The sequence below is a fragment of the Sediminibacterium goheungense genome, assembly GCF_004361915.1.
GTDB lineage: Bacteria > Bacteroidota > Bacteroidia > Chitinophagales > Chitinophagaceae > Sediminibacterium > Sediminibacterium goheungense.
Genome location: NZ_SNWP01000012.1, coordinates 115343 through 230685 on the forward strand (window position 1 = coordinate 115343; position 115343 = coordinate 230685).

103 protein-coding genes and 2 tRNA genes (1 of these 105 cut by a window edge) are annotated in these 115343 nt (G+C 42.2%); 58 read left to right on the forward strand and 47 right to left on the reverse strand.

Features of this window, described 5'->3' with window-relative positions:
- Nucleotides 1-120 precede the first annotated feature (120 nt).
- Complete coding sequence (locus BC659_RS13040) at nt 121-831, forward strand: DUF554 domain-containing protein (protein ID WP_133475237.1); 711 nt, start codon at nt 121-123, stop codon at nt 829-831.
- 123 nt (nt 832-954) lie between these two features.
- Here BC659_RS13040 and BC659_RS13045 read toward each other — a convergent pair whose 3' ends face one another.
- A complete protein-coding gene (locus tag BC659_RS13045) occupies nt 955-2415 on the reverse strand; it encodes a hypothetical protein (protein ID WP_133475238.1) in 1461 nt (486 codons plus the stop codon).
- 387 nt (nt 2416-2802) lie between these two features.
- Nucleotides 2803-3126, reverse strand: a complete 324-nt coding sequence (locus BC659_RS13050; protein ID WP_133475239.1) for a hypothetical protein — start codon at nt 3124-3126, stop codon at nt 2803-2805.
- Nucleotides 3127-3939: 813 nt separating this feature from the next.
- Between BC659_RS13050 and BC659_RS13055 the strand changes: the two genes are divergently transcribed.
- Both BC659_RS13055 and BC659_RS13060 read left to right on the forward strand, forming a co-directional pair.
- Entirely contained in the window at nt 3940-4614 is a 675-nt protein-coding gene (locus BC659_RS13055) for a hypothetical protein (RefSeq protein ID WP_133475240.1), read from the forward strand.
- A 725-nt stretch (nt 4615-5339) separates the two neighbouring features.
- On the forward strand, nt 5340-6389 hold the full coding sequence (locus BC659_RS13060; protein ID WP_133475241.1) for a PLL family lectin: 1050 nt from the start codon (nt 5340-5342) through the stop codon (nt 6387-6389).
- A gap of 247 nt (nt 6390-6636) precedes the next feature.
- Here the strand turns inward: BC659_RS13060 and BC659_RS13065 are convergent, their stop codons facing one another.
- From BC659_RS13065 to BC659_RS13095, 7 genes are all read right to left on the reverse strand, one after another.
- Complete coding sequence (locus tag BC659_RS13065) at nt 6637-7197, reverse strand: hypothetical protein (protein WP_133475242.1); 561 nt, start codon at nt 7195-7197, stop codon at nt 6637-6639.
- 147 nt (nt 7198-7344) lie between these two features.
- Nucleotides 7345-7749, reverse strand: coding sequence for a heavy metal-binding domain-containing protein (locus BC659_RS16865; protein ID WP_162847432.1), 405 nt, complete (start codon nt 7747-7749; stop codon nt 7345-7347).
- Nucleotides 7750-8050: 301 nt separating this feature from the next.
- Nucleotides 8051-8317: a hypothetical protein gene (locus tag BC659_RS13075; protein ID WP_133475244.1), complete on the reverse strand. Its 267-nt coding sequence runs from the start codon at nt 8315-8317 to the stop codon at nt 8051-8053.
- 916 nt (nt 8318-9233) lie between these two features.
- Nucleotides 9234-10865, reverse strand: coding sequence for a hypothetical protein (locus BC659_RS13080; RefSeq protein WP_133475245.1), 1632 nt, complete (start codon nt 10863-10865; stop codon nt 9234-9236).
- Nucleotides 10855-11160, reverse strand: a complete 306-nt coding sequence (locus tag BC659_RS17155; RefSeq protein ID WP_133475246.1) for a P-loop NTPase fold protein — start codon at nt 11158-11160, stop codon at nt 10855-10857. The genes BC659_RS13080 and BC659_RS17155 overlap by 11 nt, the downstream gene beginning before the upstream one ends.
- 124 nt (nt 11161-11284) lie before the next feature.
- A complete protein-coding gene (locus tag BC659_RS13090; protein WP_133475247.1) occupies nt 11285-11842 on the reverse strand; it encodes a hypothetical protein in 558 nt (185 codons plus the stop codon).
- A gap of 57 nt (nt 11843-11899) precedes the next feature.
- Nucleotides 11900-12553 (reverse strand): YEATS-associated helix-containing protein, encoded by a 654-nt coding sequence (locus BC659_RS13095; RefSeq protein WP_133475248.1) that lies wholly within the window; start codon nt 12551-12553, stop codon nt 11900-11902.
- Between the two features lie 119 nt (nt 12554-12672).
- Here BC659_RS13095 and BC659_RS13100 point away from each other — a divergent pair, with 119 nt between their 5' ends.
- The 4 genes from BC659_RS13100 to BC659_RS13115 all read left to right on the forward strand — a co-directional run bounded on the left by BC659_RS13100 (nt 12673) and on the right by BC659_RS13115 (nt 20453).
- Nucleotides 12673-15915, forward strand: coding sequence for a S41 family peptidase (locus BC659_RS13100; protein WP_133475249.1), 3243 nt, complete (start codon nt 12673-12675; stop codon nt 15913-15915).
- Nucleotides 15916-16374: 459 nt separating this feature from the next.
- Nucleotides 16375-19008 carry a peptidase associated/transthyretin-like domain-containing protein gene (locus tag BC659_RS13105; protein WP_211340784.1) on the forward strand — a complete coding sequence of 878 codons (2634 nt, stop codon included), beginning with the start codon at nt 16375-16377 and terminating at the stop codon, nt 19006-19008.
- A 222-nt stretch (nt 19009-19230) separates the two neighbouring features.
- Complete coding sequence (locus BC659_RS13110; RefSeq protein WP_133475251.1) at nt 19231-19566, forward strand: hypothetical protein; 336 nt, start codon at nt 19231-19233, stop codon at nt 19564-19566.
- Between the two features lie 50 nt (nt 19567-19616).
- Nucleotides 19617-20453 (forward strand): GLPGLI family protein, encoded by an 837-nt coding sequence (locus BC659_RS13115; RefSeq protein WP_133475252.1) that lies wholly within the window; start codon nt 19617-19619, stop codon nt 20451-20453.
- Nucleotides 20454-20571: 118 nt separating this feature from the next.
- On the opposite strand, the gene bioB is transcribed toward BC659_RS13115, so the two are convergent.
- Entirely contained in the window at nt 20572-21573 is a 1002-nt protein-coding gene (gene bioB / locus BC659_RS13120; RefSeq protein ID WP_133475253.1) for a biotin synthase BioB, read from the reverse strand.
- A 299-nt stretch (nt 21574-21872) separates the two neighbouring features.
- Complete coding sequence (locus BC659_RS13125) at nt 21873-22922, reverse strand: RluA family pseudouridine synthase (RefSeq protein WP_133475254.1); 1050 nt, start codon at nt 22920-22922, stop codon at nt 21873-21875.
- 226 nt (nt 22923-23148) lie between these two features.
- Between BC659_RS13125 and lipB the strand changes: the two genes are divergently transcribed.
- Nucleotides 23149-23859, forward strand: a complete 711-nt coding sequence (gene lipB / locus BC659_RS13130) for a lipoyl(octanoyl) transferase LipB (protein WP_133475255.1) — start codon at nt 23149-23151, stop codon at nt 23857-23859.
- A 327-nt stretch (nt 23860-24186) separates the two neighbouring features.
- Here lipB and BC659_RS13135 read toward each other — a convergent pair whose 3' ends face one another.
- Nucleotides 24187-25227 carry a hypothetical protein gene (locus BC659_RS13135; RefSeq protein ID WP_133475256.1) on the reverse strand — a complete coding sequence of 347 codons (1041 nt, stop codon included), beginning with the start codon at nt 25225-25227 and terminating at the stop codon, nt 24187-24189.
- A 118-nt stretch (nt 25228-25345) separates the two neighbouring features.
- A complete protein-coding gene (locus tag BC659_RS13140) occupies nt 25346-26233 on the reverse strand; it encodes a 1-aminocyclopropane-1-carboxylate deaminase/D-cysteine desulfhydrase (RefSeq protein WP_133475257.1) in 888 nt (295 codons plus the stop codon).
- Between the two features lie 52 nt (nt 26234-26285).
- Between BC659_RS13140 and BC659_RS13145 the strand changes: the two genes are divergently transcribed.
- The gene (locus BC659_RS13145; RefSeq protein WP_211340785.1) at nt 26286-27191 is read left to right on the forward strand and encodes a glycosyltransferase family protein; all 906 of its coding nucleotides are present in this window, start codon (nt 26286-26288) and stop codon (nt 27189-27191) included.
- A gap of 252 nt (nt 27192-27443) precedes the next feature.
- On the opposite strand, the gene BC659_RS13150 is transcribed toward BC659_RS13145, so the two are convergent.
- Both BC659_RS13150 and BC659_RS13155 read right to left on the reverse strand, forming a co-directional pair.
- Nucleotides 27444-28550, reverse strand: a complete 1107-nt coding sequence (locus BC659_RS13150; RefSeq protein WP_133475259.1) for a S1C family serine protease — start codon at nt 28548-28550, stop codon at nt 27444-27446.
- A 5-nt stretch (nt 28551-28555) separates the two neighbouring features.
- Nucleotides 28556-29122 (reverse strand): RNA polymerase sigma factor, encoded by a 567-nt coding sequence (locus BC659_RS13155; RefSeq protein ID WP_133475260.1) that lies wholly within the window; start codon nt 29120-29122, stop codon nt 28556-28558.
- Between the two features lie 141 nt (nt 29123-29263).
- On the opposite strand from BC659_RS13155, the gene BC659_RS16870 reads away from it, so the two are divergent.
- The 13 genes from BC659_RS16870 to BC659_RS13215 all read left to right on the forward strand — a co-directional run bounded on the left by BC659_RS16870 (nt 29264) and on the right by BC659_RS13215 (nt 42295).
- Nucleotides 29264-29437, forward strand: coding sequence for a hypothetical protein (locus BC659_RS16870; RefSeq protein WP_162847433.1), 174 nt, complete (start codon nt 29264-29266; stop codon nt 29435-29437).
- 681 nt (nt 29438-30118) lie between these two features.
- Entirely contained in the window at nt 30119-30988 is an 870-nt protein-coding gene (locus tag BC659_RS13160) for a prephenate dehydratase (protein WP_133475261.1), read from the forward strand.
- A 3-nt stretch (nt 30989-30991) separates the two neighbouring features.
- A complete protein-coding gene (locus BC659_RS13165; protein ID WP_133475262.1) occupies nt 30992-32158 on the forward strand; it encodes a pyridoxal phosphate-dependent aminotransferase in 1167 nt (388 codons plus the stop codon).
- A complete protein-coding gene (locus BC659_RS13170) occupies nt 32155-32994 on the forward strand; it encodes a prephenate dehydrogenase (protein ID WP_133475263.1) in 840 nt (279 codons plus the stop codon). The genes BC659_RS13165 and BC659_RS13170 overlap by 4 nt, the downstream gene beginning before the upstream one ends.
- A 146-nt stretch (nt 32995-33140) precedes the next feature.
- A complete protein-coding gene (locus BC659_RS13175) occupies nt 33141-34832 on the forward strand; it encodes a DEAD/DEAH box helicase (protein ID WP_133475264.1) in 1692 nt (563 codons plus the stop codon).
- A gap of 86 nt (nt 34833-34918) precedes the next feature.
- Nucleotides 34919-36004, forward strand: a complete 1086-nt coding sequence (locus BC659_RS13180; protein ID WP_133475265.1) for a chorismate mutase — start codon at nt 34919-34921, stop codon at nt 36002-36004.
- Between the two features lie 23 nt (nt 36005-36027).
- Complete coding sequence (gene aroB / locus BC659_RS13185; protein WP_133475266.1) at nt 36028-37047, forward strand: 3-dehydroquinate synthase; 1020 nt, start codon at nt 36028-36030, stop codon at nt 37045-37047.
- A gap of 42 nt (nt 37048-37089) precedes the next feature.
- Nucleotides 37090-38382 carry a 3-phosphoshikimate 1-carboxyvinyltransferase gene (gene aroA / locus BC659_RS13190; RefSeq protein WP_133475267.1) on the forward strand — a complete coding sequence of 431 codons (1293 nt, stop codon included), beginning with the start codon at nt 37090-37092 and terminating at the stop codon, nt 38380-38382.
- A gap of 32 nt (nt 38383-38414) precedes the next feature.
- A complete protein-coding gene (locus BC659_RS13195) occupies nt 38415-39407 on the forward strand; it encodes a chorismate synthase (RefSeq protein WP_133475268.1) in 993 nt (330 codons plus the stop codon).
- 24 nt (nt 39408-39431) lie between these two features.
- Nucleotides 39432-39749 carry a DUF952 domain-containing protein gene (locus BC659_RS13200; RefSeq protein ID WP_133475269.1) on the forward strand — a complete coding sequence of 106 codons (318 nt, stop codon included), beginning with the start codon at nt 39432-39434 and terminating at the stop codon, nt 39747-39749.
- Nucleotides 39746-40051 (forward strand): thiamine-binding protein, encoded by a 306-nt coding sequence (locus tag BC659_RS13205; RefSeq protein ID WP_133475270.1) that lies wholly within the window; start codon nt 39746-39748, stop codon nt 40049-40051. The genes BC659_RS13200 and BC659_RS13205 overlap by 4 nt, the downstream gene beginning before the upstream one ends.
- A gap of 258 nt (nt 40052-40309) precedes the next feature.
- Nucleotides 40310-40858, forward strand: coding sequence for a septal ring lytic transglycosylase RlpA family protein (locus BC659_RS13210; protein WP_133475271.1), 549 nt, complete (start codon nt 40310-40312; stop codon nt 40856-40858).
- A gap of 72 nt (nt 40859-40930) precedes the next feature.
- Nucleotides 40931-42295: an OmpA family protein gene (locus BC659_RS13215; RefSeq protein ID WP_133475272.1), complete on the forward strand. Its 1365-nt coding sequence runs from the start codon at nt 40931-40933 to the stop codon at nt 42293-42295.
- A 222-nt stretch (nt 42296-42517) separates the two neighbouring features.
- Here BC659_RS13215 and murB read toward each other — a convergent pair whose 3' ends face one another.
- The 10 genes from murB to BC659_RS13265 form a co-directional block, all read right to left on the reverse strand.
- On the reverse strand, nt 42518-43549 hold the full coding sequence (gene murB, locus BC659_RS13220) for a UDP-N-acetylmuramate dehydrogenase (RefSeq protein WP_133475273.1): 1032 nt from the start codon (nt 43547-43549) through the stop codon (nt 42518-42520).
- A gap of 17 nt (nt 43550-43566) precedes the next feature.
- On the reverse strand, nt 43567-46020 hold the full coding sequence (gene priA, locus BC659_RS13225; RefSeq protein ID WP_133475274.1) for a replication restart helicase PriA: 2454 nt from the start codon (nt 46018-46020) through the stop codon (nt 43567-43569).
- Between the two features lie 12 nt (nt 46021-46032).
- On the reverse strand, nt 46033-46791 hold the full coding sequence (locus BC659_RS13230) for a lysophospholipid acyltransferase family protein (RefSeq protein WP_246027144.1): 759 nt from the start codon (nt 46789-46791) through the stop codon (nt 46033-46035).
- 85 nt (nt 46792-46876) lie between these two features.
- Nucleotides 46877-47905 (reverse strand): outer membrane beta-barrel protein, encoded by a 1029-nt coding sequence (locus BC659_RS13235; RefSeq protein ID WP_133475275.1) that lies wholly within the window; start codon nt 47903-47905, stop codon nt 46877-46879.
- 187 nt (nt 47906-48092) lie between these two features.
- Nucleotides 48093-49481 carry an ammonium transporter gene (locus BC659_RS13240; protein WP_133475276.1) on the reverse strand — a complete coding sequence of 463 codons (1389 nt, stop codon included), beginning with the start codon at nt 49479-49481 and terminating at the stop codon, nt 48093-48095.
- Nucleotides 49482-49712: 231 nt separating this feature from the next.
- Complete coding sequence (locus BC659_RS13245) at nt 49713-51185, reverse strand: glutamate synthase subunit beta (RefSeq protein WP_133475277.1); 1473 nt, start codon at nt 51183-51185, stop codon at nt 49713-49715.
- Between the two features lie 134 nt (nt 51186-51319).
- Nucleotides 51320-55840, reverse strand: coding sequence for a glutamate synthase large subunit (gltB, locus tag BC659_RS13250; protein WP_133475278.1), 4521 nt, complete (start codon nt 55838-55840; stop codon nt 51320-51322).
- Between the two features lie 683 nt (nt 55841-56523).
- On the reverse strand, nt 56524-57348 hold the full coding sequence (gene ispE, locus BC659_RS13255; protein WP_133475279.1) for a 4-(cytidine 5'-diphospho)-2-C-methyl-D-erythritol kinase: 825 nt from the start codon (nt 57346-57348) through the stop codon (nt 56524-56526).
- Nucleotides 57349-57599: 251 nt separating this feature from the next.
- Nucleotides 57600-58196, reverse strand: coding sequence for a bifunctional nuclease family protein (locus BC659_RS13260; protein WP_133475280.1), 597 nt, complete (start codon nt 58194-58196; stop codon nt 57600-57602).
- An 82-nt stretch (nt 58197-58278) separates the two neighbouring features.
- Nucleotides 58279-58572: a DUF3817 domain-containing protein gene (locus tag BC659_RS13265; RefSeq protein WP_133475281.1), complete on the reverse strand. Its 294-nt coding sequence runs from the start codon at nt 58570-58572 to the stop codon at nt 58279-58281.
- Between the two features lie 74 nt (nt 58573-58646).
- Here BC659_RS13265 and BC659_RS13270 point away from each other — a divergent pair, with 74 nt between their 5' ends.
- The 5 genes from BC659_RS13270 to BC659_RS13290 all read left to right on the forward strand — a co-directional run bounded on the left by BC659_RS13270 (nt 58647) and on the right by BC659_RS13290 (nt 62664).
- Nucleotides 58647-58973: a cupin domain-containing protein gene (locus BC659_RS13270; protein ID WP_133475282.1), complete on the forward strand. Its 327-nt coding sequence runs from the start codon at nt 58647-58649 to the stop codon at nt 58971-58973.
- An 11-nt stretch (nt 58974-58984) separates the two neighbouring features.
- Complete coding sequence (locus BC659_RS13275) at nt 58985-59773, forward strand: SDR family oxidoreductase (RefSeq protein ID WP_133475283.1); 789 nt, start codon at nt 58985-58987, stop codon at nt 59771-59773.
- A gap of 176 nt (nt 59774-59949) precedes the next feature.
- Nucleotides 59950-60591 (forward strand): hypothetical protein, encoded by a 642-nt coding sequence (locus tag BC659_RS13280; protein WP_133475284.1) that lies wholly within the window; start codon nt 59950-59952, stop codon nt 60589-60591.
- Between the two features lie 195 nt (nt 60592-60786).
- Complete coding sequence (locus BC659_RS13285; protein WP_133475285.1) at nt 60787-61542, forward strand: suppressor of fused domain protein; 756 nt, start codon at nt 60787-60789, stop codon at nt 61540-61542.
- A gap of 213 nt (nt 61543-61755) precedes the next feature.
- Entirely contained in the window at nt 61756-62664 is a 909-nt protein-coding gene (locus BC659_RS13290; RefSeq protein ID WP_133475286.1) for a leucine-rich repeat domain-containing protein, read from the forward strand.
- A 70-nt stretch (nt 62665-62734) separates the two neighbouring features.
- Here BC659_RS13290 and BC659_RS13295 read toward each other — a convergent pair whose 3' ends face one another.
- The 4 genes from BC659_RS13295 to BC659_RS13305 all read right to left on the reverse strand — a co-directional run bounded on the left by BC659_RS13295 (nt 62735) and on the right by BC659_RS13305 (nt 66525).
- Nucleotides 62735-64321: a WG repeat-containing protein gene (locus tag BC659_RS13295; protein WP_133475287.1), complete on the reverse strand. Its 1587-nt coding sequence runs from the start codon at nt 64319-64321 to the stop codon at nt 62735-62737.
- Between the two features lie 50 nt (nt 64322-64371).
- On the reverse strand, nt 64372-64545 hold the full coding sequence (locus tag BC659_RS16875) for a hypothetical protein (protein WP_162847434.1): 174 nt from the start codon (nt 64543-64545) through the stop codon (nt 64372-64374).
- A 239-nt stretch (nt 64546-64784) separates the two neighbouring features.
- Nucleotides 64785-65747: an electron transfer flavoprotein subunit alpha/FixB family protein gene (locus tag BC659_RS13300; RefSeq protein ID WP_133475288.1), complete on the reverse strand. Its 963-nt coding sequence runs from the start codon at nt 65745-65747 to the stop codon at nt 64785-64787.
- A 37-nt stretch (nt 65748-65784) separates the two neighbouring features.
- On the reverse strand, nt 65785-66525 hold the full coding sequence (locus BC659_RS13305; protein ID WP_133475289.1) for an electron transfer flavoprotein subunit beta/FixA family protein: 741 nt from the start codon (nt 66523-66525) through the stop codon (nt 65785-65787).
- A gap of 327 nt (nt 66526-66852) precedes the next feature.
- On the opposite strand from BC659_RS13305, the gene BC659_RS13310 reads away from it, so the two are divergent.
- Nucleotides 66853-67164: a tetratricopeptide repeat protein gene (locus BC659_RS13310; protein WP_133475290.1), complete on the forward strand. Its 312-nt coding sequence runs from the start codon at nt 66853-66855 to the stop codon at nt 67162-67164.
- A gap of 78 nt (nt 67165-67242) precedes the next feature.
- On the opposite strand, the gene BC659_RS16880 is transcribed toward BC659_RS13310, so the two are convergent.
- On the reverse strand, nt 67243-67398 hold the full coding sequence (locus BC659_RS16880) for a hypothetical protein (RefSeq protein ID WP_162847435.1): 156 nt from the start codon (nt 67396-67398) through the stop codon (nt 67243-67245).
- A 168-nt stretch (nt 67399-67566) separates the two neighbouring features.
- On the opposite strand from BC659_RS16880, the gene hutU reads away from it, so the two are divergent.
- Entirely contained in the window at nt 67567-69237 is a 1671-nt protein-coding gene (gene hutU, locus BC659_RS13315; protein ID WP_133475291.1) for a urocanate hydratase, read from the forward strand.
- A 70-nt stretch (nt 69238-69307) separates the two neighbouring features.
- Here hutU and BC659_RS13320 read toward each other — a convergent pair whose 3' ends face one another.
- The 3 genes from BC659_RS13320 to BC659_RS13330 all read right to left on the reverse strand — a co-directional run bounded on the left by BC659_RS13320 (nt 69308) and on the right by BC659_RS13330 (nt 71802).
- A complete protein-coding gene (locus tag BC659_RS13320) occupies nt 69308-69874 on the reverse strand; it encodes a hypothetical protein (protein ID WP_133475292.1) in 567 nt (188 codons plus the stop codon).
- 260 nt (nt 69875-70134) lie between these two features.
- Nucleotides 70135-70950, reverse strand: a complete 816-nt coding sequence (gene murQ / locus BC659_RS13325) for an N-acetylmuramic acid 6-phosphate etherase (protein ID WP_133475293.1) — start codon at nt 70948-70950, stop codon at nt 70135-70137.
- 9 nt (nt 70951-70959) lie between these two features.
- Nucleotides 70960-71802 (reverse strand): N-acetylglucosamine kinase, encoded by an 843-nt coding sequence (locus BC659_RS13330; protein WP_133475294.1) that lies wholly within the window; start codon nt 71800-71802, stop codon nt 70960-70962.
- A gap of 158 nt (nt 71803-71960) precedes the next feature.
- On the opposite strand from BC659_RS13330, the gene BC659_RS13335 reads away from it, so the two are divergent.
- Both BC659_RS13335 and BC659_RS13340 read left to right on the forward strand, forming a co-directional pair.
- Entirely contained in the window at nt 71961-73550 is a 1590-nt protein-coding gene (locus tag BC659_RS13335; protein WP_133475295.1) for a S41 family peptidase, read from the forward strand.
- A 48-nt stretch (nt 73551-73598) separates the two neighbouring features.
- Nucleotides 73599-74351, forward strand: coding sequence for a DUF2490 domain-containing protein (locus tag BC659_RS13340; protein ID WP_133475296.1), 753 nt, complete (start codon nt 73599-73601; stop codon nt 74349-74351).
- 13 nt (nt 74352-74364) lie between these two features.
- On the opposite strand, the gene BC659_RS13345 is transcribed toward BC659_RS13340, so the two are convergent.
- On the reverse strand, nt 74365-77694 hold the full coding sequence (locus tag BC659_RS13345) for a T9SS type B sorting domain-containing protein (RefSeq protein ID WP_133475297.1): 3330 nt from the start codon (nt 77692-77694) through the stop codon (nt 74365-74367).
- 247 nt (nt 77695-77941) lie between these two features.
- Here BC659_RS13345 and BC659_RS13350 point away from each other — a divergent pair.
- From BC659_RS13350 to lpdA, 5 genes are all read left to right on the forward strand, one after another.
- Nucleotides 77942-78014 (forward strand) — tRNA-Lys (locus BC659_RS13350).
- Nucleotides 78015-78070: 56 nt separating this feature from the next.
- A tRNA-OTHER gene (locus tag BC659_RS13355) sits at nt 78071-78139 on the forward strand.
- An 80-nt stretch (nt 78140-78219) separates the two neighbouring features.
- The gene (locus tag BC659_RS13360) at nt 78220-79026 is read left to right on the forward strand and encodes an SDR family oxidoreductase (RefSeq protein ID WP_133475298.1); all 807 of its coding nucleotides are present in this window, start codon (nt 78220-78222) and stop codon (nt 79024-79026) included.
- A 29-nt stretch (nt 79027-79055) separates the two neighbouring features.
- On the forward strand, nt 79056-79877 hold the full coding sequence (locus BC659_RS13365) for an SAM hydrolase/SAM-dependent halogenase family protein (protein ID WP_133475299.1): 822 nt from the start codon (nt 79056-79058) through the stop codon (nt 79875-79877).
- A 174-nt stretch (nt 79878-80051) separates the two neighbouring features.
- On the forward strand, nt 80052-81458 hold the full coding sequence (lpdA, locus tag BC659_RS13370; protein ID WP_133475300.1) for a dihydrolipoyl dehydrogenase: 1407 nt from the start codon (nt 80052-80054) through the stop codon (nt 81456-81458).
- Between the two features lie 190 nt (nt 81459-81648).
- Here lpdA and BC659_RS13375 read toward each other — a convergent pair whose 3' ends face one another.
- Nucleotides 81649-82077, reverse strand: coding sequence for a putative quinol monooxygenase (locus tag BC659_RS13375; protein WP_133475301.1), 429 nt, complete (start codon nt 82075-82077; stop codon nt 81649-81651).
- A 155-nt stretch (nt 82078-82232) separates the two neighbouring features.
- Between BC659_RS13375 and BC659_RS13380 the strand changes: the two genes are divergently transcribed.
- From BC659_RS13380 to BC659_RS13450, 15 genes are all read left to right on the forward strand, one after another.
- Nucleotides 82233-82703, forward strand: coding sequence for a (2Fe-2S)-binding protein (locus BC659_RS13380; RefSeq protein WP_133475302.1), 471 nt, complete (start codon nt 82233-82235; stop codon nt 82701-82703).
- A 36-nt stretch (nt 82704-82739) separates the two neighbouring features.
- Nucleotides 82740-84896: a xanthine dehydrogenase family protein molybdopterin-binding subunit gene (locus tag BC659_RS13385; RefSeq protein WP_133475303.1), complete on the forward strand. Its 2157-nt coding sequence runs from the start codon at nt 82740-82742 to the stop codon at nt 84894-84896.
- Nucleotides 84897-84923: 27 nt separating this feature from the next.
- Complete coding sequence (locus tag BC659_RS13390) at nt 84924-85331, forward strand: c-type cytochrome (RefSeq protein WP_133475304.1); 408 nt, start codon at nt 84924-84926, stop codon at nt 85329-85331.
- Between the two features lie 24 nt (nt 85332-85355).
- Nucleotides 85356-86519, forward strand: coding sequence for an XdhC family protein (locus BC659_RS13395; protein WP_133475305.1), 1164 nt, complete (start codon nt 85356-85358; stop codon nt 86517-86519).
- Nucleotides 86520-86524: 5 nt separating this feature from the next.
- Complete coding sequence (locus BC659_RS13400; protein ID WP_133475306.1) at nt 86525-87106, forward strand: nucleotidyltransferase family protein; 582 nt, start codon at nt 86525-86527, stop codon at nt 87104-87106.
- Between the two features lie 6 nt (nt 87107-87112).
- Complete coding sequence (moaA, locus tag BC659_RS13405) at nt 87113-88093, forward strand: GTP 3',8-cyclase MoaA (protein WP_133475307.1); 981 nt, start codon at nt 87113-87115, stop codon at nt 88091-88093.
- Nucleotides 88094-88122: 29 nt separating this feature from the next.
- Nucleotides 88123-89307 (forward strand): molybdopterin molybdotransferase MoeA, encoded by a 1185-nt coding sequence (locus BC659_RS13410; RefSeq protein WP_133475308.1) that lies wholly within the window; start codon nt 88123-88125, stop codon nt 89305-89307.
- An 8-nt stretch (nt 89308-89315) separates the two neighbouring features.
- Nucleotides 89316-90053, forward strand: a complete 738-nt coding sequence (locus tag BC659_RS13415) for a sulfite exporter TauE/SafE family protein (RefSeq protein WP_133475309.1) — start codon at nt 89316-89318, stop codon at nt 90051-90053.
- Nucleotides 90054-90061: 8 nt separating this feature from the next.
- Nucleotides 90062-90574: a molybdopterin-binding protein gene (locus BC659_RS13420; protein WP_246027145.1), complete on the forward strand. Its 513-nt coding sequence runs from the start codon at nt 90062-90064 to the stop codon at nt 90572-90574.
- Nucleotides 90575-90580: 6 nt separating this feature from the next.
- Nucleotides 90581-90814, forward strand: a complete 234-nt coding sequence (locus BC659_RS13425; RefSeq protein ID WP_133475310.1) for a MoaD/ThiS family protein — start codon at nt 90581-90583, stop codon at nt 90812-90814.
- A 1-nt stretch (nt 90815) separates the two neighbouring features.
- The gene (locus BC659_RS13430) at nt 90816-91955 is read left to right on the forward strand and encodes a HesA/MoeB/ThiF family protein (protein WP_133475311.1); all 1140 of its coding nucleotides are present in this window, start codon (nt 90816-90818) and stop codon (nt 91953-91955) included.
- Nucleotides 91942-92385, forward strand: coding sequence for a molybdenum cofactor biosynthesis protein MoaE (locus tag BC659_RS13435; protein ID WP_133475312.1), 444 nt, complete (start codon nt 91942-91944; stop codon nt 92383-92385). The genes BC659_RS13430 and BC659_RS13435 overlap by 14 nt, the downstream gene beginning before the upstream one ends.
- 2 nt (nt 92386-92387) lie before the next feature.
- Complete coding sequence (gene moaCB, locus BC659_RS13440) at nt 92388-93299, forward strand: bifunctional molybdenum cofactor biosynthesis protein MoaC/MoaB (protein ID WP_133475313.1); 912 nt, start codon at nt 92388-92390, stop codon at nt 93297-93299.
- A gap of 135 nt (nt 93300-93434) precedes the next feature.
- Nucleotides 93435-93899 carry a (2Fe-2S)-binding protein gene (locus BC659_RS13445; protein WP_133475314.1) on the forward strand — a complete coding sequence of 155 codons (465 nt, stop codon included), beginning with the start codon at nt 93435-93437 and terminating at the stop codon, nt 93897-93899.
- On the forward strand, nt 93896-96004 hold the full coding sequence (locus tag BC659_RS13450) for a xanthine dehydrogenase family protein molybdopterin-binding subunit (protein WP_133475315.1): 2109 nt from the start codon (nt 93896-93898) through the stop codon (nt 96002-96004). The genes BC659_RS13445 and BC659_RS13450 overlap by 4 nt, the downstream gene beginning before the upstream one ends.
- Nucleotides 96005-96121: 117 nt before the next feature.
- On the opposite strand, the gene BC659_RS13455 is transcribed toward BC659_RS13450, so the two are convergent.
- Complete coding sequence (locus BC659_RS13455; RefSeq protein ID WP_133475316.1) at nt 96122-96847, reverse strand: DUF4197 domain-containing protein; 726 nt, start codon at nt 96845-96847, stop codon at nt 96122-96124.
- 176 nt (nt 96848-97023) lie between these two features.
- Here BC659_RS13455 and BC659_RS13460 point away from each other — a divergent pair, with 176 nt between their 5' ends.
- A complete protein-coding gene (locus BC659_RS13460) occupies nt 97024-97536 on the forward strand; it encodes a SixA phosphatase family protein (protein ID WP_162847436.1) in 513 nt (170 codons plus the stop codon).
- Nucleotides 97537-97673: 137 nt separating this feature from the next.
- Nucleotides 97674-99260 (forward strand): peptide chain release factor 3, encoded by a 1587-nt coding sequence (locus BC659_RS13465; RefSeq protein ID WP_133475318.1) that lies wholly within the window; start codon nt 97674-97676, stop codon nt 99258-99260.
- 26 nt (nt 99261-99286) lie between these two features.
- Here the strand turns inward: BC659_RS13465 and BC659_RS13470 are convergent, their stop codons facing one another.
- Nucleotides 99287-100339: a sensor histidine kinase gene (locus BC659_RS13470; RefSeq protein ID WP_133475319.1), complete on the reverse strand. Its 1053-nt coding sequence runs from the start codon at nt 100337-100339 to the stop codon at nt 99287-99289.
- Between the two features lie 71 nt (nt 100340-100410).
- On the opposite strand from BC659_RS13470, the gene BC659_RS13475 reads away from it, so the two are divergent.
- Together BC659_RS13475 and rimO are read left to right on the forward strand one after the other, a co-directional pair.
- Entirely contained in the window at nt 100411-100941 is a 531-nt protein-coding gene (locus BC659_RS13475) for a GNAT family N-acetyltransferase (protein WP_133475320.1), read from the forward strand.
- A gap of 21 nt (nt 100942-100962) precedes the next feature.
- A complete protein-coding gene (rimO, locus tag BC659_RS13480) occupies nt 100963-102270 on the forward strand; it encodes a 30S ribosomal protein S12 methylthiotransferase RimO (protein WP_133475321.1) in 1308 nt (435 codons plus the stop codon).
- 70 nt (nt 102271-102340) lie between these two features.
- Here the strand turns inward: rimO and BC659_RS13485 are convergent, their stop codons facing one another.
- Nucleotides 102341-103618, reverse strand: coding sequence for a sterol desaturase family protein (locus BC659_RS13485; RefSeq protein WP_133475322.1), 1278 nt, complete (start codon nt 103616-103618; stop codon nt 102341-102343).
- Nucleotides 103619-103808: 190 nt separating this feature from the next.
- Here BC659_RS13485 and bshC point away from each other — a divergent pair, with 190 nt between their 5' ends.
- Complete coding sequence (gene bshC / locus BC659_RS13490) at nt 103809-105407, forward strand: bacillithiol biosynthesis cysteine-adding enzyme BshC (protein ID WP_133475323.1); 1599 nt, start codon at nt 103809-103811, stop codon at nt 105405-105407.
- On the opposite strand, the gene purE is transcribed toward bshC, so the two are convergent.
- From purE to BC659_RS13510, 4 genes are read right to left on the reverse strand one after another with little or no spacing between them, the layout of a single operon-like run.
- Nucleotides 105397-105927 (reverse strand): 5-(carboxyamino)imidazole ribonucleotide mutase, encoded by a 531-nt coding sequence (gene purE, locus BC659_RS13495; protein ID WP_133475324.1) that lies wholly within the window; start codon nt 105925-105927, stop codon nt 105397-105399. The two genes, bshC and purE, sit on opposite strands and share 11 nt — an antisense overlap.
- A gap of 45 nt (nt 105928-105972) precedes the next feature.
- Nucleotides 105973-107388, reverse strand: coding sequence for an alpha-L-fucosidase (locus tag BC659_RS13500; protein ID WP_133475325.1), 1416 nt, complete (start codon nt 107386-107388; stop codon nt 105973-105975).
- Nucleotides 107389-107419: 31 nt separating this feature from the next.
- Nucleotides 107420-108139, reverse strand: a complete 720-nt coding sequence (locus tag BC659_RS13505; protein WP_133475326.1) for a pyridoxine 5'-phosphate synthase — start codon at nt 108137-108139, stop codon at nt 107420-107422.
- Between the two features lie 50 nt (nt 108140-108189).
- Nucleotides 108190-108609, reverse strand: coding sequence for a DUF1761 domain-containing protein (locus BC659_RS13510; RefSeq protein WP_133475327.1), 420 nt, complete (start codon nt 108607-108609; stop codon nt 108190-108192).
- A gap of 128 nt (nt 108610-108737) precedes the next feature.
- On the opposite strand from BC659_RS13510, the gene BC659_RS13515 reads away from it, so the two are divergent.
- Together BC659_RS13515 and BC659_RS13520 are read left to right on the forward strand one after the other, a co-directional pair.
- Nucleotides 108738-110576, forward strand: a complete 1839-nt coding sequence (locus BC659_RS13515; RefSeq protein WP_133475328.1) for a UbiD family decarboxylase — start codon at nt 108738-108740, stop codon at nt 110574-110576.
- 71 nt (nt 110577-110647) lie between these two features.
- Nucleotides 110648-111232, forward strand: coding sequence for a peroxiredoxin-like family protein (locus BC659_RS13520; protein ID WP_133475329.1), 585 nt, complete (start codon nt 110648-110650; stop codon nt 111230-111232).
- A 27-nt stretch (nt 111233-111259) separates the two neighbouring features.
- Here BC659_RS13520 and BC659_RS13525 read toward each other — a convergent pair whose 3' ends face one another.
- The 5 genes from BC659_RS13525 to BC659_RS13545 all read right to left on the reverse strand — a co-directional run.
- A complete protein-coding gene (locus tag BC659_RS13525) occupies nt 111260-111712 on the reverse strand; it encodes a NanQ anomerase/TabA/YiaL family protein (RefSeq protein ID WP_133475330.1) in 453 nt (150 codons plus the stop codon).
- Nucleotides 111713-111749: 37 nt separating this feature from the next.
- Nucleotides 111750-112544 carry a DUF2452 domain-containing protein gene (locus tag BC659_RS16955; protein WP_211340786.1) on the reverse strand — a complete coding sequence of 265 codons (795 nt, stop codon included), beginning with the start codon at nt 112542-112544 and terminating at the stop codon, nt 111750-111752.
- Nucleotides 112545-112654: 110 nt separating this feature from the next.
- Nucleotides 112655-113185 (reverse strand): DUF2911 domain-containing protein, encoded by a 531-nt coding sequence (locus BC659_RS13535; RefSeq protein ID WP_133475331.1) that lies wholly within the window; start codon nt 113183-113185, stop codon nt 112655-112657.
- An 84-nt stretch (nt 113186-113269) separates the two neighbouring features.
- On the reverse strand, nt 113270-115117 hold the full coding sequence (locus BC659_RS13540; RefSeq protein WP_133475332.1) for a BamA/TamA family outer membrane protein: 1848 nt from the start codon (nt 115115-115117) through the stop codon (nt 113270-113272).
- Nucleotides 115118-115270: 153 nt separating this feature from the next.
- Nucleotides 115271-115343 carry the final stretch of a hypothetical protein gene (locus tag BC659_RS13545; RefSeq protein WP_133475333.1) on the reverse strand. Its footprint extends 377 nt past the window's final position, so the window shows 73 of its 450 coding nt (coding positions 378-450); the start codon falls outside the window, past its right edge; the stop codon is at nt 115271-115273.

The window sequence follows — 115343 nt, forward strand, 5'->3', positions numbered from 1 at the left end:
GTTATATATACAGGAAGTTGGAATAATATTCACGCTTGTGCAAGATCGGAGTACAACTTTTGGAAAGTTTCGGAACTTTTCAAAAGTGAACGTTCACAGGCTATTCACTATCTTCACAACATGCCTCTAGGACCCCTCATCAATACTTTCGCCACCCTTGTAGGTGCACTATTGGGTGTATGGCTGCGCAGGTATTTGCCTGATGGTCTTAAAAAACAATTGCCCGCTACTTTTGGTCTGCTCTCTTTGGGTATGGGCGTAATGATGACGGCCAAAACCAGTTTATTGCCACCTGTTATACTGGCCGTTTTGATCGGACATATACTGGGCGAAATTTGTGCATTGGAAAAAAACATAGAAAGGGCAGCCGTAGGGGTGAATGGATTTTTAGTGAGATGGTTCCCGGCCGATGTGAAAGGAACGGAACAATACTATAAAGACTTTATCAGCGTACTGGTTTTATTCAGTGCCAGTGGAACGGGTATTTTCGGCGCCATGAATGAGGGTATTACACACGACAGTACGCTCTTAGTAGCCAAAGCCATACTCGATTTTTGTACGGCACTGATTTTTGCCACTTCATTGGGTATGATCGTAACCGTTACAGTGATGCCGCAGTTTATGATTTTAATGGGTTTATATTTTCTGGGCCGGTTTATTATGCCTTATACAAGTCCTGAACTGATTGCCGATTTTTCAGGCTGTGGTGGTATCATCATGATGGCTACGGGTTTGCGGATATGCCAGATCAAACAGTTTTCCATTGCCAATATGTTGCCCGCATTACTGATTGTAATGCCCCTTTCTTATTACTGGCGTAGCTGGTTCTGATGTGGGAGGGTGTTTTCTTTACTTTAAATGCCAACTTATTCAGCATGAATCTTCGTTGCCCCGTATTAATAGATAATGAACTCATCCGTCTTGTTCCTCAGATACTCTGCACGGAACTAATACTCAGTCGGGTGTACTTATGTTTAGTTCCGATGAAGGTCTTCCCAAATAAGTAATGAGTTCGTTAAAAGTACTAGAAAGGTTCATGTCTACAAATTCAGAACCGGCATTTTTTTCTGCAAATTGCCTGAGGTCATTTTCAGTTAGTAAATCTTTGTTTTGTGAATATTTTTGACCATGGCATTTTTCACTTAAAAAATCGAACAATAGCAAGACTGTAGTAAATATTGAATTATTTCTTTCGACTTGAGTTAATAAATAAGGGTCATTGCGATCTGCCTCTGCATCATCGTCCTGGTCAGATTCATTCCTGCTAAGAATACTCAGTGCTGTAGTGAGTTTTTTCTTAATGTTTTCATGAATAGGTAAATTTTCTTCAGCATATTGTTTTATAAATCTATGATCATCCTCATCAGCGAGATCATAAATTCTCGCCGGATCTAGTAATGTAAGTCTTAAATTCTCAGTGATGACCATTTGAAGGTCAATAATAATATGTCTTTGCAGATAGTCAAGAAGTTTATTCATTCCTCTAATTAATGGCTCACGTTGTTCTATCGAATATTCATGATTGTATTTTTTATCAGTAATAAAATCTTTTTCAAATTTTAGTAGTTCTTTCCATAGATCATATGAATTACCCTCCACTCTGTCCATGGCAAAAACAGGTAATTTTTGCGATTGCGCATTTGCAGCACTGCTGGCTTCTGCATGCGGATTATTTATTTGTGGAAATCCTTTGTCATCATGATCATCAAATCCGCCCAGATAGGTTTTGGGGACAATAAATCCGTCTGCAGCGAGTCGGCCAAGTTTAATGATTTCCGATAATAAACCCATTACACTGTTTGAGGAGAGCGGAGTGGCATAAACCTTGTCGCTTCCGTCGGGGAGAAAAACTCTTTTCGTAACCCCTTTGCCCGATTTTGTGGCCGATGATATTCCCCTTACAGTGTCTTGGTCTGAGGCAGAAATAGACATTAATGTTTTAAAACGAGCAACATATTTCATACATTCCTGTTCAATTGCATCCAGCCATGCTTGATTATTGCCATCTTCTCCGGCCTTTTTTGCAATTTTTATTTTACCATAAAGATGTTCGAGTTGAATTGGGTTCATGTTTTCAAGGATGCTAAAATCTGCTGAGTCAAGGGTGTTGATCTGGCCTATGGGTATTCGCTGAATAACAGGGCTTTCAGTAGTCTTTGAAGCCTGAATTATTGACAGCTGTTTTTTGCCTGCCATAAGCATATTTCCATTTGCCATCTCTGAATACGCTTTCAGCTGTTTTGATCGAAAATTATTATTGGCTAATTCCTGAAGCCGATCCGGATCTATTTTACCGGGATGCCTATCTTTTTTTGTTAGAGTCTGAGCGGATTGGCTGCTCTTGCCTGCGGCATCCTGTTCTGAATTTGATGCCATTTTTGAAAAGCTAGGGTGCTGATCTGTTTGGTGCATCATTTCCAGTATTTAGCATTTTAGATGGGCGTATTGACGCCAGATGTCTGTAAGTTAAGATTTTTATTTTACTGTCTTATTTTTCTCGTTTGTCTGGCTTTTTATAAATGGAGCTTTAAATCTTAAGGGAAGCCTGTTTGGTATCGCTAATAAACATAACAAATGAAATCGAACAGGGGGTAGTGTATAGGAGTGGTATGTCCTTTTACATCAATCGCAACTGCCTTCCACTTTAGAGTATCATCACATCGGTTTAACTATAAATGTATTCCACCGTTAGGTTTGTAAATTACCTGTGTTTCCTCTGCACTAACGTCTCCATTTTTTCACTTGTGGCGATAAATGGAGACGTTGAGGAAAGCTATCTTCAGAAAAGTAAAGTTAATGCGCTTATTTTGAATAAGTAATTACCAGATCATATTTAAATCCGGGGTAGTTATTTGCTGTATAAAATTTTTCAGGCTCAGGTGTTGCAGTAAAAGTCACTGAAATGATTTTGAATTTTGGATTTTGTTTGAGCCATTCATTTGCTTCATTTTCTGCTTCCAGAATGGTTCTCTTTTGGCTAAAGGCTTTCAGTTGAACTTTAGGATAGCCGCTTATATCACTCGAAGCTAAAATATCCTGTTTTTTGCCTGATTCAGCAAAAGCACTCACTGCTATTGCAAATACAACTAATACGCATACGATGATAAAATTTAAGTTCCGTTTCATTTTAAATTGGTTTAAGATTATTTAATATTTGATTGTGCCCAGATCTGAAACGCAGGTAATCCCCACAAAGATCGTATGTGTATACCTGTGGTAACAGGGGAAAAATCCCTTTTTATAAGGGTTTTTTCCCCTTGTATTTTTTATGCATCAATGAGTGGGTAATCCAAGCCAGATATTTTTCTCGGGTTATTATTATCAATAGAATGTACCTATAGGTAAACTTTGCGGAGAAGCAATAGTGCGAATGATACCTGTGTAACCATAATTCAATCACAGCTGTTTTCCTCCTACATACTACAGTACTAGAACAGCCTACCAACAGGGCATAACATCATTTTAGTGTTGAACTGTGTTGATGCTGTGTTGTTGATGTGTTGTTGATGTGTTGTTGGTTCGAGTAAAGCCCTGATAATAAGCGAATTAGGTTGGGGTGGTTTTTTGTGAAAAAATGGCTGTTACCGGGCAGTCATTTTCGAAGATTTTCGAAGCTTTTCTAAAGGTTATATGCCCTGAATAGATCCTCTTTTTTCCTACTGATGTGGTCATTATAAGGAGCCCCCACTGGATAGTTGGAAATTGCAAGCCTGACTTACGTATAGTCGAAGGGAAGGGCTTTGTTGTATAGCTTGTCTTTGTTTATGGGTAATTGCCGTATCAGTATCACTTTTCGGAATTTTTCAAAACTTAGTTTTCGCGTTTTGGAGAGATTCGCTGAAAGGAATTTGTAGTACGATATATGGAAGAAAAATAAGTGGAAAATGAAAAATATTATCTTTAATAGTCAACTATAATTGTATACATAATGGAAATATAATGGAACAGAGGGAAGATTTAATTATAAAATTAACCGAAGGTTATTCTAGCCAATCTAAGCAGGTGAATAATATTTGGGTCGTATTAATGATTGTTTCAATTTTCGGATTGACAGGACAGGCTGATGACAAAGGAAAAATTGCATTACCTTTTACTTTAGGTCAGGTAAGTGCCGGAGATTTTTATACAATTTCTATAGTGCTATTATCTGTTATAATGATCGCTTTTTCATCTGCTGTTGCTCAAACAATCAGGACCTGGTTGTTAATACAGAAAAAGATCGATTCATATAGTAAAGATGAATTTGTAAAATACGATATGAAAGATGTGGTAAATAGTCTGGCAATTTTCACATACAATCGTGTTTCCTCAATAAGTTATTTACTTTCTGATGTAGAAAAATCTGTTAAACAGAAAATAATATCCCGGATAATAATTTTGTTAAAAAGAATACTTTACCTGGTGTTGAAAATTTTTACGTTTGCTTTTTTATATTTTCTGCCTATCAGAACGATCATTTATTGTCTGGAACAAAAAAGTAAATATCGTGATATTGGAATTCTCAGTATCCCTCATCCAGTTATTTTATCTCTTGCTATTTTGGCAATTTTATCGGTTGTAATGATTCTGATTAATGATATTGTTTACATGACTAAGGCAATCAGAAAGATATAAGCAGCTTTTTTAAAAGGATATTTCTGAATACTCGCCGATGGGGTAGCAGGAAATGGAGTAGTGGGATTAATTAGTGCCCCTGTTTATGAGGTGCCAGCTGTTTATATGGGTGGTTGCTTTGCAAGATGGTTAAGTAATTACTTGCCCGCCGTAGTACAACATTTGAAAAGTCTTGGAACTTTCCAAATGTGAATGCTCACAGAATCTGCAGAGAAGTAAAAGCAGAGACCCTTCGTCGCAGATCCGATCTGCGATCGGAATGCTCCTCAGGGTGACGGATAAGGCTGTAGAGAGAGGCTTGCTGCTGTGATTGGCAAAGCCAATCACAGCAGCTTTTTTACCCCCTCCCAACGAATCGTCACCCTGAGGTTTATCCTGAATGAAATGAAGGAAGCATTCCGACGATAGTCGGAAATTGCGACGAAGGGTCTTTTGTTGCGCAGCCTGTTTTGTTTATGGGTACTTACCCTCCTCAGTACAACTTTTGGAAAGTTTCGGAACTTTTCAAAAGTTAATACTCATTCAATGCCAACTTATTCAGCATGAATGTTCTTTGCCCCGTATTAATAGATAATGAACTCATGCGAGCTTGTCGCAGAGTTCCTCGTTCCTCGGAGACGCTACGGAGAATAAAAATAGATTAATTTAAAAGCATAAGTTTATGTAGTATTTTAATGCCATGAAAAAACAGTCTTAAAAACTGTTTGAACAAAAAATAATAACCAATGCAAGAAACCAACCCTTCCGAACAGACTGCCAACAGTGCTGTGAATGCAACAAGTCAAAGTAATTACACACAGCAGTATAGTGTGGGTAAAAATGTAAAAGGAGAAGTCATTGAAACGAAACTCATTAATGGGTTCCCATACTGGCGTTTAGTATTAGCGAATAGTGAACCTAATGAATATCAGAAATTTCAAGAGACTATCGACATCAATGGGAAGACTGATACAAAATTTAAAGCAATAGCTGCAATGCCGGAACTTTCCTACAATGGAACAGTTGCATATGTTGTTGTACTTACTGAAGATGGGCAGGTTGGCTTTCTCTATCAGGAAACTACCTATACAACATGGAGATGGTATGGACTTATGCAAAATAAACCTGGTTATCTCGGCTACTTTACCTGGATAGCCGTAAATAATGGCGATAAAGGAAATGCACAAGTGGTTTTGATTAATGATACAGGAACGCCTGCTTTACTCTGGCAAGACAATGTAACCGGTAACTGGACATGGGACTGGTTACCTCCTAACCAAAAGGTTAATCCACCAAATTATGATTTGCATCTTACTACTGTGCAAATAGGAGAGGGTAATAATGGGAATTTACAGGCTATATTCACCGGTCAGGATGGGAAAGCCTATTTAATATGGCAAGACAATTTTACCGGTACCTGGACGAATTTCGGCAAGCTTCCTGGCGACCCCCAAGATCCGAATTCTTTTTTTACTTTGATTCAGCTGGCTTATGGCAACAATAATAACTTACAGTGTGTGTGTCAGGACGAAAATAATATGCTTTATTTAATTTGGCAGGATAGCGGTAGTGGTATATGGAACTGGTATGGAGCATTACCTATTTCACTTAATCTGATACACAAACCCATCATATCTTATATGCTCAAAGAAAGCGGTGATACATTAAGCCTCTTGATTGTTTACGAATCGGATAGTGCTGATGGATATGAGATCTATAAAATATTGCAGAATGCTAAGGGAGACTGGACATGGGAAGGTCGTTATAAAACAACAGATAATCCTTACCCATCGTAGTTAGGTAAATTTATTTCTCCTCGACATCCAGGGTGTGTCAATTTGTGATTGGGTTTCCCCAGAGTCTGCGTGTTATACATCTGGGGTGTTTCATTTACTTTGAATACCGACTTATCCAGAACGAATTTTCTTTGTTCGCTATTAATAGATAATGAACGCATGCGGGAGTGTCGCAGATTCCCTCGTACCTCGGAGACTCTGCGGAGAACAAAAGTTTCGGAATTTTTCAAAAGTTAAATATCATAGCTTACTTTTTTATGAATTTCAATGTTCTCAATGCTTTTAATACTTTCTTTTCATTTTCCGGCTGCAGGTTTTCGCCGTACAGGTTGAAACGATCAATTGATGGGCCAGATGACCAAAGACTGTCAATATAAATACCTGTGGTGCCGATGCCGGATTTTCTTGGGTAAACAATTTTAGCGGCATACCCACTGATGGTATCCCACGATACATTGTTTTTTCGGAATTTATCGGGATCAGTCAGGTGTTTATCTTTCACAAATATAATTGCATTGACATCGATCATATTGGTATCCAATGAATTAATCAAGCTACTGTCAAGTATTGTGATGTCCGATTCATATAGTTTATTTGAATACCAGCCAAGGTCGAAGCTTATTGTATCTCTATCGTCAAGGGCAATGCTACCTACATAACTATCAATACCTGTTTTCTTTATTTTTTGCCATGATTGTGGTACTTGAATGGTAAAGGAGCCAAAGTCTAAAATTTTTGTGTCGGCATTGTTTGGGTGATTGCATGCCGAAAGCAGCATTATTAAATATACAACGACAGATTTACGCATACCTAAAAATAGACTACTAATAGTAAAATAGTATTCTTGTTTTTACCCCCCCCCCCTTCTTTCACCTCCGGTGATAGAAGGAGAGGATGGAGGGAGCACCCTGCGAAGAAGGAAGATGTTGTTGGGGATACGCTTCGAAGAAGAAATTTATTTTGTTTCCTGATTAATCGCCTCCAGCTGCTCGGTTAGTTCAATGACTTCCATAATGGTATCTCTGCTTTTTGCATTGAAATTTTCCATGTCAGTTATTCTGATGGCTGTACCGGCCATACATACCATTAACATATTGGTACTACCTGAGCCAATTTCATTGAAATCAATATCAGTTGATATAATGGCATTGCCTCCATTTCTAACACATTGTACCCGTAAGTCTGCCTTGCAAAGGCTGGTAGCCCTTGATATTTTTTGATTGGTTGTTTTTGAACCTGAACCAAAGAAGTCATTGAATGATCTTGATAGTTCTGTTACAAAACCTGTTCCTGATGTTGTTTGAGCAGTGACCATCCCAATTACTTCATATGTCCATTTAACTGGAGCTGGGCTTGTCATAACAGGTATTACATGAATGATCTGTTTTAATCTCGTTTCAATATCCCCTTTCTGTTTTCTAAAGTTATCCGCAATTTTTTCTAACAATGGGGAAGAGCAGCTTGTGCAATATGCTTCTTTATTACCATTTGAATGTTTGTTAATGAAGTCCACTTTTGATTGTAGAATTAAATCGGCACTAAAAAAGCCTTTCAGAGACTTGCCGCAGTTGGGGCATTTGTCAAAATCAAAATTGCTCATAGTTAAGATTTTGTTTGGAATATTTATGTTTATGCTGAAATTCAGTAACTGTGATTGATTTTTATAAGTATAAGATGTAAGTTTTTTTTGAATATCTGTCAGTTTTAGTATTTATTATGCTGCCAGCAATATCTACTCCCTGTCTGAGCATTTCTACTGCATCGACTTCCTTTTTTTGTAGTTGCCATGCACTGTGAAGCTCTTTGCTGTGTTGTTTTTTTCTTGGGGGCAGGTGCACATATGCCACAACTGCCACCGGAATTACACCAGTTACAGGAACTGCAACTGCTGCAAGCACGACAATAAGAACTGCCTGTACAGCGTGCATACTCGAGGCTTTCTTTTTTATTTGTGGGAACAAACGATGTTGAGCATACAAGGGTAGTGGCCAGTAATAGTAAAATTGATTTCATGTAAAACAGTATTGGTTAATAACAGTTTATCTTATGAAATCTTAATACAACATAATCTTATCTGTATAACAGAACTGCCGTACTGTTAAGTCCGTGCATAATGGATTATGATGGGGGGAGAAAAAGATTTATAGAAAGATATAGAAACTATGCTAAATGACCAAGTAGAATAGCTGAAAATTCGGTGTTCTAGTTAGATGAAAACCCTCTGCAGGTAATGCTCGAATAAAAGATTGAATAACAATGCATCCCAACCCCGGAGGGGTTATATACGGTAGCTCCCAAATGACAAAAAAATATTTCATAACCCCGGAGGGGTTACACTGCATAAGTGCCGATATTGATTTTGTAAACATATCAGGTTGAGGGTTTAAACACCGTTTTGCCGCGAACTCTTTTCTAAATACACCCCTCTTTTATCCGAACATGTGTTACCCCTCCGGGGTAATGGGGTTCCTGGGGTGAGCTAGTGCTACCATGTGCTACCCCGATGGGGTAGAAGGAAATGGAGGACTGGGATAAACCAATGCCTCTGTTTATGAGGAGCCAGCAGTTTATATGGGTATTTGCTTTACAAGAGAATTAAGCCCGCCTCAGTGCAACTTTTGGAAAGTTTCGGAACTTTCCAAAAGTTAATACTCACTTTTCTTTAATTCAGTAAGTCTAGTATTTCATGGATATAAGTCTGATAAACTGTAAATTTTTATTTTTTAAAATATTTGTGCCTCAGTGTAATTTTATCACGACATCCCTTTTCTCCCCTGCGGTAATATATTGAGACATTTTGGAAAGCTTTGTGGTGAAGGAATATACAGATAAGTAAGAGAGAGTTTAAGATTGAGCTTTAGTAGCCTTTTTTAAACATTCTAATACCTGTTTGAAAAGTGCCAACTTCCTGGGTGTATTAGTAGTAGTTTCTGTAGATTTTATATTGGTTTCTAACATAGTAATTGTGTGTTCAAGAATAGGTAACTCTCTATTGTGTTCGTTCGCGTGATGGTATCTTTGTTTTATGAATAAATTGAATAACTGAATCTCGTGTAGAGATATCCTATAAATAAGGGTAATTAATTCATGATCAGATATTTCCTTTAAAAAATCTGTACTGTCTACATAATTCCTAAAGTCCCCATTGGATTGATATTTTTTTATAAATAGTGTAAAGTCAGACTTGAATAGTTGGGCAGTTTCGTTTCTTTTAATATTATTTTTTTCTTCTTTAATAATATTAATGATTTCCATTCCGTATTGATAAAACTGCATATTGAGTTCGCTCATATCTCTATCAGAGTAACTATTTTCAAACATAAAAGCAGCATTATCCCAACTAGTAGTATTTTTGATTCTGTTGGCGGCAATTGAGAAGCCAGCTTTCAATTCTTCAATTTCATGTTCAAAATTTAGATTCAGAGGATTATTATATCGTTCAATATAGAAAATGATAGTTAGATATTCTGGGAGGTCATAATGCCCTAACTTCGCATAGTCAAGCATTTTAATTGTGGATGCTAAATATTCTTCCTCTTCTAGCAGTAGTGACGTTTTATAATCTAGTTGATTAAATATTTTATAGTGAAAAGGTATTTTATCATCTGTAAGTTGAAATATAATTTGGAATTCTTCAAAAAAAATCTGACTAGTAAATTCGGAGCCTTCTGTAATGTACCTAAATAGTGATTGAAAGAAACGATATTCTCCCGTTTGTATGTTGTATTTTTTTAAAAGATCGGTTAGAATTTCTCTATTCTGAGTAGTAGTCGAGTCTTGATATGATTCTTGATCATTGAAAATATCTGAAAGAGAGAAAACAAGTTTTCTAAAATCATTAATGTTTTTGTACGAAATTCTATTTTGCTTGTATTCAATAGCAATAATTAATATAAAACGAATGATGTTTGATGTTTGTTTGACGTACTCTTCTTTAGTGTCATTTTTTAAATTTTCTAATCCTTGTTCAATTTTGCTGAAGCAATCGTGCAGAATGCTTATTCCATATTCGCAACTTCTGAAATTAGTATTATTTTTTTTAGTAAATAAAACTAAAAGATCATTATGTTCTTTTAATTTTTGAGTAAATTCAGGATAGCCTGCATATTCCTGAGTAGTAATTGAATTTATTATTTGAGAAATATCAGGTTGGTAGGGGAATTTAATACCAATTATTTTTTCAATATGCGTTTTGTATTCGTCATCTTCACCTATAATGTCCTCATTGCAAATAATAAGAATTTTGATGTTTTGATCAACTAGTGTGTTGATGTATCCTATCAAATCCGCAAATGATAGGTTACTGTCCTTTCTTTCTAAATCGTCAAAGCAAATGAATAGTTCATTGGTGTCTAAGAATTCATTGCTAGCTCTCGCTGTATCCTCTGTGATACTTTCTAGGTTTATATTTTCAATTTGTTTGTAACTCAAAAAACCCTGAAGTGCCATTTTAATAATTCGTCCACTAACTTTCATTGTTTTTCTGATCCATCCTTTTTTTTTTAAAGTATTTACCTAGGAATTTCGAAAGATAAATTTCACTAACAATTTTTGTCATTATTGACTCTACGGATTTCTGCCCGAAAAGTGAAACATATATTACTTTGAATTTTTTATTTGCATTTGAACAAACTTCCGTCTCTTCAATAATTGGTAAAAGCGTTTTTCGGAAGTAGTATGTTTTTCCCGAGCCCCAATTGCCAGTCAACTGAATTGCGTAAGACGTTTTTTTTGATAAATAGCTTGCTAAATATGTATCTAAGTTATTCATTTTATTCCTGCTTTTTTTGTAAGAAAACTAAGATTGCGTGGTGTGTTTAGCAAGCCTATATTGATTCTAACTTTTACTTGTTTCAAAAGATAAAATTAGAAGAAAGATGTGTTTGCAAGCTTGCCTAATTGCGCGGGTATAAGTTGTTTTCTATTCGGTGTCTTACAAGTATTCTTAATTCTTCTTTTTCTTTTATTTTAAGAAAATAGGTATTACAAATCGGGCATCGACTGTAATGTAATATACAATTGTCCTTTGGGCAATAAGGCGTAAAATTGACAATATCATATTTGCCATCATAATCCTTTATATATTCCCATTTATATAATAGATTATCAAAGGTGTCAGATTTGTACTTCAAAAATTCAACTGGCAATTCTGATGTTGTTGTGTCTTTGTCATTTTTATTAAAAAGTGAGCCAATCCACAAGACAAGTATTAGCAATCCTAGCCCTGAAAAAGCTATTAAAATTAGGCCCCAAGTCGGTATTGTAAATGTTCGTTGAAAAAATAAACTTAAATTTATAAATAGGGCTTTAATAAAACGCCAAGTGCTATTTAAAATTTTGGTATCGGCTGTAGAATCAATAATTCTTAGAATAAGTACACTTATTATGGCCGTGCCTGTTCCTACGGTCCAATTATTATTCCAAAATGAATTATTTTTTCTTTTGTCATGCATTATCTGAAAGTTTATTTTTAAGATAGAATACTAGGAAGATGCGCGAATTAGAAAACTTTATAGATCAACTATACGCCAAACTTCAGTTCCATTTTTAGAAATTCGACTTGTTACGATATTTTCTTTCTTTAAAAATTTCAGTATTTCTAAAACTTGATTCTCTGATAGCTTACTTTTTGTGTCTTTAGCTATGCCACTAACTGTTCTCCAAGTAAATTTTGATTCATAAATAGCCGTGATAACATCAAATGCTTGATCGTTGTTATAGGGAATATTTTCTGAATTTCGTAATTGAACTTCGTCAGTTAAAAGATTGCTTATATTTTCAGTTTCTTGACTACTTGCTTCTAACATTTCAACTGTTTTTTCCGCTTTTTCAGCCTTAGCTTCTACTCTTTTAACTCTATCATATAAATCTTCTAGGAATCTCTTAGAATAAAATGCTGCGAGAATGCAAAATCCAGCTAGTATGAGATAGCTTTTTAGTGGGTATGGTGTGTTTGGTTGGGCATCTAATAAGTTATTGGATATTATCTGTAAAAAAAGTGGGACAGTAATTGAAGCACATAAACTAAGTAGTAATGTTTTAAAAAAAAAGATCAAACATTCTTTTCTTGAGAATTGCAAGTCATATGCTAAAAAAAAATTCGTTAAACCGCCTAAGATACCAGAAAGGAAAATTATTAAGATTATTATTGATGTATGGGACATAAGTATTGTGTCGTTTCGTATAAAAATATTCCAAATATCTCAACTACGCAATACCCACCCAACAATCTTCCTTCCAACTATAAAACCATATTAGTAAATTACTCTTCCAAACCAACGCTATGAGAAAATTGCAATCCCTCTTCATGCTGCTTATGGTAGCACAACTAAGCATGGCACAAGGCACTATGCTCCTCCGCCAACCCGCTGCCAGCAAAGACCATATCGTCTTCGTTCATGCCGATGATATCTGGGTGGTTAACCGTAATGGTGGTGATGCCCGCAGGCTTACCAGTGCGGTGGGGTCGGAGACCAATCCAAGAATTAGTCCCGATGGTAAATGGGTGGCTTTTACGGGGCAGTATGATGGGAACTCGGATGTTTATATTGTGCCCATTGATGGTGGCGAACCGAAGAGATTGACTTACCATCCGGGGGCTGATATAGTACAAGGATGGATGCCGGATGGGAAGGCGGTTTATTTTACTTCTGGCAGGGAGGGGTATCCTACCGTGAATACTAAATTTTTTACGGTGCCTGTGAGCGGTGGTACACCTACCGCCATGGTAGTGCCTTTTGGTTTTGTGGGTAGTTTATCGCCCGATGGTAAAACCATGGCTTACCAGCCCTATAGTTTCTGGGATCCGGAATGGCGCAATTACCGGGGCGGACAGGCACAACCCATCTGGCTCTTCAACATGAGCACCCACGAAACCGTTAAAACCGTGCAGGGCGATAAGGAGCGGCATACGGCACCGGTATGGAACAATGATATCTTGTATTTCTTATCGGAGCAGGATTATATCAACAATGTATGGTCTTACGACCCCAAAACCAAACAACAGAAACAACTTACTTTTCATAAAGACTTTGATGTAAAGAACCTTACTGCAGCAGGCGATAAAAGTCTGGTGTATGAGCAGGGCGGCTACCTACACAGCCTCGATCTTGGTTCATCCAAAACATCACAGTTGCTTATCCAGGTTAAAGGAGATCTGAACTGGGGGCGCCCACGCTGGAACGATCTTTCAGCAGCCAGCCTTACCAATGCCAGTTTATCGCCCACCGGTAAACGTGCATTGTTTGAAAGCAGGGGTGAAGTCTTTACCGTTCCCAAAGAAAATGGCGACTGGCGCAATATTACCAATACACCCGGCAGTGCAGACAGGGCACCGGTATGGTCGCCCGACGGACAGAAGATTGCCTGGTTCTCGGATGCCAGTGGTGAGTACCAGCTCATGATACGCGATCAGTTTGGTTTACAGCCGGCGCAGGCATTTGCCATTCCCAATAAAAAATTCTATTTCACACCGGCCTGGTCGCCAGATAGTAAATACATTGCTTTTAGCGATACGGATTATAATATCTGGTTTATCGATGTGAAAACGGGTGTCATTAAACTCGTGGATACGGATCGTTATGCGCATCCCAACCGTACCATGAAGCCGGTATGGTCGCCCGACAGTAAATGGATCGCGTATGCGCAGATACAGAACAACCAGTTCAAAGCCATTAAACTGTACAGCCTCGAAACGGGCAGCAGCAAACAGCTAACTGATGGTTTGTCTGACGCCATCGACCCACAGTGGGATGAGAGTGGCAAATACCTGTATTTTCTGGCCAGTACCGATTATGCACTGGCCACGGGCTGGCTCGATATGAGCAGTTACAATTATCCGGTTAACCGAGCCCTGTACATTGCCGTACTGAGCAAGGATGCACCATCGCCCTTTGAGCTGAAGAGTGATGATGAGCCCGTGAAAGTTTCCGATTCGGCTAAAGCACCACGTCCCGCTGCTGCGGGTGCCGTACAGGTGAAAATAGATTTTGATGGCCTGGATCAGCGTATTGTGGCCGCTAATCTGCCGCTGCGCGATTATACCAGCCTCATTGCGGGCCCGGAGGGTACGGTGTTCTTTACCGAAGCGGTACCCAATGAATCAGGCTTAATACTGCACCGCTATAGCCTGAAAGATAGAAAATCAATAGAATTTGTTCGATCGGTGACCGGTGCGGTTACCAGCTTCGATCGTAAAAGTATTTTGTACCGTGCTGGTCCGGGCTGGTTCATCAACGCAACCGCCGCCGCACCCCGCCCCGGTGAGGGCCGGCTGGCCACTGAGGGCATGAAAGTTTATGTGGACCCCTCACAGGAAGCAGAACAGATTTTCAGGGAAGGCTGGCGCTACCAGCGCGATTTTCTGTATGTAGACAATACCCATGGTGCGCCCTGGGATCAGATTTTTACCTGGTACAAACCCTGGGTAAAACATGTGAAACACAGAAGCGATCTCAACTATATCATCGATATTCTCGGTGGCGAAATTGCCGTGGGTCACTCCTATACCAGTGGCGGCGATTTTCCGAATGTGCCTTCCATACCGGGTGGTTTACTCGGTGCCGATTACAAAGTGGTGAACGGTTATTTCGTGATCAGTAAAATTTATACCGGCGAAAACTGGAACCCCGATCTGCGTTCACCACTCAGTGGTCCGGGCATCAACGTGCAGGAAGGTGACTACCTGCTCGAAGTAAATGGCAAACCGCTTACTGCCGATATGAACCTCTTCAGCTTATTCGAAGGCACGGCCAACCGCCAGGTGAAGATCCGTGTGAACAACAAGCCTTCCATAGAAGGCTCACGTTTGGTTACCGTGGTGCCCATTGCCAATGAAGGCGGTCTGCGGTCGCGCTATTGGGTAGAAAACAATAGAAAAAAAGTAGACCAGTTATCGGGTGGTAAGCTGGCATATGTATATGTGCCCAATACCGGTAACCCTGGTTATACCTATTTCAACCGTTACTATTTTTCGCAGCAGGATAAAAAAGGCGCCATCATCGACGAAAGAAACAATGGCGGTGGCTCTGCCGCAGATTATATGGTCGACATCATGAACCGCCAGCTCATGGGTTATTTCAATAACAGGGTAGAAGGGCATCGACCCTCTACCACACCCATGGCGGGCATCTGGGGTCCCAAAGTGATGATCATTAATGAAAATGCCGGCTCCGGTGGCGATCTCTTGCCCTATATGTTCAAGAAAGCCAATATTGGTCCATTGGTAGGCACCCGCACCTGGGGCGGTCTCGTGGGCACCTGGGATACGCCTCCGTTTATTGATGGTGGCCGCATGGTAGCACCGCGTGGTGGTTTCTTTGATACCGATGGTAAATGGGCCATTGAAGCCGTTGGTGTTTCACCCGATGTAGAAGTGTTCTACGACCCCAAAACCCTCATCGAAGGCCGCGACCCGCAACTGGAAAAAGCCGTTCAGGAAGCATTGCGTTTGATGCCGTCGAAAGGAATTGAGCTGAAGAAGGAACCAGCGGCACCGATACGTTCTTTCAGGCCGAAGAAGGGGTGAGCTAATAGCTAACAGCTTCCCTCACGCTTCTAGCACTGAGTGAATTCAAAATTCAAAAGTCAAAAGTCAAAAAAGAATACCCCTTTTGACTTTTGACTTTTGAATTTTGAATTTTGAATGGACCTCAACTTATGTTCATTACACACTACGCATACATTCCAGATGTGAATAAATTATTTAAAAAATAATCAATAAGTTATTTTTTAAATAATTTATTTTGTATATTCGTTATAGGTTCCTGTTTTTACATGAACTAAATCTGAATAACAAAGCCATATTCCCCCTGTGCTTTGTTTGTAACCTTTAATTCGTTGGAATGATTGTCTGTATACCCATCACATTTTGTGGTATGCAGGAAAGCTATGTTACTGCATTTTGCCTGTTGCATCTGCTATCGGTATGCTTTGCCGATGTAAACATGTAAAATGAGATATCCATTTATCCATGTAAAGACAATATATGTTCAGGATTGTTTTTTTCATCTGCTGTTTACTCATGAACCGGATAGTTGCTTTCGGACAAAAGCAGCTACAGGGTAAAGTACTTTCGGCAGAAGGGAGGTCATTAAAAGATGTGCAGATTATTTTGTCGCTCCTGGAAAAAAATAAACCCTTGGCTTTTGCTTTCACAGACCAGAACGGAGCGTTTGTGATCTCAGTTCCATCAACAGTGGTAGATTCTGTTGTGATAAAGTTTTCTGCAATGGGGTATGAAACAAAAACACTGTTGTTTTCTACACGCACCACACTCATAGTACCCGATGTAAAATTAGCTTCCAGTTCTAAAAACCTTCCGGATGTGGTGGTAAAGTCTGGTCCTGTGATACAACGCAGAGATACCATCAGCTATGATGTAAAAGCGTTTAGTGAAAAACAGGATATGGTACTGGCAGATGTGTTGAGAAGAATGCCAGGCATTGAAGTAACCGATAACGGAACGGTTAAGTACCAGGGAAGGGCGATTAACCGTTATTATATTGAAGGATTGAATCTTCTGGACGCGAAATATGGTATTGCCAATAACAATATACCGGTGGGCGCGGTAGAACAGGTACAGATACTGGAAAATCACCAACCGCTGAAAGTGCTTGATAGTGTAAGCATTTCCAACAGAGCGGCCCTCAACATTAAACTTACAGGGGCCGCCAAAAATACTTTAATCGGAAGGGCCAAAATTGGTCTGGGGGTGCCCGCTTTACTGGCAGATGGGGAGCTCGTTCCGATGCGTTTTGCCAAAACAGAGCAGGTGCTCTTGAGTTACAAATACAACAATGCAGGATTCAACTATACCGGAGAACTGGCAAATCTTACCGATGATATTACAGCGCCAGCTAAAACCCCTCTACTCGGTATTCCTGCCGCTAGTTTACCCTCTTTTAGTCAGCAGCGATATTTATTCAATAATCAGCACGTGTTATCACTGAATTACCTGAAAAAGCTAAAACAGGGAAAAGAATTAAAAGTGAACATGGATTTTATATCTGATATCCAAAAGCAAAATAGCGGAACACAGACCATCAATTATTTTGGTACAGATACTGTTCGTATACAGGAAAATCAGTCGCTTCGTTTACGGGATGTACAGCTGAATGCACAGGTAGAACTGGTATCGAATACAGAACACCGGTACAGCATTGATGGCATTAGGTTTGGCTATAGTGGCAGTAGTGACAGGGGGCTGATTGGATTTCCCAAACTATCTGAACAAAAGCTACGGGATGATTTTATGTGGATTGAAAAGTACGGGAAGCTGATTCGAAAAGTAAAAAAATGGATACATGGTTTTCATTACCAGGCAGGCTTCCATGGCGGTCCCCAGCAATTGAATATTGCACCGGATATCAGCGGTTATTTTTTATCAGGCAGTTTGCCTATTGACAGTTTGATGCAAAAAGCTAATCTGGAAAAATGGTATGCCAAAGCCAGTTACACCGTTGCCCTATCAATGGGGCGTATATCATTTGAACAGTCGGCCACTATCGGTTATAGCCGCAGCAGATATGAGGCCCCGCTGTATAAATATGAAAATGAAAAAGCTTCCGTAATAGCCGATTCCATCCATAACCAGTTTGATGCGGATGAATTATCGGCTGTGTATGTGCCCCGGCTCAATTATAAAGGTGAAAAATGGAAATTTACGGCTCAGGTGCCCGTTACGCTTTTCATGCATCAGAACAATAATCTGCAGGGAAACCGGCTTACCAGGTTGTTTGGGGCCTATGATGTATCCGGGCAGTACACCATCAGCAGCCGCCTGAATGTATTGGTAAACTGGACGGCAGATCAGTTTTATTTACCGGCTTATCTGGCAACCAATCGTTTTACCCTGGTCAATTACCGGTCGTTGCTGAATCAGCAGGGTATCATTAAAAAGCAGCATCGAAAATCGCTCACAGCTTATCTGTTCTATAAAAACACCATTCGAAGTTTATTCGGTCATTTTTTTATCGCCAGGGAGCATAGTCGGGATAACTATATGATGGATCAAAAATTCAATGGCAGCTTTTTAATGGGGAATGCTATTGAAAGGGAAAACCCTGTCAGTACATACAAAAGCGGTGTTACGGTGAGTAAGTACCTCCGTAATTTAAAAACAACCGGATCTGTTGCCGTAACCTTTCAGCAATCGGAAGGACAGCAATCCAATAATGGTTTTATCAGTTATTATACAGTACAAACAACAGGGGTAAGTGCTAAGTTGAATACCCGGATTGGTAATTGTCTGCTGGATTATGCAGGACAGCTATCAAACATAAGAAGCAGGGTAGGCGATAAAAAAAGCTGGAACCATACCCGTAACCTTGGTTATACTGTTGCTGTGTCTTATGCCTTGCCGCAACAATACCTGATTAAGTTGGGGATAGAAAGCAATCGTTTTTCTACAGACAATGGTGCGCCCCGTCATTTTTTATTCAGTGATGTTTCCATCAGAAAAAATATAGCATCGAACGGCATGAGTATTGACCTGTTCTGGCAAAATCTCTTTAACCTGAAACAAATGGAAACGATTATGGTAAATGGAAATCAAATCATGACACAAACCTATCAGTTACGTCCGTCGCAATGTATGCTTCGGTTGCATTTTAATCTGTAATCAATGGTTTTGTCTGGTACATATTATTTGTAGCTATAAATGGGTGTTACTCCTTAATTGACCCTTACTCAAAAAAGGATGTTGGTTTACACATAAAACCCGGGGTTTAGCCATTCACAGCCCGGCGAAAGCGAAACTGGAAACCTGAGTTCACGGTAGCAGTACCGCGTGACGTTTTTATTTCCTTGCGAAACAAAGGAAAAACTTTAAAATTAAATTAGTATGAAAAAGATCATTTTAGGATTGTTTCTTTTTGCCGGAATAGCAACTGGTGCTTATGCAGGAGAAAAAACTACTGAGCATACATCCACTCCCAAGGTTGAAACAATGAATAAGTCTTCTGTAAAGAAAACATCATTGCCAAAGATCAAAAAGCAGACCTGTGCAACACAGAGTAATTCGGCATGGGGCGAATGCTGGATCATGACCGCAACAGTAACCCATTGTTGCGATTGTGAGTATGCAGTAGCTTCTATGATAGCTTCACTTTCTGCCAGTAAAATGGTGAAAGAGAATATCTGGATACTTGAGATATTGGAAGAAGTAGCACCTTGTTAGTTTATGTAAGAGGGAGGATATTCCTCCCTCTTAACCATTAATCTGTCATTATGAAATACCTGGTTGTATTATTTTGTATGTTTTATATGATGCCCGTATTGGCTCAGGGCCAGAGTCCTAAAGGTGCTCAGGCTATTTATTTATTTAAACATGTCAGGGACACTGCTAATCCCGGACAGGTATATGAGGAGAACCTGTTGTTGCAGTTTACGGCGAATACTTCTCTGTACAGAAGTTATGCGAAATATTATGATGATTCTCTTTTTAATGATCAGATGACAAAAGCCAAAGCGGGGTTACCTGTTTCGGTATCAACTGAGCCGGTCAGGGTAAAAAAATCTACCATTGAGCAATTGATGTATCAGTTTGATGCAGGTAAGTTTTATTTTATCCACCCCTGGATCGGAGAAACACTGGTGATTGAAAATGCGATCGATAAAATTGATTGGAAGCTGGAAGACAGTTCTATTTCGATTGGTGGACTTACCTGTTACAAGGCAAGTGGTTATTTTAAAGGAAGAACCTATGATGTTTGGTACTGCCCTGATTATCCGGTTAAAGCAGGGCCCTGGAAATTAAATGGCCTGCCTGGATTAATTGTGGAGGCAATCGACCGAACCGGAACCGTTTCTTTTTCACTTCGTTCCATCTACCGTAATAATAGCTTTACACCGGGTTTACCAGCATCTCATACTAAAATAACAAAGGCTAAATTCAATACACTGATTGAAGACCTAAGACAAAACCCTGGTGGCTATATCAATGCTGCCATGAATGGTTCGGCAGCACCCGGAGGAACCAATGCTGCTATTTCAGTAAATACCAATCCATCAGCAAAAGCGAAACCCAGGAATACACTGAATAATCCTTTGGAGCTTAGTGAGTGAGCAGTGAGTAGTCAGTAGTCAGTAGTCAGTAGTCAGTAGTGAGTAAATAGGGTGTTTACTACTCGTAGCGGTTTTCTAATACCATCCCACTCACTACTCAGTACTGACTACTCACTTATCAAGCTTCTACCATATCTCTCAGGTACTGCTTGCTTTCTTCTTTAAACGCTTTCCTCGGCTGTAACCCCAACAACTGGAACATCTGGTTGTCTTCATCAAATGATGGGTTAGGGGTGGTTAATAATTTATCTCCGGCGAAGATGGAGTTGGCTCCGGCCATGAAACAGAGGGCCTGATCGGAGATGCTCATTTCAGTTCTGCCTGCACTTAAACGTACCATGGTTTTAGGCATCAGTATACGTGCAGTGGCAATCATGCGTACCATATCCCATACATCTACCTTGGTATTGTTTTCGAGTGGTGTTCCTTTAATCGCTACCAGTGAGTTAATGGGCACACTTTCCGGATGCTCGGGCATGGTGGCCAGTGTATGTAACATACCAATACGGTCCTCATGTGTTTCACCCAGACCAATGATACCACCACAGCAAACCGTTACACCTGCTTTGCGTACATTATCCAATGTGTTTAAACGATCTTCATAGGTACGTGTGGTGATGATTTCGCCATAATGTTCTTTACTGGTATCAAGGTTGTGGTTGTAGGCGTAGAGTCCGGCATCGGCCAGTTTTTTGGCCTGGTCCTCGGTGAGCATACCGAGGGTGCAGCATACTTCCATACCCATTTCGTTGACACCTTTTACCATATCGAGTACACGATCAAAATCGCGGTTGTCTCTAACTTCTCTCCAGGCAGCACCCATACAGAAACGGGTAGAGCCGGCATCTTTGGCTTTCTGTGCATAGGCCAGTACTTCATCCTTTTTCATCAACGCCTGTACATCCACACCCGTGCTGTAACGCGCGGCCTGCGGACAATACGCGCAGTCTTCACTGCAGCCACCGGTTTTTATACTCAGCAGGGTACATACCTGTACTTCAGCGGTATCGTTATACTTTCTATGTAATTCAGCTGCACGGAACACCAGCTCCAGCAGGGGCATGTTGTAGATATCGTAAATTTCTTCCCTGGTCCAGTTATGACGGATGTCGTTTGACATAAGTTTTCAGTTTTGTACCACAAATATAAAGAACAGAAAAATAAGGAATAGGAAATAAGAAACAAGAAACAAGAAACAAGAGGCAAGAGACAAGGGGGTGAATTACTTTATATTACTCCCTCTGTGCAACTCAGTGCCGTACTCCGTGTGACTCTGTGGTTTCATCTTTTAGATTTTTTTGACCACAGAGTTACACGGAGGGTGGCGTATGAAAATCTGTGTTGTATTTAATATACTTTAATCATCACTATTCAAACAATCAGCAACGACACACTTTCTCATTCCTTATTTCTTATTCCTTATTCCTCTGTTTTCCTCTGCATATATTTTCTCCATTTTTCAATTACACTTTGCATATCCTCCGGCAACGGCGATTCAAAGTGCATGGGTTGTTTGGTGACGGGGTGAATGAAGCCCAGTGTTTGTGCGTGGAGGGCACAGCGGGGGCACATTTCGAAACAGTTGTCTACAAACTGTTTGTATTTGGTATAGATGGTGCCTTTGAGAATTCTGTCTCCACCATATTCCCAGTCGTTAAACAGGGTGTGACCAATATGTTTCATGTGTACACGAATCTGGTGGGTGCGTCCGGTTTCGAGTATGCATTCAACGAGTGTTACATAGTTGAAACGTTCCAGCACTTTGTAATGCGTAATGGCATGTTTACCTGTTTCTCCTTCGGGATAGGCATCAAACATTTTGCGATGCTGTCTATGGCGCGCAATATGCGCTTCAATGGTGCCACTGTCTTCCTGCACATCGCCCCAAACCAGTGCCACATATTTTCTGTTCACGGTATGGTTAAAGAATTGTTTGGCCAGATGGGCGGCCGCATCACCTGTTTTGGCGAGTACAATCAAACCTGTGGTATTTTTATCGATGCGATGCACGAGCCCAAAACGTGGTAGACTTTCTTCATCGAGATTGGGATTCTGTTGCAGGAAATGATAAGCCACACCATTCAACAGGGTACCGGTGAAATTACCCACACCGGGGTGTACCACCATATTGGGCGGCTTATTGAGTACCATTACCGCATCATCTTCATACACAATATTCAGGGGAATATTTTCGGGTCGCAGTTCGGTATGTTCGGGGTTGATGAGGCTCATCATGAGGATCTCATCACCCGGTTTTATTTTGTAATTGCTTTTCACTACCTGACCGTTCACGGTGAGAAAGCCGGCATCGATGCCTTTCTGTACTTTGCTGCGTGTAGCGCCCTCAATACGTCCCTGTACCCATTTGTCGATGCGCATGGGTTCCTGGCCCTTATCTACTTTAAAGGATTTGCGTTCATATAGTTCTTCGGCGGCCTCTTCGTTTATTAAATCTAAATCATCCAGCATTTGGCAAAAATAGCCCTTCAAAGGCATTTGTGGTGAGGTCTGTCTGGCAGTTCATGTAATCTAGTGCTACCTCCGTGCAACTTTGTGCCTTACTCGGTGTAACTCTGTGGTTTAATTGATAAGATTTTTTAGCCACAGAGTTACACAGAGTTGAACACGGAGTTACACGGAGGTGTGTTAGCTGGAGAGGAGCATAATAATGGCGGGGAAGCTGTAATTTTGCAGGATGCAGTTAGTATTTTTTGAGGATATGGGATACAGGTCGTATAAATCTGTTTGGGACAGACAGGAGGAGATGTTGAAGGAGAAAGTGGAGCTCAAAGCAAAGCACCGTGAAGATGCTGCTACTGCATTACCCCCACACCATCTTTTATTGGTGGAACATTCACCGGTATATACCCTCGGCAAAAGCGGTAAAACAGAACATATTCTTATCTCACCCGAAGAAATGGCAGCAAGGGGTATTGATTATTTCCATATTAACCGGGGTGGCGATATTACGTTTCATGGTCCGCAGCAGGTGGTGGGTTATCCCATCATGGACCTTGAACAGTTTAAAACCGATCTGGGCTGGTACCTGCGTAGCCTCGAAGAAGTGATCATACTCACCATGGCCGATTACGGACTCAAAGGCGACAGGAGCAAGGGCGAAACCGGCGTGTGGCTCGATCCCGATATACCCGGCAAGGAAAGAAAGATCTGCGCCATGGGCATTAAATGCAGCCGCTGGATTACCATGCATGGTTTTGCATTCAACATCAATACCGACCTCAGCTATTTCGATCATATTGTACCCTGTGGTATTGTAGGCAAGCAGGTAACATCCCTGCAAAAAGAACTAGGCAGGGATGTGGATTTTGAAGAAGTAAAAAATCGATTGAAGAGGCATTTTGAGGAAGTGTTTGGGGTGAAGTTGTTGCCGGTGGTGGGGGCCTGAGTATTTTTTATTCTAGCGTCATATAATTTGAGATCCTTCCCTTCGACTATACTCAGGGCAGGCCCGCTATTTCCGACTTATTGTCGGAATCCTCCTCTCTCTTTATCATTCGATTCCGTCATCCTGAGGAGCGTCGCGATCGAAGATCGGGATGCGCGACGAAGGATCTTTGTGAAGGTTATGATATTACGTAGCTTACGCAGAACGCATATCAATCTTTCACTTCCTCATTCCCCTTCGACTACCCTTCAACTACACTTCGACTACGCTAAGTGCAGGCTAGCTCAGGGCAGGCTTTATTTCTTATTCCTTTATTCCTCTGTTCTCTCAGTCTTTCTGCAGAAAAAACTTATTCTTTTCCACCAGTTCATTGTGTTTGTACAACTCAAAATTAAACCAGCCACTGTGTTTGAAATTGGCTTTGTCGAGGGTGAGTTCGGCTTCTTTGATTTTGTTGACACGGAAGAGTTCTTTGTTGTCCGCATCAAAAAATACAATGCGGTAAGCATTCAGTTCCTGTGCAGGTAAACTGATGTTGAGATAGCCGCTGGTGTTGGTGTATACATAAATGGATGGCTTCCATACCTGTTTGGGTACAAACCTCGATAATTCGGCACGGAAAGTGGTGATGTTTACAAGGGTATCTTTTGTGTAGGCAGCAACAGAATCTTTGAACCTTTTATAAAATGGTAATTCAATCTGCACGAGTAATGTGTCTTTTACAAATACACTTACATATTCTTTGGGTTTGGGAACAAAGGGTTTCCAGTTAACTTCTCCGGGTTTGATGAGGGATAGTGAATCCTGCGTGTACTGGATAATGGAATCACGGAAATTTTTATAGGCCTGTACATTGAACTGATAAAGGAAAGTTCCTCTCTTATAAATTTTAATGGTTTTTTCTACCACTTCATTTTTGCTGCTGTCTTTCGTAACTACGGTTTCTTTTACTGGTTCTGTAGGTAGGGTGATGCGCGCGTTAATATCTTCCTGTTTTTTCAGTGGGTCCGTATTTGTTGTTTCTTTGTTTATATCTGTACCCGATTTAATCTCGGTAAAAAAATAACTACCACCAGCCAGTACATAAAATATGCGATAATATACTTTAGGTGCAACAGGTACTTTGCTATCTACATACCCATTGCGTGGCAGTTCGGGCGACTGTGCAGAAAAAATGGTTCTGAAATTAATGCCGTCGGTAGAACGCTGAACGGCCAGCTGGTTACAGGTGGGGTAGGGATTGATCCAGCTGATGCTTATTTTTCCTTTGCTAAGTTCCTCAACGGTAAATCCGGGTAAGGCTCTTTGTGCAGAAAGATGAATGATGCCGCAACAGCAAAAAACGATCAACAGGTTCCAGTGTTTCATTGTTACAAATATATAGTGAGTAGTGAGCAGTGAGTGGATGTTTTTTTTAAATTACTTACTTACTTATTCACTATTCACTACTCACTACTGACTACTGACTACTGACTACTCACTCACTTCAATAGGGTAAGCTGCCTTGCGGTAAAGAGCGGTTGCCCTGTAAGCCGCCGCTGTGAATCAATAATAACTTACTGTTAACGGGGAACTGTTTTTTTGCTATCAAATCTTTCACTGCATAACAGAGTTTGGCTGTATATACAATATCTGTAGGCAATGCATCGCACTGCCATAATTCACGCATATATGCCAGTAAGTTTTCCGGGTGTTTGGCATAGCCACCGAAATGATAACCATGTACACATTCAAAAAATGCATGCGCAGTATCCGGTAGCAGTGTTTTGATTTCATTTTCGAGCGATAAATGGTTTTTCAGTACACTGATACCGATGATTTTTTGATGGGGTTGGCCCGCCATGACCAGTCCGCTCATCATGGTACCGGTGCCGGTGGCACAGAGAATATGTGTGTAGGTGGAAGTGTCGGTTGTCTTCAGTATATCAGCTGCACCTTCTGCGCCCAATGCTCCATAACCACCTTCGGGTATCCAGTACCAGCCGGGCTGGTGGTATTGTTGGGTGATGGCTTCTTTATTTCTGTAGGCTTCTCTGTCTACAAAAATAAATTGCATGCCATAAGCCGCTGCTTCCTGCAGGGTGGCAGAAAGCGGTGTGTTTTCATCGCCCCTGATAAAACCAATACTATTGAAACCCTTTTCCTTTGCAGCACAGGCCAGTGCTACAATATGGTTGGAATAAGCACCGCCAAAACTGGCCAGACATACTGCATCTTCTCTTCTGGCTTCTTCCAGGTAATATTTCAGCTTGAACCATTTATTGCCACTGATGACCGGATGGATCAGGTCTAACCGGAGTATATCGGTCTGCACCTGCGTATCGGACAGGCTTTTTACAGGATGAATATATATATTTTCAATATTTATCAACATTTAATTTGATTCTAGGCACGAAGTTTTAGTTTCGTTTTTCCAAAGAGATATTATGAAACCAACTTTAGTGATCCTTGCTGCCGGTATGGCGAGCCGTTATGGCAGCATGAAACAGATTCAGTCGTTTGGTCCCGATGGCGAAACTATCATGGATTATTCAATTTATGATGCTATCAGGGCAGGTTTTGGAAAAGTCGTGTTTATTATCCGCGAAGAATTTGCCGAGCAGTTCAAAGCCATATTTGAGCCCAAACTGCAGGGGCGTATTGCTACCGATTATGTATACCAGGCGCTCAGTTCATTCACCAATGGCAGAAACATTCCTGCCGACAGAACCAAACCCTGGGGTACGGCGCATGCTTTATTGTGTTGCAAAGGAAAAGTAAATGAACCATTTGCCGTGATCAATGCCGATGATTTTTATGGTAAAGATGCTTTTGCAAAAGCCTATACTTTTTTAACCACCCAATGTAATGAGCATACTTACTGCATCATTGGTTATCACCTGAAAAATACACTGAGCGATAACGGTACCGTTAGCCGTGGTGTCTGTGAAGTAAGTGCCGATGGTAACCTTACCGATATCAATGAGCGCACCAAAATATTTGCCCGTGCTGCTGAAGGCGATATTGTGTATGAAGAAAATGAACAGCTTACCGTATTGCCTGCCAACAGCCTGGTAAGTATGAACTATCTCTGCTTTGCACCCGGCTATATTAACCTCGCCGAAGACTTATTTGAAAAGTTTTTAGATGAGCAGGGACAGGAACTGAAATCAGAATTCTATATACCCACCGTTACCAAGCATTTTGTACAATCCGGTAAAGGCGTGGTAAAAGTAATACCCACTTCCTCACAATGGTTTGGTGTAACCTATAAAGAAGATGCGCCGGGCGTGCAGGCAAGTATTAATGCATTAGTAGCAGCGGGAGAGTATCCTGCCAGTCTTTGGAAATAAGTTTGTTTTAAAAACCACAGAGTTTCACGGAGTGTGGCACAGAGTTACACTGAGGTACTCAAAAAAACTCCGTACAACTCTGTGCCGTACTCTGTGTTCTCTGTGGTTAAAAACTCCTCCAAATAAAAAAGACCCCACAAAAAGCAGGGCCTCTTCTTTATTTAAACCAAACCAACTGTTTTTATGTAAGATGTCAGATGTCAGATATTTTAATGGTGCATCAAATACAAATCTGCGATCTGCCATCTGCGATTATTTCGCGAAAGCTTTCACGTAGAAAACACATTCCTCCACTTCCGCAATCTGTTGTTTGCGTTGGGTGCCTTTGAGGGTAGATTTTGACGGTAGTTTTATTCTGGCGGCGGCGGTATCTGCTTTTTTGAACGCATCTACCATACGGAAAATATTTCTTGATTTTACAGCGAATACCACACCTTCTGCAGAAGACTGACGGGTACTGAGTACACCGATGATTTCACCGTTGTTATTCAGTACCGGTGCACCTGAGTTACCGGGATTGGCACTCATCTGTAACTGGTAAGAAAGGGAGTCGCCATCGAAACCGCTTCTGGCACTGAGGTAACCCATGCCATACACAATCTCGTTACGTGGGTAACCGAGTGTATAGATTTCTTCACCCAGATCGGAACTGTTTTTACGGATACCGTAGGGGAGGCTCTTACGTGGTACAAATTCTTTATCGCTTACTTTCAGAATGGCCAGGTCATTTTCCTGGTCTATATGGAGAATATCGGCATTGAATTCCTGTCCCTTATTGTTTACTACAATGGCACCCGACCCTTTTAATACGTGGGCATTGGTGATGATATATCCTTTCGGATCGATCAGGAAGCCGGAACCGCCGCTAACAAAGCGAACGCCTTCGGGAAGTTTGCTTTTCACCTCATTGATGAGGTTGCCCTGTACCTGCTGGTTTTTCTTGATAACGGCAATATCATTGCTCAGCTGCTGAAGCTGGTTGCCATTAACGGTAGGGGCAAAATACATCACCATACCGCTGATGAAGAGGGCAATTACACCACCTACACTGGCAGCGATTGCGGTAACGCGTTTGTATTTGTTCCATAACTGGATCACGCGGCCGCGGGTGCTGATTTCGGCACCTTCATTGATATCACCTCTTTCCAGTAAACGCTGGTGGGTATCGTGGATGCTGTGGCGCAGGTTGCGGTGTGCAGCATACATATCCATCTGGTGCAGGAACATATTATGTTCAACCACCATCTGATCGATTTCAGGGGTGTTCTTGCGCAGGTTCTCGAAATAGCTACGCTCTTCGGCGCTCATGTCGTCGCTGAGGTATCTTTCGATGGCTTCTAGTAATAAAATATCATCCATGGTACTTACTCTCCGATATTATATTGAGCGAAGAAGAGTTTCTTCAGTCGCATCAAACATTTATACTTCTGGTTTTTGGCGTTATCGGCATTGGTATACCCAAATTCCGATGCCAGTTCCTGCATACCCAGTTTCTTAAGGTAATAGCCTTCGAGTAAACTCTTACAGGGTTCACCCAGGCTATTCATCGCCCGGTCCATGATGGCGAAAGCGGCGTTTCGTTTTTCATGGTTGTCGAGGTCTTCTTCCACCGGCACAGTCTCTTCCAGGCTGTCCACCTGGTTAGTATATCTTCCCAGTTGTTGTAATCTTTTGAGCCATAAACGCCTGCATATGGAATATACATAGGTTTTAATTTGACAGGTTAAGACAAATGATTCGCTTTGTGCTTTTTCATATAGCGCAATCATGGCTTCCTGAAAAATATCCCGTGCGTCGTCATAAGAGCCATTGTTGTTTAGTATAAAAGCCTGTATGGTATTGAAATTCTCCTTATAGATGGTTTCAATAGCCCTGGAATCGTTGTTTGCCAGTCCTTTCAGTAGTGCTTGTTCGTTGCTATCGGCTTTCACTAATACGCTTTTAATACTTTGAGGGGGGTAAAAGTAACCCAAAATACAGCGAAAACTTTTTTTGAAAAAAAATGCTGTTGGTCGGGTTACCTTTTATTACATAGTGGTATTAACATCAAAATCACTCAAAAAAACCACACAATGAAAAAATTATTATTCGTTCTGGCGCTGGGCGCATTTGCTGCTTGTAATTCAGGTGAAAACAAAGAAGCTACTGCTGATACTCCAGCTGCTGCTCCTGTAACTGTTGATACTACAGCTGCTCCTGCTGCTGACACTACAGCTACTGCTGATACTACAGCTGCCGCTAAGTAATTAAAAGGCGGAACCGCCGTGTTGAACTGAAAAGTGAAAGCCTGCTTGCCGGCAGACGTGGTTCCCTAAGAATTTTTCATATGGCAAGCAATCGTTAGAGGCCGCTCCGTTTCCACGGAGGGGCTTTTTTTTCGTCGCGATCCCGCCTGAGGCGGGAAGCTCCTCAAAATGACGGTGACCTTGCGGGGCGGGAGGTACAAAAGATGGAGTGGTAAATGCAGGCATTGCTTTTTGAATGGATGGCATTTCATGCCCATCCATTTATTCAACGATCGTCATCCTGAGGAGCTTTCCGATCACAGATCGGGATTGCGACGAAGGAACGTTTGTTAGTATAATTTTTTTTAATGGATTGATGGTTGGTATTATTTACTGTTCTATATTTGAGTCAATGAACACAAAAGCAAACAATACCTGGTTTTACTTTTTCTTTTATTACTTCTTTAATCAAAGGAGCCGGGTTGTATTTGCTAAAGCGTAAGAAATAGAAAATACTGAATATAGTCCCGGCCGATGCGCCGGGATTTTTTTTGGAACAAACAGAGCGGATGGGAATAAGAAATAAGGAATAAGAAATAAGGAATAAGAAACAAGGAACAAGAAACAAGAAATAAAGCTTGCCCTGAGCTAGCCTGCCCTGAGCGTAGTCGAAGGGAAATAAGAAATAAGGAATGAGAAAGTATGCAGAAGGAAATAAGTAAAAATAAAAAAGACATTAAGCAGGGCATTGCCATACAAGGGTATGAAGGGAGCTTTCACCAGGTGGCGGCCAGATCTTTTTTTGGGAAAGAGGTGGAAGTGATTCCCTGTGCCAATTTTCGGGATCTGATACAGATTGCGGGTGATGCGTCACAATCGGCAGGAGCTATCATGGCCATTGAAAATTCCATTGCCGGCAGCATCCTTCCCAACTATAACCTGCTGCAGAAAAGTAAACTGAAAGTGGTAGGGGAAGTGTACCTCTCCATCAGCCAGAACCTGCTCGTGAACCCGGGTGTGAAATTGGAAGATATTAAAGAAGTGCATAGTCACCCCATGGCCATTCTGCAATGTCTCGATTACCTGGAACAATACCCATGGAAGTTGGTGGAAACAGAAGATACTGCACTCAGTGCCAAACTGCTGCACCAGCACAGAAGCAAACACACGGCAGCCATTGCCAGTAAACTGGCAGCCGAATTGTTTAAATTAGATATCATTGGTCCGGATATACATACCATGAAAAATAATGTTACCCGTTTTCTGGTATTGAAACGTACGGCCGATGCAGTAGATGATAATAAAGCCGATAAGGCTTCCGTTTATTTTCAGACCAACCATGCACGTGGTGCCTTATCAAAAGTATTAAGTACAATAGCCGCCGGTGGTATTAACCTGAGTAAACTGCAGAGCATGCCCATACCCGGTAGCCATTTTAAATATGGCTTCTATGCCGATATGGAATTTGAAAAAAGAACACAGTTTGAAAAAGTGATGAAGTCTATTGCCTCACTCACCAATAGTGTAAAAATATTCGGCGTTTACCAGCGGGGAAAAATTGTAAAAGGATAAACCATGCAGATTAAAACATCATCAAGACTGGAAGGTATCGGAGAATATTATTTCTCACAGAAACTGCGTGAAATAGATACGCTCAATAAAGAAGGCAAAGACATCCTCAATTTAGGTATCGGCAGTCCTGACCTGCCGCCGCACCCGGAAGTAATCCGTGTATTACAGGAAACAGCGGCACAGCCCAATGTACATGCTTACCAGAGTTATAAGGGATCGCCGGTATTGCGTAAAGCAGTTAGCAACTGGTACAAACAATGGTATGCGGTTGAGCTGGATCCTGAGACAGAAATATTACCCCTGATTGGTAGTAAGGAAGGCATCATGCATATCTGTATGACTTATCTCGATAAAGGTGATGAGGCATTGATACCCGACCCGGGTTATCCCACTTACAGCAGTGCCGTAAAATTAGCCGGTGGTACACCGGTTACTTATACCTTAAGTGCCGAACATAACTGGCAGCCCGATCTGGTGGCACTGGGAAAAACGGACCTCTCAAAAGTAAAACTCATGTGGGTGAATTACCCGCATATGCCAACGGGACAATTGCCATCTGTTTCCTTTTTTGAGGAGCTGATTGCATTTGCCAAAAAGCATAACCTACTCATCTGTCATGATAACCCATACAGCTTTATTCTTAACGAAGAGCCGGTAAGTTTATTAAGTGTACCCGGAGCAAAAGAAGTGGTGCTGGAACTGAACTCACTCAGTAAAAGTTCGAATATGGCAGGCTGGCGGGTAGGTATGCTGGCTGCTTCCAAAGAAAGGATTGAAGAAGTGCTTCGATTTAAAAGTAATATGGATAGTGGTATGTTCTTACCCGTACAACTGGCCGCTGCCAAAGCACTGGAGTTGGGTAAAGACTGGTATGATAGTATAAATACCATTTACGCACAGCGAAGAGAAAAAGTGTTTGAATTACTCAGTTTACTAAACTGCGATTATTCAAAGCAACAGGTAGGCATGTTTGTATGGGCCGCTATACCGGATAGCTATACCGATGGTTTTGCATTGAGTGATGAAGTATTGTATGGTGCATCGGTATTTATTACACCGGGTGGCATTTTTGGGGAAGCGGGAAAAAAATATATCAGGGTGAGTCTTTGCGGTAGCGTAGAAAAATTTGAAGAAGCGATTCGTCGTATCAAAACAAGCGTAACAAAATGAGAATTGCCATTATAGGAACCGGATTAATAGGGGGCTCACTATCGTTGACCCTGCGTGCAAAGGGACTGGCTACTTATGTTACAGGTGTGGAGCAGAATGAAAGTCATGCCAAACGTGCGTTGGAACTGGGACTGGTAGATGAGATTGCCTCACTTGCCGCAGCTGTTCAACAATCGGATCTGATTGTATTGGCCATACCTATCAATGCTGCTGAAGCGATGTTACCTGGCATATTGGATCAGGTAGATAAACAGGTAGTGATGGATGTAGGTTCCACTAAAAAAGTCATCTGTGAAGCTGTGGCCAATCATCCCAAGCGCGGAAGATTCGTTGCCACCCACCCCATGTGGGGAACAGAATACAGTGGTCCGGATGCCGCCGTGAAAACCGCTTTTGCTGATAAAGCCACTGTGATCTGCTCAAAGGAAGAGAGTGATGCAGATGCGGTAGAATTGGTAGAAAGCATTTACCAGGCACTGGGTATGCACCTGCTGTACATGAAAGCCGATGACCATGATGTGCATGTGGCTTATGTGAGCCATATTTCGCACATCACATCCTTTGCACTGGCCAATACGGTTTTGGAGAAGGAAAGAGAAGAAGATGCCATTTTTGAACTGGCGAGTGGAGGTTTTGAAAGTACGGTACGATTGGCCAAGAGTAATCCGGCCATGTGGGTACCCATTTTTATGCAGAACAGGGATAATGTACTGGATGTACTGAATGAACATATTGCCCAGCTACGTAAGTTTAAAGCTTGTCTGGAAAAAGAGAATTACGACTATCTCCAGGAACTGATTGAACATGCGAATGGGATCAGGAGAATTTTGAAATAGTGAGTAGTGAGCAGTGAGTAGTCAGTAATGAGTGGAGATGTTTTACTCACTATTGACTACTGACTACTCACTTCGGCCCCCCAAAGGGGCCAAATAAAACCCGCAAAGCCCCTGATAATTGGGTAACTTTGCAAAAAATTTTATACATGACGACATTTGAAGCGTTAGGAATTGATGCGAGACTGGTACAGGCGACCGACGAGTTGGGGTATGTGAACCCAACACAGATTCAGGAACAGGCTATACCCATTCTGTTGAGTGGGACGAAAGACTTTATTGGTCTGGCCCAAACCGGAACAGGTAAAACGGCTGCTTTTGGTTTACCACTCTTACATGTGATCGACGCAAAAGCAAAACATCCACAGGCACTCGTGGTATGTCCAACCCGTGAACTCTGTTTACAGATTGTAAAAGAGATTGAACTGTTTAAAAAATATGTGACCGGTGTTTCGGTAGTGGCAGTTTATGGAGGGGCATCTATTGGTTTACAAATACGTGACCTGAAAAGAGGTACACAGATTGTAGTGGCTACACCCGGTCGATTGATTGACCTGATTGAAAGAAAAGCGATTAACCTGGAAGAAATTAAGTATGTAGTACTCGATGAAGCAGATGAAATGCTGAACATGGGTTTTCAGGATGATATTGAGTTCATTCTGAAGAACACACCTCAGCGTGAAAGCACCTGGTTATTCAGTGCTACCATGCCACCCGAAATCAGAAAGGTAAGCAAGCGTTACATGAAAGAGCCTGCTGAAGTAACCGTAGGAAAAGTGAATACGGCGAATAAGAGCATCGATCATCAGTTTTATGTAACCAGTTCACAACACCGCTATGAGACCCTGAAAAGAATCATCGATTTTAACCCGGGTATCTATGGTATTATTTTTACCCGAACCAAAATTGATGCACAGGAGATTTCAGAACGCCTTACCCGTGAAGGTTATGATATTGATGCATTGCACGGTGATCTTACACAGGGGCAACGTGATAAGGTAATGGGACAGTTCAGGGATAAAAGCCTGCAGCTACTCATAGCAACCGATGTGGCTGCACGTGGTATTGATGTGCAGGGAATTACCCACGTAATTAACTACGAATTGCCGGATGATGTGGAAGTGTACACACACAGAAGCGGAAGAACCGGAAGAGCGGGTAATGTAGGTATCTGTATTTCTATTGTACACAGCAAAGAAATGTACAAGCTGAAGCAGATTGAAAGAATCAACAATTCAAAATTTCATAAACTGGATATCCCGAGTGGTAAAGATGTGTGCCGTAAACAGTTTTTCCATTTCATGGATAAATTATTGTCGGCTGATATCAGCCATGGTGATTATGAAACCTATGTACCCATGCTGGCAGAGAAATTTGCCGATATCAGCAAGGAAGATGTGTTGAAGCGTGTGGCTGCCATGGAATTTGATCGTTTCCTCAAATATTATGAAAATGCGGAGGACCTCAACTTCCGTGAAAGAGGCCGGAGAGAGCAAAGTGAATCTGCTGATCAGGGGCGTCGCAGAGATGCCGGAAAAGGCGATAACAGAAAAGAATACAAACGTGGTGGTGGGTATAGCCGCCTGTTTGTAAACCTCGGTACCAAAGATGGTTTTTATAAAGCCAGTTTTCTGCAGTTTGTGTTAGACATGAGTGATCTTAAGAAAGATGTGTTGGGTAAGATTGATATGAAAGACATGAACAGCTGGATTGAAATAGAAAAAGGCGCTGCCAACCAGATGATCCGTGCATTGGATGGAAAGAACTACAAAGGAAGAAGAATCCGTATGAACGATGCAGATAGTGGAGGTGGCAGAAAGCCGAGAAGAGGGGAAGAATAAATCTTTGATTTTTTGATTTTTGATTTGATGAATTAATAGTCGATCAAAAATCAAAAAATCAAAAAATCATAGATCAAACATTCATAATGGAGCAAGCAATCGAACAAAAAACAGGAGTGGAGGCTTTGTTGCAGAAGCGTCCGCTGATCATCTCAGGCCCATGCAGTGCAGAGACTGAGGAGCAGGTAATTGAAACAGCCACCAGACTGGCGGCTACCGGTAAAGTAGATATTCTGCGTGCAGGTATCTGGAAACCACGTACACGTCCGGGTAGTTTTGAAGGTATCGGAACCAAGGGTTTACCCTGGTTACAACAGGCCAGAAAAGCTTCTGGCTTACCTGTGGCGGTGGAAGTAGCTACCGGTAAGCAGGTAGAAGATGCACTGCATTTTGATGTGGATGTTTTATGGATCGGTGCCCGTACAACAGTAAACCCATTCAGTGTACAGGAAGTAGCGGATGCATTAAAGGGTGTAAAAGTGCCTGTCTTGATTAAGAACCCGATTAATCCCGATCTGGAACTCTGGATTGGTGCGGTGGAACGTGTAGCCAAATCGGGCATCGAAGATATCGGACTGATTCACCGTGGCTTTAGCTCCTATGGTAATACAGAATACCGCAATGCGCCCATGTGGCACCTTGCGATTGAAATGAAAAGACGTAACCCGGGTATGCTGCTGATCAATGATCCTTCGCATATCTGTGGTAGAAGAGATATACTGATGGATGTGGCACAGAAAGCAATTGACCTCGACTTTGATGGGTTAATTATTGAGAGCCATATTGATCCGGATAATGCATGGAGCGATGCCAAGCAACAGGTAACACCTGAAAGACTGGGTGAAATGATTGGCTCGATCATCTGGCGTAAAGAAGACATCAGTTCCGAAGAACTGCATGCCGCCATGGAGAAAATGCGTCAGCAGATTAACCAGTTGGATGATGAACTGTTGCAATTGCTCGGACAAAGAATGAAAGTGGCCGATAAGATTGGTCAGTACAAGAAAGATAACAATATCACCATCCTGCAAACCAATCGCTGGAATGCCATTCTCGACAGGGCCTTTGCGAAAGGAGATAAGCTGGGATTGAGCCGTGAGTTTATTACCAAGTATTTTGATGCCGTACACATGGAAAGTATCAATCACCAGAATAAGATCATGAACGCTTAGCAGATCAGGATTGATAGAATCGTATGAAAAAAAGAAGTTTTCAGTTTTCATCGAAAACCGTACAGTATTATTTCGATGCCTCATTTGATCTGCTGGAGAAGATTGCAGGTAAAGAAAGAGCGGTACTGGTAACAGATGAACATGTTTTTGCCGCCCATAAAAAGAAATTCAAAGGCTGGAACACCATCGTATTAAAACCGGGGGAAGCATTTAAAGTGCAGCAAACGGTAGATGTACTGATTGACCAGTTGATTGATATGGGTGCCGACAGAAAAACCATACTGGTCGGTGTAGGTGGTGGTGTGATTACAGATATTACCGGTTATGTGGCAGGTATTTATATGCGTGGGATTGACTTTGGTTTTGTACCCACCAGTTTACTCGCCATGGTAGATGCATCGAATGGTGGAAAGAACGGAATTGATGTAGGCGTGTATAAAAATATGGTAGGACTCATTCGTCAGCCTTCCTTTCTTTTGTACGATTACAGCCTGCTTTCTTCGCTACCGCTGGCTGAGTGGCAGAATGGTTTTGCAGAAATTATTAAACATGCCTGTATTAAAGATGCGGCAATGTTTAAGCTGTTACAGGAACAAAGCCTTCCCAAATTCAGAAAAGACAAACAACTGCTGGCGCAACTGGTGGAGCGAAATGTGCTGATTAAAACCAAAGTGGTATTGAATGATGAGTTTGAACAGGGTGAACGCAAGCTGCTCAATTTTGGTCATACACTCGGACATGCCATTGAAAATATGTATGAGTTGAGTCATGGTCAGGCCATTAGTATTGGTATGACTTATGCCGCCATCATATCACAGCAATTGAAAGGCTTTAAGGAAGCAGATGCGGTAATGGCTCTGTTGAGTCGGTATGGCCTGCCTACACTGGCTGAATTTGATAAAAAGAAAGCCTTCAAAGTATTGCAGAAGGATAAGAAAAAAGACAGTGTAAGTATTCACTATATACTGCTGGAAAAAACAGGAAAAGGTGTTGTACAGCCCCTGTTATTTGTGCAGCTCGAAGAAATTTTTAAACAGTTTTGATGAATCCGTTACTGCTCTTGCAGCAGTTTAGCTTAGTTGATTATGCAGGTAACTATACAGCCATCCGTTATACAGGGAACCATCAGGGCCGCTGCTGGCAAAAGCAGTATGCAGCGGGCCTGTGCAGCTGCTTTATTGCGTAAGGGTAACACTCGTATTGTAAACCCCGGCAAGAGCAATGATGACCTCGCAGCATTGGATGTGATTCAAAAACTGGGTGCCCGTATTCAGTACGATGATCAGGGTGACCTGCTGATTGAATCGGCCGGTGTACAGCCGATGGATAAAACAATTAACTGTGGGGAAAGCGGACTCGGTATCCGTATGTTTACGCCGATTGTGGCGTTGAGTCCGGAAGCATTGGTGATTCATGGTACCGGTAGCCTGGTTAACCGCCCCATGCATTTTTTTGATGAGATACTTCCCCAACTGGGTGTTCGTATTCAATCGAATGAAGGCAAAGTGCCCCTGCAAATTCAGGGCCCCCTTAGGCCTGCCAATATTGAGGTTGACGGATCGCTCAGCTCTCAGTTTCTGACAGGTTTACTGATGTCTTTTGCCGCAGCCGGTGCCGACAATGTTACCATAACAGTAAAAGAACTCAAGAGCAAACCCTATATAGACCTTACCCTGAAAGTGCTGGCAGATTTTGGATGGAAAGTGACACATGATCAGTATGAACAGTTTCATTTTCATGCAACAACTGTTGCGGATCATACAACCATGACCTATGCCGTGGAAGGCGACTGGAGTGGTGCAGCTTTTCTGCTGGTAGCTGGTGCTATTGCAGGTGGTATTACCGTAACAGGTCTGGATGTATTTTCTACCCAGGCCGATAAAGCCATTCTGCAGGCATTGATGGATTGCGGTTGCAGCCTCTCGGTGCAGGAAAAACAGATTGAAATAGCCCCGCTGCCTTTAAAAGCATTCCATTTTAATGCCACAGACTGCCCGGATCTCTTTCCGCCATTGGTGGCACTGGCAGCTTACTGTGAGGGTACTACCGTTATTGAAGGGGTGAGTAGGCTTTCACATAAAGAAAGTGACCGTGGGCTTACTTTACAGCAGGAGTTTGCTAAATTGGGTATTGAAATTGTGCTGCAGAACGATCTGATGCTGGTAAAAGGAGGAACAGGTGTAAAAGGAGCAAGGGTTCATTCCCGTCACGACCACCGTATTGCCATGGCCTGTGCGGTAGCAGCATTAAAAGCAGAAACTGCCGTAACCATTGAAGATGCCGATGCCATCAATAAATCATACCCCGATTTTTATGACCATCTGAAAAAGTTAGGGGCCGATCTTTCAATCGACCTTCCTCTAACCCCTAATACCTAACACCTAATCCCTAATCCCTAAACGCTACAATTTTGAACTCATTCGGACGCATATTCAGGATCCATATTTTTGGAGAGTCGCATGGCGATTGTGTAGGACTGGTAATCGATGGTTGTCCGGCAGGACTGCCACTTACGGTTGAGGAATTTCTGCCCGATCTGGAGAGAAGAAAAGGTGGGGTACAGAAAGGAACCACGCCACGCAAAGAGGATGATATTCCTATTTTTAAAACCGGCCTGTTCAATGGTAAAACTACGGGCGCGCCTTTAACCATACTTTTTGAAAATAAGAATACCCGTAGCGGTGATTATGAAAAGCAACGTTCGGTACCAAGACCCGGACATGCCGACTTTACGGCACATGCAAAATATGGAGGGTATGAGGATTTCAGGGGTGGTGGACATTTTAGTGGCAGGCTCACCGTTTGTCTGGTAGCCGCAGGTGTTATTGCCAGGAAATTGATGCAGGCAGTGGACATCAGGGCTGAAATACTGGAGATCGGGGGTGAAAAGGACCTGGAAGCCGGGTTACAAAAAGCCATTGATCAGAAAGACAGTATTGGTGGTATTGTAGAATGCAGGGCATCGGGGTTACCTGTAGGATTGGGAGAGCATTTTTTCGACTCGGTAGAATCGGTATTGTCGCATGCTGTTTTTTCCATTCCAGCCATCAAGGGTATTGAATTTGGGGCGGGTTTTGCAGCTGCGGGTATGTTTGGCACTGAGCACAACGATGCCATGATAGATGCCGCCGGAAAAACGGCTACCAATCATGCAGGTGGTGTTGTGGGAGGTATTACCAATGGTAATGAACTTGTTTTCAGGGTAGTAGTAAAGCCTACCTCGTCTACACCCAAAGAACAGCAGACCTGGAACTGGGATCATAATCAGGTAGAACCTTTCTCGGTAAAAGGCAGACACGATTTATGTATCGCCCTTCGCGTGCCTGTAGTGCTGGAATCGGTTACAGCATTGGTGCTGGCAGATTTAATGATGTTAGAGCAAAAAATAAATAAGATATTATAAGTAGTTAATTTTCAAAATGATAGAATGAATAGTCAGTCTGAATTTATATACCATATCACAACAAAGGATCAGTGGGAGAGAGCGAAAGAATTGGGTGCTTATGAAGCCGATAGTCTGGCTACCGAAGGGTTTATTCACTGCAGTACGGAAGACCAGGTGGCCGGGGTGCTGGATCGTTATTATAAGGGGCAGACCGGATTGGTGAAATTAACCATCGAGCGCAGTAAAATTGAGCGACCTTTGATTTTTGAACTCGCAGGCTCCATTAATGAAGTATTCCCGCATATTCATGGCCCTCTGAACCTGGATGCCGTGGTAGATATAACCCCTGTTTTGTCATGAACCATCCCCATATTGTCAGTGCGGCCATTCAACTGGTGCCCGTAGAGGCCGGTAATAAGCATCCTTATGTGTGGATTGATGAAGTAATTGAAATTATTAAACAGGAAGGCTTATCCTGTGAAGTAGGTCCGTTCTCAACCTCTATAGATGCTGATTATAAATCTATTATGAGGGTTGTTGATAAAATTAATGTATATCTTTTGGCGAAAAACTGTCCCGAATGGCTGTTAAACGTGCAGATTCAGGTCCGGTCCGGTGGAGATATGAGTTCTGATGAAAAACTTGCCGGCCATAGGGGTTAAAACGGTTCGTTTCCCTGGGCTTTCTGCTTTTAAGCGTTTTATTAACTCTCCGCGCACTTTTTTATTTATTTCTTATTAAGTTATTGATAATCAATTTTATAATTTATTTCAGGTAAATTTATTATTGAATTATTGGAGGAACTTTGGCATGGTGTTTGGGTAGTCGGGGCATAACAAGCTGTGCATATCCTTATTTGCATTTTCATGTGCCGATGAGTATTTTACCCTGTATAAGGGGGCCAGTGATAAAAGAACATCATGAAAACCATTGTATACCTGATTGTCTTACTCGTTTTCCTCCTGCCTTCCGGGGCCAGGCTGGAACCATCGGGTATGCCCATGCTCAGGGATACCATTCCTTCAACTGATACCTTACCCATACTTAAGGCTGATAGCAGTTTACGGATCGCCGATAGTCTGTTGATCACGGGTGATTCTCTCAGCTCATTTGATTCCTTTACGCTTGTAGGTAAACCTGTGAAGGGAATGGCCAGTTATTACAGTAAGAAATTTGAGGGTCGGAAAACGGCAACAGGTGCTATTTTCAGGCATTCGAAACTAACTGCTGCCAGTAATCAGTTTCCATTGAATTCAATGGTTAGGGTAACCAATCTTAAAAATAACAAAAGCATCATCGTGTTGATCAATGACCGTATGCACAATAAAATGAAGAAAAAGGGCAGGGTGGTAGATCTCACCAGAAATGCGGCTAAAGAGCTTGATTTTGTAAAAACGGGTATCGCCCGGGTCATGGTGCAGGCGATCATTCCTTATACTAAAAAGCCGATGGGTATAAGTTCGGAATAACTTAAACTTATCATAATTTTCGGAAAATCAGTTTCACCCTGTATTTTTGTGACAATTAATAAAAACCTGTTTATGAAGAAACTGCTTTTTTCTTTATTAGCCAGTGGTTTGGTTGTAACTGCTTTTGCACAAAATGCACCTGTCAGTTATAAAAAAAGACCCTCACTTGGTATCAACTTTGTGTTAAAAGATATGTACACTTCTGATGCCATCGGCAGAAGTTCTATTTCTTCGGTTATTTCAAACAAACAGTGGACTCCCTTCAGTCAGCTGGATCCAGGATTGAGTGTACAGTATTTTCAGGGACTGAGTGAGTATGTAGATTTTCAGGCTACACTTACAGGTTCATTTGTAAAATATCCTTTTTACCGCAAGAGTGGCGTTAATCCAACTACCTCAAACAAGTTTCTGGTGGAACTGGACGCTTCTGCGAATATTAAATTACTGACTGATAAATATGTGGTGGTTCCTTACCTGACTTTTGGTTTGGGTGCTTCTATGTACAGCGGTACCTATTTTGCGGCCTATGCTCCTGCAGGTATGGGACTTCAGTTTAACCTGGGTCAGGAAACTTTCCTGCACACTCAGTTTGTGCATAGATCAGCCATTTCTAACCTGGCTGTAAATAACCTGGCCTATTCTATCGGTATTGCTTCTCCATTGAAAGATAAAAAGGAACCTGTTCTTGTTACCCCTCCACCAGCTCCGGAGCCTGTTGTTGAAAAAGATACAGACGGTGATGGTATTGTGGACAGCAAAGACAAATGTCCTACAGTAGCAGGTACCGCTAAATACAATGGTTGCCCTGTTCCTGATACAGATGGCGACGGCATCAACGACGAAAACGATAAATGCCCAACTGTAAAAGGCCTGGCGAAATATGATGGTTGTCCTGTTCCTGATACGGATAAAGATGGTATCAATGATGAAGAAGATAAATGTCCTACTGTAGCCGGTGTTGCGCGTTACCAGGGTTGTCCCGTTCCTGATACGGATAAAGACGGTGTAAATGACGAAGAAGATAAATGTCCTACCGTACCAGGTGTTAAAGAAAACAATGGTTGTCCTGCTGTAAAAGAAGAAGTGGTGAAAAAAGTAGCTGCCAGTGCGAAGAATGTATTCTTTGTAACCGGAAGTGCGAAACTGCAAACCAAATCATATAAGGCACTGGATCAGGTTGTGGCTATTCTGAAAGAAGATGCTGCCCTTAAACTGGATATTGAAGGTCATACCGATAATACCGGTAGCGATAAAATCAACGTTCCATTGAGCCAGAACCGTGCGAAAGCCGTTCATGATTACATCGTTAGCAAAGGTATTGATGCATCAAGACTTTCATCTGAAGGTTATGGTTCTTCTAAACCTGTTGCTGATAATAAAACAGCTGCTGGCCGCTCACAGAACAGAAGAGTGGAAATGAAGCTGAAGTATTATTAACCGAACCTTTCTATAAGATTTTTAAAAGCCCCGGATAAATATTCCGGGGCTTTTTAGTTATCAGGTTTGCCGGATTGTAAACAGTAGCTGAAAGAAACGTCTCTCATTCTTCCCTTCTCCCTGCAAAAAAGCCTTGTAATGGGATGTGTACAAAACAGCAGAGATATTTTTGCAGGGAGAAGGGAAGAAAGGGAGGATATATATTATCGGGGGGAAAGTGGATCAGATGATGTTCACTTCTCTTTCGAGACGTACACCGAATTTTTGGAGAACAGATTCGATGATTTCGTTTGATAGCTTGAATATATCGGCACCGGTTGCATTGCCGTAATTTACCAGTACCAGGGCCTGTTGCTGATGGCAGCCGGCATCGCCTTTACGGTAGCCTTTCCAGCCGCACTGTTCAATGAGCCAGCCGGCAGCTAGTTTGATTCTCGCAGTATTGGTTGGATAACCTACAATGCCCGGAAATTCTTCCTGCAGCCGTTTAAAATGATTTTCTGAAATGGTTGGGTTCTTGAAAAAACTACCCGCATTGCCCAGTTGCTGAGGGTCGGGTAATTTAGATTGTCTGATATTGATTACAGCCCTGGCAATGGCAGCAATGTTCAGGTCTTTTACACCCATTTTCTCCAGTTCCTGTGTAATGGCGCCATAAGAAGTATGGTATACCGGAACCTTATTTAGTTTATAGGTAACGCTGGTAATGATGAAACGGTTTCTGTATTTCTCTTTAAAAACACTTTCCCTGTAACCGAATCCACAATCGTTCAGTGTGAAGGTTTCCTTGTGTTTTTCATTGATATGCCAGGCTTCGAGTGAGTGAAATACATCTTTGATTTCAACACCATACGCACCGATATTCTGCATGGGAGAAGCCCCAACACTGCCCGGAATAAGACTCAGGTTTTCAATGCCTGCATAATTTTTTTCAATACAATAACAAACAAAGTCATGCCAGTTTTCTCCTGCCTGGGCTTTAACGTAGTAATGATCGGTATCTTCCTTTACCAGTTCAATACCCTTTAGTTCATTGCGGAGTACAAGCCCGTCCACATCTCTCGTTAATAAAATATTGCTGCCGCCTCCGAGAATATGCATGGGCATATAAGGCAGATGCTGATATTGTTCGAGCAGTTCCTGCATCATTTCATGCGACTGAAAAGCGGCAAAGAATCTGGCCTTTACATCAAAGCCAAAGCTATTGTATGCTTTGAGTGAATAGTCGGGTAAAAAATACGTGTTAGAATACATGATGTTTCCCCGCAAGCTTATAATGGATCAACGTTCACTATGATTCTAACGGCACTATAGCGCTTATTGGCATGAAGAATGGCGGCCTGTTGCATGATCATCTGCTTACATTGGCTGATACGTTGCATGTCTTTAGGGAGTTTTATCAATAATTCCCAAAGATATTGGTTTCTGATTCTGTCTATCACCGGTTGGGCCGGTCCGCTGATATCCTTAGGAAAATGTGGAGAAAGCCCTCCCATCATGATATTGGCAGCTTCTTCTGCTATATGCTTCTCTTTGTGTTTAAAGATCAATTGAATGATCCGGGTAAAGGGTGGATACCCGAATTCTTTTCTGTTAATCATTTCATACCGGTACAATGCATCATAATCGTGGTTTTGTACAAATGATAATACGGGATGCAGGGCATTGCTTACCTGAATGAGTACACGGCCAAGGTCATCCTTCCGGCCGGCCCTTCCGCTTACCTGTTCCATTAACTGAAAGGCTTTTTCATTCACCCTGAAGTCTGTAAAGCCGAGAATACCATCTGCATCGATGATGCCTACCAGGTTTACATGTTCAAAATCGAGCCCTTTTACCACCATCTGTGTGCCAACCAGTATATCCAGTCTTCGCTGTTCAAATAATTTAATCAGTGCATCATGGTCGTTCTTGCCTTTCACACTGTCATAATCCATCCGGGCAATTTTTGCATCCGGGAAATATTCATTCAGCAATTCTTCAATCTGTTCTGTACCGAAATTCTTCTGGGTAAAGTCGTGACTGCCACAGGCAGCACAGGTATGGATCACCGGATAATGCGTGCCACAGTAATGACAGGTGAGTTTGTTTTTGAACTTATGGTAGGTGAGTGTTACATCACAGTTCTGGCATTCTGGTATCCAGCCGCAGGTATTGCAGATCTGATAAGGCGCATAACCTCTTCTGTTCTGGAAGAGGATGACCTGTTTTTGTTGTTCCAGTGATAACCTGATCGCTTCCAGCAGGGGTTCTGTAAAAGCGATTTTTACTTTCTGCTGGTATTTTTTTACATCTACCAGTTCAATCCTCGGAAGCTTTGCATCGCCAAATCTTTCGGTTAAACGAACCAGTCCGAATTTATCCTGCTCGCAGTTATAATAGCTTTCAATAGAAGGAGTGGCACTGCCCAGTAAAACCTTTGCCTGAAAAAGACTTCCATAATAAATTGCTGCGTCCCTTGCATGGTAACGTGGCGCAGGATCCTGTTGTTTATAGGAGTTATCATGCTCCTCATCGGCAATAATGAGGGAAAGTTTTTTAAAGGGCAGGAACAATGCCGATCTGGCGCCCAATACAATTTTTATTTCGCCTGTTTTTACCTTGTTCCATATTTCCACCCTTTCATTCGCATTGAATTTGGAATGATAAATGGCAATCTGTCCGCCAAAATATTCCTGCAGTCTGCGAATCATTTGTGCGGTTAAGGCAATTTCAGGGAGCATATACAAAACCTGATCGCCTTTATCTAATTGCTCCTGTATGAGTTGTGTATATACCTGCGTTTTACCACTGGCCGTTACACCGTGCAGCAGGCATACCTGTTTGGTTTGAAAAACCTGCTGTACCGCTGCCAGGGCTTTTTCCTGTGCAGGAGAGAGTGTGAAACTGATATTACTGTTTTGATCCCCGAGTTGTATGCGGTCCGTGCTTCTTTTTTCTGCTATCAAAATGCCTTTGTCGATCAGTCCTTTCAATTGGGCGACACTGGCACCGGCTTTTTTGAGTAATTCGGGTTGAATCACCGTGCCTTCTGTTTTAAGCAGATGGAGAAAGGCCAATAACAGTTCCATCTGTTTGGGTGCTTTGCTCCAGTTGTTGAGTAATTCGGCCAGCTGGTCCTCATTTCTATAGGCAGGGGCCAGTTCAATATAAGTCTGTTTTTTCTCTGTATATTTTTCTTTCAGTTCTTCCCATACATAACAGACTTCTTTTTCGATCAGTTTTTTTACAACCGGATACACATGTGTAACATCGAGCAGGTTCTGCACTTCACTGATCCGCAGTTCTTTCTTCAGTTCCAGTGCCTCGGCTACTATATATTCATTGTCTGATAGATCGCTGAAATTGATGGATCTTTCTTCGTTCCAGATAAGGATGCTTTCGCTGGACAATTTAAGGTTGGCGGGAACAGCAGCCTGCATTACTTCACCTTCACTGCACATATAATAACCGGCCATCCATTCCCAAAACTTTAATTGTTCGGCATGGAGTATGGGCTCCTGATCGAGCACATTGATGATATCGCGTGGATTGAATGCTTCCGGTTTTTCGGCAAATATTTTTTTGATAATGCCTGCATATTTTTTTCTTCCACCCAGCATCACTTCAACACGAATACCCGGCTGTACCACTTCCCGGTAATGTTCAGGTATGGCCCAGGTATAGTTTTTAGGTAAAGCGAGTGGTATAATAATTTCTGCAAACAAGGATCTATCAATTTCCATCAAAAATAAGGCTTACACAACGGAATAGTTCCGGTATCGGCGCAAGCCCGCATCCATGATATCGTAGACCTGTTGTCGGAGTGCAGGAATATCTTTCATGGTCATACCAGCCACAGGTATTTCCTGCAGGTAGATAACCCTGTTTTTACCTGGCGTTAATGACAGGATACTGTTATAGTGTAATCTTTCCAATGTATCTACCAGGAGGAGTGGTTTGATGGGGGTTTCTGTTTCAATGGCGATACGGAAAGCGCCATCAAAAAAATCTTTTAATGGGTGAGGCGTTTCATTAAATGTGCCTTCTGGGAAAATGAAAATAGAAATACCTTGTTTGAGTGCTGCTTTTAAGGCACGTACACTTTTGGATCTGGTTTCAGCATTTTTTCTGTCAACCAGCACCACCGCAGCACGGTATATCCAGCCGAATACCGGAATTTTTACCATTTCATATTTGCCGAGTATCCGTATGGGTTGATGGCTGATGAGTACCAGTGGCGGAATATCCATATAGGAAATATGATTGGCTACGAAAATGTATTGGCGTGTATTGTCGTGCGGGTATTCAAATATTTCTTTGTGTCGGATACCGATCAGAAAGTACCAGCTCCGGGCCCAAAGCATACAGAGTTTGTAGATGAGGTTGCCACCGGTAATTTTCCCAAACGAGAGGGCGATTAATACAAAGGGAAAAACAACCAGCATAATGCCTACAAACAATACAAAAGCATACACACAATAGATCCATTGAACGGGCTTCAGCAATACATTCATAAGCCGAACTTAAAGAAAAAAGCCGATCAGCCTCTGGCCGATCGACTTTTATTCTCTCTCATGTGAGTTGTCCTAAGGGTTTAGGTCAGAATTTATATACGGCAGCAAGTATAAAAGCTGCGGATGTTTTGGTGCCGGTACTGCTAGCCCCTTTAAAGAAAACAGGCTGTTGCGAATTGTCGACCCTGAATTCCGGAATAATAGTCAGGTTATCAACTTTCAGGTTAGCTGATAAAGTAGTGGCAAGCATTTTGCCGCCAATGCCGATAGGTGTATTCTTGCGGTCATCAAAATAATCCTGTCTGAGTGTGAACCCAACAGCAGAGCTGGGGTCGTAATTCAGGTACATTGCATGACTTTTCCAACTGGAAGAACTGCCGCCGATTTTGTAAGACTGCAGGCTGCCATCGTAACTAATACCCCATTTATCGGCAAGTGCGCCGGTTACTACGAGGTTATACTGTGTGATGCCTGCACCGCCCTGAAAATTGAGGTAGGCTTTTACCTTATCATTGCTGGTAGCTGTGCTGAATTGTGCCAGAAAGAATTTGGCAGAAGAACTGGTGGTACTATAATCGGTTGGATTGGCAATACCTACCATCATAGCGCTTTTGCCACCCAGTGAAATATCTGCTTTGATACCTGTGTGGAAGAAGGGACCAAATGAAAAGCCGTAAGACATACTATAGTTTCTGTTACCGGCGGCATCTACCAGTTCATAGCCCACATGTGTGGCCCATTTACCCATGGTGAATTTCACTTTGTCTGATGCTGCATAGGTGAGGTACATTTGTTTTATAGAAGCCAGTGAGCCCGCATCATTGTAAGAGAACTCCTGGGCCCTGCGGCCAAAACCAAGATCGGCCGTAGCAGTTACCTTGCCGACCGTATGATCAACTTTAAAAGTGGCCATACCCAGTTCAAAAGAATTCTGTGAATTGGTGAAGCTGGTAAAATTGTTGGTTTTGCCGGGAGCATCAGAAAATCCATAACGGTAATACGCATCAATGGCACCGGAGAAAGTGGTGACGGCTTTTTTAGTTGAATCGCTTTGTGCGTTGATGGAAAGAAAGCTGAATAGCAGACACGAAAAGGCTGAAATTTTCTTTAACATTGCAGAAGGTTTTATGATTAACAAATAGGTACAGCCGGTAAACCTGGTCAGAGGTTTATCATATGGCTGTACCTTACTTTTTTAATAAGAAATAAAGAAATAAGAAACAAGAGACAAGGAGCAAGATTCAAGAGACAGGGGATAAGAGTCTTGATCCCTGTCTCTTGAAACCTTGTTTCTTATACTATTATTCGGCGATGGCGCTTTCTTTGAGAATGCCATTGTTTTCTACCAATAAAGTGCCCTGTACATATTTTTCATTGTGCTGGGTAGCATCGAGTCCGATGATTTCTTCTTCAGAGCTTACACGTAAGGGCAGTATGAAATTGATGAATTTGAAAATACCATACGATACCACAAAGCTGTATGCCACAACAATGCCCAATGCTTTTACCTGAGTGAAGAAAAAGGTGGCATTGCCATAGAATAAACCATCTGCGCCAGCACTGTTAACGGTTTTGGTAGCAAAGATGCCTGTCAGTAACATACCTACCATACCGCCGATACCATGACAGGGGAACACATCCAGCGTATCGTCGAGTTTTGATTTTGATTTATAGTACACCGCTATATTGGAAACAATGGCTGCGATGACACCAACAAAAATAGATTGTGGAATGGCTACGAAACCTGCTGCGGGTGTAATGGCTACCAGTCCAACAACGGCACCAATACAGAAGCCCAGTACAGAAGGTTTTTTACCCCTCAGTACATCAAAAAACATCCATGATAAACCGGCAGCGGCAGCTGCTGTATTTGTGGTAGCAAAAGCAGAAACAGCCAGCGGACCAGCGCCCACAGCAGAACCCGCATTAAAACCAAACCAGCCAAACCATAATAAACCGGTACCGATTAATACATAGGGGAGGTTGGCAGGTGGAATCTCTTTTTGTTCCACATGTGCCTGTCTGCGTTTTAATACCAAAGCTCCCGCGAGGGCTGCACAACCGGCTGAAATATGCACAACAGTACCTCCTGCAAAATCGAGGGCGCCCATTTTAAAGAGGAAGCCTTCAGGGTGCCAGGTCCAGTGTGCGATCGGTGCATATACCAGCAAGCTGAACAGTGCGATAAAGAGAATATAAGAAGTGAACTTTATACGCTCTGCCACCGCACCCACCACGAGTCCGGGGGTAATGATGGCAAACATCAGTTGAAAAAGCGCAAAGAGGGTAATGGGAATGGTAGGGGCCAGACTCCAGGGAGCACCTGAATTAATGCCCTTGAAGAACAGGTGGGTGGTTGGGTTGCCGATAAAGCCACCGATTGATTCACCAAAACAAAGGCTATAGCCTACAAAGACCCAGAGTATACTCACTACGCCGGTAGCTACCACACTTTTAATCATGGTTGAAATAACGTTTTTACGGTGCACCATACCACCGTAAAAGAAAGCCAGCCCCGGCGTCATTAAAAATACCAGGGCGGTTGCAACAAGGATCCATGTAATATCTGCTGCACTGTAAGCACCTGCTTCGTCTGTAAAGTTGGGGAGAGAGGGAACGAACAGTGCAGCTACAGCTACTGCAACCAGTGCAATAAAAGGAGCGGCCTGCTGGAATGTCAATTTTTTCATGCTAGTTAGGGTATTTTTACGTTATAAAATATTTTAATAAATATTTATAATTCAATAATACTAATAAAAAATGATAAATTCTAAACAATTATTAACATTTTATATTTTGTAATTTAATTTATTCAGTTTGGGAAAATGTCATGAAATCAATCTAAGTGATTGATTTATAAACTAAAAAAGCCTACTGTATGGCTACAGTAGGCTTTTGAAAATAATAAATATAAAAAATAATTATGTATTAACTAAGTAGCTTTGGTCCTTCGATTCGAGTACTGATGAGCCCATTAGGTATTGATCAACCCTTCTTGCGCATTCTCTGCCCTCACTAATGGCCCAAACCACCAGCGACTGCCCCCTCCGCATATCACCCGCCGTAAATATCTTGGGTATATTGGTCTGAAACTTCTTTTCATCGGCCCTTACATTGCCTCTCTCATCCAGTTCCACACCCAGCTCTTCAATCAATCCATCGTGTTGCGGATGCAAAAAACCCATGGCCAGTAAAGCCAGCTCACAGGGTATTTCCCGCTCTGATCCGGCGATTTCTTCAAATCCTGCCGGTTTATCTGTGGTAGAGGCCTTCCACTGCAGGTCTACGATCTGTAAAGCTTTCAGTTGACCCTGTTCATCACCCAGAAAAGCCTTGGTGGCCACTGCCCATTGTCTGTTGGCGCCTTCTTCATGCGAGGAAGTGGTTTTGAGGGTCATAGGATAGGTTGGCCAGGGCATCTGTGCCGTTCTCTGTTCAGGCGGCTTGGGTAACAGTTCCAATTGCGTTACCGAATAAGCACCCTGTCTGTTTGAAGTGCCCACGCAATCGCTTCCTGTATCACCACCGCCAATCACCACTACATTTTTTGCAGTCGCAAAAATATCGGCAGTTATTACGGGTTCATTCGATACACGCTGGTTCTGCTGCTTTAAAAAATCCATCGCAAAATGAACACCTTTCAAATCCCTGCCGGGTATATTGAGGTTTCTCGGAACCGTAGAGCCACCGGCCAGTACAATGGCCTGAAACTCCCGCAGCAAATCATTGATGCCTATATTCACACCCACATTGGCATTGCACCTGAACACCACACCTTCTTTTTCCATCAGCTGTATCCTGCGCTCTACCACCCATTTCTCCAGCTTGAAATCGGGAATACCATAACGCAATAAACCACCCGGTGCAGCATCTCTTTCAAAAACAGTTACCAGATGTCCCGCATAATTTAATTGCGCGGCGGCGGCAAGTCCGGCCGGACCAGAACCCACCACTGCAATTTTTTTACCCGTGCGTACATTCGGTGTGCGTGGCTGTACAAAACCCTTATCGAAAGCAATTTCAATAATATGCTTCTCAATTTCTTCAATGGTAACGGGCGGTTGATTGATACCTAATACACAGGCACTTTCGCAGGGGGCAGGACAAATTCTGCCGGTGAACTCGGGGAAATTATTGGTGGCACTTAATAGCTCATAAGCTTCTTCCCAGCTTTCGCGGTAAACAGCATCATTGAATTCGGGAATGATATTGCCCAGCGGGCATCCATTATGACAAAACGGAACGCCGCAGTTCATACAACGGGCCGACTGTTGATTCAGTGTTTCGTCGGGCAGGCGCTCTACAAATTCTTTATAGTCCTGAATGCGCTCCTCCGCCTTTCTCTTTCCGGGAAGGGTTCGTGTAAATTCAAGAAATCCTGTTGGTTTACCCATGGTGTTTTATTTTTTGAGCCTATGGCTTATAGCTTATGGCGTATAGTAGATGGCATATGGTAAATGCGCTAAAGCCGATTTGCTATTCGCTATTAACTATAAGCCATTAGCCATAAGCTATTACCCATACGCCATTAGCTATACACTATCTGCTCTTTTTGTTTCAGTGCTTTTTTATAATCGCTCGGGAATACTTTAATAAAATTTTTCTGTTGGTTCTCAAAATCGTCCAGTATAAAACGTGCTACTGTGCTGTTTGTGTACGCATAGTGTTTTGTGATCATGCCGTGCAGAAAACTGATATCATCGGGTTCCAGTGGATCGAGTTCTACCATTTCCTTATTACATCTTTCGGCAAACAAGCCACTTGCATTGTAGATATAGGCAATGCCGCCACTCATACCGGCTGCAAAATTTCTTCCGGTATCTCCCAGTATTACGGCTCGGCCACCGGTCATGTATTCGCAACCATGATCACCCACGCCTTCTACCACTACATTGGCGCCGGAATTTCTCACTGCAAAACGTTCACCGGCTTTTCCCCTGATGAATGCTTCGCCCGATGTAGCGCCATACAAAGCCACATTGCCAATAATGATATTTTCTTCCGGCACAAAGCTGGCTTGCTTATACGGGTATACAATCAGTTTAGCGCCACTCAGTCCCTTACCAAAATAATCATTGGCATCGCCTTCCAGTTCCAGTGTAATGCCTTTTGTATTGAAGGCACCAAAACTTTGTCCGGCTGTTCCGGTGAAATTGAAGTGAATGGTATCATCCGGTAATCCTTCTGCGCGGTATATTTTGGTGATTTCATTGGAAAGAATAGTGCCTGCTGTTCGATCGGTATTTTTTATCGGCATCGATGCACTAACAGGTTCTTTTCTTTCCAGTGCAGGTGCGGCAGCTTTTAATAATTTCCAGTCGAGTACCTCATTCAATCCATGGTCCTGTTCTTCCTGTTTGTATAATCCTGTATACAGTGATTCAGGTTCTTTGTACAATACGGCGGAAAGATCAAGCTTATCATATTTCCAGTGTGAAATATTGTCTCTCATTTCCAGTGCATCTACCTGACCAATCATTTCATGGATGGTTCTGTATCCCAGTTCGGCCATGATTTCCCTGAGTTCCTGTGTAATGAATCTGAAGAAGTTTACCACATGATCCGGATCGCCAGCAAATCTTTTTCTCAGTTCAGGATCCTGTGTGGCCACGCCAACGGGACAGGTATTCAGGTGGCATTTGCGCATCATGATACATCCTTCCACAATTAAAGCAGCTGTGGCAACACCCCATTCTTCCGCACCCAATAAAGTGGCAATGGCAATATCACGACCCGTTTTCATTTGTCCGTCTGCCTGCACCACAATACGGCTCCTTAATTTATTCTTTACCAATGTCTGGTGTGTTTCTGCCAGTCCGAGTTCCCAGGGCAATCCGGCATGTTTGATGGAACTGATGGGGGATGCCCCTGTGCCACCATCATGTCCGGATATCAACACCACATCCGCTTTTGCTTTAGCCACGCCTGCTGCAATGGTGCCTACACCTGCTTTCGATACCAGCTTCACATTGATGCGTGCCGCACGATTCGCATTTTTTAAATCGAAAATCAATTGTGCCAGGTCTTCAATAGAATAAATGTCATGGTGTGGTGGTGGTGATATCAATCCAACACCGGGTGTGGCATGTCTGGTTTTACCAATCCATTCATCTACTTTATGTCCGGGTAATTGTCCACCTTCGCCTGGCTTGGCACCCTGTGCCATTTTAATTTGTAATTCATCGGCTTCCGTAAGGTATAAACTCGTAACGCCAAACCTGGCAGATGCCACCTGTTTAATCGAAGAGCGCATCGAGTCGCCATTGGCCAGTGGGGAATAACGTATTTCGTCTTCACCACCTTCGCCCGTATTGCTTTTGCCACCGAGCCGGTTCATCGCAATGGCCAGTGTGGTATGCGCTTCCCAGGAAATAGAACCGAACGACATAGCGCCGGTGGCAAATCTTTTGTAGATAGCTTCTGCTGGTTCTACTTCATCAATGGAAACGGATGGACGGTTTCTCTTGAACTGAAAGAGACTGCGCAGTGTACAGGCTTTCTCTGACTGATCGTTGATGAGTTTTGAATATTTCTTGAAGGTGTTATAATCGTTTGTTTTGGTAGCATGTTGCAGAAGATGAATGGTCTGCGGATTAAAGAGATGAAATTCTCCTTTTCTTTTCCATTGGTACACACCACCTACCGGTAAACGATCAACCGGAATTTCTTTTTTACCAAAAGCAAAATAATGTTTGGCCAAAGTTTCCCTGGCAATTTCATCCAGTCCCATGCCCTCAATTCTTGAAGTGGCACCGGTGAAATAAATATCCACTACTTTTTTATTCAGTCCGATGATTTCAAAAATCTGTGCACCCTGGTAGGATTGCAAGGTAGAGATACCCATTTTTGAAAACACTTTCAGCAAGCCTTCATTAACGGCTTTGATATAATTTTTCTTGAGGTAATCTGCATCCAGTGTTGTTTTGAGTTTACCGCTCAGTTTCATATCTCTGATAGAAGAGAGTGCGAGATAAGGGTTGATGGCGGTGGCACCAAAAGCAATTAGACAGGCGAAGTGATGCACTTCCCAAACATCACCCGCTTCTACAATGATGCCTACCTGACCACGGTATCCTTTTCTGATAAGGTGGTGGTGTACGGCAGCAGTGGCGAGTAAGGAGGGCATGGGGGCGTGGTCCGAATCGATCGCCCGGTCTGTGAGGATGATCACTTCAAAACCATCTTCCACCGCATCCACCGCATAACGGCAAAGCCTGTCCAGTCCTGCTTTTAATGAACCAGGCTTGCCATCGGCCCGAAAATAAGTCTGTAATGTTTTGGCCTGAAAAATGCCGGTATCAATACTGCGTATTTTCTCTAATTCATGATTGGTGAGTACGGGTTGTTTGAGTGCTACACTATGACAGGCCAGTGGATCCTCTACCAGCAGATTGCCATTACTGCCGGCAAAAGTAGCCAGTGACATTACCATGCGTTCGCGAATGGGATCGATGGGTGGGTTGGTTACCTGTGCAAAGAGCTGTTTGAAATAACTGCTCAGGTGTTGTGGTTGATCGCTCAGAACAGCGAGGGGTGTGTCTGTGCCCATGGAGCCAATTGGTTCTTTGCCATCGAGTGCCATCGGTGCAATAATGGTATCCAGGTCCTCGGTTGAATAACCAAAAGCTTTCTGGTATTTGAATACCTGATCGTGTTCGAGGTGGGTGAACATAACACGTGGTTCCGGTAATTCCTCAAGTCTGATTTTATATTTATTCAACCATTCTGCATAAGGTTTCTGTGAACAGATTTGCTGCTTCAGTTCTTCATCGCTGATGATGCGTCCCTGCTCCATATCTACCACAAACATTTTACCGGGCTGCAGTCTGCCTTTTTCAATAATGGTGGCGGGATCAACAGGTAGTACACCTGTTTCGGAAGCCATGATGACACGGTCGTCGTTGGTTACACAGTATCGCGATGGACGTAACCCATTTCTGTCGAGTGTGGCACCTATTATTTTTCCATCGGTAAAAGAAATGGAAGCGGGGCCATCCCATGGTTCCATCATACAGGCATGGTATTCGTAGAAAGCTTTTTTTACGGCATCCATTTCATCATTGCCATCCCAGGCTTCGGGTATCAGCATCATCATTACATGTGGCAATGAGCGACCGGTAAGCGTGAGCAGTTCAATCATGTTATCGAGACAGGCCGAGTCGGATTGTCCGTTGGTAACGATCGGCAAGAGCATTTCCATTTCTTCTTTGCTGAAGAAAGGAGAGGTGAAGCCTTTTTCACTGGTACGTAACCAGTTGAGGTTACCCTGCAGTGTATTAATCTCGCCATTGTGCGCTATGTAACGGAAGGGTTGTGCCAGTTTCCAGGAAGGGAAGGTATTGGTAGCAAAACGGGAGTGTACCAGTCCGAATGCAGAAACCACTCTTTTATCGCTGAGGTCGGGGAAATAGCCCCTTACCTGTGTACTGGTGAGTTGTCCCTTATACACAATGGTTTTATAGGAAAGTGAAGCGAGGTAAAAACCGATCTCGTCTTTCTTAACGGTATTGTTGATGGTATGTGAAGCGTAATTGCGTAATACAAAAAGCTTGCGTTCAAATTCATCGGCCTGTGTAATATGGTCGGGACAGGCAATGAATACCTGTTCCATGACGGGCTCAACGGAGAGTGCTGTTTTGCCGATATCGGTGGTGTTAACGGGTACCTTGCGGTAGCAGAGAATGTCAAGTCCGAGTTTTTCTGCTGAGCGATTGAAAATATCGCGGCATTCTTCACGTAGTCTTAATTCTTTGGGGAAGAAGATGGTGCCAACGCCATACCTGCCTACGGAAGGTAGGTGAACGCCTTGTTTGATACATTCATCGAAGAAGAACTCATGGGGTATCTGTATCATGATACCGGCGCCATCGCCCGTATTGCTTTCGCAGCCACAGGCGCCACGGTGTTCCATGTTTTCCAGCACGGTAAGGGCATCTGTGATGTGCTGGTGCGATTTACTACCCTTGATATTTGCTACGAACCCAATGCCACATGCATCATGTTCAAAGCTTGGGTCATACAAACCCTGGCTGTTTCTTGAAACAAGCATTTGCAACCGAATTAAAGTTCAGGAAATAGAATGGCAGGCAATCGGTACTAAATTAATTAAAAAAATGAAGATTTTGAAATAAGTTATTCAGTAAATGTGAATATTGATTGAATTTTATTCAAAATTGATCCATATTTATCGAATATTGTTCATTTTAAAACGAACGTTTGTTCTTTTTTGTAAAAATCAATGAAATGCAGAATGCCTTTCTTTCTTCCCTTCTCACTGCAAAAAAACTGAGTAGTTAGTAAGCGCTGCCTATTCAAAATGTTTTCGCAGGGAGAAAGGTAGAAGGAGAGAAGGGGAAGATTGAATAACCCACTTCGAAATTGGATATTCAGTAAGGAATTAAGTGTTTTATTTTCAAAGTCTATTCAATAAATGCATTCCCTCCGTTTACTTTTTTGTCTTGACACAAAAAAGTAACAAAAAAAGTCAAGGCTGTCGAAAAAAAGCTAAAATTCATTTCATTACGCTACAATGGATGAAGTCTAAAGCTAGAAAGTTATTTCTTTTTTTTAGCGAAGCTGTGCATCAGCTTTTGTATAAAGCCAGCCATCATCCATTGCTTAACGCTTCATTCCATGAATTTCTTAACGCTTTTTTTCTTAGGCCGGAGCTTACTACTTTTCAATATTGCATTTGGCGCTATTCTACTAAATCCAATATGTATTATTCGTTATTCATTCGCCTTTGTAAACAAAGTAATGTTCGGGGAAGGCGAATGATGGGGCTGTATTTTTGGCGAAGATGCCATATACGGTGCTGCCGGTGCCGGTCATGGATGCGTAGAGGGCGCCTTTTTCGTAGAACTGGTCTCTGATAGATTGAATTTCAGGATAGGCCTGCATAACAGGTGCTTCAAAATCGTTGCTGAGCAGGTTGCGCCAGCTATCTACCGGCTGCTGTATAATATCCTTACAAGCATGTTTAGGTGCTGAAGGTTGTATTTGTGAAAAGGCCCATCCGGTAGGTACATGTATGCCCGGATTCACGAGTACAAAATAATAAGCTGATAAGTCTAATGTAATATTTTCAAGTTGCTCACCCCGCCCGGTTGCATAACTGGCTTTGTTGCGGATAAAAAACGGACAATCACTACCCAGCTGTAATGCATAACTGATGAGTTGCTCTTCCTGTAAACCCAGATTGAATTGCTGGTTAAGCATGGTCAATGTAAAAGCACCATCGGCACTGCCGCCGCCCAATCCGGCACCCATGGGAATATGTTTATGCAGGTGCATCGTAATGGGTGGTAGTTCAGGAAAATCTTTTTTGAGCAGGTGCCAGGCTTTGCTGCAAAGGTTGTTTTGCATATCTCCGGCAATGGGGAGTCCGGTGCAGGTAAACGTTACATCACCCTCACTACCGGTACCACGTATAATTTCCAATGCATCCCTTAAACCTGCAACAGGATAAAACACTGTCTCCAGATCATGGTACCCATCCTCCCTTTTTCGGATAATATTCAGCCCAAGGTTGATTTTAGCGTTAGGGAAGGAAAGCATGGGGGTGAATGGTCAATGGTGAATGGTGAATGGAATTCAAAATGCAAAAGTCAAAATTCAAAAAGCAAAATTCAAAAACAAAAAGTCTCAAAGCCCTATCGGGTAAAAGCCCTGTCAAACATAGATCACAACCCTACGTAAATCATTCATACATCCCAAATCTGCGATCTGCCATCTGACATTCAAATCCGACATCCGCCATCCTACATCAGACATCCAAATCTGCGATCTGCCATCTGCCATCTGAGATCTTACATCTGCGATCTGCGGTTCATCTCGTCCCTGATGGCAATGGCCCTGATATAGTCTTCGTGTTCGAGTACATCATTCAGCAGGTTCTGGAGTTCTTCGAGACTCATGCTGCTGAGGTCTTCACGGCCGGCTGTATTGTCTTCGGCACCAACGGCTTCGGCTTTTTGTTTTTTGCCGGTGCCTCCGTCTTCCATGAGTATACCTGCATTTTCCAGGATATGCTCATAGGTGTAAATGGGACAGCCAAAACGAACGGCCAGTGCCAGGGCATCGCTGGTGCGGCTGTCGATTTCTACCGTATCGTGTTCGGTGAAGCAAACCAGTTTTGAGTAGAAGATACCTTCCTGCAGATCGCTGATGATGATTTCCTGCAGTTCAACATTAAAGGCATTCATGAAATTTTTCATGAGGTCGTGGGTAAGCGGGCGGCTGGGCTGCATATGCTCCAATGCCACTGCAATAGCCTGTGCCTCAAAGCCACCAATTACAATGGGAAGTCTTCTTAAACCATTGGTTTCGCCCAACACCACCGCATAAGAATGGGTTTGTGTAATACTGTGCGAAAGGGCCACTATTTCCAGTTCTATCTTTTTCATAGACCACACGAAAATAAATCAATTTAGTGTAACTAGGTCAGGTTGCTCTTTTACCCTTCCGGCAACCCGTTCAGCAAAGGGGTTAAAAAGGCTTTTCTGATCTGATTTTTTTGTCGAACAGAAAAGTACCGAAGGGAAAGAAAGCAGCCAGAAAGGCCCATACCAGCATGCTGAATGGCCAGCCCTTTTCTTCTCTTACCATATAAGCCAGCCAGCAGTAGGCAATAAAAAGAATGCCATGAATCCAGCCGGTAAATTTTACGGCCTCGGGAAGATTGGCAAAATATTTTAAGGGCATGGCAATGCCTAACAATACGAGCAGGGAAATACCTTCTGCAATACCGATTTTCCGGAAAAGGGGTAGTGATGATGACATAGTGCAAAGAAACAACAAAGATGGCTTGTAAAGAACGGTTTCAGATGCTGTAACTTGCAGGTAAAATAATTTGTATGCCACTGGTTGAACTCAACTCCATTACCCCCAAAGAAATTGTACCCGGTTATAGTGCCCGTTTTATTCATACGGAAAACATGACTTTCTCTTACCTCGATGTAAAAGCAGGCTCTGCCCTTAAAGAACATTCTCATCCGCATGAGCAGGTGGCCCATGTACTGGAAGGCAGGTTTCAGCTTACGCTGGCCGGAGAGCCCATTGAGTTTGGTACGGGTGAAGTAATGGTGATACCCTCGAATGTACCCCATTCGGGTCTGGCCATTACAGATTGTAAACTGCTGGATGTATTTCATCCGGTACGTGAAGATTACCGGGCCTTATAAAAAACAAAAACATGAATCTTGATCTTACCGGAAAAACAGCATTGGTATGTGGCGCTTCACAAGGGCTGGGCGCGGCCGTAGCGCATGAACTGGCACTGATGGGTGCGAATGTATACCTGCTGGCACGTAATGAAGCAAACCTGAAAGCCGTATTGCATTCATTGGATACGGCTTTACAACAGCAGCATGGCTATTTTGTGGCCGATACCAGTGAACCTTCGGCTGTGGCATCGCTGATCAGCGATTTTCTCTCTAAGGGACATACGATTGATATACTGGTAAACAATAGTGGCGGACCTGCATCGGGTCCCTTGTTGCAAACAAATGTGGAAGATCTGGAAAAAGGTTTCCGTTCTCACTTGCTTACCGCGCATACACTGGCGCAGTTGGTAGTGCCCGGAATGCAGGCCAAAGGTTTTGGCAGGATCATCAATATTGTTTCTACCTCGGTTAAACAACCCATTAATGGGTTGGGTATTTCCAATACCGTAAGGGCAGCGGTTGCCAACTGGGCCAAAACCCTGGCCAATGAGATAGGGAAGTATGGCATCACGGTAAACAATGTGTTGCCCGGTTATACCAAAACCGATCGTCTGGATTATTTATTTGGTAAACAGGCTGCAGATGCGGGTACTTCTGTGGATGCCATTGTAGATAAAACGGTGGCCATGATTCCTGCCGGCAGGCTGGGAGAGCCGGAAGAGTTTGCAGCAGCTGTGGCTTTTCTCTGCTCGCCTGCAGCGGCTTATATCAATGGGATTAATTTGCCGGTGGATGGGGGAAGGACGGGGAGTTTGTGAGATGGTTTTTCAACTTATACATAGATAGTGATGGATTGGTGAAATAGTAAAAATGCTGTTTCGCCAATTTTTTTATGCCTTTGATAATCATGACTATATAAAATTGCTGCAATGGGTTTTAAGTGGGAAGTTTCGTAAATTTACTAGTTGGGCGATATGTTTAACCACGATATAAAATGAGTAAAATCGAATTTATCCCATTAATAGAACTTCCAACTATAAAAGACAAGGATAACGGAAGCGGACCATCTGGAACTTCAAAGACCAATACATTTGAATCGGATTTATATCAGCAAAAATTACTTTCGAAAAGCTACAAAAGAATACCAGCCCCTATTTCAAAAGGGGTTTATCAATACTGCCTTTTTGATATCGAACTGGATGACTTAGAAGCTGTAATTAAACTTCACATATCGGATACCGAAATTAATCAATCCTGTTCTTTATTTGGTGGATATGCGATTTCCGTTGATGACAATATCGAACTTTATCCGCAATGTTGTGGGCTTTTGGAAGAAATTCAGTACTGGAAAACTATTTTAAAAAGTGACTTTGAAGATTTCTATTTGTTACAATGCCATCCATCACCTCTAATTTCAAAAAGGGGTACCGAAATAATAATTCAATGTAAAGACGAATCAGAAGCTTTTTGGCCTTTGACAATAAAGGAAATAATAAAACTAGACTACTTAAAAACGAGGGCGGCGTTGGTTACTCTTATTAAAAAACTTGAAAGATTCTCAAATAAACTGAATTCCTTGTCTGAAAAATTTGGAGTTACAAATATATCCGACATTTTAATTTGGGGTAAGCTCTAAAACACATCGTCTAACATCAGTTTAGCAAAAGTTAGGCTGACGAATTTCGTCCATTAACCGTAGGAATTCTGACTCAGCTTCAGTAATTTGCCTTTAGCTAATCGATTTTTAATGGCTAAGCAAGCAGCAGAATATATTTCCCAACCTTCGCCAAGCCCTGAACGTTAGCTGCAACTCATATAGACCATCATCATTATGACAGAGCAAGAATATTCAGAATCAGGAAACCCAATTTATCGATACGACGATAAAAAAGACAGAGAATTGCAACCAGCAATTGGTGATGGAGAAAATATAGAGGCAATTTCTAACCACATAGAAAATTGTGTTGGGAAAGTTGAAACAGTTTTTCACGAAATAGTTTCTGACATTGTTCACATCGAAGTTCATTGGGTTAAGCCAACTGACAAGTTTCCGTTTCATACCTTAGTAACTTCAGGGATGAGTGATTTACCAATGACGATTCCTGATGGATACGACATAAACCAATACATAGAATTGTGTATTTTACTTCCTGAAAATTGGACAATAGATGGCACTGACTTTCAAACTATGGAAGAAGCTTTTCAAGATGAAAATAATTATTGGCCAGTTCGTTGGCTAAAAGCAATTGCAAGGTTTCCTCACGAATATGAAACATTTCTAGGTTATGGACATACAATACCAAATGGGGAATTAGCAGCCCCGTTTTCTGAAAACACTAAATTGGGTTGTATGCTACTTTTGCCAAGTTTAAGTTTAGGTAATAATTTTTTTGAATTGAAAGTAAATGAAGAAAAGACAATTAATTTCTATTGTCTTTATCCGCTCTATAAAGAAGAGATGGATTTTAAATTAAAAAAGGGTACTGACGAGCTGATAAACAAATTTGAAAAGTATAATATCAGAGATGTAGTAGATATCAATCGAAAAAATACATGTTTAAAAAAAGGATTTTTAGGAATGTGGTAAATAGGCTTCAGTCACCATAAAGATTTGCCACTAGGCTAGCGGACGGAATAACAATAATCAATTGTTCTACTATCAGCTAATATCGGGCTTGGCTGAATGCTATTTGCCTTTTAGTTGTTAACTTCAGTTTCAGTTGCCGGACGGACACAGCAATAATTCCATCACTCCGGCAAAATTCGAACTTTATTAGGAAGGCTAATTGATATTCTATTTATGAAACAAATTTCGATATTCATTACCCTCCTTCTTCTTTCAGTCAGACTTTTAGGACAGGATAATTACTTTAGACAGACCTATGTATTTAACGGTTCAATTAGAACAGACAAAGGGCAAGAATTGAAAATCAACATGAATTTTTTGATTCTTCTTGACTCTACCATTGTAGGCTCTTATTATTACACGCCCAAAAATGGTTCTTTGAAATTAGTTGGGCACCTGAATTCGGACAATTCATTTATCCTTGCGGAAAGAAATGAAAGCGACAGCATTACTGGTTTTTTCAATGGAATACTAGCCAGTGACAAAAAATCAGCTTCCGGAGAATGGACTACTCCTTCGAGAGACAAAAGCTTCGACTTTTCGGTAAATATAATTGAAGAGAAATCATATTGGGACTATATAAAGAAAAATAGAAGCCTATATGAATATTCTGACTTTGATTTAGTAATGAAGGAAAGTGATAAGGTTTTAAGCATAGATGTTGGAGACAAAGGGATAGATAAGCTTCCTGTTGGGCTTGGCAAATTAAAAAGAATAGTTTCCTTTAATTTACTAGGCAATGATTTTACTTCTTTTCCATTAGTTCTTGCCCGCTTAACTAGTTTAGAAGAGATATCTCTAAGTACCAATAAATTAACCGAAATTTCTACACAAATTAGGCGACTAAAAAATCTTCGGATTTTAATTATGAATAACAATAAACTAGTTGAGTTGCCAAGGGAAATTGGGGAGTTGACAAATTTATTATATCTGGATATTGGAAACAATAAGCTTAAAAGTTTGCCTAAAGAAATTCAATACTTGACAAATCTCCAAGAATTGCATATTGAGCGCAATGCACTTAATGAAAAAGAAAAACAACGTATAAAAAAACTACTTCCTAATTGCGTAATTCACTTTTGACAAATCCAGTGTTGCTGTGGACTCCCACTTGAACTTGCCCATTCAATGTTATCCCTAATGCACATTCCCCTTACTGCAGTTTCTTCCCCGTTTTATCAATATAAAACACATCATTCCCTTTTTTAACCTGCGCTTTGCCATTGATAAAATCATCTGCATCATCGAACTGGGGGGCAATTACTTCCTTGCCGTCTACATCCACAAACCCGATTTTGTTGTTCAGTAAAACGGCACACATGCCTTCTGAATAACCAAAAATATTATCGTATTTAACAGGGATCAGGATTTTACCATCATTGGCAATGAGTCCGATTTTCTGGTTGAGTGCGGCAATTACGCATTCTGATTGTTTGGCATTGACCAGGGTATCATATTTTACCTCGGTAATTTCACGGCCCTTATCGTTTACCATGCCCCATTTATTGTCGATTCTCACAAAACTCCGTCCCTCAACCGGAGAATAGATCTGTGTATATTTTGCAGGCGTGATTTCAGTAAAAGTCTCTGAGAAAAAACCGTGCTTGCCATTCTGTTTAAACCATAACAATGGTTTTGATTCGTCCATCCTTGAGATGTATTCATATTTCATCGGGATTTTCACTTCATTGTTTTTATTGATGGCACCAAAAAAATTACCCGTTCTTACATAAGCGATTCCACCCACAAAGGAAGAACCATATTCATAGGAGGGAGCAATCACGTCTTTCCCGTTCTGATCGATCCAGCCATATAGGTTATTCACTTTCACATTGTACAATCCATCCGATAAAGGTTCAACACGATCGTATTTTAAGGGGGCAACCACTTTGCCGGTTTTGTCGATTCTACCCACTTGGGTACCCTGCCTCACCATACAGGTGCCGTCTTTATCAAAACCGAATACACGGTCGTATACCAATGGAATCACTTCTTTACCCGTTTTATCAATGAATCCCCATTTACCGTTCCAGGTAACCCTGCAAAGGCCACCTACAAATTTATATCCTTCAGATGCAATGCTATACCTGGCGGGCACTACTTCCTTACCTTCCGTATTCAGCACACCCATCATACCATTTTTTTGCATGGTGGCCAGGCCTTCGTTGAAGGAGTTGATTTCGTCGTATATGGGAGCTGTTAGTTCCCTTCCGTTTATAGAGAGTAGTCCGTATTTCTTTTTGGAATCTTTGTATTCATAATACATACGCAATACAGCGTCTACCTGATCGTTATAGGTCTTTTTAATTTCTTCATATTTTATGGGTGTAATTTCTTTTCCCTGTGTATTGATAAGTCCCCATTTATTATTCATCCTTACTTCTGCTACGCCATTGCTGAAGTCTCTGGTCATCTCATATGTAAAGGTCGTAAGCTCTTTTCCGTTTACATCAATAAAACCATATTTGTGTAACCAATAGTAGCCTGTTTTAGCAGGTGCAAATGCCAGGTTGGAATTGTCAACGGTTTTTAATTCAGAAATATATGCGGTAATAAATCCATCATGATATTCATTGCCCAGCCAGTCATATTTCGCAGGAGCCACAATATTACCATTTGCATTCACGATACCATATTTTTCTTTACCATCAACTGTCTTCGTAAAAACACGGTAGCCATCCTGGGCGTAGGAGCAGAATGCCATCCAGCAGCAAACAAAGAAGGTGAATATTTTTTTCATGGGTTATATATTTAGTACGGATGATAAAATGTTTGGAACCTGCAAACAGGTTATTCTTCTTCCTGTTCAATTTTATCGGCAGCCAATGGCTCTGTGCCGTTCATGAAGCTGATAGTGGGTATTTTTCCGGTAAGGTAGAGGTATAATGCTTTTGCGTTGAGGTAATCGTGACTGAAGAGCGTGGCTATAGCAGCAGGCTCTCTGGATATCGGTGTTGTTTCCATAAATAACAATGCCTTTCTGTTGAATAAGTATCCGGATCATTAATGCGGACGTTAAACAATCAATATTAGTATTATTCTTTTTCTTTTCTTTTTTCGAATGAAAGAAAATGAGGTTGACCATTCATTTTACTTAATTCTCGGTATGGTTATTACCTGTTGATGGCATTGCAGAAGTGACAATGGCAATAAAAAAAGGACCAGTTGTTAGCTGGCCCTTTTCGAATCATATATGACAGAATTTATTTCGCTTTCATCTTCTTTATTTCTTCCGTCAACTTCGGTACCACTTCAAACGCATCACCCACAATACCATAATCCGCAGCTTTGAAGAAAGGTGCTTCAGGATCTTTGTTGATCACCACAATGATCTTACTGCGGTTCACACCGGCGAGGTGCTGAATGGCACCCGATATACCGATCGCGATATATAAATTCGGCGCTACCTGTACACCTGTTTGTCCTACGTGTTCATGATGTGGTCTCCAGTGCGCATCACCCACGGGGCGGCTACAGGCGGTGGCAGCACCCAGTTCCTTCGCAAGATCGAGCAGGATACCCCAGTTTTCCGGTCCTTTTAAACCACGGCCTCCACTTACTACAATTTCCGCTTCGGTTAAGGGTATTTCTCCACTTACTTTATTTACGGCTGTTACTTTTACTTTAGGAGCATCTACTGCAATAGAAAGCTGGCTAACTTCCGCAGTGCCTTCTCCGGCGATGGTTGTATAACTGTTAGGGTTCAGGGAAATTACTTTTACAGGAGAGCTGATGCTTACATTGGCAAAAGCCTTACCTGAGAAAACGGTTTTCTTCACCACAAAACCATTGCTGGTATCGGGCAGGGCGCAGGCACCGGCAACGAGTCCGGCTTTCAAACGCACAGCCACACGACCCGCGATGGCCTTACCTGTCTGGGTATGAGAAATCACCACTACAGTAGCACCACTTGCGGTAGCGGCTTCTGCAATCACTTTGGCATATACCTGTGCATCGAGGTGGTTCAGGCTTTCATTGTTTACCTGGTGTACTTTTTTCACGCCGTATTTACCCAGTGCTGCAAGGTCGTCGCTTACGGTGCCCAGTACCAGTGCTTCGGCAGTAGTACCTGTTTGTTCGGCAATTTTAGCACCATAGGTAAGCGCTTCAAAAGAGGCTTTTTTGATATGGCCCTCAGAATGATCTACAAATATTAAAACAGACATTTCTTTTCTTTTTTAAGATGGTTGAATGCAATGCTTATCAGATTGCTTTGGCTTCTTCGTGTAACAATCTTACCAGTTCACCTACGTTATCAGGACTTACCAGTTTCACACCTGCTTTGGCCGGTGGTAATTCAAAACTTACAATAGAGGTAAGGGTATCTGTGGCAGCAGGCTCCACTACTTTCAATGGTTTGGTACGTGCGGCCATAATACCACGCATATTGGGTATGCGCTGTTCGGCAACACCTTTCTGGCAGCTTACTACAGCTGGTAATGCCAGTTCTGCTACTTCTTCACCACCTTCAATTTCACGGGTAACAGTGGCAGTAGTGCCATTCAGTTCGAATTTAGTAGCCAGTGAAATATAGGGTACATCTAATAATTCGGCAACCATGGCACCAATCGAGGAACCATTGTAATCAATGGTTTCTTTACCGGTAAACACAAGATCATAACCATCTTTCGCAATAGCGGCAATCTGCGAAGCAATAAAATAACTGTCGCTGCCATCTGCATTTACACGAATGGCTTCATCACCACCTAATGCCAATGCCTTACGGATAATCGGCTCTGCATCTGCACCACCCACCGTTACCAGGTGAACAGTAGTAGCAGGATCTTTTTCTTTTAACTCAATGGCCCTTACCAATGAATACCATTCATCATAAGGATTGATGATCCACTGAACACCATTTTCATCGAATTTGCTGTTACCATCGGTGAAAGCAATTTTGGATGTAGTGTCGGGCGTCTTACTTACACAAACCAGAATTTTCATATGTAATAGTAGGTTTTGATGCGACAATTAGTTGTCTATGCAACTATTTAACAAATATAGGAAGCTTTTGTTTCCGGCAAAGGTTCGGATAAATTTTTTAACAGTGGAAATTTTTAGCGAGCATATAGCAGAGGGTGAATGGTCAATGGTGAATTGTGAATGGCGCGTATGGGTTATGGCTAATGGCGGATAGCTGATAGCGGATAGGTTATGGCTAATAGTGAGGACTGTAAACCGGGCTCTTTCCATAGGCTATAACCTATAAGCCATATGCTATTCACCATTGACCATTCACGATTCACAACACCAAGGCGTTATCTTTGTGCCATGGAGCGAATCACCCGTATACTGGCATTCCTGGAACAGAACCCGAAGGATAATTTTCTGCGGCATGCACTGGCATTGGAATATATAAAAACAGGGAAACTGGAAGAAGCGAGAAGCCTGTTTGAAGCGGTACTTACCGATTCGCCCGACTATGTAGGTTCTTATTACCACCTGGCCAAATTACTGGAGCAATTACAGCAAACAGATCTGGCTATTCAATGGTATGAAAAAGGCATGGAAGCTGCCAAGGCAGCAGGAGATAACCATGCGCTAAATGAACTGAGAGCAGCGTATGAGGACCTGATTTATTGATGGCTGATGTCTGATCGCTGATGTAGGATATATATTTTTACAAATCAGACATCAGCGATCAGACATCAGACATGTTCCTCAACTGCCTCTCGATCCCCCGGTTTTAATGGGTTTTTTGGCAACACCTACGGCTTTGGTGCCGGGTTTGCTGATGAATTTAGAAGCCTGTGCAGCATTTTTTGAACCCGCAGCACCCGCTTTTCCGGCTTTCTTGTTATTTACAGGTAATCCCATATAATTCGTTTTACTCAAATATAAGCAAAGAGAGGGATCTTTGATTTTTTGATCTTTGATTTTCTGATTTATTAAAGCTTGATTATTGTAAAGAACCAGGATCAGGAATTCAAAGAATCAAAAAATCAAACATTATTTCTGTACTTTCCCGCCCTAAAATTGTTTGCTATGTCTGCCACAAAGACCTACGATTTTGCGAAATATAAAACACCTGTTGGTACAGTATTAAACTGTAAGGGATGGATACAGGAAGCTGCTTTGCGTATGTTGCTGAACAACCTGGATCCAGCGGTGGCAGAAAGACCGGAAGACCTGATTGTATATGGAGGAAGGGGAAAAGCTGCCCGCAACATCGAAAGTCTGGATCTGATTATTCAATCACTCAAAAAGCTGGAGAATGATGAAACCCTGCTCATACAGAGCGGAAAGCCTGTTGGTATACTGAAAACGCATACAGATGCGCCCCGGGTTTTGTTATCTAATTCCCAACTGGTTCCCAACTGGGCCAACTGGAAACATTTTACCGAACTGGAACAAAAGGGACTGATGATGTATGGACAGATGACAGCCGGCTCCTGGATTTATATTGGTTCGCAGGGTATTGTTCAGGGTACTTACGAAACATTTGCAGCCGTTGCCGATAAACATTTCAACGGCTCTTTAAAAGGCACATTGAGTGTTACGGCCGGACTAGGTGGTATGGGTGGCGCACAACCATTGGCCATTACCATGTGCGACGGTGTGGCACTTTGTGCAGAAGTAGAAGAGTGGCGCATCGATAAAAGACTGGAAACAAAATACCTGGATCTGAAATTCACGGATATTGATGAAGCTATCGACAGGGCCGTTGCGGCCAAACAAAATGGAGAAAGACTCAGTATCGGCGTTTTGTCGAATGCCGTACAGCTGCTGGAAAGATTGATAGAGAGAAATATTCAGGTGGATGTATTGACCGATCAGACCTCGGCACACGACCCTTTAATTGGTTATATACCACATACACTGGATAACCATGCAGCCAATGCGCTCAGGCAAAAAGATCCGGATGCCTATATCGGATTGGCTTATGACAGTATGAAACGGCATGTAGAACTGATGCTGGCCTTGCAGCAGTCCGGTGCCATTACGTTTGATTATGGCAATAATCTTCGTGCAAGGGCGCAGGAACATGGACTGAAAAATGCCTTTGATTTCCCCGGCTTTGTTCCGGCATATATACGACCACTTTTCTGTGAGGGGAAAGGGCCTTTCAGATGGGCAGCATTGAGTGGTGATCCTGCTGATATTGCCGTAACAGATGAGCTCATTATGCAACTCTTCCCGGAAAACAAATCGATGTTACGCTGGATGAAAATGGCGAAGGAAAGAATTGCCTTTCAGGGTTTGCCGGCACGTATCTGCTGGCTCGGACAGGGTGAACGTGAAAAAGCCGGACTGGCATTTAATGAACTGGTGAGAACCGGAAAAGTAAAAGCACCCATCGTTATTGGTCGTGACCATTTAGATACCGGCTCGGTGGCCTCGCCCAACAGAGAAACAGAAGCCATGCTCGATGGGAGTGATGCTGTTGCCGACTGGCCCATTCTCAATGCACTGGTTAACACTGCCGGTGGTGCCAGTTGGGTTAGCTTACACCATGGTGGCGGTGTAGGTATGGGGTACAGTATTCATGCCGGTATGGTAATTGTTGCCGATGGAACGGAAGCGGCTGCACAAAGACTGTCACGCGTATTACGCAATGATCCGGGTATGGGTGTTATCAGACATGCAGATGCAGGATATGAACTGGCCAAAGAAACCTTACATAAGCACAACCTGAACTTGGATGGGCAGGATTAAGAAGATATACAGGATCGTATGATTGACGTTGTAGGAGGAGCAGGGAGAACATCATAATGATCTCTTTCTGTCACATGCCTATCCTGTTTTGTATGATATCATCTATCTTTTTAAAAAGATGATAGGGTTTGTAGGTTCGCCATTCAGGCAGCTCCATCAGTTCAATATAGTAATGGAGTTTTTTCTTCCTGAAATCATATTGAGCGGCATCACTCATATTCAGTGCTACTGCCCAGCCATTTTCTTCGCTTAGTTCTTCATACCATTCCTGATAATATTCTTTATCACTGCTGTGAAAATTCATTACATTTTCTGCGATGAGAATGTATTTGGTAATGCCTTGTTTATAAAACATATCCATCACTTCACGCTTGAGTTCCATTATATCGTTTTCAATGGCATCGTTCCATTCACCGATCATTTCAATTACGGCAAAGTTCAGTTCGTAGTCAACATAAATGACCTTGAGGTAAAGTGTACGGCTGCCGAAATCGTCCCATTGCGGGTGAATGTAATAATTGTAAACTGTTTGCGAAAATTCAAACTCACTGTAGGTACGGCCATAAAAAGGAGAGCGCGGGTCTTCTTCAGAAATATATATGTGCCGCCAATTATAAAAAGGTTCTATATCGTGCATAGAAAATATGAAATAAGAAATATGGAATAAGAAATAAGGAATAAAAAAGGTAAGGAGAAAGGAAAAAGTTCAATAAGTCTGGCGAATCAAACTTTCTTATTTCATATTCCACATTTCATATTCCTCTGTTCTCCAGCCCGCCGTGGGAAGTAAGAAATTTGAAATAAGGAATAAGAAAGGCAAGGAGAAAGAAAAAATCAATAATACCTCCAGATCAAACTTTCTTATTTCCTATTCCTTATTCCATATTCCTCTGTTCTCTATCCCGCTGCTTCCACGGCTTTTTTTACGCTGCCATGTTTGAGTAACAGGTCTTTAGCTACTTCGTATTCTGTGATCTTGAGTTTATCCATTACCATTTTCACGCCTCTGTCAACGAGTTTTACATTGCTCAGTTGCATGTTCACCATTTTATTGTCTTCTACACGACCTAACTGAATCATAACAGAAGTAGAGATCATGTTTAGTACCAGTTTCTGTGCGGTACCGCTTTTCATACGGGTACTGCCCGTAACAAATTCGGGGCCTACTACCACTTCAACAGGAAAATCGGCTTCTCTTGAAACGGGGCTATGGGGGTTGCAACTGATGCTTCCGGTGATGATGCCCTGTTTGCGACATTCTTTTAAGGCACTGATGACATAGGGTGTGGTACCACTGGCTGCAAGACCTACCACAACATCTTTATCGCTTACAAAATGTCTTTGTAAATCGGCCCAGCCCTGTTCGGTACTGTCTTCTGCAAATTCAACGGCCTGGGTAATGGCTTTATCGCCACCGGCAATCAAACCGATCACCAATCCATAGGGTACACCAAAACTTGGCGGACATTCACTGGCATCTACAATACCCAGACGACCACTGGTACCTGCGCCAATATAAAAAAGACGGCCACCTGCGAGCATTTTATCGGCGATGGCAGCTACCAGTTTTTCAATCTGAGGAATAGCTTTCTCCACAGCAGCCGGTACCATTTTATCTTCGTTGTTAATATTCAGCAGCAGATCCTGGATCGACATTTTTTCCAGGTGCCTGTAAGTGGAAGGTTGTTCCGTTACTTTAATAAACTCAGCCATAATGCTTTTTTAGCGGTGATATTCAATTAGTCCCTGCATAGGTGCTTTCAGTACCCTGCCCAGTTCCAGTTCATACGTATTACAAAGGTCCTTTAATACATCTTTGAAACCAAATGCGATGCTGCCAACAAAATGAATGGGGTGTGTCCAGCTTTCCCGGTATTTATATAAATGGGTAAAGAAGAAATCATTGAGTCCGTCCTCAATAATATTTTCAATCATATAATGCCCACGGTTCTCCGCCAGAAAAATGGCGAAAGAAGCGAGATACCTGTTGGCCAATGGTTTTTTGTACACGTTTTCCAGTATTTCCATCGGTGTGGTCTGGAACCTTTTTTCAAAACGTGCTTTCAGTTCTTCATCGTAAGTGTTGTATAGATAATATTGGATCACTTTTTTTCCAAGATAAGCGCCACTACCTTCATCGCCGAGTACATAACCAAGACCCGGACTGTTTTTTACCATCTTTTTACCGTTGAAAAAACAGGAGTTGGCACCAGTGCCTAAAATGCAGGCAACACCTTTGCCCTTGCCACAAAGTGCACGGGCTGCGGCAAGCAGGTCGTTCTGTACCTCCGTTTTAGCGCCGGGGAAAAGTTTTTTAAGCACCGACTTAACCACCGTTACATTTTTGGGGTTGGCAAGACCGGTTCCGTAAAAAAATACCTCCTTGACCTGAAATTTCCTGAGTTTGGGCAGGAGTTCTTTTTCCAGCAGTTCCAGAATCTGTGCACCTGTAAGAAAATAAGGGCTGATGCCCTGCGTAATAATGGTTTTCGCTTTTTTACCATTATCCAATACACACCATTCACATTTTGTGGCACCACTATCAGCGATTAATCTTACAGGCATAGAATCAATTTGAGACCGGAAAATACAAGAAGTCACGAAGTACGAAAATTTTAATGAGAAAACAGTCCCTTTTATCGAATCATTCTATTACTAATGCCTGTTAGCCATTCATCCTGAACAAAAAAAGAACTTCATGCCGAAATTCAGATATTTGCACAATGGGAAATAATAAGTTAAAGGTTTGGTTGCCCCTTCTTTTTGCATTGGTAATGGTATTGGGTATGGTGATAGGCTACCAGTTGAGAGATAAAACACAGGGTAGCCGTTTTCTCAGTATCAATAAAAGAAGCGCCTTACAGGAACTGGTGGAACTGATCAGGAGTAAATATGTGGATCCTGTTCAGGTAGACAGCCTTACACAGGTGGCTGCAGATGAATTATTGTCGAAACTAGATCCGCACTCTGTTTATATTCCAGCCAGGGACCTGATGGAAGTGAATGAAGAACTGATGGGCAATTTTCAGGGGATCGGTGTGGAATTTCAATTATTCAGTGATACAGTGAATGTGGTTACGGTAATGAAGGGAGGCCCTTCGGAAAAAGCGGGGATACAGGTAGGAGACAGGTTTATAAAAGTAGATGATAGTATAACGATTGCTGGTGTGAAAATAAAACCCGACAGGGTGAGGTCTTTGCTGCGCGGTCCTGCCGACTCTAAAGTACAGGTTACCTTACTGAGGGGTGGGGAAGAGAAGAAAGTGATGATTCAGCGAGGCACCATCCCTGTTCCAACCGTGGATGTTTCTTACATGATTGAACCCGGGAAAGGATTTATCCGCATTAATCGTTTTGGGGAACCTACCTATGAAGAGTTTATGCAGCAGCTTGAAAAATTGCAGGCCCAGGGCATGAAAGAATTGATTCTTGACCTCAGAGGAAACGGTGGAGGATTGTTAAAAGAAGCGACTGATATAGCGGATGAATTTCTCGATGGCGATAAACTGATTGTTTATACCGAGGGCGAACATATGCCAAAGATGGAATACCGCTGCAAGCGCGACGGCTTATTCGAAAAAGGTAAGTTGGTGGTATTGGTAGATGAAACTTCCGCTTCTGCCAGTGAAGTGCTGAGTGGAGCTTTGCAGGATTGGGACAGGGCCACCATCATTGGCCGCCGTTCTTTTGGTAAGGGTTTGGTACAACAACAGTTTCAACTCTCTGATGGTAGTGCTGTACGTTTAACCATTGCCAGGTATTTTACTCCGTTGGGCAGAAATATCCAGAAACCATACAGCAATGGTAAGGCAAAGTATGAAGAAGAACTGGTGAGCCGTTTTCACAATGGTGAACTGGTAAAAGCCGATACTGTAAAACCGGTAGGTAAATCTTATAAAACACCTGGTGGTAGAATGGTGTACGGCGGTGGCGGTATTACACCGGATGTATTTGTGGCCTATGATACCACAAAGCTTGATTCCACACTCACTGCCATGTATTACAAGAACACGATGAACAATTTTGTATATCGTTTATACCTGAATCAATTATCAAAATTCAGGACCTACAAAACACCTGAACAGTTGTATAAGGAATTTTCGCCCGGCGAAGCTGAATGGCAGCAACTGGTATCTTTTGCTGCAAAAGACAGTATCAGGCTGGCAAGTGCCTCAGGAAAAGACAAGAACTTTTTATTGCAAAACGTGCAATTGATGATGGCCCGCCAGATATGGCGCACACAGGGTTATTATGAAGTACAGAATAAAACGGATAAAACAGTATTGAAGGCATTGGAAATGCTTAAGCAATAAGATAATTTTAGCATCACACATTTCATCTCATAGCTATAATAAGTTTTCATGAAGCGGAAATATTTGCTGGTACTGGTTGTTTTTCTGTTGGGCAATGGATTTGCATGGGCGCAGCCTAAGAATACATCGCATGCATCGCAGGTATGGCTGGCTTATTTTAACCAGACCCGGCTCAGTAATAAATGGGGGCTTTGGGGCGATTTTCAACTACGTACAAGAGAAGATCTGGTGGTTGATCTTTCAACGGGTATCGCAAGGGTAGGACTTACTTATTTCGTGGACGATAATGTAAGGCTTACGCTGGGCTATGGTTTCATTAATCATTATCCTGCCAATGATAATATTACCATATCACAGCCCGAGCACAGGCCATGGCAGCAGGTACAATGGTTTACAAAGAATAAACGAACCAGACTTATGCAGTATATACGTCTTGAGGAAAGATACAGAAAGCGTTATTTGAATAATAATACACTGTCTGATAGCTATGCTTTTAATTTCAGGGTTCGGTATAATATTCTTTACCAGGTACCCTTGCATCCGGCCGGACTGATTCCCAAGAAACTATCGGCGCTATTTAATGATGAACTGCATATTAATTTCGGAAAAGAGATTGTGAACAATTATTTCGATCAGAACCGGCTTTTTTTGGGTTTCAACTATGCTTTTGATGCCAATAATAACCTTCAGTTTGGCTACCTGAATACTTTTATACAAACGGCTGCCGGAAACCAGTACCGAAATATCAATGCCTTACGGGTAGCCTATTTACAGAACCTTGATTTCAGAACGAATAAATAATTTTTTTGGGTATTTATCTGAGTAGTACCAAAGTACCGGCTTGTTGCTTTTCCTGTCCGGTAGCTGTTTTGTAAGTAATCTTATAAACATAAGTGCCTGGGGGTTGTGCCTGTCCGGCCAATGTGCCATCCCATCCTTTGGCGATTGTTGTGGATTCAAATACCAGCATACCCCACCGGTTCCAAATCTGCATCCGGTAACCCGGTAAGGGAACCGGAACCATGGCCTGAAATACATCATTCTTTCCATCACCATTGGGTGTAAATGCATTGGGCACCATGATTTCAACACAAAAAGTATGGGTAATCGTTATCTGATCGGTTCCATAACAACCATTTCTGTCGCGTACTTCTAAAGTATAGGTGCCGGGTTGCGACAAGCCATGTGGATTTTGTGTACTTCCATCACTCCAGTTATAATTGGTATAACTGGGCAAATCAATCATCAGCGTGCCGGTACTACAGATAACGGTATCTTTTGGCAGAAACTGATAAGGGGTATCAATCATAAATAAATCAGTAACCACTACAGAATCGCAACCCAGATAGGTTTTCAAAGAATCGGTATAAGTACCTCTGTTTTTTTGCCATGCACCAGCCAATAAAACAGAGTCGCCTCTGCAAATTGCCAGTTGTCGGCTGGTAAATTTAACAGGGTTCACCGTCAGGTTGAGAATGCGTACACTATCGCAACTGCTTACACCGGTAAATACATCTGTATAAGTACCTGTGGTATTATAGCCCATATAACTGTTATTGGCACAGATGGTAATATTTACAGTAGTCGCAGGTGGTTGGTAATTATAAATGCCGATATTGTTGGAGGAATCTTTTTCTTCAAAAGATCTGTTGGCAGGTATGATCCGGATATGGTTGCCATTATCATTTACTGAAGCATAAATGGTGCCTGTACCAATATGTTTGATGGATCGGGTGAAGGTTTGCGATTGTGCAAATAAAGTATCAGGAAGTATAAAGACAGGTCCCAGTATAACAGCTGTATCGGTAAGCGGGTTGCCTTTGTAAAAACTAACCTGCAGGTTTTTAGGTAATACGCCTTTTCGGTAACTGTTGGTGATGGTAAAGTTTACAGATAGACTATCTTTCGATAAACAGTTGGCATTGTTCATTATAACCGTGTAATCATTTACAGGCGGTACTTTGATGGTTATAAAAGTCGTATCAAAGCATTGGTACTGGCTTCTCACTGCGAGTCGCTTGGTTCGTGTAGAATCTGCTACTAAATAAGGAGAGGGGCAGGTGGTACAATTCAACTGTTTGGCATCGCTCCAGGTATAGGTTGAAGTAAAGCTGGGATCAGGGAAAGTACCTCCACGGATAAATAAGGTATCCTTTGGTTCCATGGTTGTGTCAATTGGCGATACCACTGCTCTGAAGCGGATATTGTTTACACGCAAAACATTATTGGTATAATTCAATTCTTTCAATAAGGTATTGGGTAAGCTGATAGGCAGCGAAGTGCCGGTATCGCCCACTACGGCGTATAGACTATCAATTTGTCGGTAACCTATATCGAGGATATGCGTATAGTAAACACCACAGCACCTGCCTTTGATACTATCGGGAACAATAAAAGTAGTATCGATTTTTTTGGCACCCGGTAAAGTGGGGTTGCGATCATAAAAGCTAACCGGGGTTTTGGGAGCAATGGGTTTAAAACCACTGTTACAGATAATGAATTCTAAACGTACTTTGGTTTCCTGAAAACAATTTGCCCTGCTCACAAATAAATAAGCTTCTGAAGTGGGGTCCAGTACATTGATGCCCAATACGTTCGTAGTATCCGAACAGGAGCCATTGGTAGCAACCAGTCTCACATAATGAGCTACTGATTCCTGAAAAACATAACGCAGGTTGGTAGCAGAAGATACTTCCTGCTCGTTCTGGTTATTATCATTTCGCATCAGCCACTTGTAAGTGGTGGCATTAAGGGATTGATTGGTAAACAGAATACTATCCAGTAAAATGCCGGCTTTTGATGCAATACTTTTTTTATCGCTGTAAAAGCGGGCAATCACACCACATCCAACAATTACTTCATCGCGGTAAGAAGCAAAACAGGTGCCTCCATTAAAAGCTTTCAGTGTAACAATAAATTTACCCTGTGTAGTAAATGTATAGGTGAAATCAGTTGTAGTGGCTACTGGCACATTGTCTATGAACCATTGATAGGAACTTGCACCGGTAGAAGTATTGGTAAAACTGATAAGATCACCTGTTTTGGGAACACTGATATTTCTGGTAAAACTTGCTGCTATATTATCACTGCAGGGTTTATTGCATTTGTATTCCAGTAATCCGGTTCGCTGTGTATTGATCGCAGCACGCATACGCAGTGCCTGACCAAGTGTAAACTGATTGGCGCAGCCACTGTTCCCATAATCCATAAAGTTTAGTCCGAAGTCAGTAGTATCTCTGGGGAAAAACCCATTGGAATAATTCGATAGCGTATCTGTACTGCAGGAATTAACGCCACTAGGGCTGCTGCATGCATTGGGATTAAAAGGGAAGCCATCGGGTGGGGTATCGCAAACCCTGTCGCCCTCTGTTTCACAATTGTTATTGGTGCAGGAACCTTCAAACGTATGGTATAGTCCAAGATAATGCCCCATTTCATGGGCAAATAAAGTGCCGAAACCTGTGATGACAATGCCGTCTGAAACACCGCCACCCGGAGGCATCGTAGCATATCCACCCGCATTCAGCCGGGTCCAGGTATCGCAGGAAAATTCGGCACTGATTTCTCCAATGATATTATTCACCAACCATACATTGATATAACGTTGCGGATCCCACTGGGCCAGTCTTTTCAGGCGGTCATCTTCCGTATACATGTTCAGATTATCACCATAAGTTGATACCACCCGATTAATACCATTGGTGATGCCGCCGTCAGGGGCTTTCTGCGCCAGACAAAAACGAATTTTTGTATCTGCACCTGTACTGCCCACATAGGCGCCTGTTTTTCCAAAAGCATCATTCAGGTCCTTAATGGCGTTCTGAATAGTGGCATCAGAAATACTGTAAGGATTTTGATTGATAATGTGAAATACTACAGGTAAGGTAATAATGGTATCAATCGTATTTGATTTTTTGATCTGAATATCATGATTCATTTTCATTTCCTGAACACGGAACATGCTGGAGCTTCTTTGTATAGACATCAGTTGATCGAAACTACAGAGAACGGTAGCAGGAGGATTGTTGGGATTAAAAGGTTGGTTCGGTTTGATGGCATTGTTTTGTTGAGCCTTTACCCAGGTAAAACCAAAAGTGGTGAACAATACAAAAAAAAGGATATGGATATGCTTACAATGCTTCATCAAAAAATCGTTAACGCAGATATTGTTTAAATCTAAGATACAAGATGTAGGGAAAGCGTGGCTTGTGAAAATATATCTCCAAAGAGAAGTATGTGGACAAAATGAAAGCTTTGGTACACATATAATGAGTTGAATGTGAGTAAATCGTATAAAAAAGAAGCATAAAAATTTGGCGGTATTTTTATTTCACCTATTTTTGCACTCCCAAAACGAGATATAGCGATATAAATCGTTGATTAAAGGGTAAGATTCCGTAGCTCAGTTGGTAGAGCAATACACTTTTAATGTATGGGTCCTGGGTTCGAGTCCCAGCGGGATCACAAAAGAAAGGTTACTACAGAAGTGGTAACCTTTTTTTATGCCCAATTGCCATGCTGATTCTGCAATTGGTGAGAGCATCCCGATTTTATCGGGAGGGTCCTGGGTTCGAGTCCTAGCGGGATCACTTCAAAAAGAGGCTGTTTTCAGCCTCCTTTTTTATTTCGTGGATCGATCCTGTATTTTTGTGATTCAAATCTTTTAAACATGTCGCAGTTCCTTAACAAAGTAGTAGTCGTAACAGGTGGTTCAGATGGTATCGGTAAAGCACTCGTCGAAGCTTTTTTGCAACAGGGCGCTAAAGTAGCCACCTGTGGAAGGAATTATGATAAATTATACCAGTTGCAATCAACACATAGCACGCAACCACTACTTATTCATACGGCAGATGTGAGTAAAGAGCAAGACTGTAAACAATTTATAGATCAGGTGATCAAATCATTTGGTACCATTGATATACTCATTAATAATGCCGGGGTATCGATGCGTGCATTGGTCGAAGATGTGGAACTGGATACCATCCGTAAAGTTATGGACATTAATTTCTGGGGAACCGTATGCTGTACTAAATTTGCCCTTCCGCATATCATTAAAAATAAAGGAACCGTTGTGGGTGTATCGTCCATTGCCGGGTATCGCGGACTACCAGGCAGAAGTGGTTACTCAGCTTCAAAATTTGCCGTACATGGCTGGCTCGAAGCATTGCGCACCGAATTACTGGACTCAGGCGTTAATGTAATGTGGGTTTGTCCGGGTTTTACCAGTTCCAATATCCGCAATGCTGCACTCAACAAAGCCGGACAATCGCAGGGCGAATCGCCGATGGATGAAGGTAAAATGATGAGCTCGGAAGCATGCGCACAACATATTCTGAAAGCCATCGAAAAAAGAAAACGTACCATCGTACTTACTTTCACCGGTAAGGAAACTGTTTTGCTGAATCGTTTCTTCCCCTCACTTGCCGATAAGCTGGTACGCAAGTTTTTCTTCAAAAACGGTGAGTTGGTGAAATAAGAATGACATCCTGACGTTAATTAGGCGGCATGCCCATAGTAACGTTGACAACTGATATAGGCCAACGCGATTTTCTCGTTGGTGCTATCAAAGGACAGTTCCTGCAACTGGATCCTACAGTGAATATTTGTGATATTACCCATTACCTGCCGCAAACCAATTTTCCACAGGCATCCTATATCTGTGCCAATGCCTTTAAACATTATCCGTCTGGTACTTTTCATGTGGTAATCGCAAACCTCTATGAATCGCCCCTGAAATACCTGCTGATGGCCAAACATCAACACCAGTATATCATCTGTGCAGATAATGGCTTGCTAACTATGATTACAGGAGAAAAACCTAAAGAGATAGTATCTATTACTTTAAGTAACGCTCACAACCTGTTGCAAATCACATCTGCTGTGGCAGTTGCTGTGAATACCGTTTCAAAAACCGGACAGCTAAGTAGTATTGGTCAGATAATTGATACGATCGATGAAAAATACCCGCTACGTCCAACCATCGGTCCCGATTGGATAGAGGGACAGATTTTGTTTATTGATCAGTTTGAAAATGTGGTTATCAATATAACAGAAGCGGAATTTAATGAACATCGGAGAGGTAGGGGCTTTAAAATCGTATTTAAACGGAATGAAGTCATCGAAACCATCAGCACCAGTTATGCATCTGTACCGGAAACGGAAAAACTGGCCTGGTTCAATTCAGCCGGTTATCTTGAAATAGCCCTTCGAAATGGAAATATGGCCGGACTTTTCGGCTTGCAGGGCTTTAACGAACAACTGCAGAAAACCCCTTCCGTAGATACCAGCTGGTTCTACCAGACCGTGAGGGTGTTTTTTGAGGGGTGAGGTACTAGGTGCTTGGTACTGGGTACTAGGTATTAAGTTAGATTCCTTACTCACTACTGACTACTCACTACTCACTCCGTCCATTCACAATTCACCATTCACCATTCACATTTTTCAGTATTTTCGCATCCGCAACGGCTGAGGCCGCAATTCTTCTAATCATCAATAAATTATATGGCATACGACGTAATCGTAATTGGTAGTGGTCCCGGAGGTTATCCGGCGGCTATTCGTGCTTCACAGCTTGGCTTTAAAGTGGCAATCATTGAAAAAGAGAGCCTTGGTGGTATCTGTCTGAACTGGGGTTGTATTCCAACCAAGGCACTGTTAAAAAGTGCCCAGGTGTATGAATATATTAAACACAGTACCAGCTATGGTATCAACGCAACAGGTACACACGATTTCGGAGGTGTGATCAAGCGTAGTCGTGGGGTGGCAGATAAGATGAGTAAAGGTGTACAGTTCCTAATGAAGAAGAACAAGATTGATGTGATTATGGGGTATGGAAAAGTACAGTCTAAAGGAAAAGTAGAAGTAACCGCAGCCGATGGCTCAAAGCAGGTGGTGGAAGCTAAATATATTGTGATTGCAACCGGTGGCCGCAGCCGTGAATTGCCGAACCTGAAACAGGATGGTAAAAAAGTAATCGGTTACCGCGAAGCGATGGTATTACCAGAGCAGCCCAAGAGCATGATTATCGTGGGTAGTGGTGCCATAGGTGTTGAGTTTGCCTATGTATACAACAGCATGGGAACCAAAGTAACCATCGTTGAATTTATGCCACGTATTGTTCCGGTGGAAGATGAGGATATCTCAAAAGAACTGGAAAAACAATACAAAAAACAAGGTATTGAAATCATGACCAATGCATCTGTAGAATCGCTCGATACAAGCGGTACAGGAGTTAAGGCACTGGTGAAAAAACAGGATGGTACCACCGTTACACTCGAAGCAGAAGTGGTATTGAGTGCTGTAGGTGTGGTAGCCAATATTGAAAATATCGGACTGGAAGAGAATGGTATCAAAACCGAAAAAGGAAAAATTATCGTTGATAAGTTCCAGCAAACATCGGTTGCCGGTATCTATGCCATCGGAGACTGTTCTCCTGGTCAGGCATTGGCACACGTAGCCGCCAAAGAAGGTATTAACGCTGCGGAACATATGGCGTATCTGGAGAAGAAACACCATCATTTACCCGAAGCCATTGATTATAACAATATCCCGGGCTGTACCTATTGCATACCTGAAATTTCAAGTGTGGGTTATACCGAGAAAGCTGCAAAAGAAGCAGGCTATGAAATTAAAGTAGGTAAGTTCCCGTTTGTGGCCAGTGGTAAAGCCAGTGCGGCAGGCGCAACAGAAGGTTTTGTAAAAGTAATTTACGATGCCAAATATGGGGAGTTCCTGGGCTGTCATATGATCGGTTACAATGTAACTGAAATGATTGCAGAAGCGGTTGTGGCCCGTAAGCTTGAAACCACCGCGCATGAAATCCTCAATGCCGTACACCCGCACCCAACCATGAGCGAAGGGCTCAAAGAGGCAACAGCAGCGGCTTATGGGGAAGCGATTGATATATAGAAAATGTCAGATGGCAGATCTCAGATTTCTGATGTCTGATTTCTGATGTCTGATTTGAAGGAATAGTTTAACAATGCCGGACTTTTAGTTCCGGCATTGTTTATTTTATAACCATGACACTGCTGCTAATCTCTGCGTACCCGGCTTCTCTGCGGTGAATTTTCTTCAGATTATATGTGTGCTGGGGAAATTAATGATTAGGTTTTTTTGCAAATCCAATCATGGTTACATCCATCAGTTCAAGTGATGTTACCATATCTTTTACGGTGTCTTTGTATTTTTTGAAATGGGATGTCAGAATGTGTTTTTGATAAGCACTTGTATCAGCATAGATTTCTAATATGGTAATGCTGGAAGGATCTTTTTTATCAGCTACAGCATAATAGGTTACAACTCCGGGCTCTTTAGCTATAGCTGTTTTCATTTGTGTGAGCAGGGCCTTGTTATAGGCGTATAATTGTACAGGATCGACCTTGATTTTTGCTAAACGAACCATCTGTTTCTGCTCTTGTGCCTGCAGTAGGTTTATTTGAGAAAATAACCCTGAAACCAGCAGAAAGGTAGATAAGAAGGTCTTCGGTTTTTTACGGTAAAAACTGATGGTATCTGTTGTTTTCATAAGGAAATGATGTTTTAGGGATAAGATATGACGATGTAAGAAAGGTAAGTGTATGTTTATTTGCTGCAGGTCGTTGAAAATGGAAAAAAAATCGGAACTTTCTGTCTTATTATCTGTTCTGAAAAATTATCCTGAATCTGCTAAATTATATCATCATGGCTACTTTTAAACTACATGTGAACGGAAAGGAAAAACAAGTAGACGTTGATCCGGCTACCCCTGTTTTATGGGTACTGCGTGATCACCTCGAGCTTACCGGTACTAAATACGGATGCGGTGTTGCAGCCTGTGGTGCCTGCACCGTCCATCTTGATGGTGTACCCGTCAGATCCTGTCAGTTGCCGGTAGCAGCGATAGGTATCAAAAAAATCACCACCATTGAAGGGCTCTCAGATAACAATTCACATCCAGTGCAGGCAGCATGGATTGAAGAGCAGGTGCCGCAGTGTGGTTATTGTCAGTCGGGCCAGATCATGGCTGCCGTAGCCTTGCTGCAGAAGAAAACATCGCCTACAGATGCTGATATTGATGCGGCTATGCAGGGGCATATTTGCAGATGCGGAACCTATCCGAGAATCAGAGAGGCCATCAAAAAAGCATCTAAAAAAATGTCTGTCAAAGGGTAGTGCCTGCCATTTTTAACCACAACAATGATCTCCATTATGGAACCAAAAGATATCTCAAGAAGAAAATTCATCAGAGCAACCGGACTATCAGCCACAGCGCTTACACTGGGTTTTTATTTTTCCGGTGAATCAAAAGCCTCTACGATCATCAAAGGAGAGGATGCAGAAAACTATGGTGTTTCGCTCAACTCATGGATACATATCGATACCAACGGAAAAGTGACCATAGTATGCCACCGGGCTGAAATGGGTCAGGGCGCCTATCAGGCTATTCCGCAAATGATTGCAGAAGAATTGGAAGTGAATTTAAACGAAGTCAATATCATCTTCGGTAAAGGCGATACGGTTAAATATGGCAGCCAGGTAACCGGCGGCAGCTCAACTGTACGTGGTTCTTATAAAAACTTATTGAAGCTTAGTGCCAGTGCACGCGACATGCTGATCACAGCAGCTGCTGCCAAATGGAGCGTGTCCACTGCAGAATGTTTTGCTGAAGCCGGACATGTTATCCATCGCTCATCCGGAAAGAAAATGCATTACGGAGAATTGGTGGTAGATGCTTCAAAACTCGAAGCACCTAAAAATGTGCAACTCAAAAAAGTAGCCGACTATAAATTGATCCGTAAGCCGCTTCCCCGTCAGGATACACCTTTGAAAACAAATGGTACAGCTGTTTTTGGTATTGATAAAAAAATACCCGGCATGCTTTACGCAATGGTAGAACGCAATCCGCGTTTAAGGGGTAAAGTAAAATCATATGATGATAGTGCCGCACTTAAAGTACCCGGTGTGAAAAAAGTATTCAAGGTAACTATGAAGGTATTCAGTACCGACAGGGAAGGTGTGGCTGTAGTAGCAGACTCAACCTGGGCAGCCATGCAGGGACGAAAAGCCTTGAAGGTAGTATGGGATGATACAGGCTTTGAATATGTAAGTACGGAAGAGATCTATAAAAAAATGAAGGCCGAACTGCAATCCAAAGATGGGTTGTCTGCTAAAAAACAAGGTGATCCTGATCCGGTATTGGCACAGCAGAAAAATAAACTGGATGTAATCTATGAAACGCCATATCAGGCGCATGCCTGTATGGAGCCATTGAATTGTGTGGCACATCATAAAGGAGATTCCATTGAAATATGGGGCCCTATTCAGGCACCTGATTGGGTACAGGGCGACATCAGCCAGAAAATGGGTATTAAAAAAGAAAATGTGCAGGTGAATATGACATTTCTTGGAGGGGGCTTTGGACGAAAAGCATTCCTGGATTATACGCATGAAGCCTGTTTAATCTCAAAAGAAGCAGGAGCGCCTGTTCAGGTTATCTGGACACGTGAAGACGATATGACACAGGGGCCATTCCGCCCAGGTGTAAGCTACCGGGCAGAAGGAGCAGTAAATAACGGTGAAATCACCGCGGTTAAATTCAGGATGTGTGGACAGAATATCGGGCATTGGATGGGTAGTAAAAAAGATGTGCCCAACGATAGTGTTCTCGAAGGCTTTCAACCACATTATTTTGATAATATTAAAAACATCAGTTTCTCAGATATTCCATTTGAAACACCGGTACCCATTATGTGGTGGCGTTCTGTATATGCATCTACCAATGGCTTTGCATATGAGAGCTTTATGGACGAATTGGCTGTTGCTGCGGGTAAAGACCCATTGGCTTTCAGAAAGCAATACCTGAAGAACGAACGCTGTCAGAAGCTATTGGAAAAAGTGGAAGAATTATCGGGATGGAAAGCCAGAAAACCCAAGCAGGGATATGGCGTTGCCATTACTGAGTGTTTCAGTAGTACTGTAGCACAGGTAGTGAAAGTATCCAAAGATGCCACCGGAAAAATTAAGATAGATAAGGTATGGGCCGTTATAGATTGTGGTTGGTATGTGAATGCCGATACGGTACGTGCGCAGGTGGAGGGTTCTATTATTATGGCATTGGGTGCAGCCACCAATCATGAAATTCACTTCAAAGACGGATTGGCCGTTGAGAAAAATTTCACCACTTACCGGATGCCGCGAATCAACGAGATTCCACCGATAGAAGTACATATTATGGATAATAATGAAGATGCCGGTGGCGTGGGAGAGCCTGGCCTGCCACCATTTACGCCTGCATTGACAAATGCCATTTTTGATTTAACTGGTAAGCGGATCAGAAAATTACCATTTGATCTGGCAAAGGTTTGATCTGTTTATGTTTGATAATTTATAAGTATGAAAAAAAAGATATTTACAGTTAGTACAATTGTTTTCATCGTCATCATTACCAGCAGCTTTATACAGAGTGATGTACAAAAAAGTATCGCAAGGGGTAAAGAAGTATATGGTCTCTATTGTCAGAACTGTCATATGGAAGACGGGAATGGAATGCCGGAAGTAAATCCGCCTTTGGTAAAAGCCGATTATATGAAAAGACCTGCCAAAGATTTGATCAGTGTTATACTGAAAGGTTCCACATCCAGTCTTACTGTGAATGGGAAAAAATACCTGGGTGCCATGCCGGCACAGGAATACCTGACGGATGAACAGATAGCAGATGTGTTAAATTACATAAAGAACAGTTGGGGCAATAAAATTCCCGGACCCATTACACCCGCCATGGTGAAGGCCCAGCGTAAATAAGTTGAGCTGGTTATTTAAATTATCATGCACGAAATTCTTGCAATCATACAGGCATATCATGCAGCCTCAGCAGCCGGAAAAAAAACGGCATTGGCAACGGTTGTACATGTAGAAGGTTCCTCCTACAGAAGACCCGGTGCCAGAATGCTGATTACAGAAGATGCCCAATTAACCGGTTCTATCAGCGGAGGCTGTCTGGAAGGAGACGCTTTCCGGAAAGCCTTACACGTAATATTATCCGGTAAAACCATGTTGGTTACCTATGACACTGCAGACGATGATGATGCCAAATTTGGAATGGGGCTTGGTTGTCAGGGCGTTATTCAGGTGCTCATAGAACCCTTGCAGGGAGAAGAGGGTAAAGCTATTATTGATTTATTAAGTAAGGCTACAGCATCCAGACAACCATCAGCATTGATTACCCTGTTTTCCATGCAGGATAAAAGATCGGTTCAATATGGATCTTGTTTTTTACTGACAGAAGAAGGGAGTGAATATGGAGTAATGCCTTTTGCAGAGGATGTAATGGTAAGAAAAGAACTGGCACTTGTACTGACGCAGCAAAAATCCAGCTTCTGTAAATTATCACATCAAGAAGCAGAATGGATAGCGTTCACAGAATACATTCAACCACCTGTATCATTGGTTATTGTTGGTGCGGGTAATGATGTAATTCCCCTGGCGCAAATGGCTGAAATAGTAGGCTGGCAAACAACCGTTATCGATGGAAGACCGATGTATGCCAGCAAAGAAAGATTTCCGATGCCTTCCTGCCAGGTATTCCACGCTAAAGCTGCAGAAGTGCTTGACCATGTGAACATTGACAGTCGGACAGTTTTTGTATTGATGTCGCACAATTATAATTATGATCTTGGTATACTAAGAACCCTGCTCAACAAAAACATTCGCTATATCGGCATATTGGGGCCGCATAAAAAAATGAAAATGATGATAAAAGAACTGGCGGATGAGGGTTTGCTATTGACTGAAGAACAGAAAGAAGCCATTCATGGGCCGGTAGGATTGGATATTGGTGCGGAAACAGCGGAAGAAATTGCGGTATCTATTATCGCAGAAATACAAGCGAAATTAAGTGCTGCAACTGCTGCAGCATTACGCACAAAAGAAGAGGCCATTCACAGTCGCGCAGACCTGTTGATTAAAAACCCTGCAACATCATCAGTCTGAATCGTATGAAACCAGCAGAAACAGCATTGCTGATATTGGCTGCGGGAGCTTCCCGGAGACTGGGCAGGCCCAAGCAACAGCTTTTATTTCATAACCAGACTTTATTAAACCGCATTATTGGCACAGCCATGGCATTGAATGCGGGGCCTGTTGTAGTGGTAGTGGGAGAGGATGCAGACAGGCAATTGTCAGAAAATATGATAGTGGTGCCGAATCCCGAATGGACGGAAGGAATGGCAAGTTCTATCCGAATCGGTATCAAAACCTTGCAAACTGATTTTCCATCAGTGGAAACGGTTATTATCATGGTTTGTGATCAACCCTATGTTTCAACGGATTTATTACAGGAAATGATAGATCATTATAAAGAGAATAAGAAACCTGTTATTGCCTGTACCTATGCAGACACCATCGGAACGCCGGTTTTGTTTCATAAAGAAATATTCCCGGAATTAATGGAGCTCCGTGGCGATAAAGGAGCGCGGGTGCTGATAAATAAAGAAAGCCATAGGGTAGGATTGGTTAACTTTCCGCAGGGAAATATTGATATTGATACCGAAGAGGATTATGAGCGTTTGATTAAATAAGATTACATGATTGTAGACAAGCATCATAGGGTACATAATTATTTACGCATATCATTAACGGATAACTGCAACCTTCGCTGCTTCTATTGTATGCCGGAAGATGAGTACGATTTCGCTACTGCAGAGCAATTGATGCAGCCGGCTGAAATTGAAACACTCGCCAGGTTGTTTGTAGATCAGGGTATCACTAAAATCCGGCTCACCGGTGGAGAACCCCTGGTAAGAAAAGATGCCAAAGAAATTATACGAAGATTGGCCCAATTGCCGGTTACCCTTACCCTTACAACGAATGGTACACGATTACACGATTTTGTGGATGTACTGAAAGAGAGTCGTGTACAATCGGTGAATATCAGTCTGGATACTTTACAGGCCGATAAGTTTCAGTTGCTTACCAAAAGAGACCATTTTGCCATTGTCCAGCAAAATATTCAACTGATGATTGAACAGGGCTTCCATGTAAAAGTAAATATGGTAGTGATGCGGGATGTAAACGATGCTGAAATTGTTGATTTTATTGCCTGGACAAAAAATACACCTGTTCATGTTCGCTTTATTGAATTTATGCCATTTACGGGTAACCGATGGACAAGCAATAAAGTATTTACCATGGAAGAAATATTGGCTGTAGTGGCGGAACAATATGATTTTATACCCTTAAAGCCTGAAAAAAATGAAACGGCTAAAAAATTTATGGTGCCTGGTCATCAGGGCACTTTTGCGGTTATCAGTACCATGAGTGCGCATTTTTGTGGCGACTGTAACAGAATACGCCTCACAGCCGATGGTAAAATGAAAAATTGTCTTTTCTCAAAAGATGAGACGGATCTATTGACACCATTACGACTCAATCAACCTGTTTTACCGTTGATTCATCAATCTATTGCCACCAAAGCAGTACAACTGGGGGGGCAGTTTACGCAGGATTATGAGCAGTTGCAGGCAGAGATTATTCAGAACAGAAGTATGATAACTATTGGCGGATAAAAACTTTTTTAAAAATACCCGACCAGACCATGATCAGTGTTTCAGCAGCGAGAGAAATCATTCAGCAACATACGACATCCTTGGTACCAGTAAGGATCAAATTGCAGGAGGCTCTATCCTGTAAACTGGCGGCTGATGTATGGGCTCCCATCGATATACCTGCTTTTCCTCAATCATCCATGGATGGATATGCTTTTTCTTTTGCAGACTGGCAGCATACAAAATATTTGAAGGTTATCGGTGAAATGGCTGCAGGGGCTGATAAATACATTTCTATCGAAGCAGGTTCGGCGGTTCGCATTTTCACTGGTGCTGCAGTACCCCCGGGAGCCGATACTGTGGTGATGCAGGAGAAAATACAACTTACCAACGGAGGGCTGGTAATAGAAGATGAGCAGTTGAAACAGGGGAGTAATCTGCGCCCAAAAGGTAGTGAAATACAAAAAGGAGAACTGGCATTAGCGGCCGGAGCTTTTTTAACACCAGCAGCTATTGGTTTTCTGGCAGGTATGGGTATTACCGAGGTAACCGTATTTCCACCACCTGCTGTTGCCATCCTCATTACAGGAAATGAATTGCAAACACCCGGTCATGATTTGGCCTATGGGCAGGTATATGATTCCAACTCTTTCGCTTTAACGGCCGTTCTGAAGCAATATGGCATTCAAAAGGTGAAGCTGATGCAGGCGCCAGATGATTTGCATATACTTACCCAGCAGCTTTCTCTTGCCCTTGATTCGGGAGATATTGTTTTGTTAACAGGAGGTGTGAGCGTGGGTGATTATGATTTTGTGGTAGAAGCGGCAAAGCGTTGCCATGTTCAAACACATTTTCATAAACTGAAACAAAAACCCGGCAAGCCACTATTCTTTGGAACAAAGGATAAAAAATTGGTTTTCGGATTACCCGGTAATCCCTCATCTGTGCTCACTTGTTTTTATATGTATGTACTACCCGCTATCATGCAAATATGCGGTAAGCAATCTGCCTTGCCTGTAAAACAGGTGCCCATCAAAGAAGCCTATCATAAACAACCCGGACTTACCCATTTTTTAAAAGGATACTATGATGGAGAAGGGGTGAAAGCATTGGGGGCACAGGAATCGTATCGTATGCGTTCTTTCGCGGAAGCCAATTGTCTGATAGAGATCGATGAGCAGGCGGCAAGCTGTGAAGCCGGAACCATTGTAAATATTCATATGATAGCCATTTAATTATTATTATGGAGAGTCTGCTTTTGTTTTACGTGTTATTGCTCATTGTTGCATTCCTGTATGCATCTGTTGGGCATGGTGGCGCAAGCGGATACCTCGCATTGATGGCGTTATTTAGTGTGGCACCTGAAGTCATGAAGCCAACAGCACTGTTATTGAACTTATTTGTATCACTCACCGCATTCCTTCAGTTTTACCGGGGCAAACACTTTGTATGGAAAGTGTTTATGCCATTGGCATTGGCATCGGTACCTATGGCATTTGTAGGTGGACTCATTACTATTGACGCCAGCCTGTATAAAAAAGTACTTGGTTTATTACTTGTATTTTCAGTGATTCGTTTACTGTTACCATCAAAAAAAGAATCTGAACAAACTGTTTCGTCACATTTTGCAGGTGCATTACTCATGGGAGGTATTATAGGATTATTGTCGGGTATGATTGGTATAGGTGGTGGTATTATACTCTCACCCTTATTGATTTTCTTTAACTGGACAGATCAGAAACAAACAGCAGCCATTAGTGCCCTGTTTATTTTTGTAAATTCAGCTTCCGGATTGATGGGGCAATTGACCAATGGCATTGAATTCAGTAGTGGGATGTTCGGCTATGTTGGTGTTGCTTTTGCAGGGGGATGTCTTGGGGCCTATTTTGGGGCGATGAAATTCAGGCAAACCCTTATGAAAAAAATATTGGCGATTGTTTTAATGGTCGCAGCATATAAACTATTATTTACAGGAGCGTAAAGTAAATTATGAAATACCTGATTCTTTTTGTTGTATTATCTTATTCTCATGTAGTAATTGCACAACATGATGTAAAGCCTACAGATTATTTTCTCATAGAAGGAAAAGTCAAAAAGCCCTTTACCTTTAAGCTGGAAGATGCTTCAGCTTATAATAGTATTACATTTGATAGTATTGTAGTATACAATCACCTGGTGGTCAGGAAGTCAGTACTCAAAGATGTAAAGGGTATATTGTTGAAAGATCTGATTACCAAAACATCATTTGATATCATCGATCCAAAACCATTGAGCGAATATTATATTACCTGCATTGCATCGGATGGTTATAAGGTGGTTTTTTCCTGGAATGAAATATTTAATAGCGCTATTGGAAAGCAATTGATTGTTATAACAGAAGCCAATGGTGAAAAAGCCATTTCCTCTGCGCAAAGAATCGCTATTATATCAGCAGCAGATATTGCAACCGGGCGAAGGTATGTACATGGATTGCAAAAGATTATTATCGGAAGAGTTCAATAAAATACAATGAAAATAAGGGTATTATTATTTGGTCAATTAGCAGAAGCGTCAGGTGTTAGTGAATTAGAGATGGAGGGCTATGCAGATACCATATCGCTGATCAGCGCATTGCAGGAACGTTTTCCGACCCTTCAGCAATCAAAATATATGATGGCTGTTAACCAGCAGATGGTTTCAGAAAATACAAAATTGTCTGAAAATGCAACTGTTGCATTGATGCCGCCATTTTCAGGAGGGTAATATGAAAAAAGAAATTTCCTACGAACGATACCAGCGTCAGATGATCCTGCCGGATTTCGGTGAGAGGGCGCAGCAACTGCTGGTGGAAGCGAGTGTACTGGTAATTGGTGCAGGCGGATTGGGTTGTCCGGCCCTCTTATACCTTGCCGGAGCAGGGGTAGGTACAATAGGGATAGCAGATGGTGATACGGTAGCCCTGAGCAACCTGCACAGACAGGTATTGTACCATACGTCTGATATTGGAAAAAACAAAGCAGTAGTAGCTGCTGAATACCTGAAACAACTAAATCCCGGAACAGAAACTAAGGTCTATCCATGGCATGTAACCAATGAGAACTTACTGGCCATACTTGGCAATTATGATATCGTACTTGATGGTACAGATAATTTTGCGACCCGTTACTTAATTAATGATGCCTGCGTGTTGATGCATAAAACACTGGTATACGGAGCCGTATCAAGATTTGAAGGACAGGTGGCCGTATTTAATGGCTTGCTTGGTCATGATAAACGGTCTGCAAACTACCGTGATATTTTCCCGGAGCCGCCAAAGGAGAATGAAGTGCCTAACTGTGCAGATGCAGGGGTAATTGGCATATTACCCGGTATGATTGGATGTATGCAGGCGGGTGAAGTGATTAAACTGATAACAGGAATGGGTGACCCCCTTATTGACAGGGTACTTACGTATAATGTTTTGAGTAATCAGTTTTACACAGTCAACATAATTGCGGGTCCGGCTACGAATTTTACAGGCCCTTCAACAAAAGAACGTTTTCTGCAGACCGATTATGTGTCCTTATGTAAGTCGCCATCGTCTGTAAGTGAGATAGACGTAGTGCTATTTGAAGAGCTGTTGAATCGGGGCAATGTCGATGTTATTGATGTAAGGGAATTGTATGAACAACCTGTTGTAAAGGAATTCGAGCATCTTAGAATACCGTTGGCTGATATTTATCAGCAAGAGCTGCAACTAAAAAATGATGTAGTTGTTGTAATTTGTCAGTCTGGAAAGAGAAGCCGGATAGCTGTGGAAATATTGAATGACCGTATGGGTACTGCCAAAACCCTATACAGCCTGCGGGGCGGACTAAACGATTGGTACGCATTCCTAAAAAATAAAAGAGATGAAAGAGGGTAAGCCTAAAAATATATTTATAAAAGGAGCTATCACTGCTTCATTTATCGCAGAAAGTATTGAAAAGCATAGCGTCAAAAAAAATATTGGGGGGCATAGTATTTTTCTTGGGCAGGTGAGGGCAGATGAAATCAATGGGAAAAAAGTAAGTGCCATTGAGTATACTGCTTATGAGGAAATGGCTATGCAGAAAATGCATGAGATCAGAGAAGCTGTTTTTGAACAATATGAATTAACCTGTATGCATGTGTATCATAGTCTGGGAAAAGTAGCTGCAGGAGAAATCTGTTTATTTGTTTTTACTTCATCAGCACATCGTAAGGCAGCCATAGCAGCCTGCTCAGAACTGGTGGAAAGAATTAAAGCTGAACTCCCGGTATGGGGAGCTGAACTTTTTGAAGACAATACGCATCAGTGGAAAGTGAATCAATAATTATGGTAGATATAACATCGAAATCGAATACACTCAGACAGGCGATTGCTGCTGCCACCATTACGGTATCAAAACAAGCTACTATTGATGCCATTGTAAACAGACAGGTACCCAAAGGTGATGTGTTTGAGTTTTCACGAGCTGCAGGTTTGCTGGCTATTAAAAAAACAAGTGATGTAATTCCGGATTGTCATCCGCTACCTATTGAGTTCTCATCTATTAAACACGAAATAAGTGGTTTACAGATTCTGATTACCGTGGAAGTGCATACCATTTATAAAACCGGTGTTGAAGTGGAAGCCATGCATGGGGCATCTGTTACTGCATTGACCATGTATGATATGCTGAAGCCATTGGATACAGAAGTTGAAATAACCCATATCAGATTGGTACAAAAAACCGGTGGTAAATCAGATCGGTTCATACCCGATACAAATACATTGTCCTGTGCCGTAGTGGTTTGCTCTGACACGGTATCAGCCGGTAGCAAGCAGGACTTATCCGGAAAAAAAGCAGTAGAAAAACTGGAAGCACTGGGTATTACTGTGACTGATTATACCATTGTTGCGGATGAAATTCAGGACATACAGCAGCAACTTGAGAAATATGTAGAAGAAGGCTATCACCTGGTATTATTTACCGGTGGAACAGGGCTCTCGCCAAGAGACGTAACACCCGAAGCCGTTGAACCATTGCTGGACAGAATGGTTCCGGGTGTTATGGAAACAGCAAGAAATTACGGGCAACAAAGAACCCCCTATGCCATGCTATCCAGGGGTATAGCGGGTTATGCTAAAAACACCCTTGTTATTACACTGCCGGGCTCTGTAAAGGGTGTGATTGAAACCATGGACGCTATATTCCCTCAGGTGCTGCACACATTTACAGTGGCAGCTGGGAGCAGACACGATTAGGGTTGGTTTGGCTTGCAAAAGGGTATTGGCCATGATCAGCTTGTTTTCTTACCCATTGACCGATTTCCGGTAGTTTGGTTTTTCTTTTTATCAGATAATAGTTAGTTTACGAATCATAATAAATCTATCCTCCTTATGCCGAAGTACAATTTTACAGTCAATAATAAATCGGTATCTGTAGAAGCAGATGCTGATACGCCGCTGCTTTGGGTATTACGTGATCAGTTAAACCTTGTGGGCACCAAATATGGTTGCGGTGTAGCACAATGTGGAGCCTGTACCATTCATTATAATGGTAGTCCTGTTCGTTCCTGCCAGTTTCCGGTATCGGCTGTAGGAACCGGGAAAGTGGTAACCATTGAAGGACTCAGTGAAAAAGGAGATCATCCTGTACAGCAAGCGTGGATAGATATGGATGTGGCCCAATGTGGCTATTGTCAGTCGGGTCAAATTATGGCAGCAGTAGCATTGCTGAAGAAGACGCCGAAGCCTACTGATGAAGAAATTGATTCAGCCATTACAAATATCTGCCGTTGCGGTACCAGTGTACGTATCCGTAAAGCCATACACCTGGCAGCATCAAAAGGAGGTAAGTTATGAGTACAACATCTGTATCAAGAAGAAATTTCCTGAGGGTAAGCATGATTACCGGTGGTGGTATGCTGGTTGGTTTTTCAACATTGGCAGAGGATGAAAAACTGCCAGTAGATGGAACGCCGTTCTCTCCCAACGCCTATATCAAAATAGCACCTGATGGTACGATTACACTGATGTCGCCCAACCCGGAAATTGGTCAGGGTGTAAAAACATCACTGGTAATGCTGATTGCAGAAGAGATGAATGTGGACTGGCAGAAAATACAGGTAGAAATTGCACCGCTGGATACAAAATATGGCAGCCAGACAACAGGTGGAAGTGGCGCCATCAGAAGTCGCTATACACCACTCAGACAGGCAGGCGCAACGGCTCGGGTGTTATTAATCGCAGCTGCTGCCGATACATGGGGTGTAACAGCAGCAGATTGTTATGCTGACAATGGTTTTGTGGTACATAAAACTTCAGGTAAAAAGCTGTCTTATGGTGAACTGGCAGGCAAAGCAGCATCTATGCCGGTACCAGCCAATGTACCTTTGAAAGATGCCAAAGATTTCAAACTCATCGGTACACGTGTAAAAGATGTAGATGCAAAAGCGATCGTAACAGGAAAACCTTTGTTTGGTATTGATACACGTCGCGGGGGTATGTTGTTTGCTGTTGTGGCAAGACCTCCTGCGCATGGGAAAAAATTACAGTCATTCGATGATAGTGCTGCCTTACAGGTAACAGGTGTAAAAAAAGTAGTACAGGTAAAAAACAGTATAGCAGTTTTGGCTACTTCTACCTGGGCTGCGATGAAAGGCAGAAAAGCCCTGAACATAAACTGGGAAGATGCATCAAAACTGGAAAGCACGGCCGATCATGATAAGGCATTCAAAGACCTGTTGAGTAAGCCTGCTGCCACACCTAACCGTAATGATGGTGATGTAGATGCGGCAATGGCTGCTGCTTCCAAAGTACTGGATGTATATTATGAAGTGCCTGTATTGTCGCACGCACAAATGGAGCCCCTGAATTTTTATGCAGATGTAAGAGATGGTAAAGCTGAATTGTATGGCCCCACACAGGTGCCGCAGAGTCTGGTAACTGCCGTGGCCAAAGAACTGAATATACCCGCTGCTAACATAACATTGGGATTACCCAGACAGGGTGGGGGCTTCGGAAGAAAATTACGTCCGGATAATGGAGTGGAAGCTGCATTGATTTCACAGGCTGCACAATGTCCTGTTCAGGTACAATGGACACGTGAAGATGATATGCAAAACGATTTCTATCGTGCCAGTGGTATGTTCCGTTTCAAAGCAGCCATCAAAGATGGTAATCTGGAAGCCTGGCAACAATCTTTTGCATGTCTGAGTAATGGCAGAAGTCCGGATACTTATCCCGCAGGTGCTGTAAAAAATCTGCGTATCGAGAGTCATAGTTTACCAACCAATATTCCTACCGGACCCTGGCGTGCCCCTACACACAATGTTCAGGCATTTGCCAACGAATGTTTTATGGATGAGGTAGCAACTGAATTGAAAACAGATCCGATATCATTCAGACTTTCGTTATTGAAAAAAGCCAAAGAACAACCCGTAGGCAGACTCGCTTACGAGCCGGATAAATTTATCAGTGTAATAGAACTGGTAGCCAAAATCAGTAACTGGAATAAACCTGCACCCAATACATACCGTGGCTTCTCAACCTGGTTCTCATTTAACAGTTATGTAGCACAGGTGGTAGAACTAAAAATGGAAAAGGGTAAACCTAAAATCACAAAAGTATATTGCGCCGTACACTGCGGTAAAGTAGTGAACCTGAGTGGCGCTGAAAATCAGGTACAGGGAGCGGTTGTTGATGGTCTGGGACATGCGATGTTTACCAAACTTACTTTCAAAGATGGGGCAGCCGTTCAAACCAATTTCGGCCCTTACAATTTTGTAAAAATGCGTAATACGCCATTGGATGTTGAAGTAGCTTTTGTTCCCTCTGAAGAGAACCCAACCGGTTTGGGAGAACCCGGGTTACCACCTATTGCACCCGCACTGGCCAATGCCCTTTTCGCCGCAACCGGTAAGCGTTTCAGACGAATGCCTTTCTCCGATGATATACAATTTGCATAAATAAATTGCCACTGAACGCACAGAAATACATTATACCATACTGTACTTATCTGTGCCTTCAGTGGCAACCAAATGATAACAAAAATCAAATCAGACATCCGCCATCAGACATTTTTCTTACTTCGCTCCAAATACTTTTTTCAAAATATCACTGGTTCTTGCCAAAGGGTTCTTTCTGATCTCTTTTTCTTCCAATGCAATCTGGTAAAAAATGCCACCCATCGCACGTTCGGTAACATAAGCAGATAAATCAGGATTCAGTTTTTCACGAACCAATGGCAACTTGTTATAACTGGTAACCAGACTATTCCAATGCTTGGTAGCATCTACTTTCTGTAAGGAGGTTTCAATAACCGGGCGGAAAGCTTCTGTTAGCGGATTGGTAGTTTTTGCTTTCAGGTAAGCTGTTGCAGCTGTATCGGATCCTTTTAAAATACCTACTGCATCCTGAACACTCATTTGTTTAATGGCATTGGTAAAAATGGGGGCCGCACTTTTACAGGCATCTTCCGCAGCACGGTTCATACTCAGAATGGCTTCGTCTACCTGCTTACCCAGTCCTACACTTCTCAATGTTTTTTCAATCTTTTGAGCTTCCGGTGGGAGCAATATTTTCAGCGCTGCATTGGCAAAAAAACCATCTGTCTGCGACAGCAGGTTGGAACCTTTTAGGGATCCCTGAACCAATGCTTCTTTCAGACCTGCTACAATATCATCGTTGGCAAGCCCTGTCTGATTGCCGGACACTGCATTTTTGGCCTTGTTCAATAAACCGCCTAATCCCTGGGCATCTGTACCCATTTGCAATGCTAATAAAAGGAGCAGTGTAACAATTCTTTTCATATACTTTTTTATAATCTTTTCAAAAATGATACCAAATAATCAGCTCAAAAATAAACCCTCTGTTCGGATGAAGGTGTGAAGGATACCTTATAAAATAAGTTGATAAAGGGTTAAAATGGACGGGCGGTTGTTCGGAAATGTCTTTTGCACCTATCTTGTATAACAAAAGATTATACATGAAACAACTGTTTACCCTTGTCTTTCTTTCTTTTTTGCTCTTAACAGCCATTAACGGGGAGGCCCAGACCAGTACTTTTATTCTGATGCGTCACGCTGAAAAGGATACCAGTGCCCAGGGGGCGACCATGATGCAGGCAGATCCCAAATTGAGTGCTGCAGGAGAAGCCAGGGCTGCCCGCATCCCGGAAGTATTAAAAGCTTATTCACCGGATGCCGTGTATTCCACCAATTTTATCCGTACCAAATCAACCGTAACACCGCTTGCAAAAAAAGCAGGAAAAGAAATACAGGTATACGACCATCGAAACCTCAAAGCCTTTGCGGAAGAACTCCTGAAAATGGAAGGTAAAACAGTAGTAGTAGCCGGACATTCCAATTCTACGCCCACGTTGGTGAATCTGTTATTGAAAGAAAATAAATACCAGAACCTTGATGAGTCGGTGTATGATACTTACTGGATCGTTACCGTAAAAGACGGTAAGGCGGAAGCCAGACAAATGAAGTATTAAGCTACTCTTTGCCCTACAAATCGTAAGTTTGCGGCCTGAAAAGTCCGTGCGTCCGGAAGTCCGGAAGTCTGGTGAAACTATCGATAGTTCTCCGTTCTTCCGGACTTTCCGACTTTCGGTCTTTCTGACTAATTATTATGAAGTACGAGAAAGAGATCAACCGCCGCAAAACATTCGCTATTATTTCGCACCCGGATGCGGGTAAAACTACATTGACGGAAAAATTACTGTTGTTTGGTGGTGCTATCCAGACAGCTGGTGCCGTAAAAAGTAATAAGATCAAAAAACATGCGACCTCCGATTTCATGGAGATTGAAAGACAGAGGGGTATCTCGGTGGCCACTTCTGTAATGTCATTTGAATACAGTAATACCCTTATCAACCTTCTGGATACACCCGGTCACAAAGATTTTGCAGAAGATACCTACAGAACACTTACTGCGGTGGATAGTGTAATACTGGTAGTAGACAGTGTGAACGGGGTAGAAGACCAGACACGCAGGCTGATGGAAGTTTGCCGTATGCGTGATACGCCGGTTATTGTGTTCATCAATAAAATGGACCGTGATGGAAAGAATCGTTTTGATTTGCTGGAAGAGATCGAAAAAGAGTTGCATATTTCATTGCATCCGATGACCTGGCCCATTAATAGTGGTAAGGAATTTAAAGGGGTATACAACCTGCACGAAAAGAGTCTGCGTTTGTTTACGGCCAGTACAAAAGCAGACGATGATGATACCATCGCTATTGATGATCTCGCCTCTGCTGTTTTAGATGAAAAAGTGGGCGAAAAAGATGCGGCTCAGTTAAGAGAAGATGTTGAGTTGATAGATGGTGTATATGGAGAATTGCAGGTAGATGATTACCTCACAGCAAAAATTGCACCTGTATTCTTTGGTAGTGCAGTTAATAATTTTGGGGTAAAGGAAATGCTTGACACATTTATCCGTATTGCACCTGTACCCAGAAGCAGGAATACTTCAGCGAGAACAGTAGAAGTAGGTGAGGAAAAGTTTAGCGGATTTATTTTTAAAATACATGCCAACCTCGATCCCAAACACCGCGATCGCATTGCTTTTATGCGTGTATGCAGTGGCAGGTTTGAGCGTAATAAATATTATCACCATGTTCGGCTCGATAAGGATATGCGTTTTAGCAATCCGTACAGTTTTATGGCCCGAAGCAAGGATGTTATCGAAGATGCTTATGCCGGTGATGTGGTGGGTTTGTTTGATACGGGAAACTTTAAAATAGGAGATACCCTCACAGAAGGAGAAGATTTTTACTTTACCGGTATCCCAACGTTTTCACCGGAAATATTTAAAGAGCTCGTGAATAAGGATCCGATGAAAACCAAACAACTGGAAAAAGGAATCAGCCAGTTAACAGATGAGGGAGTAGCGCAATTATTTACGCAGTTTGGTGGAAATAAGAAAATCATAGGTTGCGTGGGAGAACTTCAGTTTGAAGTAATTCAATACCGTTTATTGCAGGAATACGGAGCAGCCTGTGAATTCAGAACACTGCCTTTTTATAAAGCTTGCTGGCTAACGGCTGCTGATCAGAAAAAACTGGATGACTTCCTTCGTTTTAAGCAACAGAATTCTGCGGAAGATAAAGACGGGCATCCGGTATACCTGGCTCAGAGTGAGTGGTTCCTGAATACGGAGATTACCAATAACCCTGATATCAGGTTTCATTTCTCCAGCGAAATACATAAATAAAACATCTCTGTAGGCAAGAACGTCTATCAGTTGGTGATCGGAAGCTGAATGGTGAATACGGCTCCTTTGTTTTTACCCTCACTGAAAGCCGCGATCATGCCACCATGGTTTTGTATTACTTTACGGGTAAGGTACAGGCCAACCCCAGAAGAAACTTCGCCATCGGTTCCTATCTTGCCCTCAGATGTAAATTTGTTAAACAATAGTTCAGCTTTACCAGACTCAAAACCAATTCCTTTATCTGCCACGAGTAAATGAATATGTCCACTGAATACGTGCAGTTTTACAATTACCTCATCACCACGGTATGAGAATTTTATCGCATTGCCGATAATATTCGATACAGCTTGTGAAAGCAAACGTGTATTGCATTTAACCTGGATGTCGGGAACTGGATGTATGGTAATTGTAATGTCTTTTCTGGAAGCTGCTGCCTGCTGCATATCTACTGCCATGAATACGATATCCCGGATATTTTTTGCTTCGAAAATATGAGATACTGCTTCATCTTTCCCTGTTTGCAGTATTTCAATGATATCCTGGATAAACACCAATTGCTCACTGGCCATTTTATGTATGATTGCACCGTATTTTGATGCGAACGCAGCCCCATCTTCTGCCTGCAACAAATCGCCCAGACTTATTAGTTGGGTAAAGGGAACCCTCAGATCATGAGAAAGCAGGGTGAGTATGTCCCTGCGTTCTTTCAAAAGGGCATCCATGGAGTCGATGGTGACTTGTACCTGTTGTAATAATTGTCCCGCTTCATCTGTATAATGTACCGGCAGTGCAGGAACCAGTTTTTTACGGGTATAATTTTGTAAAGCAGTTTTTGCCTGCTGAATGGGCCATAACAAGCTTCTTAACAGTAATAAGGTTAAACCGGTTGCTACAAGTGTCGCCAGCAGAGCTACCAGTATTACATTCCACCCCTTTAATGGCATCCATTCAAATACAATGGCAATAATTAATACAATCAGCGGTATGTGTACCCCAATAAAAGCAATAAATAAGAATTTTAAAGTATAATTTGAGGAGAGAAAGCCGGGTTTAGAGAAAATATGGTAGATGTTTTTCATATATTGGATTGCATTACAAAAATGCCTTCTTTGTTCCGTATCAGACCATTAAAATTAAAAAAAGATTAAAAATGAATTTGTTTACTACTAATCGATTGATAGTCAGGAAGTTTGAATGGGCAGATGAGGAAGATTTTTATCAATTGAATAGCCACCCGGATGTAATGAGGTTTATAAGGCCTGCAAAGACAAGGGAGGAGTGCAGGCTCTTTTTGAACGAAAATCTCCAACTATACCAGGCAGGTTCAGCCATTGGAAGGTATCATGTAGCTGAAAAATCATCTTACCGGTTTGCAGGCACATTCTCTGTTTTAATGATGCCCGACAGGGATGCTTTTCATATTGGATATGCCTTAATGCCTGATGCACAGGGTAAAGGATTGGCAAAAGAACTATTACAGGCAGGCCTGCAATGGCTGGCCATGAATAGTGAGCGGCCCGAAATTTTTGCCATTACGTCTACCGAAAACATACCCTCAGTGGCATTATTGCAAAAAGCAGGGTTTGCGCAACTGGAAGATATCACCGACCACGGAAAGCAACTCAATGTATTCATGATACCCCGTTCCCAAATATCGAATCAACAGGCTTCTGCCTGCTAATTACTACCTTTGCAGCCATATATGAAGTCGAAAACGCTAAAGAAAGATAAGGTTAACATTATTACACTGGGTTGCAGTAAGAACCTGGTAGACAGTGAAGTGCTGAGCGGGCAACTGAGTGCAAATGCAATTGATGTTGTGCATGAGAATAAAAAACTCGATCACAATATAGTGGTGGTAAATACCTGTGGTTTTATTGATAAGGCCAAGGAAGAGAGTATTAATACCATTCTGGATCAGGTTGAACTGAAACGAAGAGGTAAGCTTGATAAAGTATATGTTACCGGTTGCCTGAGCGAAAGATACCGTGGCGATCTGGAAGCAGAAATGCCTGAAGTAGATGCCTGGTTCGGTACCATGGAGCTTCCATTGATACTCAAAAAATTTGAAGCGGATTATAAAGCAGAACTGGTAGGGGAAAGATTGTTAAGTACCCCTCAGCATTATGCTTATATGAAAATAAGCGAAGGCTGTAACCGCACCTGTTCTTTTTGTGCCATTCCACTAATGCGTGGTCAGCACATCAGTAAGCCCATTGAAGAACTGGTAGCAGAAGCAGAAGGGTTGGTGAAAAAAGGGGTAAAAGAAATTATGTTGATTGCGCAGGAACTGACTTATTATGGATTAGATATTTACAAGAAAAGAGAGTTACCCCGATTATTACATGCATTGGCCGATGTGAAAGGCATTGAATGGATCCGTCTGCATTATGCCTATCCGAGTAAGTTTCCACTGGAAGTACTGGATGTGATGCGCGAGCGCGACAATATCTGTAAATACCTCGATATGCCTTTGCAGCATGCAAGCAATCATATGCTGAAAGCCATGCGGAGAAATATTACGAGAGAAGAAATGACAGAACTGATAAGAGAAATCAGACAAAGGGTTCCCGGTATCTGTTTACGTACCACGCTGATTGCCGGATTTCCGGGTGAAACAGAAGAAGATGTTGAGGAACTCAAAGATTTTCTCAGGGAACACCGCTTCGATCGTGTAGGTATTTTCAGTTACAGCCATGAAGAAAATACCAGTGCCTATGATCTCGAAGATAATATCTCTGCTGAAGTAAAAGCAGAACGTGCACAGGAAATTATGGAAGTGCAACAGGAAATCAGCTATGAAAAGAACCAGGAAAAAGTGGGTAAAATTTTCAAAGTTCTGATCGATAAAAAAGAAGCAGGACGTTATCTGGGCAGAACAGAGTTCGACAGCGTAGAAGTAGACAATGAAGTGGTAGTGCACTCCAGCAAAAAATTACAACCCGGCGATTTTGTACAGGTGAAAATTACAAAAGCATACGACTACGATCTGGAAGGGGAGGTGGTGTGAAATGAGAAATATGAAATAAGAAATAAGGAATGTGAAAGTGAAATGATAAGATTCTTTACTTACTGATTTCTTATTTCATATTCCTTATTCCTGATTTCTCTGTTTCTAAGCTTTCTGTAAAAGAAATATAAAACGATGCAATAAATGAGAGCAACAGATAGGTTGCCATGATATAGGTTGATCCATTGATCAATTGGTTCATGCCAAACCAGTCTCCGTTGCGGATGAGGATGGAAAATCCCAGGATACATTTCAACGATTCCCATACCCAGGCATACCTGTTTCTATCCATCAAGTCGGTAAATGCATAGACCTGTAAAAAGATAAATCCACCATAGATAAATATACCCGGGCTGCCGATGGCGGCAATATTACCAAAGCAATAGCTGATGAGTAATAATGTGCAGGTCATTTGTATCCATGACCAGGCAAGCAGTGTTTTGGAATGACCTGTTTCATATTTCTCGAAATGGTACACATCCTCAATTTTATATACAGGAAATTTCTCTGCTACATCAGCAGGTCGCCAGCCGGTTGGCATAAGCCATATTCTGAATTTATCTTTCCAGCTTTGCGCATGCCATGCATCCTTGATAAGTAACCATAAATGCATGAAATTAATTTTAATGGGGTTCCATGTCCGTACAGGTCTGGTAATACCATATACAGCGGGTACCTCAGGTAATTCTTCCTGATAGGTTCCAAACATTTTATCCCAGAAAATAAAAATCTGACCATAGTTTTTATCCATGTACTCCTTGTTAATAGCATGGTGTACCCGGTGATGAGAAGGTGTTACAATTATTTTTTCGAGAAACCCCATTTTATGGATATGCTGCGTATGGTACCAGAATTGAGCAAACAAATGAAGCGGTGCCACAATGGCTACCACCTGTCCGGGTACACCTAGTAATGCGGCAGGTAATAAGAATATGGTAAATATTTTTACAATCGATGATATGCTCTGTCTGAGTGCACAGGCAAGGTTAAAATCTTCGCTGCTGTGATGGATGATATGGTTGTTCCAGAAGAAATTGTATTCATGAGCAATCCTGTGTATCCAATAACCGGCAAAATCCAGTGCCATAAAAGCAATAAAATAGGTTAAAAAACCGGCCGGAACCTTCGTAATGGCCAGATGATCCACCATCCATTCATAACTGATCACTGCAAAGCCTAATCCCAGTACATCTTTGGTAACATTGGTAACGCCGGAGCTAAGACTGGAAATCATATCCAGCGTGCGAACCGTTTCTTTTCCTTTATACCAGCCATACCATTTTTCCAAAAGAACCAGTAAGAGAAATACCGGCATGGCAATCAGAATGATCTTTCCGTAAGTTTCCATATGGTAATCGTAGTGGTATAAATTTAGGGATTTTTGCGTGAATGGTGAATGGTCAATGGTGAGTAGTGAGTAGTCAGTAGTCAGTAGTCAGTAGTGAGTGGGGGCGTTTACTCACTACTCACTCCCTTCCCTGTTAAAAATTACCAGCGGCGCCATGTATTTCCAGTAAATTGTATTTTTATGCCTTATTATGAAGCACCACTGTAGCCGTTTATCATACGAAAGCACCGGATATTTTTCATCGATTGTAACTGATTATCTGGCAGGTGCATCAGCACTTCGCCCATTTTACGCACACCAACCTGATCTGGAGGGTATAAAAAATGCGATAGCATCAAGACAGGATTTTTTCACACCCAGGCACATACTTGTAGAAAGTCTGGAGGAGCAATATCGTTCTATCAGCATGGAAGAACAGGTGAGTAGTAATATAGCGGCTTTAGCTAATGAAAACACTTTTACAATTGTAACAGCGCACCAACCCAATATATTTACCGGACCACTGTACTTTATCTATAAAATTTTACATGCCATACAACTGGCAACCTCTCTTTCTGAACAGATGCCGGCATACCGTTTTGTTCCTGTTTACTATATGGGTAGTGAAGATGCGGATCTGGATGAACTGGGGCAGATCAATATTGACGGACACCCATTGCAATGGGACACTTCGCAGACAGGTGCCGTTGGACGGATGAAAGTAGATAAGGAACTGATTAAACTATTGGATGCCATTGAAGGACAAACAGGGGTACTGCCATACGGAAAAGAATTATCAGCTTTATTCAGACAATCTTATGTGAGCGGCAGAACCATACAGGAAGCAACCCTGCATCTGGTGAATGGATTGTTTGGAAGGTTTGGACTGGTAGTGCTGATACCCGATCAGCAAAAATTAAAAGCAGCTTTTACATCCGTTATTGAAAAAGAACTGTTGGAAGGTTTTTCTCATAAGGTAGTTCAGCAGTCAACGACGGCGCTCGGAAAAACATACAAGGTACAGGCGGCAGGTAGAGAAATAAATTTATTTTATCTGATCAATGACCGGAGAGAAAGAATAGAGAAAGAGGGGGGGGATTTTGTTGTACATGCTTTGGGGCTCCGTTTTAACCAGACTGAAATACTGGAAGAATTAAAAAATCATCCTGAAAGATTCAGCCCTAATGTAATCCTTCGTGGTGCTTTCCAGGAAACGATATTGCCGAATATTGCTTTTATCGGTGGTGGGGGAGAGCTTGCTTACTGGCTGGAGCTGAAAGAAGTATTTGCAGCGATTGCCATTCCCTTTCCGGTATTGGTATTGAGAAATTCATTCCTGCTTATGACGGCTGAACAGGAACAGAGAATGCTCCAACTGGAGCTCAATCATCCATCTCTTTTTCAGAAAACAGAAGTGATACTCAATCAGCTGGTGAAGAAAAGAACCAGCCGCCAACTTAATCTTACCAAAGAAATAGCGCAGTTGTCTGTTTTGTATGAACAAATGAAGCAGCAAGCGGGTACGATAGATGAAACACTTAAGCCGCATGTAGAAGCTTTATCAGTAAAAGCATTGAAACGTTTGAACGAACTCGAAAAGAAAATGCTAAGGGCTGAAAAAAGAAAATTTGAAGCAGAGGAGAGACAAATTCAGGGCTTGAAAAAACACTTATTTCCGGCTGATAGTTTGCAGGAACGTGTGGATAATATCTCAGGCTGGTATGCCAGGTATGGTAATAGTTGGATAGATATGCTATTGAAAAATTCTTTACCTATAGAATCTCAGTTTTCAATCATTACTATTTCGTAGGGGTATCAAAACTATTCGGCCATTGCTTTTTGAGTCCTTCAATCTTCGTTCCCACTTCCTCCTGCATTTGCTGCTTGTAAGCGGCTAATTTTTCTGCAGTCTGCATATGGGTTGAACCAATGATTTGTGCAGCCAGAATACCCGCATTTTTTGCTGCATTCAACGCTACAGTGGCAACCGGCACACCATTTGGCATTTGAAGGATCGATAAAACAGAATCCCAGCCATCAATCGAATTAGAAGATTTGATAGGTACCCCGATAACCGGCAGGGTGGTAATAGCGGCCACCATACCCGGTAAATGTGCAGCACCTCCTGCACCGGCAATAATTACCTGTAAACCCCTCGATTTTGCCTTTTCAGCATATTCGGCCATCCGTTGTGGCGTTCTGTGTGCTGAAACCACTGTTAATTCAAACGATATGTCAAATTGAGTAAGTATATCAGCAGCAGCACGCATAATACCAAGATCACTGTCGCTGCCCATAATGATACCAACGAGGGGAAAGGATTGCGTCATACTACAAAGATACGAAATCTGAAATTATCACTAAGTTAGCAACACTCACGGTAGATTTTTTATGTGGTAGGCGCTGATGGACCTTATTACCACCGGAGCTTTTGTTTCATGAATCGTAACCCGTACTCGATTTGTTTTTACAGCACGAAAACCAGCAATTTTTTTTCTGCCGATAGTGGTACCGGAAAATACTTTTTCAAAGTGATCCTTGTTCCAGCATTCAATGCTGAAGGAAATGACTCTCTGACCATAGTCAATCATTTCTTCCAGACTAAGTGCATTGATCAACTGCTCTCCGGGAAGCGTGAAAGTTAGCTGAACATTTTCCGCAGCGTCAGCAGCCCAGTAAGTCTTGATATTGTGATCTGTTAAACTTCTGAGACCTTTCTGCTGGCGATCATTCGTAGTGATAACTGTATTGGAAAAAAGATCTGTACGGAAAGCCTCGGCCCTCATTTTTGCAAAACCCATCAGTGCGGCTGAATCATTCGGATGGAACAGACCTCTTCTGTCGGGAGGAATATTTAACAATAAATTCCCTCCATTACCAACAGAGCCTAAGTAGATATTGAATAAGGTTTCAGGTGTCTTTACCTTGTTGTCTTCTTCTTTATGGTAAAACCAGCCCGGTCTGATCGATACATCTGCTTCTGCCGGTATCCAGTGTTTTCCATTGAAGTTACCCTGGTTCAACGTATCTGTATGCGGGGCACCGAGTCCTCTTGCAAAACCTGCTGTGTCGAGCAGGTTCCAGTTGGTATTACCTATGAATCCTTTTTCATTGCCACACCAGCGTATGCTGGGGCCAATATCACTAAAGATGATCATCTTCGGCTGAAAACGAAAAGCTGAGTCTTCAAATCTGTTGAAATCATATACCTGCTTCTTTCCATTGGGGCCCTCTCCATTGGCTCCATCCCACCAGAACTCGAAAAAAGGACCATATTGCGTAATCAATTCTTTCATGGTGGCAATATAGATATCGTTGTATTCGGGGGTGCCGTATTTGGGGTGGTTCCTGTCCCATGGCGATAAATAAATACCCATTTCAATGCCCTCTTTTTTACAGGCATCCGCCAATGCTTTTACCACATTACCCTTTCCATTCATCCATCTGCTTTCTCTTACTGTATGTGTACTGTATTGACTGGGCCATAACGAAAAACCATCATGGTGCTTGGCTGTAAGTATAATACCTTTTGCGCCTGCTTTCCTGGCTATACGGGCCCACTGGCGGCAATCCAATGCTGTCGGATTGAAGATGTCGGGTCTTTCATCACCTTCACCCCATTCTTTATCTGTAAACGTATTCGGGCCAAAATGGATAAAAAGGTAAAATTCCTTTTCATGCCATGCCAGTTGTTCCTTACTGGGAACCGGATATACAGGTTGTATTTTCTGCGACCAGCTTTTGGTTGCCAGAAAAATGAATAAGCAAAGAATGATTTTTTTCACAAGCATTGGGTTGAATAGAAATAAAATCTGCCAGAATTTATACTAACTGTCGTTTATACATCTGAACCGTATTCTCATAACCGAGGTAAATAGCATCGCAAACAAGGGCATGACCAATACTTACTTCATCGAGATAGGGGATATGCTGTTTTAAAAACTTGAGATTACTCAGGTCGAGATCATGCCCGGCATTTATACCCAGGCCAAGTTCCTTTGCTTTGGCAGCGGCAATCACATAAGGTGCAACTGCTTCTGAAGTTTTGCCTTCAGCAAATAGTTTTGCATACCCTTCTGTATAGAGTTCAATACGGTCGGTACCCGTTAGGGCAGCACCTTCCACCATTTCAACAACAGGATCAACAAAAATGGATACACGGATACCTGCTTTTTTAAAAATGCCAATAATGTCAATCAGATAGTCTTTGTGTGCAATGGTGTTCCATCCATGATCGCTTGTGAGTTGTCCGAGTGCATCGGGTACCAGTGTTACCTGATGAGGTTTTGTTTCCAGCACCAGGTCCACAAATTTTGATTCGGTAGGGTTGCCTTCGATATTGAATTCTGTAGTGATGATTTTTCGGATGGCCCTTGTATCATCGTAACGAATATGTCTTTCATCCGGTCTGGGATGTACGGTAATACCATCTGCGCCAAACTTTTCAGCATCAACCGCTGCTTTTACTACATTAGGATTATCGCCACCCCTGCTATTCCTGAGCGTGGCAAATTTGTTGATGTTTACACTGAGTTTTGTCATATGGCAAAGTTAATCAGAAGTCGGGAGTCTCCCGACTTCTGATTAAAAAGCTATCCAAGGTAATGCATGATCATACTGGCTATCATCAACCCCAGTATATGGTAGCCACAATCAATAAAGTATAAGGCGGCTGGTTTTTTATTGTAAAGGTATCCGATACTGATAGCTGGTGTACTGAAACCAATAGAAATCAGCACAGCCAGGTGAAAAGCATCGGTGTAATTATTCATGGGCATCAGTTGTCTGAAAATAGTAAGCCCAAAACAGCTGATCAGCATGAATAAAAAGCTGCTGATCATGGTAAGGACGGCACCTTTTTTCATATTCGGGTCATTTGGGTTAAGGCCCGATAGGCGTACCCAGGCTTTGGAGAAAATGCCTCCGTACCAGACAGCACCCAGTAAAAAGTAGGCAAGTGAGGCCAGCATCAGCGATAACCAGTTTACATGGTCGGTAAAATGATGAAGCATAAAAGGTTGTTTTGGGTTTAGGATATAACAATATCGCAAATAAAACCCAAAGCCGGGTTGAAAGCAATAGCGTATTTTGCATAGGAATATTTTGGTCAACTATTTTCAACGAGTTCTGTTTTGTAGATATGGCATATTCATCTCTCGAATCCTGTTTAACTGATCTGGAAAGAAATGGGCAATTGGTGCGCATAAAAGAAGAAGTGGATCCCTATCTGGAAATGGCGGCTATTCATTTGCGTGTATATGAAATGGGCGGACCGGCCCTCTTATTTGAAAACGTAAAAGGATCCCGCTTCAGAGCAGCATCCAATATCTTTGGTACCCTTAACAGGAGCCGTTTTATTTTCAGGGATACACTCGCGTCTGTACAGAAACTGATTGAGTTAAAAGGAGATCCCATCAAAGCCATCAAACATCCGATTCAGAATATAGGTGCCGGACTGGCGGCACTCAAAGCATTGCCGCTAAAGAATCCGCTGAATAAACCAGTCATGTATGAAGAAATTAAGATCAGCGACCTTCCCTTAATTCATCATTGGCCCATGGATGGGGGGGCTTTTGTAACCTTGCCTCAGGTGTACACAGAAGATATTGAAAACCCCGGTATCATGAAGGCGAATCTTGGGATGTACAGGATACAGCTAAATGGAAATGAATATGAAACCGATCGCGAAATAGGATTGCACTATCAGCTGCATCGGGGTATAGGTGTTCATCAAACAAAAGCCAACAGGAAGGGACAACCCTTAAAAGTAAGTTGTTTTGTGGGAGGGCCACCATCACATACCGTTTCCGCAGTGATGCCCCTGCCCGAAGGCATCAGTGAGATGACTTTTGCAGGAGTATTGGGAGGAAGAAGGTTCAGGTATGCTTACAAAGATGGTTTTTGCATCAGTACCGATGCTGATTTTGTGATTACCGGAGAAGTATATCCTGGTGAGAATAAACCGGAAGGCCCTTTTGGTGATCATCTTGGTTATTATAGCCTGAAACATGCTTTTCCATTGATGCGTCTTCACAAAGTATACGCACGTAAAAATGCCATCTGGCCATTTACTGTGGTTGGAAGACCACCGCAGGAAGATACGAGCTTCGGACAGTTGATTCATGAAATTACAGGGGATGCTATTCCCCAGGAAATACCCGGTGTAAAAGAAGTACATGCGGTAGATGCTGCGGGTGTACACCCATTGTTACTGGCTATCGGCAGCGAGCGCTACACGCCTTATCTGCCGACTAAACAACCTGCTGAACTGCTTACCATCGCCAATCATATTCTGGGTACCGGACAACTTAGTCTGGCAAAATTTCTATTCATCACTGCTGATGATACACAGCAGCTGACCACACATAATGTTCAAAGCTTTTTTACCTATCTGTTTGAGCGGGTACACCTGAACAGGGATATTCATTTTCATACCAATACAACCATTGATACCCTCGATTATTCCGGAACAGGATTGAATAGCGGTAGTAAAGTAGTGGTGGCAGCTTATGGCGATCCAATACGCACACTTGCTACGGATATCCCATCTGCTTTTACCACAAGAAATAATTTTGGTCCGGCTCATATGTCAATGCCAGGCGTTATTTGTCTGCAAATGAACCCTTATAAAGATGCTGATACGGCGAGGGAAGAAATGATCAAGCTGGATCAAAGCCTGCAAACAGTTTCAGATGAATTAAAGAGCGTAGTGCAGATTATCGTATGCGATGATGCAGCTTTTACAGCAGCTACCCTCAACAATTATTTATGGGTTACTTATACCCGCTGTAACCCATCGCATGATATACATGGTGTAGGTGCTTTTATTGAACACAAGCACTGGGGCTGTAAAGGCCCCATGATTATCGATGCAAGAATCAAACCCCATCACGCTCCACCGGTTGTAAAAGATCCGGAAACAGAAAAAAAAGTAGACCGTTTATTTGCCAAAAATGGCAGTCTTCATAAAATAGGGTAACGGCAGGCAAATAAGGCTCTATTTTTTTGTAAGGAACAGGTAATCTTATCGTCAGAGGAAAAAAATGAATTATGAGATACCTACTCACAGCGGTTATTCTTTTTATTTCTGCGTTTGCCATGGCACAATCTGCCGATCCACAGGGATTAAAAGCCGGTGATAAAGCACCTATGTTCACGGCTACCGATAATAGCGGTAAAACCTTTTCATTGGAGGCGGCTTTGAAAAAGGGAGATGTGGTATTGATGTTTTACCGGGGACAATGGTGCCCCTACTGTAACAAACAGATGAGCCAGATGAATGATTCCCTCTCTATGATTACTGAGAAGGGGGCAACCGTTGTGGCCATATCACCCGAGATTCAGGAAAATGTGGTGAAAACCATTGAAAAAACAAAAGCCTCATTTCCCGTGATCAGCGATGTGAAAATGAAAATTATGAAAGATTATCAGGTGAACTTCTCTGTTCCGCAGGCTACGGTAGACCGATATAAAAATTTCGGTATCGACTTCAATCAGGTAAATGGTGAAAATGGAGCCAATCTTCCGGTACCAGCTACCTATGTAATAGGCAAGGATGGTAAAATCAAATATGTATTCTTCAACCCAGACTATCGGAAAAGAGCTTCAGTAAAAGAAATCGCTTCTTATTTGTAAGATGTTTGCCTGTTTATTCTTGTTGTGTTACACTGCTATTTTGAAAACGATTTTTTTCACATGCGCCGATGACCCATTTTGAATACAGGGCATGTGCAGGTCTTCCGGAAAGAAAATGGTAAACATACCCTTTTTTACCACTGTAAAAAAATCAGGTGCTTCATCAAATAGCATATAATCATCTTCGGGGTTGTAAGGTCGGGATGGGATTTGTTTTTGCAGAAAAGCATGTCCCATTCTTTCTTCTCCGCTTACAACATACTGTACATCGATATACTTTTTATGCGACTCCATTTTTTCCTGATCAGGGTCTTTTGTTTCGTATTCCTGTACGATGGCAAACATCCGGTCACCATCCAATACATGTTTCCCGTTTTCAAGCGTATTAAGATCTGTGTCTAATAAAAAACGGAAAGCCTTTTCAATGTTTTCCCCTAAAGAATGGTATTTCCGGGCATTTTCTAAATAATCAATCACCATAGGTGTAGAATCTTTTAGTATAAGGCTAAAGATAAGTTCAATTATTTACTTCCACCCAGGTATGATCGGCCAGTAGTCTGACAGAAGAAACAAATTGTCTGAAAGGCCCGGAACCACCCCATTCCTGTGGTGATACAAGTGATAGTATATGCTGACCGTCATTTTTTTCATAGAGGTGATAAATATGACCGATCTGTGGTTTGAAATTTAATTTGGCCTCGTAAATCATCATGCTCAACTCTTTTCTTTTTCTGATTTCCTGTGCCTGTCTGGCCAGTAATTCAATCTGCTGCCTGATCTGATCCAGTTGCATATTGGTCTGGTCTTCCATGGCAGAGAGGGCCTTGTGCTTGATAACGCCTTCTTTGGTCGGTCTGATGGCAACACCGGCTACTGAAGAAGCATAGGGTAGAACGCTGAGTTGTTTGTGATAGATTTCAATATTTACAAATGTTTTTCCAGCATTGTCAGCACCTTCCTGTGTAAGTTTCAGGTAGCCGTTTGGCATAATTTCATGCTTTACCTGTAGAACAGATTGTTCATTTTTAAAAAACTGAAACAGCAGGGTAGAAGAGTTGATAATAGAAGCCGTTGCTGCATCAGCCAGTTCCGGATTGTCGAATGTTCGCATAACGCCATCCGGAACAATTCTATATTGTGTATAATAAGCTTCATTGTCCATTGATACCCAGTTAATGCTGATGCCTAATGCATGACCATTTTCAATGGATTCTATTTTATAGTTACCGCTTTTTGGGGGGATGCCCGACTGAAAATCACATTTTTCCGGAAACAGTTGCCAGCTGGCAAGAAAATTATACGCTTGTACCATTGGTTATAACTACAGATAGCTCATACAAAGGTTCTGTTTTTTGTGCGAATAGACATAAAAAAGCCACAGATTTATGATAAATCTGTGGCCTGTTATAAATGATACGATCCTTATTTTACTCTAAAATCTACTTTCAAAGTACCCCATGCTAGTGTAACCACACCTGCTTTACTGATCGTGTAAGTCAGTTTTTCAACTGAAGTATCAGATTTGCCGGGTTTAACGTTCACACGAAGTGCATCATCTGCCTGTTTGTATGAAAAAGCACCCCATTGTTTGGCTGTTTTATTGAAAATAAGGGTATAGTCATCCCCATTGTCTAAAGTGAAAAAAGAATATTTGCCTGCAGGTAATGTTTTACCTTCAATGGTAACATCTTTACTTACTTCAAAAACAGTGGCATCGTTGGCACCGGCACGCCATACCTGACCTTTTTTGGGTTCTACATCTTTACCAATGGTACGGCCTTTTAGTGAAGGTGAGCTATAGTCTATGGTAATGGTAGCGCCACTGGCAATGGTTTCTGTAGCTTTTGCCGGCGGACTTGGTTTTTTTGAAGCGTCGCCGCCTCCCTGGGCACATGCACTAATGGTTGTAAACATCAATCCCATCAGGATTGAAAATGAGAAAAACTTCTTCATGGTATACTTGTTTATTTTAATAAACGGAAATTACTGCAAAAGGTTGATGATGTATGGTATAAAGTGATAACTGGTCTGTTAAAATCAGTTCACCTGAATAAAATCGGGTTTGCGTAGCAACTGGCTATTGTATTTAAAACGGAGACCTGTATTGAAAGTCAGGTTCCAGGGAGTCATTCTTCCGGTTGTTCTTGGGTAATAATAGAGTTTTAGCTCCATGGTGCCAAAAACGAGGTTCTCATTTCTGGTACGAACACCCGTACCAAAAGAAGTGTAAATATCTCCCTTCTCAAACCTCTGACCAATGGTTTTTAAATAGGTAAGATTGGTGAAAACAAAAGGAGCAAAGCTGAAACCAAAAGTTCTGGTAGTATTGTAAAAAACAGATTCGCAGTTGGCGCTGATCCGGGTAGATGCACGCACTGTATTTGTATTCAGCTCAGGGATGCCAAAAATACTGGTAAGTCTTAATGGCTCATTCAAAATGGTTCTTACCTGTTGTGTAATGCTGCCGCTTAAAAAATGGCGTGTAAACCAGTTGCTGCCACTGATTTTCCGTAGACGGGTAAAATATTCAATACTGGTTAAGCCACTGATGTCTTCAAATTGATCCTTGTTAAAGTAAGTGCCAAAACGTATGGTATAATTTATATAGTTTTTATTGTCAGAAAAATAATCGCGCTGGTAGTCAAAGCCAATATATGGACGTTCAATATTATTTCTGCGTACCCATCCGCCGAGAATGGATAAACTGAAGCCTTCCGGCACGTCTTCATTTCGTCCAAAACCGTATAAAAAATTGGTGCGGTAATAATCCTGTTCAAAAATGGAAAAGCTTCCCAAAACGGCTTCCACATTAGAATAGTAATAGTTATAGTTGCTTTTAAATTGTTCCGGAATATCGATGAATAATTTTTGCATTCCCCTGATACCAATAAATTTTTTAAGCCTTGAGTTTAGGTTCTTCCTTAATTGGGTACGAGCACCAATATTGAAGGCGATCCATCCATCCAATAAACGATAGTCGTATTTGAAGCCTGTTTTGTAAAGCGAATCGTTGAGGTACCCGTTATTGGTAAAGTGTTTTCCTGCTTCAAAGCCACCCGTCCATTGATGGTAGGGGCTAACCAGTGGAAGATCGCCTCTCAGGTAGATGGCTTTTTCTTCTCTTCTTCCACTGTTAAAGGCAGGCGCCTGCGTTTGAAAACCCAGTGAGAGATTCAGGAAACTACCACCGATATTTCTTTTAATGTATTCCAGACCCGAACCAAAATCAGGTTTTCTGTCCATGTCATACAAACCCCTGAATTGTATACGATCACCCGATCCGAAAAGATTATCATTGTTTACTTCCAGACTCATGCTGGTGGCAGATCCTATTTCAGCGCTGCCACCAATCGGAAACAGGTCTTTCCAACGGATAATAACGTCTACAGCATCGGGATCGTCACTTACAGGAGATACCACGATTTTTGCATCCTGCAGATAAGACAGTTCCCGGAGAAACCTTTCGTTATCGGCCATGAGGTAGGGATATAAGGTATCACCGGTAACGAAAAAGAGGTTACGTAAAATGGTTTTATTGGTAGTACCTGTATACAGTGCATCGCTGATATCGTTCATAAATCGCCTGCCAGCCCGGGTAGTATCATTAACAGAATTGTCGAACGATAATTTCTCGACCCTGATCTGACGGATCAGTTTTCCTTTAAAAGGCTGAAAAGCAGCTTCATTTTTAACGGCACCTTTGTTTTCGGTAATGATATCCTCCTGACCACGTATGGAAACAGCACGACCCAGTTTGCCTAATAAGCCCTTTTTATTGGCGAGGAAAAAAACGGTATCCTCATGCAGCCTGTTCTGTGAAAGGCACGGAGTGAGCCAGATTAGTGAGAATAACAAAACCAGCAAACAATATAAAGTACTACGCACAAGCATCCCTTAACGGAAATCCGGTTTTCAGTTGGTAATAATCAAACGGGAAGTTAAGGAATCAGATTTAGTTCAGGTGTTAATGTTAAAAGAGGGGGCATAAAAAACCCGGCTTACGGGCCGGGTCATATCGAATCAATGCTGAGGGTTGTTTTATTTGGTTTCTTTAGAGAATACGGTAACCTGACCGTAAACAGAGATTTCCAGTACGATTTTCATATTTGCA

What these genes read in the sequence shown, in the direction of transcription:
- BC659_RS13375 (WP_133475301.1), bottom strand. Translation starts at nt 82,077, where the DNA reads ATGAAAACAACAGATACCATCAGTTTTTACCGTAAAAAACCGAAGACC.
- hutU (WP_133475291.1), top strand. Translation starts at nt 67,567, where the DNA reads ATGTCTGCCACAAAGACCTACGATTTTGCGAAATATAAAACACCTGTT.
- gltB (WP_133475278.1), bottom strand. Translation starts at nt 55,840, where the DNA reads ATGCTTGTTTCAAGAAACAGCCAGGGTTTGTATGACCCAAGCTTTGAA.
- BC659_RS13415 (WP_133475309.1), top strand. Translation starts at nt 89,316, where the DNA reads ATGGAGAGTCTGCTTTTGTTTTACGTGTTATTGCTCATTGTTGCATTC.
- moaCB (WP_133475313.1), top strand. Translation starts at nt 92,388, where the DNA reads ATGGTAGATATAACATCGAAATCGAATACACTCAGACAGGCGATTGCT.
- lipB (WP_133475255.1), top strand. Translation starts at nt 23,149, where the DNA reads ATGCAGTTAGTATTTTTTGAGGATATGGGATACAGGTCGTATAAATCT.
- BC659_RS13425 (WP_133475310.1), top strand. Translation starts at nt 90,581, where the DNA reads ATGAAAATAAGGGTATTATTATTTGGTCAATTAGCAGAAGCGTCAGGT.
- BC659_RS16880 (WP_162847435.1), bottom strand. Translation starts at nt 67,398, where the DNA reads ATGGGATTACCTGTAAATAACAAGAAAGCCGGAAAAGCGGGTGCTGCG.
- BC659_RS13090 (WP_133475247.1), bottom strand. Translation starts at nt 11,842, where the DNA reads ATGCATGACAAAAGAAAAAATAATTCATTTTGGAATAATAATTGGACC.
- BC659_RS13385 (WP_133475303.1), top strand. Translation starts at nt 82,740, where the DNA reads ATGGAACCAAAAGATATCTCAAGAAGAAAATTCATCAGAGCAACCGGA.
- BC659_RS13320 (WP_133475292.1), bottom strand. Translation starts at nt 69,874, where the DNA reads ATGCACGATATAGAACCTTTTTATAATTGGCGGCACATATATATTTCT.
- priA (WP_133475274.1), bottom strand. Translation starts at nt 46,020, where the DNA reads ATGGAAATTGATAGATCCTTGTTTGCAGAAATTATTATACCACTCGCT.
- BC659_RS13460 (WP_162847436.1), top strand. Translation starts at nt 97,024, where the DNA reads ATGAAACAACTGTTTACCCTTGTCTTTCTTTCTTTTTTGCTCTTAACA.
- BC659_RS13150 (WP_133475259.1), bottom strand. Translation starts at nt 28,550, where the DNA reads ATGGATGATATTTTATTACTAGAAGCCATCGAAAGATACCTCAGCGAC.
- BC659_RS13210 (WP_133475271.1), top strand. Translation starts at nt 40,310, where the DNA reads ATGAAAACCATTGTATACCTGATTGTCTTACTCGTTTTCCTCCTGCCT.
- BC659_RS13135 (WP_133475256.1), bottom strand. Translation starts at nt 25,227, where the DNA reads ATGAAACACTGGAACCTGTTGATCGTTTTTTGCTGTTGCGGCATCATT.
- BC659_RS13450 (WP_133475315.1), top strand. Translation starts at nt 93,896, where the DNA reads ATGAGTACAACATCTGTATCAAGAAGAAATTTCCTGAGGGTAAGCATG.
- BC659_RS13100 (WP_133475249.1), top strand. Translation starts at nt 12,673, where the DNA reads ATGAGAAAATTGCAATCCCTCTTCATGCTGCTTATGGTAGCACAACTA.
- murB (WP_133475273.1), bottom strand. Translation starts at nt 43,549, where the DNA reads ATGTATTCTAACACGTATTTTTTACCCGACTATTCACTCAAAGCATAC.
- BC659_RS13380 (WP_133475302.1), top strand. Translation starts at nt 82,233, where the DNA reads ATGGCTACTTTTAAACTACATGTGAACGGAAAGGAAAAACAAGTAGAC.
- BC659_RS13175 (WP_133475264.1), top strand. Translation starts at nt 33,141, where the DNA reads ATGACGACATTTGAAGCGTTAGGAATTGATGCGAGACTGGTACAGGCG.
- BC659_RS13365 (WP_133475299.1), top strand. Translation starts at nt 79,056, where the DNA reads ATGCCCATAGTAACGTTGACAACTGATATAGGCCAACGCGATTTTCTC.
- BC659_RS13050 (WP_133475239.1), bottom strand. Translation starts at nt 3,126, where the DNA reads ATGAAACGGAACTTAAATTTTATCATCGTATGCGTATTAGTTGTATTT.
- BC659_RS13310 (WP_133475290.1), top strand. Translation starts at nt 66,853, where the DNA reads ATGGAGCGAATCACCCGTATACTGGCATTCCTGGAACAGAACCCGAAG.
- BC659_RS13300 (WP_133475288.1), bottom strand. Translation starts at nt 65,747, where the DNA reads ATGTCTGTTTTAATATTTGTAGATCATTCTGAGGGCCATATCAAAAAA.
- BC659_RS13485 (WP_133475322.1), bottom strand. Translation starts at nt 103,618, where the DNA reads ATGGAAACTTACGGAAAGATCATTCTGATTGCCATGCCGGTATTTCTC.
- BC659_RS13345 (WP_133475297.1), bottom strand. Translation starts at nt 77,694, where the DNA reads ATGAAGCATTGTAAGCATATCCATATCCTTTTTTTTGTATTGTTCACC.
- BC659_RS13400 (WP_133475306.1), top strand. Translation starts at nt 86,525, where the DNA reads ATGAAACCAGCAGAAACAGCATTGCTGATATTGGCTGCGGGAGCTTCC.
- BC659_RS13170 (WP_133475263.1), top strand. Translation starts at nt 32,155, where the DNA reads ATGAGAATTGCCATTATAGGAACCGGATTAATAGGGGGCTCACTATCG.
- BC659_RS13510 (WP_133475327.1), bottom strand. Translation starts at nt 108,609, where the DNA reads ATGCTTCATCATTTTACCGACCATGTAAACTGGTTATCGCTGATGCTG.
- BC659_RS13215 (WP_133475272.1), top strand. Translation starts at nt 40,931, where the DNA reads ATGAAGAAACTGCTTTTTTCTTTATTAGCCAGTGGTTTGGTTGTAACT.
- BC659_RS13265 (WP_133475281.1), bottom strand. Translation starts at nt 58,572, where the DNA reads ATGTCATCATCACTACCCCTTTTCCGGAAAATCGGTATTGCAGAAGGT.
- BC659_RS13205 (WP_133475270.1), top strand. Translation starts at nt 39,746, where the DNA reads ATGAACCATCCCCATATTGTCAGTGCGGCCATTCAACTGGTGCCCGTA.
- BC659_RS13275 (WP_133475283.1), top strand. Translation starts at nt 58,985, where the DNA reads ATGAATCTTGATCTTACCGGAAAAACAGCATTGGTATGTGGCGCTTCA.
- BC659_RS13330 (WP_133475294.1), bottom strand. Translation starts at nt 71,802, where the DNA reads ATGCCTGTAAGATTAATCGCTGATAGTGGTGCCACAAAATGTGAATGG.
- BC659_RS13245 (WP_133475277.1), bottom strand. Translation starts at nt 51,185, where the DNA reads ATGGGTAAACCAACAGGATTTCTTGAATTTACACGAACCCTTCCCGGA.
- BC659_RS13295 (WP_133475287.1), bottom strand. Translation starts at nt 64,321, where the DNA reads ATGAAAAAAATATTCACCTTCTTTGTTTGCTGCTGGATGGCATTCTGC.
- BC659_RS13235 (WP_133475275.1), bottom strand. Translation starts at nt 47,905, where the DNA reads ATGTTAAAGAAAATTTCAGCCTTTTCGTGTCTGCTATTCAGCTTTCTT.
- BC659_RS13525 (WP_133475330.1), bottom strand. Translation starts at nt 111,712, where the DNA reads ATGGTGATTGATTATTTAGAAAATGCCCGGAAATACCATTCTTTAGGG.
- BC659_RS13285 (WP_133475285.1), top strand. Translation starts at nt 60,787, where the DNA reads ATGACAGAGCAAGAATATTCAGAATCAGGAAACCCAATTTATCGATAC.
- bioB (WP_133475253.1), bottom strand. Translation starts at nt 21,573, where the DNA reads ATGTCAAACGACATCCGTCATAACTGGACCAGGGAAGAAATTTACGAT.
- BC659_RS13200 (WP_133475269.1), top strand. Translation starts at nt 39,432, where the DNA reads ATGAATAGTCAGTCTGAATTTATATACCATATCACAACAAAGGATCAG.
- BC659_RS13160 (WP_133475261.1), top strand. Translation starts at nt 30,119, where the DNA reads ATGCAGAAGGAAATAAGTAAAAATAAAAAAGACATTAAGCAGGGCATT.
- BC659_RS13230 (WP_246027144.1), bottom strand. Translation starts at nt 46,791, where the DNA reads ATGAATGTATTGCTGAAGCCCGTTCAATGGATCTATTGTGTGTATGCT.
- BC659_RS13125 (WP_133475254.1), bottom strand. Translation starts at nt 22,922, where the DNA reads ATGCTGGATGATTTAGATTTAATAAACGAAGAGGCCGCCGAAGAACTA.
- BC659_RS13290 (WP_133475286.1), top strand. Translation starts at nt 61,756, where the DNA reads ATGAAACAAATTTCGATATTCATTACCCTCCTTCTTCTTTCAGTCAGA.
- BC659_RS13095 (WP_133475248.1), bottom strand. Translation starts at nt 12,553, where the DNA reads ATGTCCCATACATCAATAATAATCTTAATAATTTTCCTTTCTGGTATC.
- BC659_RS13410 (WP_133475308.1), top strand. Translation starts at nt 88,123, where the DNA reads ATGATCAGTGTTTCAGCAGCGAGAGAAATCATTCAGCAACATACGACA.
- BC659_RS13305 (WP_133475289.1), bottom strand. Translation starts at nt 66,525, where the DNA reads ATGAAAATTCTGGTTTGTGTAAGTAAGACGCCCGACACTACATCCAAA.
- BC659_RS13535 (WP_133475331.1), bottom strand. Translation starts at nt 113,185, where the DNA reads ATGAAGAAGTTTTTCTCATTTTCAATCCTGATGGGATTGATGTTTACA.
- BC659_RS13080 (WP_133475245.1), bottom strand. Translation starts at nt 10,865, where the DNA reads ATGAAAGTTAGTGGACGAATTATTAAAATGGCACTTCAGGGTTTTTTG.
- BC659_RS13335 (WP_133475295.1), top strand. Translation starts at nt 71,961, where the DNA reads ATGGGAAATAATAAGTTAAAGGTTTGGTTGCCCCTTCTTTTTGCATTG.
- BC659_RS16955 (WP_211340786.1), bottom strand. Translation starts at nt 112,544, where the DNA reads ATGGTACAAGCGTATAATTTTCTTGCCAGCTGGCAACTGTTTCCGGAA.
- BC659_RS13520 (WP_133475329.1), top strand. Translation starts at nt 110,648, where the DNA reads ATGAGATACCTACTCACAGCGGTTATTCTTTTTATTTCTGCGTTTGCC.
- murQ (WP_133475293.1), bottom strand. Translation starts at nt 70,950, where the DNA reads ATGGCTGAGTTTATTAAAGTAACGGAACAACCTTCCACTTACAGGCAC.
- BC659_RS13145 (WP_211340785.1), top strand. Translation starts at nt 26,286, where the DNA reads ATGAAACCAACTTTAGTGATCCTTGCTGCCGGTATGGCGAGCCGTTAT.
- BC659_RS16865 (WP_162847432.1), bottom strand. Translation starts at nt 7,749, where the DNA reads ATGACAAGCCCAGCTCCAGTTAAATGGACATATGAAGTAATTGGGATG.
- BC659_RS13065 (WP_133475242.1), bottom strand. Translation starts at nt 7,197, where the DNA reads ATGCGTAAATCTGTCGTTGTATATTTAATAATGCTGCTTTCGGCATGC.
- BC659_RS13420 (WP_246027145.1), top strand. Translation starts at nt 90,062, where the DNA reads ATGAAATACCTGATTCTTTTTGTTGTATTATCTTATTCTCATGTAGTA.
- BC659_RS13110 (WP_133475251.1), top strand. Translation starts at nt 19,231, where the DNA reads ATGAAAAAGATCATTTTAGGATTGTTTCTTTTTGCCGGAATAGCAACT.
- BC659_RS13465 (WP_133475318.1), top strand. Translation starts at nt 97,674, where the DNA reads ATGAAGTACGAGAAAGAGATCAACCGCCGCAAAACATTCGCTATTATT.
- aroB (WP_133475266.1), top strand. Translation starts at nt 36,028, where the DNA reads ATGAAAAAAAGAAGTTTTCAGTTTTCATCGAAAACCGTACAGTATTAT.
- BC659_RS13055 (WP_133475240.1), top strand. Translation starts at nt 3,940, where the DNA reads ATGGAACAGAGGGAAGATTTAATTATAAAATTAACCGAAGGTTATTCT.
- BC659_RS13060 (WP_133475241.1), top strand. Translation starts at nt 5,340, where the DNA reads ATGCAAGAAACCAACCCTTCCGAACAGACTGCCAACAGTGCTGTGAAT.
- BC659_RS13075 (WP_133475244.1), bottom strand. Translation starts at nt 8,317, where the DNA reads ATGCACGCTGTACAGGCAGTTCTTATTGTCGTGCTTGCAGCAGTTGCA.
- BC659_RS13140 (WP_133475257.1), bottom strand. Translation starts at nt 26,233, where the DNA reads ATGTTGATAAATATTGAAAATATATATATTCATCCTGTAAAAAGCCTG.
- BC659_RS13105 (WP_211340784.1), top strand. Translation starts at nt 16,375, where the DNA reads ATGTTCAGGATTGTTTTTTTCATCTGCTGTTTACTCATGAACCGGATA.
- BC659_RS13040 (WP_133475237.1), top strand. Translation starts at nt 121, where the DNA reads ATGCCTCTAGGACCCCTCATCAATACTTTCGCCACCCTTGTAGGTGCA.
- BC659_RS13500 (WP_133475325.1), bottom strand. Translation starts at nt 107,388, where the DNA reads ATGCTTGTGAAAAAAATCATTCTTTGCTTATTCATTTTTCTGGCAACC.
- BC659_RS13505 (WP_133475326.1), bottom strand. Translation starts at nt 108,139, where the DNA reads ATGACAAAACTCAGTGTAAACATCAACAAATTTGCCACGCTCAGGAAT.
- BC659_RS13470 (WP_133475319.1), bottom strand. Translation starts at nt 100,339, where the DNA reads ATGAAAAACATCTACCATATTTTCTCTAAACCCGGCTTTCTCTCCTCA.
- aroA (WP_133475267.1), top strand. Translation starts at nt 37,090, where the DNA reads ATGCAGGTAACTATACAGCCATCCGTTATACAGGGAACCATCAGGGCC.
- BC659_RS13395 (WP_133475305.1), top strand. Translation starts at nt 85,356, where the DNA reads ATGCACGAAATTCTTGCAATCATACAGGCATATCATGCAGCCTCAGCA.
- BC659_RS13180 (WP_133475265.1), top strand. Translation starts at nt 34,919, where the DNA reads ATGGAGCAAGCAATCGAACAAAAAACAGGAGTGGAGGCTTTGTTGCAG.
- BC659_RS13165 (WP_133475262.1), top strand. Translation starts at nt 30,992, where the DNA reads ATGCAGATTAAAACATCATCAAGACTGGAAGGTATCGGAGAATATTAT.
- BC659_RS13430 (WP_133475311.1), top strand. Translation starts at nt 90,816, where the DNA reads ATGAAAAAAGAAATTTCCTACGAACGATACCAGCGTCAGATGATCCTG.
- BC659_RS13260 (WP_133475280.1), bottom strand. Translation starts at nt 58,196, where the DNA reads ATGAAAAAGATAGAACTGGAAATAGTGGCCCTTTCGCACAGTATTACA.
- BC659_RS13360 (WP_133475298.1), top strand. Translation starts at nt 78,220, where the DNA reads ATGTCGCAGTTCCTTAACAAAGTAGTAGTCGTAACAGGTGGTTCAGAT.
- rimO (WP_133475321.1), top strand. Translation starts at nt 100,963, where the DNA reads ATGAAGTCGAAAACGCTAAAGAAAGATAAGGTTAACATTATTACACTG.
- BC659_RS13240 (WP_133475276.1), bottom strand. Translation starts at nt 49,481, where the DNA reads ATGAAAAAATTGACATTCCAGCAGGCCGCTCCTTTTATTGCACTGGTT.
- BC659_RS17155 (WP_133475246.1), bottom strand. Translation starts at nt 11,160, where the DNA reads ATGAATAACTTAGATACATATTTAGCAAGCTATTTATCAAAAAAAACG.
- BC659_RS13115 (WP_133475252.1), top strand. Translation starts at nt 19,617, where the DNA reads ATGAAATACCTGGTTGTATTATTTTGTATGTTTTATATGATGCCCGTA.
- BC659_RS13445 (WP_133475314.1), top strand. Translation starts at nt 93,435, where the DNA reads ATGCCGAAGTACAATTTTACAGTCAATAATAAATCGGTATCTGTAGAA.
- BC659_RS13270 (WP_133475282.1), top strand. Translation starts at nt 58,647, where the DNA reads ATGCCACTGGTTGAACTCAACTCCATTACCCCCAAAGAAATTGTACCC.
- ispE (WP_133475279.1), bottom strand. Translation starts at nt 57,348, where the DNA reads ATGCTTTCCTTCCCTAACGCTAAAATCAACCTTGGGCTGAATATTATC.
- BC659_RS13435 (WP_133475312.1), top strand. Translation starts at nt 91,942, where the DNA reads ATGAAAGAGGGTAAGCCTAAAAATATATTTATAAAAGGAGCTATCACT.
- moaA (WP_133475307.1), top strand. Translation starts at nt 87,113, where the DNA reads ATGATTGTAGACAAGCATCATAGGGTACATAATTATTTACGCATATCA.
- BC659_RS13390 (WP_133475304.1), top strand. Translation starts at nt 84,924, where the DNA reads ATGAAAAAAAAGATATTTACAGTTAGTACAATTGTTTTCATCGTCATC.
- purE (WP_133475324.1), bottom strand. Translation starts at nt 105,927, where the DNA reads ATGACGCAATCCTTTCCCCTCGTTGGTATCATTATGGGCAGCGACAGT.
- bshC (WP_133475323.1), top strand. Translation starts at nt 103,809, where the DNA reads ATGAAGCACCACTGTAGCCGTTTATCATACGAAAGCACCGGATATTTT.
- lpdA (WP_133475300.1), top strand. Translation starts at nt 80,052, where the DNA reads ATGGCATACGACGTAATCGTAATTGGTAGTGGTCCCGGAGGTTATCCG.
- BC659_RS13475 (WP_133475320.1), top strand. Translation starts at nt 100,411, where the DNA reads ATGAATTTGTTTACTACTAATCGATTGATAGTCAGGAAGTTTGAATGG.
- BC659_RS13280 (WP_133475284.1), top strand. Translation starts at nt 59,950, where the DNA reads ATGAGTAAAATCGAATTTATCCCATTAATAGAACTTCCAACTATAAAA.
- BC659_RS13045 (WP_133475238.1), bottom strand. Translation starts at nt 2,415, where the DNA reads ATGATGCACCAAACAGATCAGCACCCTAGCTTTTCAAAAATGGCATCA.
- BC659_RS16870 (WP_162847433.1), top strand. Translation starts at nt 29,264, where the DNA reads ATGAAAAAATTATTATTCGTTCTGGCGCTGGGCGCATTTGCTGCTTGT.
- BC659_RS16875 (WP_162847434.1), bottom strand. Translation starts at nt 64,545, where the DNA reads ATGGAAACAACACCGATATCCAGAGAGCCTGCTGCTATAGCCACGCTC.
- BC659_RS13340 (WP_133475296.1), top strand. Translation starts at nt 73,599, where the DNA reads ATGAAGCGGAAATATTTGCTGGTACTGGTTGTTTTTCTGTTGGGCAAT.
- BC659_RS13515 (WP_133475328.1), top strand. Translation starts at nt 108,738, where the DNA reads ATGGCATATTCATCTCTCGAATCCTGTTTAACTGATCTGGAAAGAAAT.
- BC659_RS13455 (WP_133475316.1), bottom strand. Translation starts at nt 96,847, where the DNA reads ATGAAAAGAATTGTTACACTGCTCCTTTTATTAGCATTGCAAATGGGT.